This is a genomic window from Rhodococcus sp. D-6 (assembly GCF_040256695.1).
Lineage (GTDB): Bacteria > Actinomycetota > Actinomycetes > Mycobacteriales > Mycobacteriaceae > Rhodococcus > Rhodococcus pyridinivorans.
This window is the reverse complement of record NZ_CP132970.1, coordinates 1,147,146-1,262,488: the sequence shown is the minus strand read 5'-3', so window position 1 is coordinate 1,262,488 and position 115,343 is coordinate 1,147,146. Positions and strand designations below refer to the sequence as shown.

General features: G+C 69.0%; 109 protein-coding genes (2 of these 109 cut by a window edge). 42 read left to right on the top strand and 67 right to left on the bottom strand.

The genetic code is table 11. The features are described 5' to 3' along the window. Positions 1-311, top strand: the end of a protein-coding gene (cei, locus tag RBB84_RS05980) for an envelope integrity protein Cei (protein ID WP_024100723.1). Its footprint begins 373 nt before the window's first position; the window shows 311 of its 684 coding nt (coding positions 374-684); its start codon lies beyond the left edge, outside the window; the stop codon is at positions 309-311. An 86-nt stretch (positions 312-397) separates the two neighbouring features. Here cei and RBB84_RS05975 read toward each other — a convergent pair whose 3' ends face one another. Then, positions 398-1,291: an inositol monophosphatase family protein gene (locus RBB84_RS05975; protein WP_051121554.1), complete on the bottom strand. Its 894-nt coding sequence runs from the start codon at positions 1,289-1,291 to the stop codon at positions 398-400. A gap of 99 nt (positions 1,292-1,390) precedes the next feature. On the opposite strand from RBB84_RS05975, the gene ppgK reads away from it, so the two are divergent. Further along, positions 1,391-2,176, top strand: coding sequence for a polyphosphate--glucose phosphotransferase (gene ppgK / locus RBB84_RS05970; protein WP_064256225.1), 786 nt, complete (start codon positions 1,391-1,393; stop codon positions 2,174-2,176). Positions 2,177-2,310: 134 nt separating this feature from the next. Then, the gene (locus RBB84_RS05965; RefSeq protein ID WP_019289209.1) at positions 2,311-3,684 is read left to right on the top strand and encodes an RNA polymerase sigma factor; all 1,374 of its coding nucleotides are present in this window, start codon (positions 2,311-2,313) and stop codon (positions 3,682-3,684) included. Positions 3,685-3,782: 98 nt separating this feature from the next. On the opposite strand, the gene RBB84_RS05960 is transcribed toward RBB84_RS05965, so the two are convergent. The 3 genes from RBB84_RS05960 to RBB84_RS05950 are packed head-to-tail and all read right to left on the bottom strand — an operon-like array spanning position 3,783 to position 5,880. Continuing rightward, complete coding sequence (locus tag RBB84_RS05960) at positions 3,783-4,997, bottom strand: cation:proton antiporter (RefSeq protein WP_064256226.1); 1,215 nt, start codon at positions 4,995-4,997, stop codon at positions 3,783-3,785. Positions 4,998-5,006: 9 nt separating this feature from the next. Beyond that, a complete protein-coding gene (locus RBB84_RS05955; protein WP_006551340.1) occupies positions 5,007-5,489 on the bottom strand; it encodes a TrkA C-terminal domain-containing protein in 483 nt (160 codons plus the stop codon). Between the two features lie 10 nt (positions 5,490-5,499). After that, positions 5,500-5,880: a DUF952 domain-containing protein gene (locus tag RBB84_RS05950; protein ID WP_006551339.1), complete on the bottom strand. Its 381-nt coding sequence runs from the start codon at positions 5,878-5,880 to the stop codon at positions 5,500-5,502. 258 nt (positions 5,881-6,138) lie between these two features. Between RBB84_RS05950 and RBB84_RS05945 the strand changes: the two genes are divergently transcribed. Further along, complete coding sequence (locus tag RBB84_RS05945; protein WP_006551338.1) at positions 6,139-6,333, top strand: hypothetical protein; 195 nt, start codon at positions 6,139-6,141, stop codon at positions 6,331-6,333. A 75-nt stretch (positions 6,334-6,408) separates the two neighbouring features. On the opposite strand, the gene RBB84_RS05940 is transcribed toward RBB84_RS05945, so the two are convergent. Beyond that, positions 6,409-8,136, bottom strand: coding sequence for a DEAD/DEAH box helicase (locus RBB84_RS05940; RefSeq protein WP_024100707.1), 1,728 nt, complete (start codon positions 8,134-8,136; stop codon positions 6,409-6,411). A gap of 211 nt (positions 8,137-8,347) precedes the next feature. Between RBB84_RS05940 and RBB84_RS05935 the strand changes: the two genes are divergently transcribed. After that, positions 8,348-9,649: a YihY/virulence factor BrkB family protein gene (locus RBB84_RS05935; protein WP_064256227.1), complete on the top strand. Its 1,302-nt coding sequence runs from the start codon at positions 8,348-8,350 to the stop codon at positions 9,647-9,649. On the opposite strand, the gene RBB84_RS05930 is transcribed toward RBB84_RS05935, so the two are convergent. Continuing rightward, a complete protein-coding gene (locus RBB84_RS05930; RefSeq protein ID WP_006551335.1) occupies positions 9,622-9,858 on the bottom strand; it encodes a DUF3039 domain-containing protein in 237 nt (78 codons plus the stop codon). The two genes, RBB84_RS05935 and RBB84_RS05930, sit on opposite strands and share 28 nt — an antisense overlap. A gap of 73 nt (positions 9,859-9,931) precedes the next feature. Between RBB84_RS05930 and RBB84_RS05925 the strand changes: the two genes are divergently transcribed. The 3 genes from RBB84_RS05925 (at position 9,932) to RBB84_RS05915 (ending at position 12,938) form a co-directional block, all read left to right on the top strand. Further along, positions 9,932-10,291: a DUF3099 domain-containing protein gene (locus RBB84_RS05925; protein ID WP_006551334.1), complete on the top strand. Its 360-nt coding sequence runs from the start codon at positions 9,932-9,934 to the stop codon at positions 10,289-10,291. A 37-nt stretch (positions 10,292-10,328) separates the two neighbouring features. Further along, positions 10,329-11,807 carry a methyltransferase gene (locus RBB84_RS05920; RefSeq protein ID WP_064256274.1) on the top strand — a complete coding sequence of 493 codons (1,479 nt, stop codon included), beginning with the start codon at positions 10,329-10,331 and terminating at the stop codon, positions 11,805-11,807. 168 nt (positions 11,808-11,975) lie between these two features. Further along, on the top strand, positions 11,976-12,938 hold the full coding sequence (locus tag RBB84_RS05915) for a sigma-70 family RNA polymerase sigma factor (RefSeq protein WP_006551332.1): 963 nt from the start codon (positions 11,976-11,978) through the stop codon (positions 12,936-12,938). A gap of 105 nt (positions 12,939-13,043) precedes the next feature. On the opposite strand, the gene RBB84_RS05910 is transcribed toward RBB84_RS05915, so the two are convergent. Continuing rightward, positions 13,044-15,698: a bifunctional GNAT family N-acetyltransferase/acetate--CoA ligase family protein gene (locus RBB84_RS05910; RefSeq protein ID WP_051424908.1), complete on the bottom strand. Its 2,655-nt coding sequence runs from the start codon at positions 15,696-15,698 to the stop codon at positions 13,044-13,046. A 106-nt stretch (positions 15,699-15,804) separates the two neighbouring features. Continuing rightward, a complete protein-coding gene (locus RBB84_RS05905) occupies positions 15,805-17,076 on the bottom strand; it encodes an acetoin utilization protein AcuC (protein WP_006551331.1) in 1,272 nt (423 codons plus the stop codon). 104 nt (positions 17,077-17,180) lie between these two features. On the opposite strand from RBB84_RS05905, the gene RBB84_RS05900 reads away from it, so the two are divergent. Together RBB84_RS05900 and galE are read left to right on the top strand one after the other, a co-directional pair. After that, entirely contained in the window at positions 17,181-17,867 is a 687-nt protein-coding gene (locus RBB84_RS05900) for a metal-dependent transcriptional regulator (RefSeq protein WP_006551330.1), read from the top strand. A gap of 45 nt (positions 17,868-17,912) precedes the next feature. Beyond that, positions 17,913-18,905 (top strand): UDP-glucose 4-epimerase GalE, encoded by a 993-nt coding sequence (galE, locus tag RBB84_RS05895; RefSeq protein ID WP_175427942.1) that lies wholly within the window; start codon positions 17,913-17,915, stop codon positions 18,903-18,905. Positions 18,906-18,924: 19 nt separating this feature from the next. On the opposite strand, the gene RBB84_RS05890 is transcribed toward galE, so the two are convergent. Both RBB84_RS05890 and RBB84_RS05885 read right to left on the bottom strand, forming a co-directional pair. Further along, complete coding sequence (locus RBB84_RS05890) at positions 18,925-20,061, bottom strand: DUF4192 domain-containing protein (protein WP_064256228.1); 1,137 nt, start codon at positions 20,059-20,061, stop codon at positions 18,925-18,927. 169 nt (positions 20,062-20,230) lie between these two features. Continuing rightward, a complete protein-coding gene (locus RBB84_RS05885) occupies positions 20,231-20,899 on the bottom strand; it encodes a DUF5642 family protein (protein WP_019289199.1) in 669 nt (222 codons plus the stop codon). A gap of 219 nt (positions 20,900-21,118) precedes the next feature. Here RBB84_RS05885 and RBB84_RS05880 point away from each other — a divergent pair, with 219 nt between their 5' ends. The 4 genes from RBB84_RS05880 to RBB84_RS05865 all read left to right on the top strand — a co-directional run bounded on the left by RBB84_RS05880 (position 21,119) and on the right by RBB84_RS05865 (position 26,731). Continuing rightward, positions 21,119-22,141: a PAC2 family protein gene (locus tag RBB84_RS05880; RefSeq protein WP_064256229.1), complete on the top strand. Its 1,023-nt coding sequence runs from the start codon at positions 21,119-21,121 to the stop codon at positions 22,139-22,141. Positions 22,142-22,315: 174 nt separating this feature from the next. After that, positions 22,316-23,353: an alpha/beta hydrolase gene (locus RBB84_RS05875; protein ID WP_064256230.1), complete on the top strand. Its 1,038-nt coding sequence runs from the start codon at positions 22,316-22,318 to the stop codon at positions 23,351-23,353. 67 nt (positions 23,354-23,420) lie between these two features. Next, positions 23,421-25,925, top strand: a complete 2,505-nt coding sequence (locus tag RBB84_RS05870) for a DEAD/DEAH box helicase (RefSeq protein ID WP_064256231.1) — start codon at positions 23,421-23,423, stop codon at positions 25,923-25,925. 41 nt (positions 25,926-25,966) lie between these two features. Then, positions 25,967-26,731: a LysR family substrate-binding domain-containing protein gene (locus RBB84_RS05865; protein WP_024100697.1), complete on the top strand. Its 765-nt coding sequence runs from the start codon at positions 25,967-25,969 to the stop codon at positions 26,729-26,731. 11 nt (positions 26,732-26,742) lie between these two features. Here the strand turns inward: RBB84_RS05865 and RBB84_RS05860 are convergent, their stop codons facing one another. Both RBB84_RS05860 and RBB84_RS05855 read right to left on the bottom strand, forming a co-directional pair. Next, positions 26,743-27,672 (bottom strand): hydrogen peroxide-inducible genes activator, encoded by a 930-nt coding sequence (locus RBB84_RS05860; protein ID WP_064256232.1) that lies wholly within the window; start codon positions 27,670-27,672, stop codon positions 26,743-26,745. A 101-nt stretch (positions 27,673-27,773) separates the two neighbouring features. Continuing rightward, positions 27,774-28,484, bottom strand: coding sequence for a hypothetical protein (locus tag RBB84_RS05855; protein WP_064256233.1), 711 nt, complete (start codon positions 28,482-28,484; stop codon positions 27,774-27,776). Positions 28,485-28,556: 72 nt separating this feature from the next. On the opposite strand from RBB84_RS05855, the gene RBB84_RS05850 reads away from it, so the two are divergent. Next, a complete protein-coding gene (locus RBB84_RS05850; protein WP_019289192.1) occupies positions 28,557-28,823 on the top strand; it encodes a hypothetical protein in 267 nt (88 codons plus the stop codon). Here the strand turns inward: RBB84_RS05850 and RBB84_RS05845 are convergent. Beyond that, positions 28,783-29,976, bottom strand: coding sequence for an aminotransferase class III-fold pyridoxal phosphate-dependent enzyme (locus RBB84_RS05845; RefSeq protein ID WP_051424907.1), 1,194 nt, complete (start codon positions 29,974-29,976; stop codon positions 28,783-28,785). The two genes, RBB84_RS05850 and RBB84_RS05845, sit on opposite strands and share 41 nt — an antisense overlap. 124 nt (positions 29,977-30,100) lie before the next feature. Here RBB84_RS05845 and RBB84_RS05840 point away from each other — a divergent pair, with 124 nt between their 5' ends. Both RBB84_RS05840 and hrpA read left to right on the top strand, forming a co-directional pair. After that, positions 30,101-31,051: a TIGR03621 family F420-dependent LLM class oxidoreductase gene (locus RBB84_RS05840; protein ID WP_024100693.1), complete on the top strand. Its 951-nt coding sequence runs from the start codon at positions 30,101-30,103 to the stop codon at positions 31,049-31,051. A gap of 67 nt (positions 31,052-31,118) precedes the next feature. Beyond that, complete coding sequence (hrpA, locus tag RBB84_RS05835; RefSeq protein WP_350247267.1) at positions 31,119-35,012, top strand: ATP-dependent RNA helicase HrpA; 3,894 nt, start codon at positions 31,119-31,121, stop codon at positions 35,010-35,012. A gap of 42 nt (positions 35,013-35,054) precedes the next feature. Here the strand turns inward: hrpA and nrdR are convergent, their stop codons facing one another. Continuing rightward, positions 35,055-35,525, bottom strand: a complete 471-nt coding sequence (nrdR, locus tag RBB84_RS05830; protein ID WP_006551317.1) for a transcriptional regulator NrdR — start codon at positions 35,523-35,525, stop codon at positions 35,055-35,057. A gap of 193 nt (positions 35,526-35,718) precedes the next feature. After that, positions 35,719-36,294 carry a LysM peptidoglycan-binding domain-containing protein gene (locus RBB84_RS05825; RefSeq protein ID WP_231912010.1) on the bottom strand — a complete coding sequence of 192 codons (576 nt, stop codon included), beginning with the start codon at positions 36,292-36,294 and terminating at the stop codon, positions 35,719-35,721. A 253-nt stretch (positions 36,295-36,547) separates the two neighbouring features. Here RBB84_RS05825 and lexA point away from each other — a divergent pair, with 253 nt between their 5' ends. Beyond that, positions 36,548-37,258 (top strand): transcriptional repressor LexA, encoded by a 711-nt coding sequence (gene lexA / locus RBB84_RS05820; RefSeq protein WP_024100690.1) that lies wholly within the window; start codon positions 36,548-36,550, stop codon positions 37,256-37,258. Between the two features lie 76 nt (positions 37,259-37,334). Here lexA and RBB84_RS05815 read toward each other — a convergent pair whose 3' ends face one another. The 3 genes from RBB84_RS05815 to ptsP form a co-directional block, all read right to left on the bottom strand. Continuing rightward, positions 37,335-38,477: an acyl-CoA dehydrogenase family protein gene (locus RBB84_RS05815; RefSeq protein WP_006551314.1), complete on the bottom strand. Its 1,143-nt coding sequence runs from the start codon at positions 38,475-38,477 to the stop codon at positions 37,335-37,337. A gap of 171 nt (positions 38,478-38,648) precedes the next feature. Continuing rightward, positions 38,649-39,941 (bottom strand): solute carrier family 23 protein, encoded by a 1,293-nt coding sequence (locus RBB84_RS05810; protein WP_064256235.1) that lies wholly within the window; start codon positions 39,939-39,941, stop codon positions 38,649-38,651. A 177-nt stretch (positions 39,942-40,118) separates the two neighbouring features. Continuing rightward, entirely contained in the window at positions 40,119-41,786 is a 1,668-nt protein-coding gene (gene ptsP / locus RBB84_RS05805; protein WP_019289186.1) for a phosphoenolpyruvate--protein phosphotransferase, read from the bottom strand. Positions 41,787-41,919: 133 nt separating this feature from the next. On the opposite strand from ptsP, the gene RBB84_RS05800 reads away from it, so the two are divergent. The 4 genes from RBB84_RS05800 to RBB84_RS05785 all read left to right on the top strand — a co-directional run bounded on the left by RBB84_RS05800 (position 41,920) and on the right by RBB84_RS05785 (position 46,113). Next, positions 41,920-42,687 carry a DeoR/GlpR family DNA-binding transcription regulator gene (locus tag RBB84_RS05800; protein ID WP_019289185.1) on the top strand — a complete coding sequence of 256 codons (768 nt, stop codon included), beginning with the start codon at positions 41,920-41,922 and terminating at the stop codon, positions 42,685-42,687. Then, positions 42,684-43,673 (top strand): 1-phosphofructokinase, encoded by a 990-nt coding sequence (gene pfkB, locus RBB84_RS05795; RefSeq protein WP_024100688.1) that lies wholly within the window; start codon positions 42,684-42,686, stop codon positions 43,671-43,673. Before RBB84_RS05800 ends, pfkB begins: the two co-directional genes overlap by 4 nt. 8 nt (positions 43,674-43,681) lie before the next feature. Continuing rightward, positions 43,682-45,772 (top strand): fructose-specific PTS transporter subunit EIIC, encoded by a 2,091-nt coding sequence (locus tag RBB84_RS05790; protein WP_006551309.1) that lies wholly within the window; start codon positions 43,682-43,684, stop codon positions 45,770-45,772. A gap of 83 nt (positions 45,773-45,855) precedes the next feature. Beyond that, positions 45,856-46,113 carry an HPr family phosphocarrier protein gene (locus RBB84_RS05785; RefSeq protein WP_006551308.1) on the top strand — a complete coding sequence of 86 codons (258 nt, stop codon included), beginning with the start codon at positions 45,856-45,858 and terminating at the stop codon, positions 46,111-46,113. Positions 46,114-46,190: 77 nt separating this feature from the next. On the opposite strand, the gene RBB84_RS05780 is transcribed toward RBB84_RS05785, so the two are convergent. From RBB84_RS05780 to RBB84_RS05760, 5 genes are all read right to left on the bottom strand, one after another. After that, positions 46,191-47,231, bottom strand: a complete 1,041-nt coding sequence (locus tag RBB84_RS05780; protein ID WP_064256236.1) for a hypothetical protein — start codon at positions 47,229-47,231, stop codon at positions 46,191-46,193. Next, entirely contained in the window at positions 47,231-48,697 is a 1,467-nt protein-coding gene (hflX, locus tag RBB84_RS05775) for a GTPase HflX (protein WP_006551306.1), read from the bottom strand. The genes RBB84_RS05780 and hflX overlap by 1 nt, the downstream gene beginning before the upstream one ends. Positions 48,698-48,802: 105 nt before the next feature. Beyond that, complete coding sequence (gene dapF / locus RBB84_RS05770) at positions 48,803-49,669, bottom strand: diaminopimelate epimerase (protein WP_006551305.1); 867 nt, start codon at positions 49,667-49,669, stop codon at positions 48,803-48,805. 10 nt (positions 49,670-49,679) lie between these two features. Beyond that, a complete protein-coding gene (miaA, locus tag RBB84_RS05765) occupies positions 49,680-50,642 on the bottom strand; it encodes a tRNA (adenosine(37)-N6)-dimethylallyltransferase MiaA (protein WP_019289178.1) in 963 nt (320 codons plus the stop codon). Next, a complete protein-coding gene (locus RBB84_RS05760) occupies positions 50,639-51,352 on the bottom strand; it encodes a hypothetical protein (RefSeq protein ID WP_064256237.1) in 714 nt (237 codons plus the stop codon). The genes miaA and RBB84_RS05760 overlap by 4 nt, the downstream gene beginning before the upstream one ends. Before the next feature lie 149 nt (positions 51,353-51,501). Between RBB84_RS05760 and RBB84_RS05755 the strand changes: the two genes are divergently transcribed. Beyond that, positions 51,502-52,914 (top strand): DUF349 domain-containing protein, encoded by a 1,413-nt coding sequence (locus tag RBB84_RS05755; RefSeq protein WP_064256276.1) that lies wholly within the window; start codon positions 51,502-51,504, stop codon positions 52,912-52,914. 76 nt (positions 52,915-52,990) lie between these two features. On the opposite strand, the gene RBB84_RS05750 is transcribed toward RBB84_RS05755, so the two are convergent. Further along, complete coding sequence (locus tag RBB84_RS05750) at positions 52,991-53,584, bottom strand: hypothetical protein (protein ID WP_016692697.1); 594 nt, start codon at positions 53,582-53,584, stop codon at positions 52,991-52,993. Continuing rightward, complete coding sequence (gene miaB, locus RBB84_RS05745; protein ID WP_231912012.1) at positions 53,572-55,029, bottom strand: tRNA (N6-isopentenyl adenosine(37)-C2)-methylthiotransferase MiaB; 1,458 nt, start codon at positions 55,027-55,029, stop codon at positions 53,572-53,574. The genes RBB84_RS05750 and miaB overlap by 13 nt, the downstream gene beginning before the upstream one ends. Positions 55,030-55,326: 297 nt before the next feature. On the opposite strand from miaB, the gene RBB84_RS05740 reads away from it, so the two are divergent. From RBB84_RS05740 to RBB84_RS05725, 4 genes are all read left to right on the top strand, one after another. After that, positions 55,327-56,055, top strand: coding sequence for an amino acid ABC transporter ATP-binding protein (locus RBB84_RS05740; protein WP_006551298.1), 729 nt, complete (start codon positions 55,327-55,329; stop codon positions 56,053-56,055). A 68-nt stretch (positions 56,056-56,123) separates the two neighbouring features. After that, entirely contained in the window at positions 56,124-56,957 is an 834-nt protein-coding gene (locus tag RBB84_RS05735; protein WP_006551297.1) for a glutamate ABC transporter substrate-binding protein, read from the top strand. A 123-nt stretch (positions 56,958-57,080) separates the two neighbouring features. Continuing rightward, positions 57,081-57,761: an amino acid ABC transporter permease gene (locus RBB84_RS05730; RefSeq protein WP_006551296.1), complete on the top strand. Its 681-nt coding sequence runs from the start codon at positions 57,081-57,083 to the stop codon at positions 57,759-57,761. Continuing rightward, a complete protein-coding gene (locus tag RBB84_RS05725; RefSeq protein WP_006551295.1) occupies positions 57,758-58,666 on the top strand; it encodes an amino acid ABC transporter permease in 909 nt (302 codons plus the stop codon). The genes RBB84_RS05730 and RBB84_RS05725 overlap by 4 nt, the downstream gene beginning before the upstream one ends. A 56-nt stretch (positions 58,667-58,722) precedes the next feature. On the opposite strand, the gene recX is transcribed toward RBB84_RS05725, so the two are convergent. The 6 genes from recX to RBB84_RS05695 form a co-directional block, all read right to left on the bottom strand. Further along, positions 58,723-59,340, bottom strand: a complete 618-nt coding sequence (gene recX / locus RBB84_RS05720; protein WP_033096537.1) for a recombination regulator RecX — start codon at positions 59,338-59,340, stop codon at positions 58,723-58,725. A gap of 96 nt (positions 59,341-59,436) precedes the next feature. Continuing rightward, positions 59,437-60,480, bottom strand: coding sequence for a recombinase RecA (gene recA / locus RBB84_RS05715; protein WP_006551292.1), 1,044 nt, complete (start codon positions 60,478-60,480; stop codon positions 59,437-59,439). Between the two features lie 277 nt (positions 60,481-60,757). Beyond that, complete coding sequence (locus RBB84_RS05710; RefSeq protein ID WP_006551291.1) at positions 60,758-60,952, bottom strand: DUF3046 domain-containing protein; 195 nt, start codon at positions 60,950-60,952, stop codon at positions 60,758-60,760. 37 nt (positions 60,953-60,989) lie between these two features. Next, positions 60,990-62,135 (bottom strand): nucleotide disphospho-sugar-binding domain-containing protein, encoded by a 1,146-nt coding sequence (locus tag RBB84_RS05705; RefSeq protein ID WP_193903622.1) that lies wholly within the window; start codon positions 62,133-62,135, stop codon positions 60,990-60,992. Positions 62,136-62,175: 40 nt separating this feature from the next. Next, positions 62,176-62,898, bottom strand: a complete 723-nt coding sequence (locus RBB84_RS05700; RefSeq protein WP_006551288.1) for a PIG-L deacetylase family protein — start codon at positions 62,896-62,898, stop codon at positions 62,176-62,178. Positions 62,899-62,913: 15 nt separating this feature from the next. Beyond that, positions 62,914-63,087, bottom strand: coding sequence for a hypothetical protein (locus RBB84_RS05695; RefSeq protein ID WP_006551287.1), 174 nt, complete (start codon positions 63,085-63,087; stop codon positions 62,914-62,916). Positions 63,088-63,335: 248 nt separating this feature from the next. On the opposite strand from RBB84_RS05695, the gene RBB84_RS05690 reads away from it, so the two are divergent. From RBB84_RS05690 to RBB84_RS05680, 3 genes are read left to right on the top strand one after another with little or no spacing between them, the layout of a single operon-like run. Beyond that, entirely contained in the window at positions 63,336-63,932 is a 597-nt protein-coding gene (locus RBB84_RS05690; RefSeq protein WP_006551286.1) for a biotin transporter BioY, read from the top strand. A 16-nt stretch (positions 63,933-63,948) separates the two neighbouring features. After that, the gene (locus RBB84_RS05685; RefSeq protein WP_064256239.1) at positions 63,949-64,629 is read left to right on the top strand and encodes an ABC transporter ATP-binding protein; all 681 of its coding nucleotides are present in this window, start codon (positions 63,949-63,951) and stop codon (positions 64,627-64,629) included. After that, on the top strand, positions 64,626-65,231 hold the full coding sequence (locus RBB84_RS05680) for a CbiQ family ECF transporter T component (protein WP_019289168.1): 606 nt from the start codon (positions 64,626-64,628) through the stop codon (positions 65,229-65,231). Before RBB84_RS05685 ends, RBB84_RS05680 begins: the two co-directional genes overlap by 4 nt. Positions 65,232-65,290: 59 nt before the next feature. On the opposite strand, the gene RBB84_RS05675 is transcribed toward RBB84_RS05680, so the two are convergent. From RBB84_RS05675 to pgsA, 4 genes are all read right to left on the bottom strand, one after another. Next, a complete protein-coding gene (locus RBB84_RS05675; RefSeq protein WP_024100679.1) occupies positions 65,291-66,100 on the bottom strand; it encodes a hypothetical protein in 810 nt (269 codons plus the stop codon). Between the two features lie 26 nt (positions 66,101-66,126). After that, entirely contained in the window at positions 66,127-66,933 is an 807-nt protein-coding gene (gene pspA / locus RBB84_RS05670) for a phage shock protein PspA (RefSeq protein WP_006551283.1), read from the bottom strand. A 200-nt stretch (positions 66,934-67,133) separates the two neighbouring features. Further along, entirely contained in the window at positions 67,134-67,520 is a 387-nt protein-coding gene (locus tag RBB84_RS05665) for a helix-turn-helix transcriptional regulator (protein WP_006551282.1), read from the bottom strand. Positions 67,521-67,730: 210 nt separating this feature from the next. Next, the gene (gene pgsA / locus RBB84_RS05660; RefSeq protein WP_064256240.1) at positions 67,731-68,540 is read right to left on the bottom strand and encodes a CDP-diacylglycerol--glycerol-3-phosphate 3-phosphatidyltransferase; all 810 of its coding nucleotides are present in this window, start codon (positions 68,538-68,540) and stop codon (positions 67,731-67,733) included. A gap of 43 nt (positions 68,541-68,583) precedes the next feature. On the opposite strand from pgsA, the gene RBB84_RS05655 reads away from it, so the two are divergent. Further along, positions 68,584-69,111: an amino-acid N-acetyltransferase gene (locus RBB84_RS05655; RefSeq protein WP_228045020.1), complete on the top strand. Its 528-nt coding sequence runs from the start codon at positions 68,584-68,586 to the stop codon at positions 69,109-69,111. Between the two features lie 26 nt (positions 69,112-69,137). Continuing rightward, on the top strand, positions 69,138-69,422 hold the full coding sequence (locus RBB84_RS05650; RefSeq protein WP_064256241.1) for a YciI family protein: 285 nt from the start codon (positions 69,138-69,140) through the stop codon (positions 69,420-69,422). Here the strand turns inward: RBB84_RS05650 and RBB84_RS05645 are convergent. From RBB84_RS05645 to thyX, 6 genes are all read right to left on the bottom strand, one after another. Next, positions 69,412-70,395, bottom strand: a complete 984-nt coding sequence (locus RBB84_RS05645) for a TerC family protein (protein WP_006551278.1) — start codon at positions 70,393-70,395, stop codon at positions 69,412-69,414. The genes RBB84_RS05650 and RBB84_RS05645 overlap by 11 nt on opposite strands. A gap of 218 nt (positions 70,396-70,613) precedes the next feature. Next, positions 70,614-73,385 carry a DNA translocase FtsK gene (locus RBB84_RS05640; protein WP_174556273.1) on the bottom strand — a complete coding sequence of 924 codons (2,772 nt, stop codon included), beginning with the start codon at positions 73,383-73,385 and terminating at the stop codon, positions 70,614-70,616. A 92-nt stretch (positions 73,386-73,477) separates the two neighbouring features. Beyond that, positions 73,478-74,104 carry a TIGR03085 family metal-binding protein gene (locus tag RBB84_RS05635; RefSeq protein ID WP_024100676.1) on the bottom strand — a complete coding sequence of 209 codons (627 nt, stop codon included), beginning with the start codon at positions 74,102-74,104 and terminating at the stop codon, positions 73,478-73,480. 77 nt (positions 74,105-74,181) lie between these two features. After that, positions 74,182-75,987 (bottom strand): ribonuclease J, encoded by a 1,806-nt coding sequence (locus tag RBB84_RS05630; RefSeq protein ID WP_019289160.1) that lies wholly within the window; start codon positions 75,985-75,987, stop codon positions 74,182-74,184. Continuing rightward, entirely contained in the window at positions 75,987-76,892 is a 906-nt protein-coding gene (dapA, locus tag RBB84_RS05625) for a 4-hydroxy-tetrahydrodipicolinate synthase (RefSeq protein WP_006551247.1), read from the bottom strand. The genes RBB84_RS05630 and dapA overlap by 1 nt, the downstream gene beginning before the upstream one ends. 83 nt (positions 76,893-76,975) lie before the next feature. Next, positions 76,976-77,731, bottom strand: coding sequence for an FAD-dependent thymidylate synthase (gene thyX, locus RBB84_RS05620; RefSeq protein ID WP_024100675.1), 756 nt, complete (start codon positions 77,729-77,731; stop codon positions 76,976-76,978). A 143-nt stretch (positions 77,732-77,874) separates the two neighbouring features. Here thyX and RBB84_RS05615 point away from each other — a divergent pair, with 143 nt between their 5' ends. Both RBB84_RS05615 and RBB84_RS05610 read left to right on the top strand, forming a co-directional pair. Further along, positions 77,875-78,474 (top strand): hypothetical protein, encoded by a 600-nt coding sequence (locus RBB84_RS05615; protein ID WP_006551249.1) that lies wholly within the window; start codon positions 77,875-77,877, stop codon positions 78,472-78,474. 57 nt (positions 78,475-78,531) lie between these two features. After that, the gene (locus tag RBB84_RS05610; RefSeq protein WP_006551250.1) at positions 78,532-78,972 is read left to right on the top strand and encodes an SRPBCC family protein; all 441 of its coding nucleotides are present in this window, start codon (positions 78,532-78,534) and stop codon (positions 78,970-78,972) included. A gap of 2 nt (positions 78,973-78,974) precedes the next feature. Here the strand turns inward: RBB84_RS05610 and RBB84_RS05605 are convergent, their stop codons facing one another. The 4 genes from RBB84_RS05605 to RBB84_RS05590 form a co-directional block, all read right to left on the bottom strand. Continuing rightward, on the bottom strand, positions 78,975-79,478 hold the full coding sequence (locus RBB84_RS05605) for a flavodoxin family protein (protein WP_064256277.1): 504 nt from the start codon (positions 79,476-79,478) through the stop codon (positions 78,975-78,977). A gap of 64 nt (positions 79,479-79,542) precedes the next feature. Further along, positions 79,543-80,022 carry a hypothetical protein gene (locus RBB84_RS05600; RefSeq protein WP_024100672.1) on the bottom strand — a complete coding sequence of 160 codons (480 nt, stop codon included), beginning with the start codon at positions 80,020-80,022 and terminating at the stop codon, positions 79,543-79,545. Beyond that, the gene (gene dapB, locus RBB84_RS05595) at positions 80,019-80,774 is read right to left on the bottom strand and encodes a 4-hydroxy-tetrahydrodipicolinate reductase (RefSeq protein WP_024100671.1); all 756 of its coding nucleotides are present in this window, start codon (positions 80,772-80,774) and stop codon (positions 80,019-80,021) included. Before dapB ends, RBB84_RS05600 begins: the two co-directional genes overlap by 4 nt. Positions 80,775-80,859: 85 nt before the next feature. After that, positions 80,860-81,462 (bottom strand): TetR/AcrR family transcriptional regulator, encoded by a 603-nt coding sequence (locus RBB84_RS05590; protein ID WP_064060421.1) that lies wholly within the window; start codon positions 81,460-81,462, stop codon positions 80,860-80,862. Between the two features lie 50 nt (positions 81,463-81,512). On the opposite strand from RBB84_RS05590, the gene zapE reads away from it, so the two are divergent. After that, entirely contained in the window at positions 81,513-82,565 is a 1,053-nt protein-coding gene (gene zapE, locus RBB84_RS05585) for a cell division protein ZapE (protein ID WP_064256242.1), read from the top strand. Here zapE and RBB84_RS05580 read toward each other — a convergent pair. The 9 genes from RBB84_RS05580 to RBB84_RS05540 form a co-directional block, all read right to left on the bottom strand. Beyond that, positions 82,514-83,851 (bottom strand): pitrilysin family protein, encoded by a 1,338-nt coding sequence (locus RBB84_RS05580; RefSeq protein ID WP_064256243.1) that lies wholly within the window; start codon positions 83,849-83,851, stop codon positions 82,514-82,516. The two genes, zapE and RBB84_RS05580, sit on opposite strands and share 52 nt — an antisense overlap. An 84-nt stretch (positions 83,852-83,935) precedes the next feature. Further along, on the bottom strand, positions 83,936-84,667 hold the full coding sequence (narI, locus tag RBB84_RS05575; protein ID WP_006551257.1) for a respiratory nitrate reductase subunit gamma: 732 nt from the start codon (positions 84,665-84,667) through the stop codon (positions 83,936-83,938). Next, complete coding sequence (gene narJ / locus RBB84_RS05570; RefSeq protein WP_024100668.1) at positions 84,664-85,329, bottom strand: nitrate reductase molybdenum cofactor assembly chaperone; 666 nt, start codon at positions 85,327-85,329, stop codon at positions 84,664-84,666. The genes narI and narJ overlap by 4 nt, the downstream gene beginning before the upstream one ends. Beyond that, a complete protein-coding gene (gene narH / locus RBB84_RS05565; RefSeq protein ID WP_024100667.1) occupies positions 85,326-86,996 on the bottom strand; it encodes a nitrate reductase subunit beta in 1,671 nt (556 codons plus the stop codon). The genes narJ and narH overlap by 4 nt, the downstream gene beginning before the upstream one ends. A gap of 25 nt (positions 86,997-87,021) precedes the next feature. Beyond that, positions 87,022-90,717 (bottom strand): nitrate reductase subunit alpha, encoded by a 3,696-nt coding sequence (locus tag RBB84_RS05560; protein ID WP_006551260.1) that lies wholly within the window; start codon positions 90,715-90,717, stop codon positions 87,022-87,024. Continuing rightward, entirely contained in the window at positions 90,714-91,865 is a 1,152-nt protein-coding gene (locus tag RBB84_RS05555; protein WP_350247638.1) for a nitrate/nitrite transporter, read from the bottom strand. The genes RBB84_RS05560 and RBB84_RS05555 overlap by 4 nt, the downstream gene beginning before the upstream one ends. Positions 91,866-92,153: 288 nt before the next feature. Then, positions 92,154-94,439, bottom strand: a complete 2,286-nt coding sequence (locus tag RBB84_RS05550) for a polyribonucleotide nucleotidyltransferase (protein WP_033096524.1) — start codon at positions 94,437-94,439, stop codon at positions 92,154-92,156. 324 nt (positions 94,440-94,763) lie between these two features. Next, entirely contained in the window at positions 94,764-95,033 is a 270-nt protein-coding gene (rpsO, locus tag RBB84_RS05545; RefSeq protein ID WP_006551263.1) for a 30S ribosomal protein S15, read from the bottom strand. Positions 95,034-95,694: 661 nt separating this feature from the next. After that, positions 95,695-96,663: a bifunctional riboflavin kinase/FAD synthetase gene (locus RBB84_RS05540; protein ID WP_006551264.1), complete on the bottom strand. Its 969-nt coding sequence runs from the start codon at positions 96,661-96,663 to the stop codon at positions 95,695-95,697. A gap of 158 nt (positions 96,664-96,821) precedes the next feature. Here RBB84_RS05540 and RBB84_RS05535 point away from each other — a divergent pair, with 158 nt between their 5' ends. From RBB84_RS05535 to RBB84_RS05520, 4 genes are read left to right on the top strand one after another with little or no spacing between them, the layout of a single operon-like run. After that, complete coding sequence (locus RBB84_RS05535; protein ID WP_064256245.1) at positions 96,822-97,709, top strand: metal ABC transporter substrate-binding protein; 888 nt, start codon at positions 96,822-96,824, stop codon at positions 97,707-97,709. Further along, positions 97,706-98,503 carry a metal ABC transporter ATP-binding protein gene (locus tag RBB84_RS05530; protein WP_006551266.1) on the top strand — a complete coding sequence of 266 codons (798 nt, stop codon included), beginning with the start codon at positions 97,706-97,708 and terminating at the stop codon, positions 98,501-98,503. The genes RBB84_RS05535 and RBB84_RS05530 overlap by 4 nt, the downstream gene beginning before the upstream one ends. After that, positions 98,500-99,393 (top strand): metal ABC transporter permease, encoded by an 894-nt coding sequence (locus RBB84_RS05525; RefSeq protein ID WP_006551267.1) that lies wholly within the window; start codon positions 98,500-98,502, stop codon positions 99,391-99,393. Before RBB84_RS05530 ends, RBB84_RS05525 begins: the two co-directional genes overlap by 4 nt. Positions 99,394-99,413: 20 nt before the next feature. Further along, a complete protein-coding gene (locus tag RBB84_RS05520) occupies positions 99,414-100,106 on the top strand; it encodes a metal-dependent transcriptional regulator (RefSeq protein WP_006551268.1) in 693 nt (230 codons plus the stop codon). Positions 100,107-100,137: 31 nt separating this feature from the next. Here the strand turns inward: RBB84_RS05520 and truB are convergent, their stop codons facing one another. The 11 genes from truB to rimP form a co-directional block, all read right to left on the bottom strand. Continuing rightward, positions 100,138-101,061, bottom strand: coding sequence for a tRNA pseudouridine(55) synthase TruB (gene truB / locus RBB84_RS05515; protein WP_019289147.1), 924 nt, complete (start codon positions 101,059-101,061; stop codon positions 100,138-100,140). After that, positions 101,061-101,723: a 4'-phosphopantetheinyl transferase Npt gene (gene npt, locus RBB84_RS05510; protein WP_024100661.1), complete on the bottom strand. Its 663-nt coding sequence runs from the start codon at positions 101,721-101,723 to the stop codon at positions 101,061-101,063. The genes truB and npt overlap by 1 nt, the downstream gene beginning before the upstream one ends. A 41-nt stretch (positions 101,724-101,764) precedes the next feature. Continuing rightward, positions 101,765-102,703 (bottom strand): metallophosphoesterase, encoded by a 939-nt coding sequence (locus tag RBB84_RS05505; protein ID WP_006551271.1) that lies wholly within the window; start codon positions 102,701-102,703, stop codon positions 101,765-101,767. 3 nt (positions 102,704-102,706) lie between these two features. Next, positions 102,707-104,023: an MATE family efflux transporter gene (locus RBB84_RS05500; RefSeq protein WP_051424905.1), complete on the bottom strand. Its 1,317-nt coding sequence runs from the start codon at positions 104,021-104,023 to the stop codon at positions 102,707-102,709. A 179-nt stretch (positions 104,024-104,202) separates the two neighbouring features. Beyond that, the gene (locus RBB84_RS05495) at positions 104,203-105,150 is read right to left on the bottom strand and encodes a bifunctional oligoribonuclease/PAP phosphatase NrnA (protein ID WP_232333468.1); all 948 of its coding nucleotides are present in this window, start codon (positions 105,148-105,150) and stop codon (positions 104,203-104,205) included. A gap of 88 nt (positions 105,151-105,238) precedes the next feature. After that, positions 105,239-105,697 (bottom strand): 30S ribosome-binding factor RbfA, encoded by a 459-nt coding sequence (gene rbfA / locus RBB84_RS05490; protein WP_006551274.1) that lies wholly within the window; start codon positions 105,695-105,697, stop codon positions 105,239-105,241. 53 nt (positions 105,698-105,750) lie between these two features. After that, the gene (locus RBB84_RS05485; protein WP_006551275.1) at positions 105,751-106,041 is read right to left on the bottom strand and encodes a DUF503 domain-containing protein; all 291 of its coding nucleotides are present in this window, start codon (positions 106,039-106,041) and stop codon (positions 105,751-105,753) included. Positions 106,042-106,165: 124 nt separating this feature from the next. Then, entirely contained in the window at positions 106,166-109,045 is a 2,880-nt protein-coding gene (gene infB / locus RBB84_RS05480) for a translation initiation factor IF-2 (RefSeq protein ID WP_024100657.1), read from the bottom strand. Positions 109,046-109,249: 204 nt separating this feature from the next. Then, positions 109,250-109,558, bottom strand: a complete 309-nt coding sequence (locus RBB84_RS05475; RefSeq protein ID WP_006554227.1) for a YlxR family protein — start codon at positions 109,556-109,558, stop codon at positions 109,250-109,252. A gap of 44 nt (positions 109,559-109,602) precedes the next feature. Continuing rightward, complete coding sequence (gene nusA / locus RBB84_RS05470; RefSeq protein ID WP_006554228.1) at positions 109,603-110,631, bottom strand: transcription termination factor NusA; 1,029 nt, start codon at positions 110,629-110,631, stop codon at positions 109,603-109,605. After that, positions 110,628-111,227, bottom strand: coding sequence for a ribosome maturation factor RimP (gene rimP / locus RBB84_RS05465; RefSeq protein ID WP_033096519.1), 600 nt, complete (start codon positions 111,225-111,227; stop codon positions 110,628-110,630). The genes nusA and rimP overlap by 4 nt, the downstream gene beginning before the upstream one ends. A 156-nt stretch (positions 111,228-111,383) precedes the next feature. Between rimP and RBB84_RS05460 the strand changes: the two genes are divergently transcribed. Then, on the top strand, positions 111,384-111,875 hold the full coding sequence (locus RBB84_RS05460) for a hypothetical protein (protein ID WP_197481838.1): 492 nt from the start codon (positions 111,384-111,386) through the stop codon (positions 111,873-111,875). Continuing rightward, positions 111,872-112,315, top strand: a complete 444-nt coding sequence (locus RBB84_RS05455) for a ferritin-like domain-containing protein (protein ID WP_006554231.1) — start codon at positions 111,872-111,874, stop codon at positions 112,313-112,315. Before RBB84_RS05460 ends, RBB84_RS05455 begins: the two co-directional genes overlap by 4 nt. Positions 112,316-112,353: 38 nt before the next feature. Here the strand turns inward: RBB84_RS05455 and RBB84_RS05450 are convergent, their stop codons facing one another. Together RBB84_RS05450 and RBB84_RS05445 are read right to left on the bottom strand one after the other, a co-directional pair. Beyond that, complete coding sequence (locus RBB84_RS05450; RefSeq protein ID WP_064256246.1) at positions 112,354-113,013, bottom strand: O-methyltransferase; 660 nt, start codon at positions 113,011-113,013, stop codon at positions 112,354-112,356. Between the two features lie 119 nt (positions 113,014-113,132). Beyond that, complete coding sequence (locus RBB84_RS05445) at positions 113,133-114,866, bottom strand: proline--tRNA ligase (protein ID WP_024100656.1); 1,734 nt, start codon at positions 114,864-114,866, stop codon at positions 113,133-113,135. 53 nt (positions 114,867-114,919) lie between these two features. Here RBB84_RS05445 and yaaA point away from each other — a divergent pair, with 53 nt between their 5' ends. Then, positions 114,920-115,343: the 5' portion of a peroxide stress protein YaaA gene (yaaA, locus tag RBB84_RS05440; RefSeq protein WP_064256247.1), read on the top strand. Its footprint extends 320 nt past the window's final position; 424 of the gene's 744 nt are visible here — the first part of the coding sequence; it begins with the start codon at positions 114,920-114,922; the stop codon falls past the right edge of the window.

Genomic DNA, 115,343 nt, shown 5'->3' with positions numbered 1-115,343 from the left:
CCGACGTGCAGGCCGGCAACGATCCGGTCTACGTCGACCAGAACATGCAGTGCCAGGGGCAGATCCGCTTCGGCGAGGCCGGGCGCGCTGCTGCGTCCTCGGTGTGGTTGCTCGCCCCGTGCGCCGAGTTGGTGCAGGACACACGCGAGGACGACACCGTCGACCTCGCGCTGGGAACCTACTTCCGGGACATCTCCCCCGGGCCGGATGCCGAAGAGGTCCTGCGGGCACTACGCGAGGTCCCGGCGGGCGAGGAGACGGCTCCGCTCGACCTCGATCTACTCACGGCCGCACGCAATGCCCGGTGCTGAATCTCTTTTCACAGACCGTGCATCCTGTTTTTCGTCACTGTTGCGGTAAAAGGTGACGAACCACAATTCATGATGTGACGAAACGGTCAATTCGGAATTGCGTCGAGCGCTCCGATTTCGGCGAGCAGAGTTTCGAAATCGGCCGCGATCCCCGGCGCGGCCGCGACCGTGAGTTCCCCGTCGTCCCCGGTGCCGCTCGGGACACGCACCACCGCACCGGCTTCCGCAGCGACGAGCGCCCCCGCCGCCCAGTCCCAGGGACCGAGTCCGTGTTCGTAGTGGGCGTCGACCCTGCCGGCCGCGACCATGCACAGGTCCAGGGCGGCCGCTCCGACACGCCGGATGTCGCGCACCCTCGGTAGCAGCGCCGCCACCAGCTCACCCTGACGTGCGCGTCGTGCCGGCGAGTACGAGAAGCCGGTCGCCACGAGCGCCAGTCGCGGATCCGTCACGGGATTGCATCGCAACGGCACCCGCGTGCCGTCGACGTCCAGATGGGCACCGAGACCCTCTGCCGCCGAGAACGTCTCCCCCGAGGCGATGTCGACGACGGCACCGGCCACCGAGCGTCCGTCGACCCGCGCGGCCACCGAGACCGCCGAGGCGGGGAGTCCGTAGACGAAGTTGACGGTGCCGTCGATGGGATCGACCACCCAGACGACTCCGCTCGCGGCAGTCGCCGTCCCGCCGTCGGCCCCGGTCTCCTCGCCGAGGAAGGCGTCGCCCGGCCGCAGTTCCGTGAGCCGACGCCGGATGAGTTCCTCACTCTCGGTGTCGGCGGCGGTGACGGGATCGGTCACCGTCGATTTCGTCCCCACACTGGCGGCCTCCCCCGAGCCCGGAGGACCGAACAGCTCGACCCGGCGTACACGGACGTAGGACGCGGCCTCACGGGCGACGGTCACCGCCACATCCCTCAGCGCGGACAACTCGGATTCGGGGATTGTTCTCTGTGCGTGCACGAACCGATCCGAACACAGTGCCGACGGTTTCGCCACCGACCCCGCACCCGGTGACACCGGGCACTATCGTTTCCACGAGCGGAGCAGCCGGCCCCACCCAGCGAGAGGAAGTACGCAATGGCACAGGACGTCCCCACGGACCGAGCGACTCCCGTCAACCACGGATTCGGAGTCGACATCGGGGGAAGTGGCGTCAAGGGTGCCGTGGTGGATCTCGACACGGGCCGCTTGGTCGGCGACCGCATCAAGATCCTCACTCCGCAACCGTCCACTCCCGAGGCCGTGGCGAAGACGGTGGCGCAGATCGTCGAACAAGCCGACTGGACGGGTCCCGTCGGCGTGACCCTGCCGAGCGTGGTCACCGGAGGTGTCGCCCGCACCGCCGCCAACATCGACAAGTCGTGGATCGGGACCGACGCCGGATCCCTCTTCTCGCGGGTGCTCGGCGGCCGGGACGTCTCGGTGCTCAACGACGCCGACGCCGCGGGAATCGCCGAGGACCGCTTCGGTGCCGCCAAGGACACCGACGGCGTGGTGATCCTCCTGACCTTCGGCACCGGGATCGGTTCGGCCGTGTTGCACAACGGTGTACTGCTGCCCAACACCGAGTTCGGGCACATGGAGGTCGACGGCAAGGAGGCCGAGCACCGCGCCGCCTCGTCGGTCAAGGAGCGCAACGACCTGTCGTACAAGCAGTGGGCCAAGGAGGTCTCGCGCGTCCTCGCCCGCTTCGAGGATCTGCTCTGGCCCGACCTGTTCATCGCGGGCGGCGGCATCAGCCGCAAGCACGAGAAGTGGATCCCGCTCCTGACCAACCGCACCCCGGTGGTCCCCGCCGAACTGCGCAACGCGGCGGGAATCGTAGGGGCTGCTTATGCTGCGAAAACAGGTGTCACTCCCTGAGTCCGGCGCATCGGCCGCCCGAGGGATCGTTACAATGGTCCCCAGCAGGCCGGAACCGGCCCTCATCCCGACAGACCTCTCCGCCGGAATCACTCTGGCGCGACGCCGCACTACCTCGTCACGAAAGGGCGTACGTGGCAGCCACCGACATCCACACCGCTGATTCCGCCAACGAATCGGCACCCGTTGCGGACGCTTCGAGCGTCGCAGGCGCTGCGGACTCCGCGGAGGGCACCGCTCCCGGTGCCAAGCCGCCGGCGAAGAAGACCGCTGCGAAGAAGGCCCCCGCGAAGAAGGCGGCCGCCAGGAAGGCTCCTGCGAAGAAGGCAGCCGCCAAGAAGACCACCGCGAAGAAGGCAGCAAAGAAGGCCACGAAGGCTGCGGGTTCGGGCGACGAGGACTTCGACGCCACCGAGGAAGCGGACCTCGCAGACCTCGAGGTCTCGGAGGGTGATCTCGCCGGCGCCGAGGATGTGGTGGTCGAGGACGACGAGCCCAGCGAGAAGGACAAGGCCTCGGGCGACTTCGTCTGGGACGAGGAGGAGTCCGAGGCGCTGCGTCAGGCACGCAAGGACGCCGAGCTCACCGCCTCGGCCGACTCCGTGCGCGCCTACCTCAAGCAGATCGGCAAGGTTGCCCTCCTCAACGCCGAGGAGGAAGTCGAGCTCGCCAAGCGCATCGAGGCCGGTCTGTACGCGACCCACATGCTGCAGCAGCTGGCGGCGAAGGGCGAGAAGCTCCCCGTCGCGCAGCGCCGCGATCTGAACTGGATCTGCCGCGACGGCAACCGGGCCAAGAACCACCTGCTCGAGGCGAACCTCCGTCTCGTCGTCTCGCTCGCCAAGCGCTACACCGGCCGCGGCATGGCGTTCCTGGACCTGATCCAGGAAGGCAACCTCGGTCTGATCCGCGCGGTCGAGAAGTTCGACTACACCAAGGGTTACAAGTTCTCCACCTACGCGACCTGGTGGATCCGTCAGGCCATCACCCGTGCCATGGCCGACCAGGCCCGCACCATCCGTATCCCGGTGCACATGGTCGAGGTCATCAACAAGCTCGGTCGTATCCAGCGCGAGTTGCTCCAGGATCTGGGCCGCGAGCCCACGCCCGAGGAGCTCGCCAAGGAAATGGACATCACGCCGGAGAAGGTGCTGGAGATCCAGCAGTACGCGCGTGAGCCCATCTCCCTCGACCAGACGATCGGCGACGAGGGCGACAGCCAGCTCGGCGACTTCATCGAGGACTCCGAGGCCGTCGTGGCCGTCGACGCCGTCTCCTTCACCCTGCTGCAGGATCAGCTGCAGTCGGTGCTCGAGACCCTGTCCGAGCGTGAAGCGGGCGTCGTGCGTCTGCGCTTCGGCCTCACCGACGGCCAGCCGCGTACCCTCGACGAGATCGGTCAGGTCTACGGCGTGACGCGCGAGCGCATCCGTCAGATCGAGTCGAAGACCATGTCGAAGCTGCGCCACCCGTCGCGGTCGCAGGTGCTGCGCGACTACCTCGACTGACATCCGTCACGAAGAACGAGGGCCATCCGATCGGGCGGCCCTCGTTCTTCGTTCCGGACCCCGAGGTCAGCAGAAGAAGGCCGCTGGAGAAGGGGCCGCTAGAGAAGCTCCGGTTCGTCTCCGGGAAGGCGCTGTCGCTCGTCACCTCCGGGGAGTCGTGTGGATGCGAACCGCATCACCGGTTCGACGACCCGCGCGGCCACCGGACCGAGCACGGCGGTGATCATCACGTATGCCGAAGCGATCGCCGCGAGGCGACTGTCGACGTGTCCGGAGGCGACGGCCAGCCCGGCGATCACGATGGAGAACTCTCCCCGGGCGATGAGTGCCGCGCCGGCGCGCGCCCGGCCCATCACGGCGATACCGTGACGGGCCGCCGCGATCCATCCGGTGACGAGCTTCGTCAGCGCGGTCAGCACGGCCAGCAGGATCGCCCAGCCGAGCACCGGCGGTATCGCCGTCGGATCGGTGTTCAGCCCGAAGAAGACGAAGAAGATGGCGGCGAACAGGTCGCGGAGCGGTTCGAGGACCCGGACCGCGTTGTGTGCCGTCGAACCGGAGATGGCGATGCCCAGCAGGAAGGCGCCCACGGCCGCGGACACCTGCAGGGCCGACGCGATCCCCGCCACCAGTAGCGCTGCGCCGAGTAGCTTGAGCAACAGCGTTTCCCGATCGGGGCTGTCGAGCACGACCGAGACGTAGCGCCCGTATCGCACTACCAGCACCAACACCACGGTGACGAGACCGAGTGAGATCGCGACGGCTTCGAGGCCGCCGAGCAGACTCACGCCCGCCAGGATCGCAGTGAGGATCGGGAGGTAGACGGCCATCGCGAGATCCTCGAAGACGAGGATCGACAGGACGACCGGTGTCTCGCGGTTGCCGAGGCGCCCCAGATCGGCGAGGACCTTCGCCACGATCCCGGACGACGAGATGTAGGTGACACCCGCAAGCACGAAGGCGCCGATGGGTCCGAGACCCAGGATCAGCGCGATGGCGGCTCCCGGCACCGCGTTCAGGGCGAGGTCGAGCAGGCCTGCCATCCGGGAGCGTCGCAGGCCGCTGATCAACTCGTTCGCGGTGTACTCGAGACCGAGCAGCAACAGCAGCAGGACCACGCCGATCTCGCTGGCGATGTGACTGAACGCCCCGATATCGCCGAACTGGATGAAGCCACCATTGCCGAAGCACAGGCCGCCGATCAGATAGAACGGGATCGGCGACATGCCGATCCGCGCCGCGAGCCGTCCGAGGACGCCGAGTCCGAAGAACACCGCACCCAGTTCGATGAGTGCGAGTGTCGTCGTGTCCATTCTGCGGGATCAGCCGTTGCGCAGGATCCTGGCTGCCGCGTCGAGACCGTCGGCCGTTCCGACCGTCACCAAAATGTCCCCACCCGTGAGAACGAAGTCGGGTGTCGGGGACGGCATGACCTGACCGGCACGCATCACGGCCACGACGGACACACCGGTGCGGGTGCGCAACGCGGTGTCGCCCAGTACCGCTCCGTCGAACCGCGAATCCTCGTGGATGTGGAGCTGGCGGGTGAGGATTCCGGGCAGGTCGCGGTGGTCCTCACGCAACTGGGCGACGAGCTGTGGGGCACCGAGCAGATTGCTGAGCGTCGCCGCCTCCTCGACGGTGAGAGGCAGGGAGGCCGCACACGCGTCGGGGTCGCCCGCCTTCGAGATGATGAGGTCGCTGTGACCGTCCCGATGGGTGATCACCCCGATGCGGCGCCCGGAGGCCAGTTCGAAGTCCTTGCGTACACCGATCCCGGGAAGCGGCGTCACGTCGACGATCATGGTCGAAAGACTAGTCCTCCGGACCGACGGCATCCGCTCGCTCCCGGTCCAGGGGCGGGAACCGACCGTCCGGTCCCGGCAGGTAGGGCGTCACCTCCACAACGACGTCGACGGGCAGGGGCCCGTAGAGGTGCGGAAAGCGCATCGACTCCGGGTCCTCCGGTACGCCGGGTTCGAAACGGAGCGGGTCGACGAGGCGCGTCGGGTCGACGCGCAGCAGGAGGAGGTCCGTGCGGCCTGCGTACAACCGGTCGGCGGGCAGGTGCACCTGGTGCGGGGTCGACAGGTGGACGAAACCCTGGGTCCCGAGGGAGTCCGGCACGACCGCCCCGAGGGGTCGGAAGTGGTCCCAGTCGTCGCGGGAGATGATGTGCAGCAGGGTCTCGGTCATGGCGTCATTGTGCGTCGGACAGCCCGACCGGGGCGTTTCCGGCCCCCTCGGGCTCTGCGCTGTGAGCGAACACACCGTGCGGAAAACGGCCATGTCGAAGCATTTTCGCTGTTCGATGCGTGAAACACGCCACCATTGGGCATCCAGGGGAACAACACGTGAATACGAATCGTCTGTCAGAGTAGATCCACCGCGCCGGCCGGTGCGGCGGACCAGACCCCGGCACCCGATATGAGCGGTGGCCAGTTTGGAGGAGTCATGCCCGGTACGTTGACCAGCCCGAAATTGACCGCTGCAGATCGCTGCGATCGGTGCAATGCCGCCGCTCGTGTCCGCGCCGTCCTTCCGACCGGCGGAGAACTGTTGTTCTGCGGGCACCACGCGAACGAGCACACCGACCGCCTCCGTGAACTCGGAGCGACGATCGTGAGCGAGTCCGACGCCACCGTGTGATCCGCCGTCCGGAACCACGGTTCCGAGACCCGACCGAACGGGCGACCACCTCGAGGTGGTCGCCCGTTCTCGTCGTCACCAACTGCGCAGGATCGCGATCCGGTCGCGCAGTTGCTCGGCGGTCGCCATCGCCGTCGGCGGACCACCGCACTGGCGACGCAGTTCGCCGTGGATCACCCCGTGCGGCTTCCTGGTCCGGTGGTGCACGACCGCGACGAGCGAGTTGAGTTCGCGACGGAGCTGGGCGAGGGTGTCGGCGGTCTCGACACGCTCGGTCACCTGGGGCGGCGGCGTGGGTGCCGGTTCGGCCTTCGGCTTGTTCAGCTGCTGTTCCTGACGCTGACGCAGCAGCGCCCGCATCTGTTCCGCGTCGAGCAGACCCGGGAGCCCCAGATAATCGGCCTCCTCGTCGGAACCCGCGAATGTCGCGGTGCCGAACGAGGATCCGTCGTAGATGACCTGATCGAGCTCGGCGTCCGCCCCGAGCGAGTGGTAGGCCTTCTCGTCCTCGCCGGGCTCGTCCTTGCGCCGGTTCGCGTCGGCGAGCAGCTCGTCGTCGAAGCCCTCCTTGACCCGGTGCGGCTTGCCGAGGACGTGGTCGCGCTGGGCCTCGAGCTGGCTGGCGAGCTCGAGCAGCACCGGCACGGACGGCAGGAAGACACTGGCCGTCTCCCCCTTGCGGCGCGAGCGCACGAAGCGGCCGATGGCCTGCGCGAAGAACAACGGGGTCGAGGCGCTGGTCGCGTACACACCCACCGCCAGTCGCGGGACGTCGACGCCCTCGGACACCATGCGCACGGCGACCATCCACCTCTGGTTGCCCTCGCTGAACTGCGAGATGCGGTCGGAGGCGGTGGGATCGTCCGAGAGCACGACGGTCGGCATCTCGCCGGTGATCGACTCGAGGATCTTCGCGTACGCACGCGCGGTGGTCTGGTCGGTGGCGATGACGAGCCCACCGGCGTCCGGCATGCCGCCGGCACGCAGCTGCTGCAGACGGGTGTTCGCCGCCCCCAGCACCGCAGGAATCCAGTCGCCTTGGGGGTCGAGGGCCGTCCGCCACGCCCGGGCCGTCTGCTCGGCGCTGAGAGGCTCTCCCAGTCGCGCGGTGAACTCCTCCCCCGCACTCGTGCGCCAGCGCGCCTCGCCCGAGTACGCGAGGAATACGACGGGGCGCACGACGCCGTCGGCGAGTGCGTCGGCGTAGCCGTAGGCGTGGTCGGCCTTGGACTGCAGCAGACCGTCCTCGTTCGGTTCGTAGCTCACGAACGGGATCGCACTGTCGTCGCTGCGGAAGGGCGTACCGGTCAGTGCCAGACGGCGGGTCGCGTCCCCGAACGCCTCGAGAATGCCCTCACCCCAGCTCTTCGCGTCGCCACCGTGGTGGATCTCGTCGAGGATCACCAGGGTGCGGCGCGCCTCCGTGCGCACACGGTGCTTGAACGGGTGCGAGGCGATCTGCGCGTAGGTGACCACGACGCCCTGGTAGTCGCTCGATGTCTGCCCGGTGGAGTTCGTGAAGTTCGAGTCGAGCGCGATGCCGATGCGGGCCGCGGCACCCGCCCACTGGTGCTTGAGGTGCTCCGTGGGGGCGACCACCGTGATCTGGTCGACCGTCCGGTCGCGCAGCAGCTCCGACGCCACCCGGAGGGCGAAGGTCGTCTTACCGGCGCCGGGGGTCGCGACGGCGAGGAAGTCGCGCGGCTTCGTCGCGAGGTACTTGGTGAGGGCGCGGCGCTGCCAGGCACGTAGCTGGGCCACAGGGGCGGAGGTCGTAGCTTGTCCGACGGTTTCGGTGCTCACCGGTTTCTCGTGCTCCTTGTCCGCTTCGCTCGGGTCGGTGCCACCGCACTCGTCCGGGCGCCGACCGTCATGCAGCCTATCGTCTCGGAGCCCGCGAACCCGCCGAAGCCGCGGCGTCGGCGGGTTCTCCGAGGACTGCGTGGCAGAATTCGAGAGGCCCTCACCTGCCTGTGCGCGCACGCGAGCGTGTCTTCAGGAATTCTGGAAGTAGATGAACGACACACCACGATCCCCCGCACAGGCACCCTCCGGCCGCGTTCGCCGCGCGGTCGGAAAGGGCTGGAAGGTCGTGACGCACACCCTGTCGTCGGCCTGGGACCACTCGATCTTCAGCAAGGCGGCGACCGCGGCCTTCTGGCAGACCCTCTCACTGCCGCCCCTGTTGCTCGGTCTGCTCGGCAGTCTCGGTTACGTCGGTGGCTGGTTCGGTCCCGACACGGTGGAGATCATCACGTCGAAGACCGTCACCTTCCTCCGCTCGGTCTTCAGCGACAGCGTGGTCGACCAGATCATCGAGCCCACGGTCGAGGACGTCCTCCGTCGGGGTCGCGCCGACGTGATGTCGTTGGGCTTCGTGTTGTCGCTGTGGGCAGGATCGTCGGCGATCTCGACGTTCGTGGATTCGATCGTCGAAGCGCACCACCAGCAGGACCATCGCCACCCGGTGTGGCAGCGGATCTTCGGGCTGCTCCTCTACGTGATCTTCCTGATCCTGGCGGTGTTCACGATGCCGCTCGTCGCGCTCGGACCCACTCTGATCGGCCGGTTGCTGCCCGACGCCTGGTTCGATGTCGGCTCACGGATCATCGACACCTTCTACTTCCCCGCGGTGGGTCTGCTCCTACTGATCGGTCTGACGACCCTGTACAAGGTGGCGCTGCCGAAGTCACTGCCGTGGCACCGACTGCTCGGTGGCGCGGTGCTGGCCGGAGTGTTCTTCCTCGCGTCGAGCGTGATCCTGCGGTGGTACCTGACGTGGGTCGCGGCCACGGGCTACACCTACGGTGCGCTCGCCGCCCCGATCGCGTTCCTGTTGTTCACGTTCTTCCTGGGGTTCGCCGTGGTCCTCGGAGCGGAGTTCAACGCCACGGTGCAACAGTTCTGGCCGGCGCGCGCCACGCGTCTGGAGCAGTGGCGGATCTGGCTCGCGGAGCAGTCGGCCCGTGATCCGTCGCCCGACAGCGGACCGGTGACGAACCTCACCCGCCGGTTGACGAGCTCCACGACCATCCGGCTCTCGGACCTGATCCGGCCCGGGGATCGCCAACCCGAGTCGTGGCCGATCGACGGAAAACCCGTCGAGTCGGATGCGGCGCCGGACGATCGGCCTGCCCCCCACGACGACAAGGCCGGGGGATCCGAAGTTCCCCCGGCCCAGACCGAACTGTTGACGGTGGAGGCAGTATCACCGTCTTCGCCGGCAGCAAGACCGTCGCCGGAATCACCCGACGCCGCGACGGACGACGAGGTATTCCACCAGGTGTCTCAGTCGCCCTTGCGCAAACCGTCGTAGACTTTCTTGCATTCGGGGCACACCGGCGAGCCGGGCTTCGGCGACCGGGTCACCGGAAAGACCTCACCGCACAGCGCGACCACATGGGTACCCATGACCGCACTCTCGGCGATCTTGTTCTTCTTCACGTAGTGGAAGAACTTCGGGGTGTCGTCGTCGGTCGTTTCGTCGGTGGTGGTATCCGGCCGTTCCTTGATATCCGTGCTCACGTGTCCATGATGCCGCACGGAAGGGCCGGATGTGTATGTGCGTGCGACGGCCCGGCGTGGGAAGGTGGAAGACATGGCGAGAACTCACGGTTTCGGCGGATCCCCCGAGAACGGATCGCCCGACAACCCGGTTCTGATCACCGCGGCGGAGGCGTCGCTCGAGGATCAGCACCGAGCACGGGTTCGCAAGTACCTCACCATCATGTCGGTCCGCATCCCCGCCCTGCTGCTGGCGGCGATCGCGTACGGCGTATGGGCCAATCCCTGGATCTCGATGGCGATCATCGGGGTGTCGATCCCGCTGCCGTGGATCGCCGTCCTCATCGCCAACGACCGGCCGCCGCGCCGCAAGGACGAACCGAGCCGCTGGGACGGCCGCTTCGACGATGCCCCGGCGATCGAGTCGTCCCGCCACCATGTGATCGACGGCTGACAGGGACCCCGGACGGGACGCTTGCGAGAATGTCGTGGTGGACCGCGACCTTCTCCTGTCTCTCTGCCCGGCTCTGCGCACCGCACTGATCCGGTGCCGCTACGACCTCGACACCGTCCGGGAAATGCTCGGCCCCGAGGCGCACGCCGCCCTCGGGCGTAGCGAACCCGTCCCTGCTCGGCGCATCGCGCGCGGTGCGGGCGATCTCGGCGTGCTCGTGCGGCTGTTCCTCCTCCAGGACACCTGCCCCGAGGACGAGGTCGCGCAGGCTCTCGCTCCGGTGACGACGGAGCAGGCCGTGCAGGCGGGACTCGTCGAACGCGACGGCGACGGCGTGCGGGCCGCTCTCGACCTGCGGCCCCTCGACGCCGGGACCGGCAGCCGCTGGGTGCTGTCCGATCTCGACGGCTCGATCCGGCCCGTCCCGACCCGCCCCGATCACGTCCTCGGCGTCGGTCAGGCCTCCCTGTCGCTGCTGCAGGCCACCCCGACCGATCGGGTCGGTTCGGTGCTCGATCTCGGCACCGGTTGCGGGGTGCAGGCGATCCGCGCCGCGGACCACGCGGACGAGGTCACCGCGACCGACATCAACCCCCGCTGCCTGACCCTGGCCGCCGCGAGCGCCGCGTTGAACGAGATCGACATCGATCTTCTCGAGGGGTCGTGGTTCGAGCCGGTCGCCGGCCGGACCTTCGACCGCATCGTCGCGAATCCACCGTTCGTGGTGAGCGCCGGACGTGTCGAGCACAGCTACCGCGATTCCGGTCTCGATCTCGACGGCGCCAGCCGGCTCATGATCTCGCAGGCCGCCGAACACCTGAATCCCGGCGGCACCGCCGCGATGCTCGCGTCCTGGGTGCACGTCGAGGGCGAGGACTGGCGGACCCGCGTCGCATCGTGGCTGCCGCCACACGGCGTCGACGCCTGGATCGTGCAGCGCGATGTCGCCGATCCGGCCCTCTACGTCGGGACGTGGCTGCGAGACGGTGACGCCGATCAACGCGAGCCGGAGGTCGCGGTGCGCGCCGAGCAGTGGCTCGACCACTTCGAGGAGCAGGGCGTCGAGGGCGTCGGGTTCGGGTTCGTCTACCTGCGCCGCACCGACCTGCCGTCCGATGTGATGGCCGAGGACCTGCAGCACGCGTTCACCGACGCGCTGGGCGACGAGGCGGTCGACTACTTCCGGCGCCTCGACTGGCTGCGTACGCACGAGGTGCTCGAGGCCCGTTTCGCGGTGCGGCCCGACACGGCCCTCGAGCGGGTGCACCTGCCCGGTGAGGACGGGTGGGACCAGGTGGTCGTGCGGGTGCATCGCGGTGGCGGTCCGGCCTGGCAGCACGAGGTGGACGACCTCGCGGCCGCCCTGCTCGGCGGCATGCGCGCCGACGGTCTTCCGCTCGGGGATCTCGTGTCGCTGCTCGCGGCCGCGCACGGCGAGGACGAGGACGACCTCCTCACGCAATCGGTGGTCCTCGTGCACGGCTTGGTGCGGCACGGGCTGATCGAGCCCGTCTGACCCCCTCCGGGGCGTTCCTGAGGTTCCACGATTCGGTTCTCTCAGCAACTTCTCAGGAGCTCATCGGGTTAGTGCAGGTCAGCGCGGTGGTACTCCGAGACCGACGGGAACTCCACCGCTTCGCCGGTCGTTGAACCCTGTGAGACACCACCGATGAGGAGGCACGTCATGGCACGCCCCGAAACCACCGCTCGCTTCGATTCCGACCTGGACGGTCAGAGCCCCGCAGCCGATCTCGTTCGCGTCTACCTGAACGGCATCGGACGGACCGCTCTGCTCACCGCAGCCGACGAGGTGGAATTGGCCAAGCGGATCGAGGCCGGCCTGTATGCCAAGCACCTGCTCGAGACGAAGAAGCGTCTGTCGGCGGCGAAGAAGCGCGACCTCGCGATCATCGTCCGCGAAGGACAGGCCGCTCGCAGCCACCTGCTCGAGGCGAACCTGCGCCTCGTCGTCTCGCTGGCGAAGCGTTACACCGGACGCGGTATGCCCCTGCTGGACCTCATCCAGGAGGGCAACCTCGGCCTGATCCGCGCGATGGAGAAGTTCGACTACGCGAAGGGCTTCAAGTTCTCGACCTACGCGACGTGGTGGATCCGTCAGGCCATCACCCGCGGAATGGCCGACCAGAGCCGCACGATCCGGCTCCCCGTCCACCTCGTCGAACAGGTCAACAAGCTCGCCCGCATCAAGCGTGAGCTGCACCAGCAGCTCGGCCGCGAGGCGACCGACGAGGAACTCGCCAACGAGTCGGGTATCCCCGTCGAGAAGATCGCCGACCTGCTCGACCACAGCCGCGACCCGGTGAGCCTCGACATGCCCGTCGGCAACGACGAGGAGGCCCCGCTGGGCGACTTCATCGAGGACGCCGAGGCGACGTCCGCCGAGACCGCCGTCATCGCCGGACTCCTGCACAGCGACGTCCGCAGCGTCCTCGCGACGCTCGACGAGCGCGAACAGCAGGTCATCCGGCTGCGCTACGGCCTCGACGACGGCCAGCCCCGCACCCTCGATCAGATCGGCAAGCTCTTCGGGCTGTCCCGTGAGCGTGTCCGGCAGATCGAACGCGAAGTGATGGTCAAGCTCCGCGAAGGAGACCGCGCCGAGCGCCTTCGCGCCTACGCCAGCTGACCGGGCGCGTCAGCGGTATCCGATCCCCGAGAACCGGGCTGGGTTCTCGGGGATCGTTGCCGTTCGGGTGCCTTCTCCGGCAGGTGTCCGGCCGCCGGACTGCCGTCAGCGCAGACGGCGCGGTCCGAGGTCGAGCGGGTGCGGTTCGGGCCCGATCCGCACGTGCGCGTCGGTGAGTTCGGCTCCCACCACCGAGGCCAGGACCGGTTCGCACACCAGTTCGCGCACCTCGGGCAGGTCGTCGGCGAGCGCCGAGATCCTCTGGACGAAGTCGACGAGTGCCGGCTTGTTCACCGGTGCGGCATTGCGATAGCCCGAGAGCAACGGCGCCGCCTTCGGCGCGTCGATCAACTCGACCGCCTCGTCCTCCGTGAGCGGAAGAACCCGGTAGGCGCGGTCGCCGAGCAGGTCGGAGATCACACCGGCGAGACCGAACGAGATGAGCGAACCGAACGACGGGTCGTCCTGCACACGGATCGCGCAACCGATGCCCTTGTGGGCCATCCGCTGCACGTGCATCAACGGCTCCCCCGACACCGCGGCCAGGTCGCAATAGGCGATCCGTACCGAATCGGCGTCGACGAGATCGAGCCGGACCCCGGTCAGATCGGGCCGGTGCCGCCACTGCGCACCGGTGGCCTTGACCGCCACGGGGAAGCCGATCTCGTCCGCCGCCGCGACCGCCTCCTCCTCGGTGGTGACGGCGCGGAAGTCCGCGACCTCGACTCCGTAGCAGGACAGCAGCAGGGCCGCCTCGGTATCCGACAGGTAGCGACCCTCGGGAGTCGTCTCGAGCCAGCCGTCCACGAGCGCACGGGCGCGCTCGGGATCGATGCCCGCCGGTCGCACGACCTGCGAGGGCGGACGACTGCGCCATTTCGCGTACCGCCACGCCCGCCCCAGGGCGAGCGCCGCTCGTTCCGGACCGGGATAGGACGGCACGGATCCGCGGGTCGGGTTGCCGTCCGGTCCGCGCACGGCCAGGACGTCGGGGATACCCTCGGTCGCCAGGAAGGTCGTGACCACCGGCTTCTCCGACCCGGCGACGGCGTCGCGCAGGGCCTGCGCGTAGGGCTGGACGTCGACGGCGACCGGCGGGACGAAGACCGCGATCACCGAGTCGACATCGGGTGAGTCGAGCGCCCGGGCGACGGCTTCGGCGAATTCCTCGGGCGACGCCTGCGCGCCGAGATCTACCGCGTCCGGTGCCTGCAGACCCTGGCCGCGGGCGGCGTCGACGGCGAGCAGACCCAGGGCGGTGGAGTTGCCGACCACGGCGACGCGGGGACCCGCGGGCAGCGGCTGGTAACCGAACAGCAGGGCCGAGTCGAAGAGTTGGCCGATGGACTCGACCTGGACGACACCGGCCTGCTCGAACAGGTACCGCACGATGGTGTCGTCCATCTCCCCCGTCCGGGCGGCGAGCGCCGGCGGCACCGCGTGGCGGCCGCTCTTGACGGCGACGATCGGTTTGCTGCGCGCCACCCGCCGCGCGATGCGCGAGAACTTGCGCGGGTTGCCGAAACTCTCCAGATACAGCAGCACCACTTCGGTGGCAGGATCGGTGTCCCAGTACTGCAGCAGGTCGTTGCCGGACAGGTCGGCGCGGTTGCCGGCCGAGACGAAGGACGACAGTCCGACACCCGTCTTGGCGGCCTCGTCGAGGATCGCGATGCCGAGGGCGCCGGACTGGCAGAAGAAACCGACGTTGCCGGACGCCGGGAGCACGGGCGCGAGGGTCGCGTTGAGTCGGATGGCGGGATCGTTGTTGGCGACACCGAGAGCATTCGGCCCGATGAGTCGCATACCGTGCGACCGCGCGGCCAGCGTGAGCCGCCGCTCGGCGTCGCGACCCTCCGGTCCGGTCTCGCCGAAACCGGACGAGACGACGAGCAGGGCCTTGACACCCTTCGCGAGACAGTCGTCGAGCACCGAGTCGATCGATTCGGCGGGGACGGCGGCGACCGCGAGATCGATCTCATCGGGGATGTCGCGGACGGTCGGGTAGGCGCGGACACCTCGGACGGACCGGTGTTCGGCGTTGACCGGGTAGACCGGCCCGGTGAACCCGCTGCGCAGCATGTTCACCAGCACGGCGTTGCCCACCTTGCGGCTGTCGGTGGAGGCACCGATGACGGCGACACTGCCGGGACCGAGGATGTTGCGCACGCTGCGCGCCTCGGCGGCGCGTTCGCGGGCGTTGCGGACCGAGACGAGGGCTTCGGTGGGGTCGATCGCGAACTCGAGCCGGACGACTCCCCCTTCGAAGCTGCGGCTGACCTGGTAGCCGGCTTCCCGGAAGACCGTGATCATGTGCCGGTTCTCGGCGAGGACCTCGGCGACGAAGGTGTGCAGTCCGTTCTCGGCGGCCGCGCCGGCGAGATGTTCGAGCAAGATCGGACCGAGACCGCGTCCCTGGTGAGCGTCGGCGACGGTGAAGGCCACCTCGGCGGAGAGACCGTCGCCCTCGTGCGAGAGTCCCTCGTACCGCCCGACGGCGATGATCTCGTCGCCGAGCACCGCGACGAACGCCACCCGGGACTTGTGGTCGACGACCGTGAAGTTGAACAGGTCCTTCTTCGAGATCGTCGGGTACGGGCCGAAGTACCGCAGATAGCGGGTGCGTTCGGACAGTTTGCTGTGAAAGGCGACGATCGCGTCAGCGTCCTCGGGGACGATCGGCCGCAGGTGTACGACACCGCCGTCCGAGGCCAGCACGTCGGCGACCCAGTGCCGCGGATAGTCGCGGGCGCGCGCCAGCGCCGCCTCGCGCGCGGGGTCGGTCTCCCCTGTCGTCCCGGCACCCTGCGCGGGGGCCGCGCCCGTCGCAGACGCGGAGTCCGGTGCCGCCGAGGGATTCTGCCGGTCAGTCACGGGGGTCCTCCGGGTCCAGGCCGAGCAGCGGGAAGGCCGCCCGCCTCGTGGCGATGATCGCCGAATCGATGCGGGTCAGTGCGCGGTCCAGGGACGCGATCCCCGTTTCCGGTGTGCCACCGGGACCGTCCCACGGCAGGTACGAGACGTCGGAGCCCTCCCCCATGACCGTGGGCAGTTCGACGCTCGGAGCGAGAGCGCCGACGCGCTCGCTCCAGTCCGCCGGAACCGGGGTGCTCAGGTCGATCTCGCGGTCCAGCGCCGCGGCGATCAGGTGGGTCCACGCGCGCGGCACCACCCGCACGAGGCCGTAACCGCCGCCGCCCACGGCGAGCCAGCGACCCTCGCAGTAGCGGTCGGCGAGATCGCGCATCGCGAGATACGACGCGCGCTGGCCGTCGACGGTCAGGGAGAGATCGGCCAGAGGGTCCTCGCGGTGGCTGTCGGCACCGCACTGACTGATGAGTATCTGGGGGCGGAACGCCGCGACCGCGCCCGGCACGACGGCATGGAAGGCGCGCAACCACAACGCGTCCACGGTGCCCGGCAGTACGGGCAGATTGATCGCGGTGCCCTCGGCCGGACCCGAACCGACCTCGCTGGACCACCCGGTGTTGGGCCACAGCGTCGCGGGATGCTGGTGCAGGGAGATGGTCAGGACGCGGGGATCGCCGAGGAATGCGTGCTGCACACCGTCGCCGTGGTGGGCGTCGACGTCGATGTAGGCGATGCGGTCGTAGCCGTGGTCGAGCAGCCACGAGATCGCGATGGCGGCGTCGTTGTAGACGCAGAACCCGGCGGCCCAGTCGGCCATCGCGTGGTGCATGCCGCCCCCGATGCTCACCGCACGGCGGGCCCGGCCGCTCGCGATCTCGCGTGCGGCCGCGAGGGTTCCCCCGGCGAGCGTCGCGCTGGCCTCGTGCATACGGGGGAAGATCGGGTTGTCCTCGGTGCCGAGACCGTGGGGTGCGTCGGCCGGGGGTGCCGCTCCCTCCGGAGCGGAGCCCGCGCGCTTGACCGCGTCGACGTAGGACGAGGTGTGGATGCGCAGCAGATCGGTGTCGTCCGCAGGGGACGGGCGGACCGTCTCGACGCCTTCGAGGAGACCGAGACTGCGGGACAGCGCCATCGTGAGATCGAGACGCGTGGGGTTCATCGGATGTGTCGGACCCCACCGGTAGTCGAGGTAGTCGGGGCTCCACACCACTATCCGATCGCCGCTCAGCTGTGTCGTACCGCCCGCCGCGGTGGAGCTCGTGGTCATGGACACAGACGCTACTGGTCCACCCACGGACATGCGAGCCTCGGAGGGCGCCCCCACCGTCCTGTTCGCACGGTTAGAATCGGCCCAGACGAAGGGGTGTGAGAGTGAAGGACCTGGTCGATACAACGGAGATGTATCTCCGGACCATCTACGACTTGGAAGAGGAAGGCGTGGTGCCGCTGCGCGCGCGTATTGCCGAGCGCCTCGAACAGAGCGGACCGACGGTCAGCCAGACCGTGGCCCGCATGGAACGCGACGGCCTGCTCCGGGTCGCCGGCGACCGCCACCTGCAGCTCACCGAGAAGGGCCGCGATCTCGCGGTCTCGGTCATGCGCAAGCACCGGCTCGCGGAACGGCTTCTCGTGGACGTGATCGGTCTCGACTGGGAGAACGTGCACGCCGAGGCATGCCGCTGGGAACACGTGATGAGCGAGGAGGTCGAGCGCCGTCTCGTGGAGGTGCTCAACAACCCGACCACCTCCCCCTACGGCAACCCCATTCCAGGACTGGCCCAGCTCGGCCTCGACCGCACGGCGGTCCTCGACGAGAAGCTGGTGCGGTTGACGGACATCCCGCACGGCAAGCCGACCGCGGTCGTGGTACGCCGGCTCGCGGAGTACGTCCAGTCCGACCCCGAGGTCATCGCGCGACTGCGTGAGGCCGGTGTGGTCCCGGACGCGCGGGTTACAGTCGAGACGCGACCGGGCTCGGTGTCCATCACCGTGGCCGGTCACGACAGCTTCGAGCTTTCCGACGAGATGGCCCACGCCGTGCAGGTGAAGCAGGTCTGACCCAGGCCCCTTTTCGCATGTCCGGTACGGGCGTGCGAAAAGGGGATGTCCAGCGTGAGACTTCTGGTGACCGGCGGCGCCGGCTATGTGGGCAGCGTGTGCACGACCGTGTTGCTCGAGCAGGGCCACGACGTCGTGGTCGTCGACGACCTGTCCACCGGGAACGCCGAAGCGGTGCCCACCGGTGCCGAGTTCGTCGAGGGCGACATCGCGGCCGTCGCCGACGAACTGCTCTCCGGATCCCGTTTCGACGGCGTCCTCCACTTCGGTGCACAGTCCCTCGTCGGCGAGTCGGTGGAGTTCCCCGAGAAGTACTGGCAAGGCAACGTGGTGACCACCCTGGCCCTGCTCGAGGCCGTCCGCCGCTCGGGTACCCCACGGTTGGTGTTCTCCTCCACCGCCGCGACCTACGGCGAACCCGACAGCGTGCCGATCACCGAGGACGCGCCCACCCGGCCGACCAACCCGTACGGTGCGTCGAAGCTCGCCATCGATCATGCGATCTCCTCGTACGCGCACGCTCACGGTCTCGCGGCGACGAGTCTGCGGTACTTCAACGTCGCCGGCGCCTACGGCGGTGCCGGGGAGAACCGGGTCGTCGAGACGCATCTGATCCCACTCGTGCTGCAGGTCGCTCTCGGTGTGCGCGATCACATCTCGGTCTTCGGCACCGACTGGCCGACCAAGGACGGCACCGCGGTGCGCGACTACATCCACGTCAAGGATCTCGCCGACGCCCACGTACTGGCACTGACGAAGTCCGAACCCGGCCGCCACGGCATCTACAACCTCGGCAGCGGAGAGGGCTTCACCGTCCGCGAGGTCATCTCGGCGTGCGAGCGAGTCACGGGCCTGCCGATCGCAGCGGTCGACGCGCCGCGCCGTGCCGGTGATCCGGCCGTGCTCATCGCCTCGAGCAGCCGCGCGATCTCCGAGCTCGGGTGGAACCCCCAGCACACCGATCTCGACGAGATCGTCTCCGATGCGTGGGAGTTCACCCGGTCTCTCGGCGACCGGCTGCACGCTGCTCGACGCTGATCGAGGACACGGCTCCGGTTCAGGACGGTTCGTCGCCGCGCGGCAGTTCGAGTCCCAGCCGCGCCGCGATCTCGTGTCCGGTCTCCGCGAGGCCACGGATCGACTCGGGACGCAGTCCCGCCTGCAGGGCCTGGTCGAGCAGATCCGAAAGCCGGTGGCGGGGATCGGATTCGAGGGCCGCTGCGAGCGCGACCCCGGCGAGCGGACCGTCGCCGCGCACGTAAGCGCCGAAGCCGACAAGCGCGGCGGCATCGGCCCGCTCGGGATCGGGCAGGGCCCGGGCGAGCTCGGTCCACAGACGCTCCGCCGGCCGTGCGAGCGGTCCGGTCGCAAGTCCCATGGCGGCGTCGCGCACCGTGCGGTTGGCGAGCAGGACGGCCAGCTCGGCGATGTCGGACGCGCTGGGATCCGTTCCGCCGGCGTACGTCTCGATCTGTGCGAGCACGGTTTCGAGTTCGAGACGGTCGGCGCGTTCGCCGCCGCCCTCGCGGGCACAGCGTTCGTACTCGCGGTCGCGGGTCTCGACGACCTCGTCGATATACCGCGCGACCTCCTGCCTCACCGCCGGCGGATACGGCGCGAGCAGTGCGGCGAGCTCGGTGCGGGAGCCGCGGATCGGGCTGCCCTCGAACACCCGGGCCACCGCGACCACCGAGGACCCGGGATCGGCCACGCTGCCGGTGATGTTCTGGCCGGGCACGAACCAGGTCGCTCCACCGGTGATCTCCGGTAGCGCGTACACCCCCGCCAGGTCGATGCCGACTGCGTCGAGATGGTCGGCGAAGTCGTCGACGAGCCTGCACACGTCGGCGATCACCGGATCGTGCCGGTCGATGAGATCGTCGTCCACGAGAACGGCCACCACAGATTCCGCGCCCTCGCGGGCACAGACGGCGCAGAAGCGCCGGAACGCCGCGCGCATGGGTTCCGGGACCGACTCTCCGGGCCGGGGCAGGACGAGGTCGTGTCGCATCACGGCGCCGATACTCGCCACCTTCCCGTTCGGGCGGGTCGGAGCGTCACCCGTCGGGGTCAGGCACATCACGACGATCGAACGCATCGGCGGGAAGCCCATGAGGGCGGGCAGGGCGGCGATCACGTCACCGACATCGGTGAGACGGAGGGGATGCGACGACGAAGGCGTGGAAGTTGTCATGCTCGAACCGTGGCCCATCGGCCCGAGCGGAAAGCGACTCCCGGGGTCGTTCCGCGGCCTTCTGGGGATGAACCGGCCGGCTGTGGACAACTCCGCGACCGGCATCGTCGACCCGTGCCGAACGGACGATCCCGTCGGTGAACGCTGTTAGGGTGCGCGCCCGGCCCCGTCAGGGGCGGGCGGCGAAGTCGACGGCCTCCCGGAACACGAGGTCGAGATTGTCGGCGTCGGGCGGCGCCGCGTCGAAGGACAGGTACGTGACCGTCACACGCACGTCCCCGATCTGCGCGATCCGCGCGGCCATCGACTGCGTCATGCCACCCGATCCCCTGCCGGAGTCGACCGTGCGGGTCAGGGCCAGCGTCTCGGCCCCGTCGACGGCTATGGCGGGATCGTCGCCGAGGACGGTCGAGACGGTCGAGGTGATCCCCCGGACGGTGGCGTCCACCTGCGAGCACTCGGTGAGATAGGTGCGGTACTCGCCGACGTCCGGAGCGGAACGGGTGACCTCGACACTGATCGTCGCGCGACTGGCGTTGTCGGTACCGACCACCATGGCGGTGCTCTCGGGGCCGTAATTCTGCGCGGGCGGCAGACATCCGCCCGGATCGACCTTCGAGCCGGGCTGGATCCCGGTCAGGTCGGGCGCTGCCTGCGCCACGGCCTCCGGTGGGAGGACCACCGCGACGTACGGTTCGGGAAAACGTTCGGGAGGAAGCACCAGCTCGCCCGGTGCCCGGACAATCGCGGGTGCAGGTGCAGGCGCGGTTCCCGTCAGGGCTGCCGGTTCGGGCCGGGGGTCGCCGGAGACGGTCTGGGAGCAGGCGGATGCGAGCATCAGGCACGCTGTCGCCACCGCGCTTCGGGCGGCCGATGCGCGGCGCCTCGGACGAGTGTCGCGTCGGGTCACCCGAACCTCCCTCGGTCGTCGACGTCGGGCAGGATGTGCGCCCCGGAATCGGTCGTCGTAGCGTCGATTAGACTCGAACACCACCATGCCACGTCGGGTGACCCCGGCGGAGATGCCGAGACGAAGTGTGATCGGAGTGGTTCGCAGATGGACGAACAGTCCCGCATGTACGAGCTGGAATTCCCGGCTCCGCAGCTCACCTCCCCGGAAGGTGAGGGGCCGGTCCTCGTGCACGGTCTCGAAGGTTTCGCCGACGCGGGACACGCGGTGCGCCTGGCGACCACGCACCTGCGCGAGAGTCTGGAGACCGAGCTCGTCGCGTCGTTCGCCGTCGACGAACTGATCGACTACCGGTCGCGTCGGCCGCTCATGACGTTCAAGGCCGACCACTTCTCGGACTACGCCGAGCCCGAACTGAACCTGTACGCGCTCATCGATGAGGCCGGCACCCCGTTCCTACTGCTCGCGGGTGCCGAGCCGGATCTGAAGTGGGAGCGTTTCATCACCGCGGTGCGGTTGCTCGCCGAGCAGTTCGGGGTGCGGCGGACCATCGGACTCAACGCGATCCCCATGGCGATCCCGCACACCCGGCCGTTGGCGGTCACCGCGCACTCGACGAACAAGGACCTCATCGCGGGGCACCACCGTTGGTCGGGCGAGCTCCAGGTGCCCGCGGGAGTGTCGTCGCTGCTCGAATACCGCATGGGCCAGCACGGGCACGAGTCCGTAGGCTTCTCCGTGCACGTGCCGCACTATCTCGCCCAGACCGACTATCCGGCGGCCGCCGAGACGCTGCTGACGAACGTCGCAGAGGTCGGCGGCCTCGAGCTGTCTCTGCAGGCGCTCGGTGAGGCCGCGGCGCGGGTGCGGGAGCAGATCGACGAGCACATCGAGGACAATGCCGAGGTCCTCGGCGTGGTGCACGCGCTCGAGCGGCAATACGACAGCTACGTCGCCGCCCAGGAACAGCAGACCTCTCCCCTGCCGACCGACGAGAGTCTGCCGACGGGTGAGGAGATCGGGGCGGAGTTCGAGCGGTTCCTCGCCGAATACGACCGGCGCGGCGCCGGTCCCGGCGGCGATCTCCCCGGTCCGGACGACGGAGGAACCGGCGACGGCGGATTCGGCGAGTTCGACCCGGACGACGGGGACGATTCCGCTCCGCGTTGACACCACGGCGGGTTCGCCGGATGTTTCATGATCATCACAATCGTCGTTGTCGACGTCACATACAGACATGTACGCTTCGGCGACATGCCACAGTGGTAGTTGTGTCCGGTTCTCGACCACGGGTCGGGCAGCCTGACTACCACCACGCGATCACCGACGTCGCAGGAGACGCTCATGGTTCCACCGCGCGCCCGGACGCTCCGCCCGGTTCCGGACAACGAACCCCGCATCGTGTTCCGCACGATCCACGGTTACCGACGCGCGTTCCGCCTGGCCGGAAGCGGTCCCGCACTGCTGCTCGTACACGGAATCGGTGACGACTCGTCGACCTGGCAGGACGTGATCCCGCACCTGGCGGAGAAGTACACCGTGATCGCCCCCGACCTGCTCGGGCACGGTCGATCCGACAAGCCGCGGGCCGACTACTCGGTGGCCGCCTACGCGAACGGTATGCGCGACCTGCTGTCGGTCCTCGGGATCGAATCGGTCACGGTGATCGGCCATTCGCTCGGCGGCGGCGTGGCGATGCAGTTCGCCTACCAGTTCCCGCACATGGTCGAGCGTCTGGTGCTCGTCGCGTCCGGCGGGGTCACCAAGGACGTCCATCTTGCCCTGCGGCTGATCTCGGTGCCGATCGTCAGCGAAGCGCTGCGGGTCCTGAGACTGCCCGGGGCGATGCCCGTCCTGCGCGCTGCCGGCGCGATGCTGAACCGGGTCAACGGATCGCCACTGAGGCCCGGTGCCCTGCTGCACGACACCTCGGATCTGGTGCGCGTACTGGGGAACCTCCCCGACCCCACGGCCTACGAAGCGTATTTGCGCACGCTGCGCGCGGTGGTCGACTGGCGCGGTCAGGTGGTGACCATGCTCGACCGCTGTTATCTGACGGAGAACCTTCCCGTCCAGCTCATCTGGGGCGATCACGACAGCGTCATCCCCATCGCCCACGCCTATCTCGCGCATTCGGCCATGCCCGGTTCACGTCTCGAGATCTTCCGGAGCTCCGGCCACTTCCCGTTCCGCGACGACCCGCTGCGCTTCCTGCGGGTGGTCGAGAACTTCCTGGAGACCACCGCTCCCCTGGAGTTCGACCTCGACCGCTGGCGCCGGCTCCTCGTGTCGGGTGTGAGCGAGTCGCAGATCAGCGGTGGCCCGGAGACCCGCATGGCGGTGCTCGGCGCGATGGGTTCGGACGAGCGCAGCGCCACCTGACCTGCACTACATGCAGGGCCACGCGACCCGCGGCGGTGGGTCGGGTCCTTCCGACTAGCCTGGAGAAGTGCTGCTTCCCGATCTGATACCCGACCCCGTCGACGACGACGCGCTGTTCGACGCGTTCACCACCTGGACGACGGATCGTGGCATCTCGCTGTATCCGGCGCAGGAGGAAGCGCTCATGGAGCTCGTCGCCGGCTCCAACGTCATCCTCGCCACGCCCACCGGCTCGGGAAAGTCGATGGTAGCGCTCGGCGCGCACTTCTTCGCGCTCGCTGCCGGGAAGCGCACCTTCTACACCGCCCCGATCAAGGCGCTCGTGAGCGAGAAGTTCTTCGCCCTGTGTGACGTCTTCGGTGCCGACAAGGTCGGCATGATGACCGGCGACGCATCGGTCAACGCCGGAGCGCCGATCATCTGCGCGACCGCCGAGATCGTCGCGAATCTCGCGTTGCGCGAGGGACCGGACTCCGACATCGGCCAGGTCGTGATGGACGAGTTCCACTTCTACTCCGAACCCGACCGCGGGTGGGCGTGGCAGGTTCCGCTCATCGAGTTGCCGCACGCGCAGTTCCTGCTCATGTCCGCGACGCTCGGCGACGTGACCTTCCTACAGAAGGATCTGACCCGCCGCACCGGACGGCCGACGGTGGAGGTCTCGGGCTCCGAACGACCCGTCCCGTTGACCTTCTCGTACTCGCAGGCACCCATCGGTGAAGCGATCGAAGAACTCGTCACCACCCATCAGGCACCCGTCTACGTCGTGCACTTCACCCAGGCCGCGGCCCTCGAGCGCGCCCAGGCCCTGACCAGCGTGAACATGTGCACGAAGGCCGAGAAGGAGGCGATCGCCACCGCGCTGGGCGACTTCCGGTTCTCCACCGGCTTCGGCAAGACCCTCTCGCGTCTCGTCCGGCACGGTATCGGTGTGCACCATGCGGGCATGCTGCCGAAGTACCGGCGCCTGATCGAGAAGCTCGCGCAGGACGGGCTCCTGAAGGTCATCTGCGGAACCGACACGCTCGGCGTCGGCATCAACGTGCCGATCCGCACCGTGTTGCTCACGGGCCTGACGAAGTTCGACGGCACCCGCACCCGGCAGCTCAAGGCGCGCGAGTTCCACCAGATCGCCGGTCGCGCAGGCCGCGCGGGATACGACACGATGGGCACCGTCGTCGTACAGGCCCCCGAGCACGAGATCGAGAACGTCCGGGCCCTCGCCAAGGCCGGGGACGACCCGAAGAAGCGCCGGAAGGTGCAGCGTAAGAAGGCACCCGAAGGGTTCGTCTCGTGGGGTGAGGGCACCTTCGACAAGCTGATCGCGGCGTCGCCCGAACCGCTGCAGTCGCGGTTCTCGGTGAGCAACTCGATGCTGCTCAACGTCATTGCGCGACCGGGCAACTGCTTCGACGCGATGCGGCATCTGCTCGAGGACAACCACGAACCCCGTCCGGCGCAGCGCAAGCACATCCTCAAGGCGATCTCGCTGTACCGGGGCCTGCTCCAAGCGGGTGTGGTGCAGCAACTCGACGAGCCCGACGAGTTCGGGCGCCGGGCCCGCCTCACCGTCGACCTGCAACGCGACTTCGCGCTCAACCAGCCGCTGTCGCCGTTCGCCCTCGCAGCGATCGAACTGCTCGATGTCGACTCCCCCACCTACGCGCTCGATGTGGTGTCGGTCATCGAATCGACCCTCGACGATCCCCGTCAGGTGCTCATGGCGCAGCAGCATGCCGCACGCGGTGAGGCCGTCGCACAGATGAAGGCCGACGGCATCGAGTACGACGAGCGGATGGAACTGCTCGAGGAGATCACCTGGCCCAAGCCGCTCGTGGAGCTGCTCGAGCCGGCCTTCGAGACGTACCGGGGTGGGCATCCCTGGGTGTCGGAGTTCCCCCTGTCCCCGAAGTCGGTGGTGCGCGACATGATCGAGCGCAGCATGACCTTTTCCGAGATGGTCTCGCTCTACGGCCTGGCCCGCTCCGAGGGGCTGGTCCTGCGCTATCTCGCCGACGCCTACCGCGCGCTGCGGCAGACGGTGCCGGACGCCGCGCGCACGGAGGAACTCGAGGACATCATCGAGTGGCTCGGCGAGCTGATCCGGCAGGTCGACTCATCGTTGCTCGACGAGTGGGAGTCCCTCACCCATCCCGGGGTGGAATCCGACGACCAACAGATCGCGTTCGGCGTCGACTCCCCTCGCCCGTTGTCCGCGAACGTCCGCGCGTTCAAGGTCATGGTCCGCAACGCGATGTTCAAGCGGGTCGAACTGGCCTCGCGTCGACGCTGGGACGAACTCGCGGCCCTCGGCGACGGTCTCGACGCCGAGGACTGGGAAGACCTGCTCGACCTGTACTTCGACGAGTACGACGAGATCGGTACCGGCCCCGACGCGCGTGGACCGCTGCTGTTCACCGTCGAGATGGGTCCCGAGTTGTGGCGGGTGCGTCAGACCCTGCACGATCCGCAGGGCGATCATGGCTGGGCGTTGATCGGCGAGGTGAACCTCCGCGAGTCCGATGCGGCCGGTGAAGTGGTGTTCGACGAGTTCGAGATCGTCGAGGGCTGATCGTCGCAGGCGGCGGACCTCGGGAGCGGTAGCCTGACTCGGTGAGCGAACCGACCGTGCAACCCTTCCGCTTGGCCTACGTCCCGGGTGTCACCCCCGCGAAGTGGGTGCGGGTGTGGAACGAGCGGATGCCGGACGTCCCGATCGAACTGGTCCCCGTCGAACCCACGGCCGGTGCGGATCCGCTACGCGAGGACGTCGCCGACATCGCGCTGCTGCGCCTGCCGCTGCAGCGGGACGGCCTGTCGGTCATCCCGCTCTACACCGAGGTCTCCGTCGTAGTGGTGCCCAAGGAGCACGTGTTCGCGGCGGTCGACGAGGTGTCGGTGTCCGACCTCGCCGACGAGACGGTGCTGCATCCGCTCGACGACGTGCTCGACTGGGTCGCCCTACCCGGTGAGGAGGCGTTCGAGCGGCCCGCGACCACCGAGGACGCGATCTCGCACGTCGCCTCGGAGGTGGGTGTGCTCGTCACGCCGCAGTCGCTCGCCCGCCTGCACCACCGCCGCGACCTGACCTACCGTCCCGTCGTCGACGCGCCCGCGTCCCAGGTGGGTCTCGTGTGGGTCACCGACCGGACGACCGATCACGTCGACGAGTTCGTGGGCATCGTCCGGGGACGGACGGCCAACAGTTCCCGTGGCCGCAGCGATTCCGACCCGGACGCCGAGTCGGGCGGCACCTCGCGTCGTGGCGAACGCAAGGGCTCGACCCCGAAGCGCCGCGCGCCCGAGCCCAAGACGTCCCGCCGGGCGGGGACGTCCGCGCGGAAGCGCCCCGGGAAGCCTCGGCGTGGTCGGCGCTGAGGGGGTCTTCGTCAGGAGACGGGGCGGCAGGTCGGCGGGACGCAGCCGCGGATGGTCTCGGCGAGGATGCGGTAGTCGACTCCGCGCGGGGACGACGAGCGGAACACCAGTCCGATGCGGCGGCCGGGTGCCGGGTCCGCGAAGTGCGCGACCTCGAGGTCTCCCCGGGCGGTTTCGACGGCGACCGCGGAGGCCGGGACGAGGGTGATACCCAATCGTCCTGCGACGCAGCGCACCACGGTGGACAGGGAGGTCGCGCGGGTGTCACCGAGTGCCGGTCGCGCGTCGACGGACCGGCACAGGTCGAGTGTCTGGTCGCGCAGGCAGTGGCCTTCGTCGAGTAGCAGCAGTTGCGCGTCGTCGAGTGCGGAGACCGAGAGATCGGTGCGCCCGGCGAGTTCGTGTCCGGTCGGCAGGACGAGGACGAAATCCTCGTCGTACAGCGGAACTTCGATCACACCCGAGACGTCGGCGGGCAGTGCGAGGACGGCGACGTCGAGGGTTCCGGCGCGCAGTGCGTCGAGGAGCCGCGCGGTCTGGTCCTCGACGACCTGCAGCGACAGGGCCGGCATCGCTTCGTCGAGTGCGGGCAGGATCTCGGGCAGGACGTAGGGCGCGACGGTGGGGATCAGCCCCACCCGCAGCGGGCCCGACAGTCCGTCGGATACTCCTGCCGCCGCGTCGACGAAGCCGTCGGCTGCGTCGAGCACCACCTCCGCGTAGGGAAGCAGGCGTGCACCCACCGGTGTCACGAGCACACGGCGGGTGCTGCGCTCGATGAGCTGGACGCCGAGGCCGTTCTCGAGAGCCGCCAGACCCTGCGACAGAGTGGGTTGGCTGACCTCGAGTCGCGCTGCGGCCGTGCCGAAGTGGCGGTAGGTGGCCACCGCGACGAAGGCACGCAGCTGCGAGAGGGTGGGCTGGTAGCTCTGATCGGTCACGCCTATCAGTGTAGTGCGACCTATCGTCTCTACCTTTCGCAGCTATCGGACGGTCGTGCGTCGACCACGAGACGGGCGCTCGCTGCGCCGACTGCCAGGTCCTACGACGCCGAGCCCGCCGCTCTTCCGGCAGCGAGGTCGTCCTCGTCCAGCACGACCTGGATCTCGCCACCGAACTCCACCCCGGGAGCGAGTGGCAGCCGATCGCCGCTCCAGAACCGGCCGGGGTCGTACCAGTTGCTTCCCCGGTGCCGTTGCCGCAGCAACCCCATCTCCTCCAGTGTCAACCCGACCACCTCGGCGCAGTACGCGCTCTCGAGCCCACCCGACGGGACGGCGGCCCGGCGACGACGTGGGAGCCGGCCCGCGAACCATCGCCCCGTGAGTTTCGTCGTCGACGGGAACGGTGTGCCGTCGAGCCTCGCGATCGTACGCAGCAGCTGATCCTCCTGATCCGGGGTGACCGCCACCGAGATCTGCCGCAACCAACCGCGCTGCCCGTAACGCGCGGCCCACACCTGCACCGCACTGCGCAGGTCGTGCAACTGCACGCCGCGCTGGTGCCGCCCCGTCCACATGTCCGGGAGGCTGCGTCCGAGCTCGGCGTGCCACATCAGCGGCGGCAGGTCCTCGAGTGCGACCGTCATCCCCACGTGGTTCACCGGCGCGTTGGTCAGCGTCTGGATCGCTCGGTCGGCCGGGGTGGCGCCGCGGAAGATCCACAGATCCCCCGTGCGGGTCGTCGCCACGGCCTCGTCGAGGGTGAGACGTGAACGTGCGCCGGCGGACCGTTCTGCCGACGAAGTGTCCATGCCGTCAGCCTGCCATGCCCGACGGCCGCTGGGGTCGTCCGCATGACCCCGACGGACCGCTAGGGTCGCCCCATGGCACTGCGCGGTGGCAAGTGGTGGAAGCTCGTCGGACTCGCCGGGATCGTGGGAGTCGCGGCGACCGGTGCTGTCGCCGCCCGCAACGAGCGACAGCGACGGAACTACAGCCCCGACGAGGTGCGTTCGGTGTTGCACGAGCGCTATGCCCGTTCGCTCGCCGCACGCGACGGCAGCGCCGAACTCCCCCTCGCCGAGGTACCGGTCGGGCCGAAGGAAAAGATCAGCCGAGTGCTGCGGCGATTCCGTCGGCGAGATCGGTGATCTGCTCGTCGGTCATCACGAACGACGGGGAGATCTGCATCGCGCCCTGACCGGCCGCGCGTCCCGAGATCCCGTGCTGCCGCAGGGTCTTGACGAAACCGAGCGCCTCGGACGGATCGGTGAGCTGCACGGCCGCCACCGCACCGAGGCCGCTGCGCACCTCGGCCACCCGCGGGTGGTCCGCCAGCGGAGCGAGCTTCTCGTGCAGCGTCCGCTCGATCCGCGCCGCCTCGGCGAGCAGATTCTCACGCTCGATGATGTCGAGGTTGGCGAGGGCGGCCGCTGCGGCTGCAGCATGCCCGCCGTAGGTGTATCCGTGGCGCCACCACACGCCTCCGGCGAAGAACGGTTCGGCGACCCGCGGAGCGACGAACAGGGCGCCCATCGGCAGGTAGCCGGAGGTGAGTCCCTTGGCGGTGGTGACCATGTCGGGCTCCAGGTCGAATCGCGACGACGCGAACCACGAACCACCGATACGACCGAAGCCGGTGACCACCTCGTCGACGACGAACAGGATGTCGTGGTCGCGGCAGATGTCGCGGATCTCGGCGAGATAGCCGTCCGGCGGCAGGTACACCCCGCCCGCACCGATGACGGGTTCGCAGAAGAAGGCCGCGATGGAGTCGGCACCGACCGAATCGATGAGTTCGAGCAGCGCCTTGGCGTCGTCCCACGCAACCCGCGCGGTGTCCTCCCACAGGCGGCCGTAGCCCTCACCGTTGACGGGGATACCGGCGAGCGAGGTGCCGCCGACGTGCATGCCGTGGTACGCCTTCTCGCGCGAGACCAGCAGCCGCTTGCCGGGCTTCCCGACCTCCTGCCAGTACCGCCGCGCGAGCTTGGCCGCCGAGTCGACGGAGTCGGATCCACCGGAGGTGAAGAAGATCTTGCTGCCCGGAACCGGGGCGATCCCCGCGAGACGCTCGGCGAGTTCGACGGCGGGCTCGGAGGTCAGGTCGCCGAAGTTCGAGTAGTGGGCGAGTTTGGCGACCTGCGCTGCGATCGCGTCGCCGATCTCGGTGCGGCCGTGACCGACATTGGTGAACCACAGTCCGGCGGTGGCATCGAGGTAACGGTTGCCGGCGTCGTCCCAGATGTACGCGCCTTCCCCGCGCGACACGACGAATGCGCCGTCCCGTTCGATCGCGCCCATATCGGCGAATCCGTGCCACAACGCACCCACGACCAACTCCCGTCCACGACGATCACGACACCCGTCATCGTATGCGGAGGAAACGACTCTGGCGCCGGAGGCCCGTACCCGCCACCCTGGTGCCATGACCGAGTTCCGCTTCTCCGTCAACATCTTCGAGGTCGGGTCTCCCGATGCGTTCGTTCGCTGGTGCCGCGCCGTCGAGGACGCGGGTTTCGACGCGGTGTACGCGGCCGACCATCTCGGTGTCCCCGCGCCGTTCCCCGTCCTGGTCGCCGCCGCCGGTGCCACCGAGCGTCTGCGGGTCGGCACGATGGTGCTCAATGCCGGTTTCTGGAATCCGGCACTGCTCGCCCGCGAGATCGCGACCACCGATCTGCTCACCGGCGGCCGGCTCGAGGTCGGCCTCGGCGCAGGCCACATGAGATGGGAGTTCGAGGCGGCCGGGATCGAGTGGGAGCGCTTCGACGAGCGCGCCGAGAGACTCGAATCCACCGTGCAGGAACTGCAGCGATCGTTCACCGGGTCCGGCTTCGACGAGCAGGCAGCGCTGCGCGAAGCGTTCGACCTGCCCGTACTCCGGCCGATGCAACGGCGCGGATTCGGCGGCTACGGTCCGCCCCTGATCGTCGGAGGCACCGGCGACCGGATCCTCGCCGTCGCCGCCGCCCATGCCGACATCGTGAGCGTCGCCGGCGCCGTCCAACTCCCGGGGAGGCCACCGGGGACGTTCCGCATCGCCACGGCGGCCGAGGCCGACGACCGGGTCGCGTTCGTGCGGGCACGGGCCGGCGACCGGGTGGAGGACATCGAGTGGCACACCCTGCTCCAGGCGGTCGTCGAGACCGACGACCGGGTGGGCACCGCCGCCGCGCTCGCCGAGCGATTCGAGCACACCGTGAGCGCCGACGACCTGCTCGACTCGCCGTTCGTGCTGATCGGCACGGTCGACGAGATGGCCGGGCAGATCCTGCACAGCCGGGAGCGCTACGGGTTCACCCACTTCACGGTTCACGCCCCGTACCGGGAGATCTTCGGTGAAGTGATCGGCCGGGTGCGTGCTCTGGCGGGCTGACCACCTGGCCTGCCTGCCCTCCCCGACCGGCCCCGACCGGGTCGTTTCGCTAGGCTGTGTGATCAGCATGTCCATCTCCCCCGCCCCGAATCGTCGCGAACTGCGCGCTGCCCTGTCCGAGGTCTCCCTCCGCGACGTGAACCGCCTCCGTCGCAGGCTCGACCGGGCGCGGGGCGGCGAGGCGCTGACCGAGGTCGCCGCCGAGATCGAGACCGCCCGCGCCCGGCTCGCGTCCCGTGCGTCGTCGGTCCCGGAGATCCGTTATCCCGAGGACCTACCGGTCTCGCAGCGCAAGGACGACATCGCCGCCGCGATCCGCGACCACCAGGTCGTAGTGGTCGCCGGTGAGACCGGTTCGGGCAAGACGACGCAGATCCCGAAGATCTGCCTCGAACTCGGGCGCGGGGTTCGCGGCCTGATCGGCCACACCCAGCCGCGCCGTATCGCCGCGCGCGCCGTCGCCGAGCGACTCGCGGAGGAACTGGACACCGAGCTCGGCGACGCCGTCGGATACACGGTGCGCTTCAACGATCAGGTCACCGAGTCGACACTCGTCAAGCTGATGACCGACGGCATCCTCCTCGCCGAGATCCAGCGCGACCGCCTGCTGCGCCAGTACGACACGCTCATCATCGACGAGGCGCACGAGCGCAGCCTCAACATCGACTTCCTGCTCGGCTACCTCGCGCAGCTGCTTCCGCGTCGCCCCGACCTGAAGGTGATCATCACCTCGGCGACGATCGACCCCGAACGTTTCGCGCGCCACTTCGCCGACGCGAACGGCACGCCTGCCCCCATCGTGGAGGTCTCCGGCCGCACCTATCCCGTCGAGGTGCGTTACCGGCCGCTGACCGTCGAGGTGGGCGACACGCTGGTCGACCGCGACCCCGTCGACGCGGTGTGCGAGGCCGTCGAGGAACTCCAGTGTGAGGGCGACGGCGACATCCTGGTCTTCCTCTCCGGCGAGCGCGAGATCCGCGACACCGCCGACGCACTGCGCGACCGCAAGCTCCTCAACACCGAGATCCTCCCGCTCTACGGACGCCTGTCGGCGGCCGAACAGTACCGGGTCTTCGCACCGCACACGGGCCGGCGGGTCGTGTTGTCCACCAACGTCGCCGAGACGTCCCTGACGGTTCCCGGCATCCGCTACGTCGTCGACCCCGGCACCGCACGTATCTCGCGGTACTCGGTGCGGACGAAGGTGCAGCGACTGCCGATCGAGCCGATCTCGCAGGCCTCGGCGCGGCAGCGCGCCGGACGGTGCGGTCGTGTCGCCGACGGCATCTGCATCCGTCTGTACTCGGAGGACGACTTCGACGGCCGGCCGGAGTTCACCGAGCCCGAGATCCTGCGCACCAACCTCGCGTCGGTAGTGTTGCAGATGACGGCGCTCGGTCTCGGCGACATCGAGGCGTTCCCGTTCGTGGAGGCCCCGGATCCCCGCGCGATCCGCGACGGCATCGCTCTGCTCGAGGAGCTCGGCGCGCTCGAACCCGCCAAGAAGGGCGAGACGCCGCGCCTGACCGCGACGGGCCGCGAGATCGCCCGCCTGCCCGTCGATCCGCGCATGGCCCGCATGATCGTCGAGGGCCACCGGAACGGATGTCTGCGCGAGGTGCTCATCATCGTCGCGGCCCTGTCGATCCAGGACGTGCGCGAACGCCCGACCGAGTTCCAGCAGGCCGCCGACGAGAAGCACGCCCGGTTCGCGGTTGAGGGCTCGGACTTCCTGGCCTTCCTGCGATTGTGGGACTACCTGAAGGAGCAACGGCGGGAACTGTCGTCGAGCAGGTTCCGCAGGTTGTGCCGCGACGAGTTCCTGCACTGGTTGCGGATCCGTGAGTGGCAGGACCTGCAGGGGCAGCTCCGTCAGATCACTGTCGACATGGGCTGGCAGACGCACCACCGCGACGTGAATCCCGACGACGTCCACAAGTCCCTGCTTGCAGGTCTGCTGTCGCACATCGGTCTTCGCGAGGGCGACAAGCGCGACTTCCTCGGTGCCCGCGGCGCACGGTTCGCCGTCTTCCCGGGATCGTCGTTGTTCAAGAAGCCTCCGCGCTGGGTCATGGCCGCCGAACTCGTGGAGACCTCACGGCTGTGGGCGCGGACGGCCGCGCGCATCGAACCCGAATGGGTCGAGAAGCTCGCTCCGCACCTGGTCAAGCGCACCTACTCGGAGCCGCACTGGTCGACGCGCCGCGAGTCGGCGATGGCCTACGAACGCGTCACGCTCTACGGCATCCCCCTGGTCGCCCAGCGTCCCGTGCCGTACGGACGGATCGATCCGGAGGTCTCGCGCGAACTGTTCATCCGCCACGCCCTCGTGCAAGGCGAATGGCGCACGCAGCACAAGTTCTTCCACGACAACCGGGCGCTGCTCGAGGACGTCGAGGAACTCGAACACCGTGCGCGCCGGCGCGACATCGTCGTCGACGACGAGACCCTGTTCGACTTCTACGACCAGCGGGTCGGCCCGGAGGCGATCTCGGCCCGGCACTTCGACACGTGGTGGAAGAAGACCCGCAGGCAGCAACCCGACCTGCTGACGTTCACGCCGGACACCGTGGTGAACCAGGACGCCGCCTCGGTGCTCGAGGGCGACTATCCGGACGCGTGGCGCCAGGGCGAGATCCAGTTCCCCCTCACCTACCAGTTCGAGCCGGGCACGGAGGAGGACGGTGTCACCGCCCGCGTCCCCGTCGCGCTGCTCGCGAACCTCAAGTCCGTCGGTTTCGACTGGCTGGTACCCGGGATGCGGACCGAGCTGGTCACGGCCCTCATCAAGACCCTGCCGAAACACCTCCGGAGGCAGGTCGTACCGGCTCCCGATTTCGCAGCGGCCGCCCTCGCCTCGGTGACGCCGCGCTCCGAACCGCTCGTCAATGCGATGGCCCGCGAGCTGTCCCGGCTCGGCCGGTGCACGATCGAGCCCTCGGACTTCGATACCGGTGCGTTGCCCGACCATCTGCGGATGACCTTCGCCGCGGTCGACGAGCGCGGCACCGTGCTCGGCCGCAGCAAGAGCCTGGCGGCCCTGCGGAAGAAGTTGGCTCCGCGGGTCGACGCGGAGGTCTCGCGCGCCGCTGCGGGCACCGAACGTCCCGCGGCGGTGGTGTGGACGGCCGAGACCCTCGGGAACCTGCCGGAGACCGTCACCCGCGAGATCGGTGGCCGGACGGTCACCGGTTACCCTGCCCTGGTCGCGGAGAAGGACGGCGTCGCGGTGCGCGTGCTCAGCACACCGCAGGCCCAGCAGAACGCGACGCGTCAGGGGTTGCGTGCCCTGCTTCTGTCGTCGGCACCGACGAAGGCGAAGGCCGTGACCTCGGGGCTGACCAACATGGAGCGGCTCGCGCTCGGGCGGAACCCCGACGGATCGTTCGACGCGCTGATCGAGGACTGCCGTGCCTGCGCGGTGGACGAACTTATCGCCGCACACGGCGCACCCGTGCGCACGCCCGACGAGTTCGAGGCGCTCGCGTCCACGGTGCGGTCACACCTGCCGGGGCGCGTGGCCCGTCTGTTGAAAGCGGTTGTGCCCGTGCTGTCCCGCGCCCACGAGGTGGGTGTGCTCCTCGATCGGTCGGACGGCGAGGCTGCCGACGACGTACGCGAACAGCTGCAGTCGCTGCTGTTCCCCGGCTTCGTCACCGATCTGGGGTCGCGGCGGATCGCCGACCTGCCGCGCTATCTCACCGCGGCCGCGCAACGCCTGGAGGCGTTGCCGGCGAGTGCGCATCGCGATGCCGCGGGAATGGATGTGCTCGATCGCGTCTACGGCGCCTACGACAAGCTACTCGCACGACTGCCGGAGGAACGGCGCGCCGCTCCCGAGGTGGTCGAGATCTACTGGATGATCGAGGAACTGCGCGTGAGCCTGTTCGCGCAGGGTCTCGGAACGCGGATCCCAGTGTCGGAGAAGCGCGTCCTGAAGGCGATCGACGGGATCCGGTAGCGACCGGACCGGCCGGCGTGCGGTCGGCTTCGACCGGGTCGCTCAGTCGGTCTCGACCGAGCAGGACTTCTTGTGCTCGCGCAGTTCCTGAATCTCGCGTTCGAAATCCTCTGCAGAACTGAAGGAACGGTAGACCGAGGCGAATCGAAGATAGGCAACCTCGTCGAGATCGCGTAGGGGTCCGAGGATCGCCAGTCCGACCTCGTGGCTCGGGACCTCGGGTGAGCCCTTCGCCCGCACCGCGTCCTCGACCTGCTGCGCGAGCTTGTTGAGTGCGTCGTTGTCGACATCGCGCCCCTGGCAGGCGCGGGCCACGCCGCGCACGACCTTCTCGCGGCTGAACGGCTCGGTCACGCCGCTGCGCTTGACGACGGACAGCACGGCCGTCTCGACTGTGGTGAAGCGGCGTCCGCATTCGGGACACGCCCGCCGACGACGGATCGCGGCACCCTCGTCTGCCTCGCGCGAATCGACCACCCGGGAATCGGGATGGCGGCAATACGGGCAGTACATGTCGGTTCCTTCGTCGTGCCCGTGCGGGTCGCGACGTCGGCGCCGAAGCGATGTCTCCCGACCGGAACCGTCTCCACCCGCGAGTGGGCCGACACCGCCGCAACCACACGGAGTGGTGTGACTGACAGTGTTAGACAATACCCGCCTGTCCGGCTCGGGAGCGGATCGCGGGTCGGGCGGGGCCACGACGCCCTCATTCCCGGCTGGAATCCGGCAAGAGGAGGCGGCTTCCGGCCTGCACGGCCGTACCGTCGAGCGAGTTGAGGTCGGCGATCCTCGCGACCGTGACGTCGACCGGGACCTCGGGCCACACGCGAGCGGCCAAGGCCTCCAGGCTCTCCCCCTCTCGCACGACCGTGGTGCCGGCGCTCTGCGAGATCACCTCATCGGTGCGCACGTGGGCGAGCACGAGGAGCATCGTGGTCGCGAGCGCGGTGAGGAGCACCGTCGTGGCCATCTGCCGCCAACTCGTCCCCTTCGCAGGCCGGCGACTGCGCGGTGCGATCTCCGAACGGCGGTGCAGGGGTTCCCGCGAGGGCGCGGCGACGCGCGGTCTCGTCCGCGCCGGGACACGGGTGCGATGGTGCAGCGTCGACGTCGCGATCGGCCGGATGCGATATGCCGCCGCCCCGGGCGCACCTGCTCCCGGCGGGCCCACGACGGTCCGCCCTGCCGTGCTCGTCCGGACTGAGGCACCGGTTCGGACCACCGCGCCCTGTCGCGCCGTACCCACCGGAACCGCCGTGTCGATCCGAACCGCTCTGCTCATCGGAAATCCTCCGTGTCGCTGTGCGTGGTCTTCCGACCCCGTCCGTGTCGCTGTGCGTGGCCTTCCGACCCCGTCCGACCACTCGATCATGTGTTCGAACGAAAGTCTGTTCGAATGTTCTATCACGAGTCACAGCCTGACGGCAGCTCCTCGGAGGGTGAATCTCGAACATCTGTTTGATATACGCGCGGGATCTCGATAGATTCGAAAGGCAACTTGCAACCCATCCGACACTCGCCGCACGGAGGTCACGATGAAGGCGGACGGAACATCCACAGCCCGCCGGGGCGGACCCGCGACCGACGATCCCACCGCGAGCCTCACCGAGCGTCAGCGTCGTGTGCTCGAGGTCATCCGCGATTCCGTCAGCGAACGGGGATACCCGCCGAGCATCCGTGAGATCGGCGACGCCGTCGGCCTCAACTCCACATCCTCCGTCGCACACCAGCTGCGCACCCTCGAACGGAAGGGCTTCCTGCGCCGGGATCCGAACCGTCCGCGTGCCGTGGACGTCCGCGGTCTCGAGCCCACCCCCGCACCCGAGTCCTCGCCCGAGGTGGTCGCCGGCACGTCGACCGACGACATCCCTTCGGCGGCAATGGTTCCCGTCGTCGGCCGGATCGCTGCCGGTGGTCCGATCCTGGCCGAGGAATCGGTCGAGGATGTCTTCCCGCTGCCGCGCGAACTCGTCGGTCAGGGCTCGCTGTTCCTGCTCAAGGTCGTCGGCCAGTCGATGATCGACGCGGCCATCTGCGACGGCGACTGGGTGGTCGTCCGGCAGCAGAACGTCGCCGACAACGGCGATATCGTCGCCGCGATGCTCGACGGCGAGGCCACCGTCAAGACGTTCAAGCGGGTCGACGGCGACGTCTGGCTCATGCCGCACAACCCGATGTTCGAACCCATCCCGGGCAACGACGCAGTCGTCCTCGGCAAGGTCGTCACGGTCGTCCGCAAGATCTGATCCCCGGGCCACCGGAGACGAACGAGGCCTGGGTGGCTCCGCACAGCGAAGCCACCCAGGCCTTCTCGTACGTGCCTCAGACGTTGAGGCCGCGCCCGATGACTTCCTTCATGATCTCGTTCGTGCCGCCGTAGATCTTCTGCACGCGGGCATCGAGGTACGCCTTGGCGACCGGATACTCGCGCATGTAGCCGTAGCCACCGTGCAGCTGCAGGCAGCGGTCGATCAGCTCGACCTGCTTGTCGGTGGTCCAGTACTTGGCCATCGCGGCCTCCTGGACGGTGAGCTTCTTCTCGTTCAGCAGCTCGATGCACCGGTCCACGAACACCCGGGCCAGCTGGGTCTCGGTGGCGAGCTCGGCGAGCTCGAAGCGGGTGTTCTGGAACTTGCCGATCGGCTTGCCGAACGCCTTGCGGTCGCGGCAGTACTGGATCGTGTCGTCGAGCACGCGCTCCATCGCAGCAGCGGCGACGACGGCGATCGCGAGACGTTCCTGCGGCAGGTTCTGCATCAGGTAGATGAAGCCCATGCCCTCCTGGCCGAGGAGGTTGGCCGCCGGGACGCGAACGTCGTTGAAGCTGAGCTCCGCCGTGTCCTGCGCGTCGAGGCCGATCTTGTCGAGGTTGCGTCCCCGCTCGAAGCCCGGCATGCCGCGCTCGACGACGAGCAGCGAGAAGCCCTGGGCGCCCTTCTCCGGGTCGGTGCATGCGACGACGATCACCAGATCGGAGTGGATGCCGTTGGTGATGAACGTCTTGGCGCCGTTGAGGACCCAGTCGTCACCGTCGCGCACCGCGCGGGTCTTGATGCCCTGCAGGTCGCTGCCGGTGCCCGGCTCGGTCATCGCGATGGCCGTGATCAGCTCACCCGAACAGAAGCCCGGGAGCCAACGCTTCTTCTGCTCCTCGTTGGCGAGCTCGAGCAGGTAGGGAGCGACGACATCGTTGTGCAGCATGAAGCCCAGACCGCTGAAGCCCAGCTTGGTGGTCTCCTCGGCCATGATGGCGTTGTAGCGGAAGTCGTCCATGCCACCGCCGCCGTACTCCTCCGGCACCGCCATGCCGAGGAAGCCCTGCGCGCCGGCCTTCTTCCACACCTCACGGTCGACGATCTTGTCCTTCTCCCACTGCTCGTGGAAGGGGGCCACCTCCTGTTCGAGGAACTTCCGGTACGACTCCCGGAAGAGGTCGTGCTCGGGCTCGAAAAGGGTGCGTTGCATCTGCGCTCCTGTGTGAGACGTCGTTCGACATACTCACGGTATGCAGACGAGGGCGCGGTAACGCTGACACAACCGAGCGCATTTTGTGACCCGGACGACCCCGGCGGGTACGCGTCGGTATCGAACGGCCCGCGGGCACGAGTCGGTGTCGGCCGATGCGCCGGGTTCCGGTCAGCGGCGCAGATCCGCGAGTCTGCGCAGCAGCGGGTACGCGACGAGGATGCCGATCGAACCCCAGGCGATACCGCCGAGTTCGACCGAGCCGATCGACAGGGTCAGGTCGCCGATGCCGGCGACGAGCGCCGCGGCCGCGACCGTGAGGTTGACCGGATCCGTGAAGTCGACCTTCGCCTCCGTCCAGATGCGGACACCGAGGATGCCGATCAGGCCGTAGAGCACGAGGGTCGCGCCGCCGAGGACGCCCTCGGGCACGGTGAACACCAGCGCACCGAACTTCGGCGAGAAGGCCAGCACGACGGCGGTGACCGCCGCAACGGCGTATGCAGCGGTCGAGTACACGCGCGTGGCCGCCATGACGCCGATGTTCTCGGCATAGGTGGTCGTGCCCGAGCCGCCGCCCGCACCCGCGAGGGTGGTCGCAAGGCCGTCGGCGATGAGCGCATTGCCGGCCATGTCGTCGAGGTTTCGACCGGTCATCGCGGCGACCGCCTTGACGTGGCCTACGTTCTCCGCGACCAGCACGACGACGACGGGCAGCGCCAACAGCACGACCGACAGTTCGAAAGTGGGGCCGTGCAGATCGGGCAGACCGAACCACGCCGCGTCGCGCATGGCGTCGATGCGCTCGGACGCGATCGCCCCGGTGAACGCCGCGAAGATCCATCCGACGATCACACCGACGAGGATGCCGAGGCGGCCGAGCATGCCCGGGCCGACCACCGTCACGAGCAGTGTGACCACGAGCGTGATCGTGGCGACGAGCGGTTGGGCTTCGAACGATCCGGTGGCCGTCGGCGCGAGGTTGAGGCCGATGAGGGCGACGATCGCCCCGGTGACCACCGGCGGCATGACCGCGTCGATGATGCGCGAACCCGCCGCCTTGACCACGAGGCCGATAAGCACCAGCACGATGCCGACGGCGACGATCCCGCCGAGCTGCGCTGCCGGACCGGAACCGGCCGAGGCGCTGAGCGGCGCGATGAACGCGAAAGACGAACCGAGATAGCTGGGCACCCGGCCGCGCGTGATGATCAGGAACAGCGCGGTGCCGATACCGGAGAACAGCAGCGTGGTCGTGACGGGGAAGCCCGTGATCGTCGGCACGAGCAGGGTGGCGCCGAACATCGCGATGACGTGCTGCATCCCGATGCCGATGGTGCGCGGCCACGACAGTCGCTCGTGCGGTGCGACCACCGCACCGGGGTTGATGCGACGTCCGTCGCCGTGCAGGGTCCAGCCGCGGCGTGTGGTCGTGCGTCCGGTCGTGTTCGCTCGTTCGGTCACGACAGGTCATCGTAGAACCGGCAGCCTCATCGGCGTAGAACAGACCGCCCCGGCCGCGTAGAACAGGCCATCCCGGCCGCGTAGAACAGGCCGCCCCGGCCGCGTAGAACAGGCCGCCCCGGCCGCGTAGAACAGGCCGCCCCGGCCGCGTAGAACAGGCCGTCCCGGCCGCGCCGCTCAGTCCAGCAGTTTCGCTGCCGCGGCACGTGCCGCGACGGGGTCGTCGCTCGCGAGGACCGCCTCGGCCGCCTCACGGCAACGGTCCATCGGGACCGAGGAGAGCCGGGCGCCGACACCCGTCACCGCCGACGCGGCGCACGACAGGGACGTCACGCCCATTCCGGTCAGGACGCAGGCGAGGAGCGGGTCGGCCGCCGCCTCGCCGCACACCCCCACCGGCTTGCTCGCGGCCGCCCCGGCCTGCGCCGCGCGGGCCACGAGTGCGAGCACCGCGGGCTGCCACGGGTCGGTGAGTGCGGCCAGCTGCGGCGACATCCGATCGGCCGCCATCGTGTACTGGGCGAGGTCGTTGGTGCCGATCGACAGGAAGTCCAGGTGTTCGAGCAACCGATCGGCGAGCAGCGCCGCGGACGGAACCTCGATCATGACGCCGGGTGACAGCCCGCGCTCGCGCACCCGCGCGGCGAAATCGGCCGCCTCCGAGACGGTCGCCACCATCGGTGCCATGACCCACGGCGTGGCGCCGGTGCGCGAGGCCGCGGCGGCCACCGCGTCGAGCTGACGGTCGAGGACTCCCGGCGCCGTGGTCGTGATGCGGATACCGCGGACGCCGAGGGCGGGATTGTGTTCGTCGGGGTGGTTGGCGAACCGGAGGGGCTTGTCGGAGCCGGCGTCGAGGGTCCGCAGGACGACCTTCCGTCCCTCGAACGCCTCGAAGACCTCCGCATAGATGTCGGCCTGCTCGTCCACCGTCGGTTCGGTGTCGCGGTCGAGGAAACACAACTCGGTGCGGAACAGTCCGACGCCCTGCGCCGGCGTCCGGCGCGCCGCGCGGGCACCCGATCCGTCCTGCACGTTGGCGAGGATCTCGACCGGGTGACCGTCGGCGGTGGCGCCGGGACCGGACCAGCCCGCCACCCGCTCGCGCTCGACGCGGTCGCGTTCGACCTCGGCTGCGGCCTCGGCGCTGTCCGGGGAGATCACGATCCGGCCCGTCGCGCCGTCGACCAGCACCTCGGTGCCGGCAGGGACGTCGTCGAGACCTGCCACCGCGACGACACACGGGATGCCGAGCTGGCGCGCGATGATCGCGGTGTGGCTCGTGGGTCCTCCGAGGGAGGTGGCCAGCGCGACGACGACGGACGGGTCGAGTCCGGCGGTGTCGGCGGGTGCGAGATCGGCCGCGAGGAGCACGGACGGCGAATCGGGCATCTCGAGACCGGGTTCGGGGGCGCCCTGCAGTTCGGCGATCACGCGGTCGCGGATGTCGAGCAGGTCGGTGACCCGCTCGGACTGCAGCCCGCCCATCTTCTCGAACAGGGCCGCGAACTGGTCGGTGGCGGCGACGGTGGCACCGACCGCGTCGGATCCGGACCGGATCTTCGTCGCGGTCGCCCCGCGCCAGGCGCGGTCCTCGACCAGCACAGCGGTGGCTTGGAGCACTTCTGCCGCGGCACCCGATGCACGCGAGGCGCGGGCGCGCAGCCGCTCGGCCACGACCTTCGCGGCGTCCTCGAACCGGCCCACCTCGGCCTCGCGCGCCGTGTCGGGGATCGAGGCGCCCTGCGCCGGGACCACAGGACGCGCGACGGGACGGATGACCGGCCCGTATCCGATACCGGGGACGACGGGGGTGCCGTACAGGACGGACGCCGACTGCTCCATGGAGATCTCCTCACCGCAGTAGTTCGTTGTGACTCAGATTACTCGGAAGCCTTGACATGTCAACACAGACGGGCGTAAAACAACATAAACCAACATTGTTTTCCCCACAGATCGGGTACCCCCAGGAGTGTCGGTGTACGCAGAGGAACGGCAGCAGGCGATCGCAGCACTGGTGGCGGCACGTGGCCGCGTGTCGGTCGCAGTGCTCGCCGACCGGTACGGCGTCACCACCGAGACCGTGCGCCGCGACCTCGCACACCTCGAACGCCTGGGCCTCGTGCGGCGGGTTCACGGCGGCGCGATCCCGGCCGCCTCGCTCTCGGTGGCCGAGCCTGCCCTCTCCGAGCGCGAACACACCCGCGCCGAACACAAGGACCGCATCGCCGCCGCCGCGACGTCCTTCCTCCCGCCGTCCGGCGGAAGCGTGCTCTTCGACGCCGGCACCACGACCGGCAGGATCGTCGGAGCGCTGCCGCCCGAGGTCGACCTCACCGTCGTCACCAACTCGGTGCCGATCGCCGCGCGCCTCGCCGCAATGAGCACCGTGCAGCTGCACCTGCTCGGCGGTCGCGTCCGCGGTGTCACGCAGGCCGCGGTGGGTGCCGAGGCCCTCGCCACCTTGTCGACGGTGCACGTCGACGTGGCCTTCATCGGCACCAACGCGCTGAGCATCGACCACGGCCTGTCCACCCCCGACGCCGACGAGGCCGCGGTCAAGCGCGCGATGGTGCGCACCGCCGACCGGGTCGTCGTGGTCGCCGATTCGTCGAAGGTCGGTCGGCGCAATCTGCTGAGCTTCGCGTCGCTCGAACCGATCGACGTTCTGGTCACCGACACCGATCTCGACGACACCGACCGTCGGCAACTCATCGAACACGGAATCGAGGTGGTGACGACATGATCGTCACGCTCACGGCCAACCCCAGTCTCGATCGCACGGTCGGGCTGACGGGCCCGCTCGAGCGCGGGAAGGTGCATCGCACCGAGCGATCCACCGTCGATCCGGGCGGCAAGGGGATCAACGTCGCGCGTGTGCTGCACGCCGCGACGACCGAGGTCGTCGCCGTTCTCCCGGCCAACGCCGGCGATCCTCTGCTCGCCGCGCTGGACGAGCAGGGCATCGCCCATCGGGCCGTGCCCACCTCCGGGCCGACGCGCAACAACATCACCGTCGCCGAACCCGACGGCACCACGACCAAACTCAACGAACCCGGAACCCCCTGCACCGGACGCACACTCGGCGAGTTGCACGCAGTCCTGCTGGAATGCGCGCAGGGAGCCGCGTGGACCGTCCTGTCCGGTTCTCTTCCTCCCGGTGTGCCCGAGTCGTGGTATGCCGATCTCGTGGGTGCCCTGCGCGGTCTCGGATGCCGCATCGCGGTCGACACCTCCGAGCGGCCACTGCTCGCCCTCGCCGAGAGGTTCCCCGCGGCGGCCCCGGACGTGATCAAGCCGAACGCCGACGAACTGGCCCAGCTCACCGGCGCGGACGCCCACGAACTCGAATCCGGCGCCGCCGCAGGAGACGTCGGCGCCGTGGTCGACGCGGGACGGGTGCTGGTGGAACGCGGGGTCGGCGCGGTACTCGCGACCCTCGGCGGTGCGGGCGCGGTGCTGGTCACCGCCACCGGCGCGTGGCGGGCCACCGCCGACGACGTCACGGTCCGCAGCACGGTCGGCGCGGGCGACTCGTCGCTCGCCGGATATCTGCTCGCCGAGCAGGCCGGTCACACCCCCGACGAGTGCCTGCGCCTCGCCGTGGCGTACGGAACCGCAGCCGTCACGCTCCCCGGAACAGCCCTGCCCACACCCGATTCCGTCGATCCATCCCGAGTGCACGTCACCGACGTCCACCGCCGACCCCGACCGCTCCCCTCCCACTCCTAAGGAACGTCATGTCCGACACCACCTCCGGCTCCGCAGGCGGTTCCTCGATCATCGGCACGGAACTCGTCTCGCTCGATGTAGACCTGGGATCCGACAAGAACTCCGTCATCGCCGCGCTCGCCGAGCGTCTCGCAGCGAACGGTCGCGCATCCGACGCCGACGCACTCACCGCGGCCGTTCTCGAACGGGAGGCCAAGTCCGCCACCGGCCTTCCCGGCGGGATCGCGATCCCGCACGCACGCAGCGAAGCGGTGACCACGCCGTCGCTCGGTTTCGCCCGGCTGTCCCCGAAGGCCGACTTCGGTGCGCCCGACGGACCCGCCGACCTCGTCTTCCTCATTGCCGCGCCCGAAGGTGCGGGCGGCGACCACATGAAGCTGCTCACCGCTCTCGCTCGTGCACTCGTGCGCCCGGACTTCGTCGCGTCGCTGCGCGCGGCCGCGTCCGCGGACGAGGTCATCGCGCTGGTCGAGGACGTCCTCCCGCCCCGACCGGAGTCGTCGGGCAGCGCTCCTGCCGGCTCGACCGCAGCGCCGGAACAGCCGTCACCGACAGCCGCTGCGAAGCCGGCGGTCGCGCCTCCGCAGAGCGCGGAACAGCCCGGAGGCCGCACGATCGTCGCGGTCACCGCGTGCCCGACCGGTATCGCGCACACCTACATGGCCGCCGATGCGCTGGCCGCCGCCGGTGAACGCGCGGGCGTGACGGTCCGGGTGGAGACGCAGGGATCGAGCGGCAGCACTCCCCTGCCCCCCGACGTGATCGCCGGCGCCGACGCCGTCATCTTCGCCACCGACGTGGGGGTCAAGGGCCGCGAACGGTTCGCCGGGAAGCCCGTGATCGCATCGGGCGTCAAGCGCGCGATCAACGAACCGGACACCATGGTCGACGAGGCCCTGCGGGCCGCCACCGATCCGTCCGCACGCACCGTCGAGGGCACCGCGGGCGCCCCGGCGGGTGAGTCGGAGAGCGGCAGCGACCTCGGTTGGGGTACCCGGCTGCGGCAGATCCTGCTCACCGGTGTGAGTTACATGATCCCGTTCGTCGCGGCCGGTGGTCTGCTCATCGCTCTGGGCTTCCTGCTCGCCGGTCCCGACATCACCGACTCGGCCGCCGACATCGTCCTCGACAACACGCTCACCAACCTTCCCGAGGGTGGGCTCGGCACTTATCTCGGTGCGGTGCTGTACCAGATCGGCTCGTTGGCGTTCTCGTTCCTCGTCCCGGCACTGGCCGGGTACATCGCCTTCGCGATCGCGGACCGTCCGGGTCTGGCTCCGGGCTTCACCGCCGGTGCGGTGGCCGTCTTCGTCGGCGCCGGTTTCATCGGCGGTCTGGTCGGCGGCATCATCGCCGGCTTCGCGGCCCTGTGGGTCGGCCGTATCCCGCTGCCCACTTGGGCTCGTGGCCTGATGCCTGTGGTGATCATCCCGCTGCTCGCGAGCCTGATCGTCGGTGGGCTCATGTTCCTGCTGCTCGGTCGCCCGCTCGCCGCGATCACGACCGGTCTCACCGACTGGCTCAACGGTCTGTCCGGTGGTTCCGCGGTGCTGCTCGGTGCGATCCTCGGCCTGATGATGTGCTTCGACCTCGGCGGACCGGTCAACAAGGCCGCCTACGCCTTCGCGGTCGCGGGTCTCGACGTCGCCAACACCGGTTCGCTCGAGATCATGGCGGCGGTCATGGCCGCCGGTATGGTTCCGCCGCTCGCCATGGCACTGTCGTCGCTGGTGCGTCCGCGTCTCTACAGCACGGCCGAACGCGAGAACGGCAAGGCCGCCTGGCTGCTCGGTGCATCGTTCATCTCGGAGGGCGCCATCCCGTTCGCGGCGGCCGACCCGTTCCGGGTCATCCCGTCGATGATGCTCGGCGGCGCCGTGACCGGCGGCATCGTCATGGCGACGGGTGTCACGCTCACCGCTCCCCACGGCGGATTGTTCGTGCTGTTCGCGATGGACCGCGTCGTGTGGTTCCTGATCGCACTGGCAGCCGGTACGGTGGTCGCCGCACTCGCGGTCAGTATCGCCAAGTCGATCACGCGTCCCGCCCGGGTTGCCGCCGACGAGGCGAACCCCCAGCCCGTAGCGGCACGCTCCTGATCACAGCGGCACGCTCCTGATCACAGCGGCACGCTCCTGATCTACCCGACTTCCTGCACTTCCCCACCACGAAGGAGATTCCCATGCCCAGCACCACCGTTGCCGTCGGTTCGTCCATCGGCCTGCACGCCCGTCCTGCAGGGATCATCGCCGAGGCCGTGGTCGCGGCCGGTGTCCCCGTGACCCTCGCGGTCGACGGCGGCGAGCCCGTCGACGCCGGTTCGGCCCTGATGATCATGACGCTCGGCGCAGAAAAGGGCACGCAGGTCACGATCTCGTGCGATGACGACGCGGTCCTCGCGCAGGTCGCGGAGCTGGTCGCCGCGGACCTCGACGCCTGATCTCGGCCGCGGTCGCGGCGTCTGATCTCGGCCGCGGTCGCGGCGTCTGATCTCGGCCGCGGTCGCGGCGTCTGATCTCAGCGGCGGGCGCGGCGCCGGACGACGAGTCCGAGCACCCCGAGGGCGATGACTCCGGCGGCCACGCTCGCACCGACGACCGGCAGTGCCGCGGACGACATCTCGTCCGCGGCATCGTCGTCCGCGGGTGCGAAGAGTTCCGTCGCACCGCGACGGATCCGGATCGGTGGATTCTCCGTGCCTGCCGCGCCGCGCTCGGACGCGGTGAGCAGGTCCCCGTCGGCGGTGAAGGCGACGGCTTCGCCCTGTGGTTCGTCCGGCACCGGGATGCGGAAGCGCGGACCGGCGACCAGGGCGGCCGCGAGATCGCCGTCGGGGACGTGGAACAGGTAGACGTCGGTGTAGGTGCGGACCGCCGCGACCGTCCCGTCGGCGCTGACCGCACCGCCGGTGATCATCGAGGAGGACGCCCCGGGGATGGGACCGCCGGGCGTGTCCGACGGTCCGAGTGCCAGCGCCCCGACCTTCTCGAGGGCGGCCGGTCCTGGGACGGGCAGGCCGTCGATCGTGAGTCCGCGTGCGGGCCGGTAGACATTGCTCGACCCGAACAGCGCCTTCGTCACGATCACCGGTTCGCCCGCCGCGGAGACGAGCACGGTCTCGGCGTCGCGGGGACCGTCGGGATAGGTCAGCCGATGCAGATCTCCCTGCCCGGTGTCGGGATCGAGGGAGATGAGCGCGATCGTCTCGCGGACGCGGGTGTTGTCGCCGAGATCCCCGAGCCACAACCGGCCGTCGGGCCCCGCGGCGAGATCCTCGACGTCGTAGGGATCGACGGGCGACGGAACGCGTTGCAGCACCGAGCAATCGCCGTCGAGTTCGACGATGCGTTCGTCCTCCCCGGCATCGGGCGTCGCGAACAGCCGGTCGCCGATCGTCGCCAGGCCGGACAGTTCGGCGAGCACGGGATCGTCGGGGATGCACAGCATCTCGGTCGGCAGATCCGCGACCGGAATCCCGGCGTCCTGCGCGTCGGCGTGCGAGACCGGCACGAACGCCGCGACGGCAGCGAGCAGCGCCGCCCGGCGCACGACCCGCATCAGGCCGCGAAGTCGACCAATGCCGACGCCAGCGCTGCCGGCACCTTCGCGTGCACCCGCGTGCCGTCCACCTCGTGCTCGGACGAGAGGATCTGACCGTCCGAATGGATGCGCGCGAGCAGATCACCGCGGGTGTACGGCAGGAGCAGCTTCACCTCGACGTCGGGATCCTCGAGCAGACCCGCGAGCTGGGTCTGCAACTCCTCGACGCCCACGCCGGTGTGCGCGGAGACGAACACCGCGCCGGGGATCGCGCTGCGCAACTGCGTCAGGGTGACCGGGTCGGCGGCATCGATCTTGTTGACGACGATCAGTTCCGGCGGCGGCGGTGCGTCCGATTCGCGGAGCACCTCGGTGACGACTTCGCGCACCGCCTTGATCTGCTCGGTGGGCATGGGGTCGGAGCCGTCGACGACGTGGAGCAGCACATCGGCGTCGGCGACCTCCTCGAGAGTCGACCGGAACGCCTCGACCAGCTGGGTCGGGAGGTGCCGGACGAAACCGACGGTGTCGGTGAGCACGTACTCGCGGCCGTCGGGCAGCGCCGACCGGCGGGTCGTCGGGTCGAGGGTCGCGAACAGTGCGTTCTGCACCAGGACACCGGAGCCGGTGAGCTTGTTGAGCAGGCTCGACTTACCGGCGTTGGTGTATCCCACGATCGCGACGGACGGGATCTTGTTGCGCAGACGCCGGGTGCGCTTGGTGTCGCGCGCAGCCTTCATCGCCTTGATCTCGCGACGGAGCTTGGCCATCCGCTCACGGATCCGGCGACGGTCGGTCTCGATCTTCGTCTCACCGGGACCGCGCAGGCCCACACCGCCGTTGCTGCCGGCACGGCCACCGGCCTGCCGCGACATCGATTCGCCCCAGCCACGCAGCCGCGGGAGCATGTACTCCATCTGTGCGAGGGAGACCTGTGCCTTGCCCTCTCGCGAGGTGGCGTGCTGGGCGAAGATATCGAGGATCAGCGCGGTCCGGTCGATGACCTTGACCTTGACGACCTTCTCCAGCGCGGTGAGCTGGGCGGGGGTGAGTTCGCCGTCGCAGATCACGGTGTCTGCGCCGGTGGACAGGACGATCTCCCGGAGTTCGTCCGCTTTGCCGGAGCCGATGTAGGTGGAGGCATCGGGCCGGTCACGACGTTGGACCAGGCCTTCGAGGACCTCGGAGCCCGCAGTCTCGGCGAGCGCGGCCAGCTCGGCCAGGCTCGCTTCCGCCTGGGCGGCCGTTCCGCCCGTCCAGACACCGACGAGCACGACACGCTCGAGTCGGAGCTGGCGGTATTCGACCTCGGTGATGTCCTCGAGTTCGGTGGACAGACCGGCCACACGCCGCAACGCGCTACGGTCTTCGAGTTGCATCTCGCCGACGGACGGATCCTCGGCGGTCCAGCCTCCGGATGCGTCGTACGCGGTCGGAGTGCTGTCATCTGTGGTTGCGCGATGCATGCGCTGTGTGTTCGTCATACACCTCCATGGTGTCACGAAGCCCGAATCGGTGCATTCGAGTTTTTCTGCCGCATCCGCGCGGGGGGTACCCAAGTGCGCGCCGGCCGGGCCGAGCGGCGCCGATCAGATCGGCGCCGACCACCAGGTGTCGTCGAGTTCACCCGTCGCGACCAGCACAGACGGCCCGCGCAACCAGGCGCGACCGTTCTCGATGCGCACCTCGACCGAGCCACCGGGGATCCGCACCTGCACCGCGCCGTCGGATGCGCCGTCGAAGCGCAGGGCCGCAGCAGCCGCGGCCACCGTGCCGGTTCCGCACGAGCGGGTCTCCCCCACGCCGCGTTCGTGGACGCGCATGTGGACCGTCCCGGCCGCGATCGGGGTCAGGAACTCGATGTTGACCCCGTGCGGGAAGAAGCCCGGGTCGAAGCCGGGCGAGGTGAGGTCGAGACCGGCAAGGCTCGTGTCGTTCAGGTGCGGGTCCACGCACGCGAGGTGCGGGTTGCCGACGTCGATACCGATGCCCGGATAGACCCGCCCGTCGATGGTCGCCGCCGACTCGCCGAGGGTGCGCACCGTCCCCATGTCCACGGTCACCTCGCCGAGGACCGGTCCTGTCTCGTGCACGGTGACGGGCTTGCCTCCCGCCCGGCTGCCGACGACGAACTCGCGGCGGTCCTCGAACCCGTGCGCGGTCAGATAGTGCGCGAACACCCGCACACCGTTGCCGCACATCTCGGCGATGGATCCGTCGCCGTTGCGGTAGTCCATGAACCAGTCGTCGGCGTCGGTGCCCTCGGGCAGTTCTCCGAGCGCGCCGGCCGACACCAGTGCCCCGGCCCGGGCCACGCGGAGCACACCGTCGGCGCCGAGCCCGCGACGCCGGTCGCACAGGGCGGCGATCCGGCCTGCGTCGAGGTCCAGGCGGGCGTCGGGATCCGGAAGGATCACGAAGTCGTTCTCGGTTCCGTGCCCTTTGCTGAACTCCATGCGCGCTACCTTATCGGGCTGGTGAGGCCGGTGATGTGCGTGCGTCCCGGACGGCCCGCAACGCGACGTCGAGCAGGTGGGGGTCGGCGCCGTCGAGCCAGTGGATGCGCGGGTCGCGGCGGAACCACGAGCGTTGCCGTCGCACGTAGCGCCGGGTCCCGATGAACGTCCGCTCGCGTGCGTGGTCGAGGTCGTACTCCCCGTCGATGTACGCGAGCACCTGTGCGTAGCCGATCGCGCGACGTGCGGTGACGCCCTCGCGCAGCCCGACTTCGAGGAGTCCGTGCACCTCGTCGACGAGGCCGCGTTCGAACATCAGGTCGGTGCGCCGCGCGATGCGGTCGTCGAGTTCGGCGGTGTCGCGGTCGACGCCCAGGATCACGGTGCCCCAGCGGGGCTCACCGATCGTCGGCTGCGACGCCGCGAACGGTTGCCCGGTCAGCTCGACGACCTCGAGCGCGCGGACCATGCGGCGGCCGTCGGTGGGCAGGATCGTCGCCGCGGCGGCGGGATCGGCGCTCTGCAGCGCCCGGTGGACCGCGGCGGGCCCCTCGGTCTCGAGCACCGCCTCCCACTTGGCACGGACCTGCGGATCTGTCGCCGGGAACTGCCATTCGTCGAGAAGTGCCTGCACGTACATCATCGATCCGCCGACGACGATCGGGAGGCGGCCGCGGCCGAGGATCGCCTCGACGTCGGCGATCGCGGCCTGCTGGTAGCGGGCGACCGTCGCGGTCTCGGTGACGTCGAGGACGTCGAGTTGATGGTGCGGGATCCCGCGACGCTCGTCCGGTGCCAGCTTGGCCGTCCCGATGTCCATCCCGCGGTACTGCTGCATCGCGTCGATGTTGACGATCTCGCCGCCGAGCGCTTCGGCGAGGTCCAGTCCGAGATCGGACTTGCCCGTGGCGGTGGGGCCCACCACCGCGATCGGTACGAGCGTGTCGGCGGGACCGGTGCTTTCTGCGCTCACGGTGTCCAGATCCCCACGTGGTAGCCCACGCCGTAGGGCGCGGCGGAGTAGGTGACGGACGCCGAGCGCGGGCGCGCTCCGAGGGTGGCCGCCAGGACGTGCCAGGCAGCGCGGCCGGTCAGCTTGATGTCCGAACACAGGTCGGGGTCGAGCGCCGTGAGCACCTCCGTGTCGCCGGCGCCGAGCGCTGCGGCCAGGGCCGCCTCGACCTCCTCCGAGCGCGGATCGTAGGCGCCGGGCGCCTTGGCGGTGAGGGTCGTCGCTCCGTCCGCGACGACGAGCAGTGCTCGCGGCAGATCGTCGCGGTCGAGCTCCGCACGCAGGTCGCGGCCGAGATCGGCGCAGTGGGCGGCGTCGGCGTCGGCGGCCACCACGTGGGTCGTCACGTGGGTGCCGGGTGCCGTGCGGTCGCGGATCCAGCCGGCCACCAGCGCGGTCAACGCGAGCGCGGGATCGGGTTCACCGGCGGCCTCAGGACCGAGCTGCACCGTGACGTCGACACCGAACCCGAGGAAGGTTCCGCGCGCGGTGGAAGGAACGGTCTGTTCGGCCGTCTCGGCTCCCACGACCACCCATTCCGCGGCACCGGACAGGCTGCGACCGACCTCGAGAACCGCCTCGCGCAGATCGTCGGTCTCGGAGACGGCGAGACCGGTGAGCTCGGGGACGAGCAGCGGTGGGGACGGCACGAACGCCGCGGCGGTCAACACATCGGCAACCGTAGTCCACCGGACCCGGCGCCCTGCATGGACACGACCTGTTTCAATAGTGAGCGGACACGATCGCGGAGCCCCGGGATCGACCGGCGGTAGACCCATGCGACCAGGCAGCCGTGCCGCGCGGCAGAGATGAGGTATCGATGAGCGACCCGAACGCACAGGACCGAACCGGCGAGTCGACGCAGGAGCGGACCCCGCGTCCCGGTCCCGCCACACCCCGAGCCCATGCTGCGACGCCCGGCCCCGCGGGCCGAGAGAACGGCAGTTCCACCGCAGCACCCCCGAAGCCGCATCCCGTCGCGGCCCAGACGCACCCCCACGTCCCGGCGGTGCCCGCGAGCGATCCGAGTCGGTTCGGACGCGTCGACGAGGACGGCACCGCATGGGTCCGCACGAGCGAGGGCGAGCGGTGCATCGGATCGTGGCAGGCAGGCGACGCCGCCGAGGGCCTCGCGCACTTCGGACGCCGTTACGACGATCTCGTCACCGAGGTGGCGATCCTCGAGACCCGGTTGACCTCCGGCACCGCCGACGTGAAGAAGACCCGCGCGGCCGCCGAGGCACTGGCCGAGTCGCTGCCGACCGCCGCCGTCATCGGTGATCTCGATGCGCTCGCCGCCCGGCTCACCGCGATCATCGAGCACTCCGAGGAGGCTGCGGCTCTCGCCAAGCAGGAAAAGGAGCGTCGGCGCGCCGAGAGCACGGCCCGCAAGGAGGCCCTCGCGGCCGAGTCCGAGACGATCGCCGCCGAATCCACCCAATGGAAGGCCGCGGGCGACCGGCTGCGCGAGATCCTCGAGGAGTGGAAGACCATCCGCGGGGTCGACCGGAAGGTCGACGACGTGTTGTGGCGTCGCTATTCGAAGGCACGCGAGGCGTTCAACCGGCGTCGCGGAGCCCACTTCGCCGAACTCGACCGCGAGCGCGCCGCGGCGAAGAGCCGCAAGGAAGAACTCGTCGCCCGGGCGGAGGAGCTGCAGAACTCCACCGACTGGGGTGCCACCGCCGCGGCCTTCCGCGACCTGCTCGCCGAGTGGAAGGCGGCCGGACGGGCACCGAAGGACGCCGACGACCAGCTGTGGAAGCGGTTCAAGGGCGCCCAGGACGTCTTCTTCGCCGCACGCAACGCCGCGAACGCCGAGCGCGACGCCGAGTTCGAGGAGAATGCCCGCGCGAAGGAGGCCCTGCTCGAGGTGGCCTCCTCGATCGACCCGTCGGCCGATCTCGAAGGTGCCCGGACGCGCCTGCGCGAGCTGCAGGACCAGTGGGAGGCGATCGGCAAGGTGCCGCGCGAGCGCATGCACGATCTCGAAGGCCGTCTGCGGGCCATCGAGAAGAAGGTGCGCGAGGCCGCGGATTCCGAGTGGCGCCGCACCGATCCCGAGGCCCTCGCGCGTGCGGCCCAGTTCCGTGAGCGGGTGCGTCAGTTCGAGGAGCAGGCCGCCAAGGCGACCGCCGCCGGCCGGGCGAAGGAGGCCGCGAAGGCTCTCGCCCAGGCCGCGCAGTGGCGCGAGTGGGCCGACGCGGCCGAAGGTGCCGTCGGCGAGCGCTGACCCCGCGACATCCGAGACGGACGATCTCCCTCTCCCGGTCCGGGAGAGGGGGATCGTCGTGTTCGTGCCGGAGGCGTCAGGCCTCGGGGTCGTCGCGCATCAGGCGGGGCCGCTCGTGCTGTGCTGCGACCTTCCGCAACTCGGCCTCGGCCTCGAGCTGGGCCGAGGTCCGCGCCCACACCACGCGGGCCCAGTGGAAGACGATCACCATGACGGCGAACCAGCCGATCACGAGACCGAATCCCGGGCCCGCGGCGGACGACTCGACGGGCAGGGTCTGGCGCGACCAGATCGCGAGCATGCCGAAGACGATGGTCACCGCCGAGCCGGCCAGGGACACCCACGCCAACGCCCACTTGCGGGTGACGAGCGCGAGAATCGAGCCCAGCCCGGCGAAGACCACTGCGAAGCCGACGAACAGCCGCGACGGCAGACCGATCTCCTCGGTGGTCGCGTCCGGGGCGAAGGACAGCACCTCCCACCCGTTGGCGGATCCGGCGTGGGGCAGGCTGAAGGTCGCCAGCAGGATCAGGACGGCGATCGCGACGAACATCGCCCGGGCGCCCGGGTCGATGTCGCTCGCCACCTTCCGTTCGGCGGCTTCGAGTTCGGCGCGTACGTCACCCGTCGCGTGGTGATCGTGCGGCTTGTCGGTGGTCATGCGTTGCATCCCATCTGAGGCGGCAGCGGGTCGGGGACGCCGATGCTCGGCAGTCCGAGTCCGACACCGATCGGCGGTGTCTTGGGCAACCGGCCCTGTTCGAAGTGGTCGCCCGCACGTGTACGGCGGTGCGTGAGGATCGGGGTGTCCGCGACGAGGTGGTGCGGCGCGGCGTCGCTGACGACGATCGTGATGACGTCGCCGGGACGCACCGCGGTGTCGATCGCGCCCTCGGGACGGAAGTGGACGAGGCGGCCGTCGCGGGCACGCCCGCTCATCCGGGCGGTCTCGGCGTTCTTGCGACCCTCCCCCGCCGCGACGAGCAGTTCGACCTCCGTGCCGACGAGCTTGCGGTTCTCCTCGAGGGTGATGCGTTCCTGCAGCGCGATCAGACGGTTGTAGCGCTCCTGCACTACGGCTTTGGGGACCTGACCCTCCATGTCTGCTGCGGGCGTGCCGGGACGCCTCGAGTACTGGAAGGTGAACGCGCTGGTGAAACGCGCCTTCTCGACGACCTCGAGGGTCTGCTGGAAGTCCTCCTCGGTCTCACCGGGGAAACCGACGATGATGTCGGTGGTGATCGCGGCGTGCGGCATCGCGGCCCGAACCCGCTCGATGATGCCAAGGAAGCGTTCCTTGCGGTACGAGCGGCGCATGGCGCGCAGGATCCGGTCGCTGCCGGACTGCAGCGGCATGTGCAGTTGCGGGCACACGTTGGGGGTCTGCGCCATCGCGTCGATGACGTCGTCGGTGAATTCCGCCGGATGCGGGGACGTGAAGCGCACCCGCTCGAGGCCCTCGATGTCGCCGCACGCGCGCAGCAGCGACGCGAAGGCGCCCCGGTCGCGGGGCTGCTCCGGATCGGCGAAGGACCGGCCGTAGGAGTTGACGTTCTGGCCGAGCAGTGTCACCTCGAGCACGCCCTCGTCGACGAGCGCCTGCACCTCGGCGAGGATGTCACCCGGGCGCCGGTCGACCTCCTTGCCGCGCAGCGACGGCACGATGCAGAAGGTGCACGTGTTGTTGCAGCCGACGGAGATCGACACCCATCCGGCGTACGACGACTCGCGCTTGGCGGGCAGCGTCGAGGGGAACGCCTCGAGGGCGTCGAGGATCTCGACCTCGGCACGGCGATTGTGCCGCGCGCGTTCGAGCAGTGCGGGGAGATTGCCGATGTTGTGCGTGCCGAAGACCACGTCGACCCAGGGCGCCTTCTTCACGACCGTGTCGCGGTCCTTCTGGGCGAGGCAGCCTCCGACGGCGATCTGCATGTCGGGGTTGTCGTCCTTGACCGGACGCAGATGACTCAGATTGCCGTACAGCTTGTTGTCGGCGTTCTCCCGCACCGCGCAGGTGTTGAAGACCACCAGATCTGGTGACGCGCCGGGCACGGCCTTGGTGAAGCCGGCGTCCTCCAACAACCCCGACAGACGCTCGGAGTCGTGTACGTTCATCTGGCAGCCGTAGGTGCGGACCTCGTAGGTCCGGGCACCGGTACGGGGGGCTTCTTCGTCGATCAGTGACACGTCTCAGGGTATCTCACCTCGGCGGGTCCCCTTTCCTCGCGCCGACCGCGCGTGCCCCGTCGAGGTATCCGTTACTGCTCGTGCAGTAAAAATCCCGTGACGCGCGTGTCGAAGGTGTCCCGAAATGCGAAGTCTCGGGCGTCGGACGGCATAGGGTCTGCAGATATGACATCAGCGGCCGCCGGAACGGATCGTCCGTCCGAGAAGTCGGACACCAGCTCGTCCATGATCTCCATGAACGGGGTGAACAAGCATTTCGGATCCCTGCACGTACTGCAGGACATCAACCTCGAGATTCCGCGAGGACAGGTCGTCATCGTCGTCGGCCCATCGGGTTCGGGCAAATCGACCCTCTGCCGCACCATCAACCGGCTCGAACCGATCGATTCGGGAGAGATCCACGTCGACGGCACCCTGCTGCCGGAGGAGGGCAAGGCACTCGCCCGCCTTCGTTCGGACGTCGGCATGGTGTTCCAATCGTTCAACCTCTTCGCCCACAAGACGATCCTCGAGAACGTCATGCTCGGCCCCCTCAAGGTGCGCAGGATCAAGAAGGACAAGGTCCGCGAGTCGGCGATGCAGCTGCTCGACCGGGTCGGGATCGCCAATCAGGCCGACAAATACCCGGCGCAGCTGTCGGGCGGCCAGCAGCAGCGCGTGGCGATCGCACGCGCGCTCGCGATGAATCCCAAGGTCATGCTGTTCGACGAGCCCACCTCCGCCCTCGACCCCGAGATGGTCCAGGAGGTCCTCGACGTGATGACCTCCCTCGCGAAAGAGGGCATGACGATGGTCGTGGTCACCCACGAGATGGGATTCGCCCGCAAGGCCGGCGACCGCGTTCTGTTCATGGCCGACGGTCGCATCGTCGAGGACACCGATCCCGAGACCTTCTTCACCGCACCGAAATCCGATCGCGCCAAGGACTTCCTCGGCAAGATCCTCAGTCACTGACTCGATTCCCGCCCCGACGGGCCACCCGGTCCGTCGGACGTAGTTCCGAACCGCACCGGAGGTATTCGATGAAATTGTCCCGCTCCATCCGCCTGGGCATCGGCGCCGTCGCCGTGGCAGTGGTCGCCACGGCGTGCGGTGGCGACGAGACGCGCAGTGTCTCGCAGTCCGCGGAGAACGGCACCCTGACGGTCGGTATCAAGTTCGACCAGCCGGGCCTGGGCCTGCGCAACCCGGACGGTTCGTTCAGCGGGTTCGACGTCGAGGTCGCCAAGTATGTCGCCGGTCAGCTCGGTGTGTCCGAGGAGAACATCGAATTCAAGGAAGCTCCGTCCGCCCAGCGCGAGACCCTCATCCAGAACGGTGAGGTCGACTACATCGTCGCGACCTACTCGATCACCGATTCCCGCAAGGAGAAGGTGGACTTCGCCGGCCCGTACTTCATCGCGGGCCAGTCGCTCCTCGTGCGCGCGGACGACACCGAGATCACCGGACCCGACTCGCTCAACGGCGGCAAGCGCCTGTGCTCGGTGGCGGGTTCGACCCCGGCCCAGAACGTGAAGGACAACTACGCGCAGGACGTCCAGCTCCAGGAGTTCGACACCTACTCGCTGTGTGTCGAGGCGCTGCGCAACGGCGCGGTCGACGCGGTGACCACCGACGACATCATCCTCGCCGGCTACGCCGCGCAGAGCCCGGGCGACTTCAAGGTCGTCGGTGAGCCGTTCACCACCGAGCGCTACGGCATCGGTCTCGCCAAGGGCGACGACGAGTCGCGCAATGCGATCAACGACGCGATCGAGGAGATGATCGCCAGCGGTGCGTGGGAGGCCGCATTCCAGGAGACGGTCGGCGCCTCGGGCTACGAGCTCCCGGAGCAGCCGAGCGTCGATCGCTACTGAGTGTCGATCGTCACCGAGTACGGGTACCACCCGTCACGTCCGGCGGTGCGGCCGGTCCGTAATCTCACGGACCGGCCGGACCGTTCCGGACTCCCACCCGTCCCCTCGATCCCGGAGTGACCTGTGGATCTGTTGAGCAAGTACAGCAGCCAGCTACTCGACGCGTTCTGGACCACGATCCAGTTGACCGTCATCTCGGCGATCGGTGCACTGATCCTCGGAACGATCCTCGCCGCGATGCGCGTGTCCCCCATCCCGGTGGCGCGTGCCGTCGGCGCCGCCTACGTGACGATCTTCCGGAACACCCCGCTGACCCTCATCATCATCTTTTGCCTGTTCGGTCTGTCCCAGACGCTCGGCATCAAGCTGGCCTCCGAGTCGTCGCCGACCTTCCTGGTGGACAACAACTTCCGACTCGCTGTGCTCGGCCTGAGCGTCTACACGGCGGCCTTCGTGTGCGAGTCGCTCCGCTCGGGCATCAACACGGTCTCGCTCGGACAGTCGGAGGCCGGCCGCTCGCTGGGTCTGACCTTCAGCCAGAATCTGCGCCTGATCGTCCTCCCCCAGGCTTTCCGCGCGGTCATCGCCCCGCTCGGTTCGGTGCTCATCGCGTTGACCAAGAACTCGACGATCGCCTCCGTCATCGGCGTGTCCGAGGCCTCGCTGCTGATGAAGACGATGATCGAGAACGAAGCGGCCATCTTCGTCGTCGGTGGCATCTTCGCGCTCGGATTCGTCATCCTCACCCTTCCCACCGGCCTGCTCTTCGGCCGGCTCAGCAAGCGATACGAGGTCGCCCGATGAGTGCACACGGAACCGTTCTCTACGACGCACCCGGGCCCCGCGCCAAGGCGCTCTACCGGATCCTGTCGGTGGTCGTGGTCGCGCTCCTCGTCCTGGTCGGCTGGATCGTCTACCGCGCGCTCGACGCCAACGGACAGCTGACGGCCGCCAAGTGGGAGCCGTTCGTCGAATCGTCCAGCTGGACCACCTATCTGCTGCCCGGCATCCGCGGCACGATCATCGCGGCCGTCGCGTCGATCGTGCTGGCACTCGTGCTCGGCACGGTCCTGGGTATCGCGCGTCTGTCCGACCACCGGTGGGTCCGCTGGATCGCCGGCACGATCGTCGAGTTGTTCCGCGCCGTCCCGGTGCTGATCCTGATGATCTTCGCTTACCAGGTGTTCGCCGAGTACCGCGTCTTCAAGTCCGGATATCTCGCGCTCGCGGCGGTCATCACCGGCCTGACCCTGTACAACGGCTCGGTCATCGCCGAGATCGTGCGCGCGGGCATCCGATCGCTTCCGCGTGGTCAGAGCGAGGCCGCCTACGCGATCGGTATGCGGAAGAACCAGCTCATGCGACTGATCCTGCTGCCGCAGGCCGTGACGGTCATGCTCCCGGCGATCGTGTCGCAGATGGTGATCGCGCTCAAGGACTCCGCGCTCGGCTACCTCATCGGCTATGTCGAAGTGGTGCGTTCCGGCCAGCAGCTCGGCGCGTTCTTCCAGAACTACCTGCCGTCGCTGCTGGTGGTCGCGGCGATCATGATCATCCTCAACAGTGCGCTGACACAGTTCGCGATCTGGCTCGAGAAGCGTCTGCGATCCGGGAAGCGGAAGAAGGGTGCTGTGGCGGCCGAAGAGCCGCAGACGATGCCCACGATGTCGGTGCCAGGCCTGGACCTGAGCGGCGAGGGCCGCAAGTAACAGCAGCACTGCGGTTGCGAAGTTCGCAGTCGAGCCCAGGCGTTTCGCAGTCGGGCTCAGTCGTGTGGGAGGTCGCTCGCGTCGGCACCGAACGTCGCGAGTTCTTCCCGCACGACATCGAACGCCATCCCCTGCGCGTAGCCGCGCCGGGCCAGCATCCCGACCAGCCGCCGCACCAACTTGTCGCGTTCGGCCGCGATCTCGCGCCGATCCCCTTCGGTGGGCAGCGGCGGCTGGGTGCGGAGCTTCTTGCGGACCAGTTCGACCGCCCGTTCCCGTTCGTCGGCGGTGTCGATCTGTTCGAGGGCAGCCGCCGCGTCGTCGGCGTCGATTCCCTTGCGGCGCAGTTCGAGTGCGATCGCGCGCTTACCCTTCCCCGCGTGCAGATGCCGTGAACGTGCCCACTGGTTGGCGAAATCCGCGTCGTCGATCAACCCGACCTCGGTGAGACGGTCGAGGGCACGTTCGGCGACGTCGGACGCGAACCCCTTCTGCTCGAGCTTCGTCGCGAGCTCGGATCGGCTGCGTGCCCGATCGGTCAGCAGACGGAGACAGACGTCCTTGGCCTGCGCTTCGGTGCCGCCGCCGGGCAGTTCCTGCTCGGTGCGAGCCGAGCGCCGCCGTCCGCGTCGTTCGCGCCGAGCATCGGGGCGTCGTTCCTCGGAGTCGTCCATGACGCGCACAGTAGCCGGACGCACCGACAGCGCGGCCGGGTGCGGATACGCCACGGGGGCACGGACGACGTGCGTCCGTGCCCCCGTGGGCGGTGACTAGAAGTCGACCGGCTCCTCGACATCACTCGGATCGGTGAGAACGGCACCGATGCCGAGCTTCTCCTTGATCTTCTTCTCGATCTCGTCGCGCACATCGGTGTTCTCGAGCAGGAACTTGCGGGCGTTCTCCTTGCCCTGCCCCAGCTGGTCGCCCTCGTAGGTGTACCAGGAGCCGGACTTGCGGATGAAGCCCTGCTCGACACCCATGTCGATGAGCGAGCCCTCCTTCGAGATGCCCTGGCCGTACAGGATGTCGAACTCGGCCTGCTTGAACGGAGGCGAGACCTTGTTCTTGACGACCTTCACGCGGGTGCGGTTGCCCACCGCGTCGCCGCCGTCCTTGAGCGTCTCGATCCGGCGCACGTCCAGACGCACGGAGGCGTAGAACTTCAGCGCCTTACCGCCCGTGGTGGTCTCGGGCGAGCCGAACATCACGCCGATCTTCTCGCGCAGCTGGTTGATGAAGATCGCGGTGGTGCCGGAGTTGTTGAGCGCACCGGTCATCTTGCGCAGTGCCTGGCTCATCAGGCGGGCCTGGAGACCGACGTGGCTGTCGCCCATCTCGCCCTCGATCTCGGCGCGGGGCACGAGCGCCGCGACCGAGTCGATGACGATGATGTCGAGCGCACCCGAGCGGATGAGCATGTCGGCGATCTCGAGGGCCTGCTCACCGGTGTCGGGTTGGGACACGAGCAGGGCGTCGGTGTCGACACCGAGCTTGCGCGCGTAGTCCGGATCGAGGGCGTGCTCGGCGTCGATGAACGCCGCGATGCCGCCGGCGGCCTGCGCGTTGGCGACCGCGTGGAGGGCCACCGTCGTCTTACCCGAGGATTCCGGGCCGTAGATCTCGATGACGCGCCCGCGTGGCAGGCCGCCGATACCGAGAGCCACGTCGAGTGCGATCGACCCGGTGGGAATGACTGCGATGGGCGGACGGACGTCCTCGCCCAGGCGCATCACCGAGCCCTTACCGAAGCTCTTGTCGATCTGCGCGAGGGCGAGCTCGAGCGCCTTCTCGCGGTCGTGAGCCTGTGCTGCCATCTTGGTCCCCTTAATAGAATCTCGTCCTTGTTGTCGACGACGTTAGAACCCGGCACCGACAAGTTCGCTGTCGCGACCGCGGAAACGCCGTATCTGTGGATGGAATCACCACCTGTGGACAACCCACCCGGCGTTCCCAGCATAGCCGAACACGTGTTCGAAATCCGGTCGCTTCGTGTACGCCAGGAATGGTCTCATCCCGGTCGGACAGAAAATCGATTCCGGCATCTACTCCTGCACCGATTCCGGTCGGGAACAGCCCCGACCGGCTCCGCGGCTACCGCCGCACGGGTGGGACGTCGAACTCGTCGCAGAGAGCGCGCCATACCTCCCGGGGCTCCTGTCCCGCCTCGATCGCCTCGGCCGCCGTCCGTCCACCGAGCGAAAGCAGCACGTGATCGCGCAGCAGGGCATCGCCGTGCATCTGTCCGAACTCGTCCCGGACCACCTCGTAGAACTCCGTCAACCGCACCCCGACCACGGTAGTCGCGCGCGGTGTGGCACGACAGTCAGTCCGCTGCGGCCTCGCACACCGCGACCGGATCCTCCACGTCGCCGGCACCGTCCGCGGCCGCACGAGCCGCGGCGGCGAAGTCCGGCGACGACAGCACGGTGTCGATCGCGGAGCGGACCGCATCCGCGTCGAGCGGACGCACCACCACCGCACTCCCCTGCCGTGCGGCGCGGTTCGCCAGCTCCCACTGGTCGCCGCCCCCGGGAACGATCACCGCCGGAACCCCCGCACTCAGCGTCTTGGCGAGCATCCCGTGCCCACCCCCGCACACGACGACATCGGCCTGCCGGAGCAGGACGTCCTGCCTGCCGCGACCCGAGACGGCCCAGCTGGGGAGCGACTGCGGCGGAGGGTCGAGCATCGTCGCGGCGACCCGCATCCCGGCCCCGTCGAGTGCGTCGCAGACCGTCTCGACCATCCCGGTCACGCCGGTGACCGCGGTCGACGGCGCGACCATCACGAGAGGTCCGTCCCCTGGCGGCGGATCGAGGATCTCCACGGTGGGTTCCCACAGCAGCGGACCGACGACGTGCGCGTGCCCGGGCCAGTCGGGACGTGGCACCTCGAGTGCCGGCAGGGTGGCGATCAGCCGGGCCCGGGGCCCGGGATCGCGCGCCGGCAGACCGATCCCGACGCGTGCGGCAGAACGCTCGCGCTCCCCCTGCCGCAGCGATCTCGCGGTCATCGCTCGCAACGCGGCGTCCCTCAACCGGCCCCGCACGCCCCTGCCCACATCGAGACCGCTGCCGATCGGCGGGAGCCCGCGCGACGGCAGGTACAACGGGTGCGGCGAGAGCTCGACCCACGGGATCCCCAGGCGCTCGGCGGCCATCCCTCCGCCGGCGGTGAGCACGTCCGCCACGACGAGGTCGGGTAGCAGGGCTCCGAGATCCGGGAGCATCTCGCTCGCGATATGGGCGGCGCGGGCGTGGATCTTCGCCCCCGCGTCGCCGTCGTCGTCCCCGAGCCGGGGCGCCAGCCCCTTCAACTCAGCGAACGTCACGCCGGGCAGCTCGAGGCCGAGCCATCGTTCGCCCGTGAGGACGACCGCGTCGTGCCCGGCATCCGCGAGCCGCAGCGACAACGCGATCGCCGGAATCGCATGACCCGCATCGGGCCCGGCCACCACCGCCACTCGCACGCGCACAGCCTGCCACAGGCCACCGACGGCGGGACGCTTCCTATCCCGCGAAGGTGTACAACTCGAACCCGGAGGCGCGCTCGGCAGCGAATCCCGGCAGCGGCGCCGATGCGCGCTCCACCTGTTCGCGCGCTTGTGCCTCCACCGGCCTGTCGTCGAGAGCCTGCAGGTACAGACGGTGCGCCGCGAGGGACTCGACTGCCAGTTCGACCGTATCGGTCACGTCCACCGCGTGGGTCGGAGGCGAACCCGGACACACGGCAGCCCATCGCACGCCGTGCCACGGTTCCAGACCGCGTTCGGTGAGTTCCGGGAAGATCCATTCGTTCGCGGCATCGGAGACGGCGTCGAGGACGCTGATCCCGAGCGCCCGATGGTCGGCACTGTTGACCCAGCCGGGCCGGGGCGACAGCCCGAACGCGAGCGTGACCACCATCTCAGGACGATGACGTCGGATGGCGGAAGCGATGTCGCGACGGAGATCGAGACTCGGGACGAGTCGACCATCCGGGTGCCCGAGGAACTCGACGGTATCCACTCCGACGATCCGCGCGGACTCGCGCTGCTCCGATTCCCGCACCGGCCCGCTCTTCTCGGGCGGCAGACCGGCGATGCCCGCCTCGCCACTGGTGGCCAGAACGTAGGAAATCTCCTTGCCCTGTCGGGTCCACCGCGCGATCGCCGCCGCCGCGCCGTATTCGATGTCGTCCGGGTGGGCGACGACGACGAGTCCGCGTTGCCAGTTCTCCGGTACCGCCTCCACAGCTGCCCCCTTCGTCTACAGACGTGTCAGGTCGTGCTTGTCACCTCCCGATACTGCCTTGTACAGCAGGTATCCGCCGAAGATCACGGCGCCGAGTACGAGAAAGCCGAACAGGTTGTCGAGCAGGGCGCCGAGGACGGCGAGACCGACCCACACCACCGCGACGATTCCTACGATCTTCCAGAACATTGGGTACTCCCACCCTCGATGCCGACCTCTTCCGAGTCGGACTCCATTTGCTCGGTACGCCTCGATCCTGACAGCTCGAGCAATGAAAAACAGCAGGTCAGCGCAGATATCAGGGAAAGATCAGGGGACACCCGGAGGCGCACCCCGGTGTGGCCCACGGGCACCCGGAGACGGGTCGGTGACCCGCGGCACGCCGGTACGGCTTAGGCTCTACGGGTTCGCCGTCCATACCAGAAGGCTGAGTAACCGTGTCCTCGTCCCCCCGTATCCCCGCGCGCGACCTCGCGCAGATCGCCGTCTTCGCCGCCCTGATCATCGCCCTGGGACTGCCCGGTCAGATCAGTATCGGATCGTCCGGCGTGCCCATCACGCTGCAGACCTTGGGCGTGATGCTCGCGGGTGCACTGCTCGGCGCACGCAAAGGTGTCCTGTCGGTGCTCACCGTGATCGTGCTGGGGCTGGCGCTGCCCGTACTCGCCGGCGGGCGCACGACCCTCACCTCGCTGGCAGGTCCCACGGTGGGCTTCCTCATCGGCTGGATCCCTGCCGTCGCCGTGATCGGCTGGCTGAGCATGAAGATGCTGCCGCGATACCGCACGTTGCCCGGTGTGGCCGTCAACGTCCTCGGTGGCATCGTCGTCCTCTACGCCTTCGGTATCGCAGGCATGGTCCTGCGCACGGATCTCACGGTGTGGGCCGCCGCCGCGGCCAACGTCACCTTCCTGCCGGGCGATCTGGCCAAGGCGGTCGTCGCCGCAGCGGTCGCCGCCCAGGTGCATCGCGCCTATCCCGCACTGGCGGCACCGCGCATCGCGCACCGCCCCGCTGCGGATCCCGCGCACTGACGCCGTCCGACCGTCGATGAGCGAGATCCGATTCCGGGAGGTGCGGCACGCCTACGGCGACCGCACCGTCCTCGACGGGGTCGACGTGGTCCTCACCGAACGACGCGTCGGCATCGTCGGAGCGAACGGCAGCGGCAAGTCGACGATGGCGCGCATGATCAACGGCCTGCTCGTCCCGTCGTCCGGCTCGGTGACCGTCGACGGCCTCGACACGGCGCGCAAGGGCCGGGAGGTCCGCAAGAAGGTCGGATTCGTCTTCACCGACCCGGACCATCAGATCGTCATGCCGACGGTCGCCGAGGACGTCGCCTTCTCGCTGCGACGCAGCGGACTCGGCAAAGAGGAACGCGAAGCCCGGGTACGGCAGGTCCTCGCCGACTTCGGGCTCGCGGGGCATCACGACCACCCCAGCCACCTGCTCTCGGGCGGCCAGAAGCAGTTGCTCGCGCTCGCCGCGATCATGGTGACCGACCCGGCGGTGCTCGTCGCGGACGAACCGACGACCCTGCTCGACCTGCGCAATACGAAGCTCATCGCGCGCACCTTCGCGAGCCTTCCGCAGCAGGTGATCGCGGTGACCCACAATCTCGAACTCCTCGTGGACTTCGATCGTGTGCTGGTGGTCGACTCGGGGCGGGTCGTCGCCGACGACGAACCGGCGTCCGCGCTCGCGTTCTACCGGAATCTGATCGGGTGAACACCTTCGGCCTCTACCATCCCGGACGCTCCGTCCTGCACCGGCTTCCGGCGGGAGCGAAGCTGCTCGCGGTCGCAGCACTGATCCTTGCGCTGACCCTGTGGATCCGGCAACCCTGGCAGGTGCTTCCCGCCCTGGCCTTGGCCGTGCTCGCGTATGCGGCCGCGCGCATACCTCCGCGTCTGGCGGTTGTGCAGCTGCGGCCGCTGGTGTGGATGCTGGCGATCATTGCAGCGTTCCAGGTGCTCGTGGCGGGGTGGGAACGGGCGGTGGTGATCTGCGGGTCGCTGCTCGTGGCGGTCGCCCTGGCCGCCCTGGTGACCCTCACGACGCGGACCACCGACATGCTCGACGCGATCGTGCGGGCGGCCCGTCCCCTCGCGCGCGTCGGGGTCGATCCCGACCGGGTGGGACTCGTGCTGGTGATGACCGTCCGCGCGATCCCGCTGATCGGCACCGTGGTCACCCGCGTGACCGAGGCACGCAAGGCGCGCGGTCTCGGATTCTCGTTGCGGGCGCTGGTGGTTCCGGTGGTGGTGGGAGCCCTGCGCACCGCGGAGGCGATGGGCGAGGCCCTCGCCGCTCGCGGTGTCGACGACTGAGAGGTGTCGACGACCGACGTGTTCGGCTCGCGGTGTCGATGATGGGGGTGTTCCACCCCTCAGGGGCGGTAACGCTGCTCGATCTGCCCCAACTCGCGCCAGGACTGCGCCCAGCTCTCGAGTTTGTCGGACGTGGCGATCAGTTCGGCGCGTCGCTGGTCGAGCATCGCCAGCGACCGGTTACCCTCGGCGGTCGCGGCGAGGCGTGCTGCGGCGGCGACGAGTTCCTCGAACTGGTCGACACCCGTCCCGAGACGCTCGCCCGCGTCGACGATGGCCGCGGACAGATGGGTCTTGGCGGCCGCACTGCCCTGCGCGGCGGATTCGAGGGCAACGACGTCCTCGACGACGGCATCGAGTGCGGATGCGGCTGCGCGGGCCGCGTCGTCGATCTCGGTGAGGTCGTCGGGGGCCACGGAGTTCGACCGCACGAGCACACCGAGCAGGCGCCGCAGGCTCTCCTCGTTCGCCGCGAGGCGTTCCATCGGGGCGCGGGCGACCGAACCGGCCGGTGGCAGCGACCGGCGGCGCGGCGGCGGTGGGGGCAGCGGCACCGCATCGAGGCGACGGAAGGTACGGACGGCGAGGACGGCAGGCACTGCGAGAGCCGCCGTCGCTCCCCCGGCCGCGACGAGCGTCCATTCGGGAGCCGACGCGACGGCCAGGGTCGCGGTGCCGATCGCCGTGGTGCCCGAGCCGGCACCGAAGAAACTGGCACGCCGACGCGCGCGACGCTTCTTACGCCGCAAGCGGGCGGCGGGATCGCGCCAGCGGCGCGCGGCCTCCATCGCGTTGCCGGTGGCATCGCGGAACGCAGAGACGACCGAACCGGGGATGTTCCCGGTCCGGTCGTCTCCGGAGACGTTCACGGCGGATCAGTTCCGAGGCGTGCGGATCAGCGGCCGGTGGTACCGGCAGCGTTCGGGGGCTCTTTGCGCGTGTCGACGGCAGGGTTGGCGGGGGTGCCCGGAAGCGCCTCGCCCTTCATCGACGCCCGGATCTGCTCGAGTCGGCTGTGACCGGCCATCTGGACGGTGGCCTGCTGAACCTCGAGCATGCGGCCCTGCACCGAGTTCTGGGCGAGCTCGGCCGAACCGAGAGCGTTGGCGTAGCGACGCTCGATCTTCTCGCGGACGGCATCGAGGCTCGGAGTGGTGCCCGGAGCTGCGAGGGTCGAATCCATCGAACGCAGCGACTCGCTCACGCGCTCCTGCATCTTGGCCTGCTCGAGCTGGCTGAGCAGCTTCGTGCGCTCTGCGACCTTCTGCTGCAGCGCCATGGCGTTCTGCTCGACGGCCTTCTTGGCCTGCGCGGCGGCCTGGAGCGACTGGTCGTGCAGCACCTTGAGGTCCTCGACGGACTGCTCGGCGGTGACGAGCTGTGCCGCGAAGGCCTCGGCCGCGTTCGTGTACTGGATCGCCTTCTCGGTGTCGCCCGCCGCCGTGGCCTGGTCGGCCATCATGACGGCCTGGCGGGCACTCGCGTTGAGCTTCTCCACCTCGTCCAGCTGACGGTTGAGCTTCATCTCGAGCTGACGCTGGTTACCGATAACGGAGGCCGCCTGCTGCGAGAGTGCCTGATGCTGACGCTGCGCGTCCTCGATCGCCTGCTGAATCTGGACCTTCGGATCGGCCTTCTCATCGATCTTCGAGTTGAAAAGCGCCATCAGGTACTTCCAGCCCTTGACGAAAGGATTAGCCATGGGTGTGATCCTGCCTCCATCTGGTACGCCGCGCCGAACGCGACCCGGTACGCGGCCCTCGCGCCCCGGTTCGAAGATCGCCGGTCCGCTGCTACCCCCGACGACCCACCTGCCCCGGCCGGGTCCGTGCACGCACCACGCCCCGGCTCGATGTCGCTTACGACCGTATCCGGCGAGACCGGCACGGTTCGTGATCCATGTTAGGCGGCTGCCAGCGCCTGTGCGGCGGGTGCAGGGATCACCATGCGCGGCTCCTGCGCGAGCAACCCGGGCTCGGCGGTGGCGCCGTCGTCGGACCGCTCGGCCGGTGCCGTGTCGGCTGCGGTGGTCTCCATGTCCGTGCGACGGTCGAGGCCGTCCGCCAGCAGACCGCTCACATCGAACAGCACGTCGGACAGCGGGACCTCCAGTGCATCGCAGATGGCCGCGAGCAGTTCGCTCGAGGCCTCCTTCCTGCCGCGCTCGATCTCCGAGAGATAGCCGAGGCTGACCCGGGCGCTGCTGGAGACTTCGCGCAGGGTGCGGCTCTGCGAAACACGGGTGCGCCGAAGGCTGTCACCGAGTGCCTCACGCAACAACAGCGCCATCCCATCCTCCTTCGTCCGTCGTGCCGACACCTCGTCAACGCACGACGACGCTGCGAGGTTCCCGCAGCTCGATCGGACCTCGATACCGCGGTGTCCAGACATTACAACGCCGACGGCGGTTGCAGACGCCCGAGTAGTCCCGACACAGCGTAGTCCCGACACAGCGGTGTCGACCGCACCGAGCCGGATCCCGCATGTCCCGCCCCGTGGTTACCGGGCGTCCTCGCCCACCGTGCGGCCGTCGCCCGGCGTGTCCTGGGCAGCGGCGCCCTCCCCCGCGGCGCCCTCCCCCGCGACGTCCACCCCCGCGACGTCCACCCCCGCGACGTCCACCCCCAGGACGTCCACCCTCGGGACGTCCTCCGCACGGGCGGTCTCGCTCTCGCTCCGGCGCACCCCGGTACGCAGCCGGATCGCCTGGACCACGTAGTCGAGTCCCGTCACCACCGTCAGGGCGACCGCCAGGATCATCAGGCCGATCGCCACCGGCGCCACCGATTCGGGCAGCGGCAGCAGGTAGACACCGATGGCGAGCGTCTGCACCAGCGTCTTGAGCTTGCCACCGCGACTCGCCGGGATCACGGCGTGCCGGAGCACGGCGAACCGCAGGGCGGTGATCCCCAGCTCCCGAGCAGCGATGATCCCGGTGACCCACCACGACAGGTCACCGAGCATCGACAGCCCGACCAGCGCGGCACCGATGAGGGCCTTGTCGGCGATAGGATCGGCGAGTTTGCCGAAATCGGTGACGAGACCGTGCTTTCGCGCGAGTTGACCGTCGATCCGGTCGGTGATGGCGGCGATCGCGAAGACTCCGGTCGCCGCGAGCCTCCACCCGATGTCGTGCCCGTCGCCGACGAAGAGCAGCACCAGGAAGACCGGTACCAACGCGATCCGACCCACCGTCAAGATGTTGGCGATGTTCCACAACGGCACCGGATCGTGCGGGCTCCCGGCGTGCGGTCCCGGTGCGGCGCCGCTCCCGCCCGACGCGGTGACATGCTGGCGGGGCGTGCTCATGTGCCCCACAATATCGGTAGCCGCACGCGCTACTGTTCACCGCATGACGACACCGCCGACGAACCACGACTCGAACGATCGAATGGTCGTACGGCGCGCCCGAACCTCCGACGTGCCCGAGATCAAGCGGCTCATCGACATCTATGCGGGCAGGATTTTGCTCGAGAAGAATCTGGTGACCCTGTACGAGGCCGTCCAGGAGTTCTGGGTGGCCGAACTCGGGGGTCGGGTCGTCGGGTGCGGGGCCCTGCACGTGCTGTGGTCGGATCTCGGCGAGGTGCGCACCGTGGCCGTCGACCCGTCCGTCAAGGGCCACGGCGCAGGTCACCTGATCGTCGAGCGCCTCATCGAGGTCGCCCGCGAACTCGAGCTGGAACGACTGTTCGTGCTCACCTTCGAGGTGGAGTTCTTTGCGCGGCACGGTTTCACGGAGATCCAGGGGACTCCGGTGACGGCCGAGGTCTATGCGGAGATGTGCCGGTCGTACGATACGGGCGTCGCGGAGTTCCTGGACCTGAGCTACGTGAAACCGAACACGCTCGGGAACACCCGGATGCTCCTCACCCTCTGATCGAGACCCACGAAAGCGAGGCCCGCATGGCCCTGTTCGCCGTCGAGTACACCTATTCGGATGCGACCGCCTCGGCGCGCGACGAGCACCGCCCGAAGCACCGAGCATGGCTCGGCGATCTCGTCGAACAGGGCATCGTGCGGGCGACCGGCCCGTGGACCGACGGTTCGGGTGCGCTCATCCTCGTCGACGTGGCCGACGAGGCCGCGGCGCGCCAACTGATGGCCCAGGACCCGTTCGCGCAGCGCGACCTCGTCGATGCCGTGCGCATCACCGGGTGGAACCCGGTGATGGGCGTGTTCAACTCCTGACGGATTCCTTCTCACCGCGCGTCTTGAGCAGGCTGGCCACCGTCGTCACGGCCAGCACTCCGACGATCACGATCAGGGACACGCCGGTGGAGATCTCCGGGACGGCGACGTGCTCGCCGCCGTTGATCCAGCCGAGCGTGTTCTCATGCAGGGCGTGGAGCACCAGCTTCACGCCGATGAACGCGAGGATGATCGACAGTCCGTAGGACAGGTAGACCAACCGCTCGAGCAGACCGCCGATGAGGAAGAACAGCTGGCGCAGGCCCATCAGCGCGAAGGCGTTCGCAGTGAACACCAGGTACGGCTCGTTGGTCAGACCGTAGATCGCGGGGATCGAGTCGAGCGCGAAGAGGATGTCGGTGAAGCCGATCGCGACGAGCGCGAGCAGCATCGGCGTGACGAACTTCTTGCCGTCGATGCGGGTGACGAGGCGGTCGCCGTCGTACTCGTCGTGCACCGGCAGGAACTTCCGGGCCAGCTTGACCATCCGGTTCTCCGAGATGGCCTGCGGGTCCTCACCGTGGTCGCGGATGAGCTTGACCGCCGTGTAGATGAGGAAGAAGCCGAACAGGTAGAACACCCAACTGTAGGCGTTGATCGCCGCGGCACCGACCGCGATGAAGGCTCCGCGCATGACCAGCGCCAGCACGATGCCGATGGTGAGGACCTTCTGCTGGTACTCACGGGGCACCGCGAAGGTGGCCATGATGATGACGAACACGAAGAGGTTGTCGACCGACAGCGCCTTCTCGGTGATGTAGCCGGCGAAGTACTCACCGCCGTAGGTCGGTCCCCAGACCGCGAAGACGATCACGCCGAAGAGGATCGCGATGGCGACGAAGACGGCCGACCAGAAACCGGATTCGCGCAGTGTGGGCGCGTGCGGCTTGCGGACGTGGGCGAAGAAGTCGAAGATGAACAACCCGATGATGACGGCGATCGTGATCAGCCAGGTAGTCAGGTTTACGTGCATGGGCACATAGGCCTTCCGGTAGGTATGCGTACCTGCCGGAGGTCTCTCCCGCCCGGACTATCGCCGGACCGACGGCCCCGGGACGGCATCGGTGCCGAACGTGTTGACGAGACCGCCGCGGATCTGGGGATACTCCCCTCCACAGCTCCCACGATTGTGCCACACATCGTCACTTCCCGCCGGAAGGCAACAGGGACGGCCGGTCGAACGGGTATGTCTCACTGCTCTGCGGCAGGCACTTCCACCGGATCCCCGCCGCCACGGATCGAGTACAGCAGGCCATCGAGTTCCTCGGGTTTGACCAGCACCTCGCGGGCCTTGCTGCCCTCGCTCGGCCCGACCACGCCTCGGGTCTCCATCAGGTCCATCAGGCGACCGGCCTTGGCGAAGCCGACGCGGAGCTTGCGCTGCAGCATCGACGTCGAACCGAACTGGCTCGTGACGACGAGTTCGACGGCCTGCAGGAAGACGTCGAGGTCGTCGCCGATGTCGGGGTCGACGTCCTTCTTGTCGCCGGCCTTCGGGGCGGTGACGCCCTCGTTGTACTCGGGTTCGGCCTGGTTCTTGGCGAAGTCGACGACCCCTGCAATCTCCTCGTCGGTGATGAACGCACCCTGCAGGCGGATCGGCTTGCCCGCACCCATCGGCAGGAACAGTCCGTCGCCCATACCGATGAGCTTCTCGGCACCGGGCTGGTCGAGGATGACACGCGAGTCGGTGAGCGAACTCGTCGCGAACGCGAGTCGCGAGGGCACGTTCGTCTTGATGAGACCCGTGACGACGTCCACCGAGGGTCGCTGGGTGGCGAGCACGAGGTGGATGCCGGCGGCGCGGGCCTTCTGGGTGATGCGGACGATCGCGTCCTCGACGTCGCGTGGGGCCGTCATCATCAGGTCGGCGAGCTCGTCGACGATGGCGAGGATGTACGGATACGGCCGGTACACGCGCTCGCTACCGAGCGGTGCGGTGATCTCCCCCGACTTCACCTTCGTGTTGAAGTCGTCGATGTGGCGCACGCGGTTGGCCTGCATGTCCTGGTAGCGCTGCTCCATCTCCTCGACGAGCCAGGCCAGTGCCGCCGCGGCCTTCTTCGGCTGCGTGATGATCGGCGTGATCAGGTGCGGGATGCCCTCGTAGGGCGTCAGCTCGACCATCTTGGGGTCGATGAGGATCATCCGCACCTCGTCGGGCGTCGCGCGGATGAGCAGCGACACGAGCATCGAGTTGACGAAGCTCGACTTACCGGAACCGGTCGAACCGGCGACCAACAGGTGCGGCATCTTCGCGAGGTTGGCGGAGACGAAGTCGCCCTCGATGTCCTTGCCGAGACCGATGACGAGGGGGTGATGGTCGCGGCGGGTCGACGGTGCTGCGAGCACGTCCGACAGCCGCACGAGTTCGCGGTCGGTGTTGGGGACTTCGATGCCGACGGCGGACTTGCCCGGGATCGGTGCGAGCAACCGGACGTTGTCGGTCGCAACCGCATACGCGATGTTGCGGGCGAGCGCGGTGATCTTCTCGACTTTGACGCCGGGGCCGAGTTCGACCTCGTAGCGGGTGACGGTCGGGCCACGGGTGAAGCCGGTGACCGCGGCGTCGATCTTGAACTGTTCGAGGACCTCGGTGATCGCCTCGATCATCTGGTCGTTCGCGGCCGACCGCGTCTTGGGCGGGTCGCCCTTGGTGAGCAACTCCAGTGAGGGCAGCGTGTAGTCGCCGTCGACCTCGCGGTCGCGCACGAACGTCTCGGCCGGTTCCGGCTCGGAGGTCTGGTCGACGACCTCGGGTACCGGGGCGGCCTTCGGCTTCTTGCGGGCGGGAGCCGGGGCCGGCGCTGCGGCCGGGGTCTCGGCGACCGAGGGCACCTCCAGTGTGGCCGGCGGTGAGGCGGGCGCCTCGGGTTCGGATGCGCGGTCGTCCCACAGCGGGAGCACCTCGGTCTTCGCGTCGCCGTCGAACTCGTCAGGCGGGTAGTTCTCCACCGGGGTACGCCGGCGGCGGGACCGCTTGGGGGCGGGCGGCTCGTCGATCGGGTAGCCGTCGGCGTCGAACATCGGCGGCTCGTCGTAGCCGTAATCGTCGTCGTAGTCGCCGTACTCGTCGTCGGCGCGGTAGCCGAGGCCGAAGTAGTCGCGGAACAGTTCGGGCAGCTCCCGCACCGTGGTGCCGGTGAGCAGCAGGATCCCGAAGCCCGCCGCGAGGAGCATCAGCGGCACGGACAGCCAGACGGTGAGCCCGGAAGTGAGCGGGCCGCCCACGGCGGCACCGACGAAACCGGCCCCTTCCGAGCGGCCCTCCGCGTCGGTGGGTGAACCGGAGGCGACGTGCCACAGGCCCAGTGCGGGGAGACCGACGAGCAGTCCGCCGACGACGAGCCGGGGACGGATCTCGGGATGCGGTTCGGTGCGCATGAGCGTCACCGCGATGCCGACCGCGACGAGCGGAAGGACCGCGCTCGCACCACCGGTTATGGCGCGGACGGCCGTCTCGACCCACTCCCCCACCGGGCCGCCGACGCCGAACCACACCGTGCCGGCGATGATCACACCGATGGAGATCAATCCGAGCGCGATGCCGTCGCGACGGTGTCCGGACTCGATCTCGGTGGCGCGACCCATCGTGCGGGTCGTGGCTCCGACAGCGCGGGCCGTCATCATCCAGCCGGCGCCGACGGTGCGGCCCACGGCGGTGAGGATCCCCCCGGAACTGCGCCGGGGACGGGCGGGCGCGGGGCGTCGACTCGCGGCCGGAGCGCGACGTGCGGTGCCGCCGCTGCGACGGTTCGCGGTCGAGGCCGCGGCGCGCGGCTTGCGCGCAGGGGTGGACCGGGTCGATCCGGACGCCTTCGTCTTCGCGGTCGATCTGGTCTTCGAGGTGGAGGCACCCGCGCTGCGAGCACGGGAGGTGCTGCCGCCCGAGCCCCGCGCCCCCGTCCGCGACCGAGAGGTCGTAGACGACGTTCCGCGGCTGCCCGACGACTTTCCTGCCATATCCGCCAGGGTAGCCGCACGGACCTCTCATGAACCATCAGCAACACGGGTACCGGTCGGCGGCACTGGTCACACGCCGTCCGGGCGAGCGCTCACAGGCCGCGTTTCGATCCCGCCAGTTCGGAGACCGCCGACTCGTCGCCCTCGATCTCGAGCCGCACCTGGTCGCGGCCGAAGGCGTGCAGCACGAGTTCGGACGGTTCGCCGCGCAGCACGACGGTGCGCGGACCGCGCTTGCGCAGGGCGACCCGCTCGCCGGAACCGAACCTCTCGAAGATCACCGTGACGTCGCATCCGCCGTAGCTGTTGCGTCCGATCATCCGCGCGATGCGCCAAAGCTGGTCCTGATCGTCCGCCGACAGCGTCCGCGGCTCCCATCCGGGCTGCGCGCGGCGCACGTCCTCATGGTGCACGAACATCTCCGCCGCGTTGGCGACGGCGTCGAACAGGAACATCGGCGACCACTTCGGCGGGCCGGAATCGACGTCGGCGAGCACGTGTGCCCACTGTCGGTCGGTGGCGGAGCGTCGCACCTTCTCCGTGTGATCGGCCAGGGCCGGGACGACGATGCCGGGCATCGCGTCCACGCGGCGCTCGCGGACGAGCAGGTGCGCGGCGAGATCCCGGACCGTCCAGTCGCCGCAGAGCGTCGGCGCGTCGGGTCCGACCTCGGACATGGTGCGGACGAGGGCATGTCGTTCGCTTCGGGCGAGGCTCATTCCGCCACTCTAGCGATCACTCCTGCCCTCGCCCATCGCGCGAGCCCGCGTGTTCGGCGGGCCCGCGCGGACCGCAATCAGGAGACCGGGATCACCGTGGGCACGATCATCGGGCGACGACGATAGGTCTCGGCGACCCAGCGGCCGACGACCCGGCGGATGCCCTGGGCGATGCGATGGGTCTCCGTGACCCCTTCGGCAGCGAGTTCGTTGAGCGCCTTGTCGACGAGCTGCGCCGCCTCGTCGAGTGCGTCCGGGTCGTCGGAGAAACCGCGACCGGAGACCTCCGGGGTGCTCACCGCACGGCCGGTCGCGGCGTCGACCGCGACTGAGATGGAGATGAAACCACCCTCGCCGAGGACGAGACGATCGGACAGCGTGGACTCGCCCACGTCGCCTACCGACAGGCCGTCGACGTAGACGTGACCGACCGGGACGCGCCCGACGATTTCCGCGAGTCCGTCGACCATGTCGACGACCACACCGTCCTCCGCGAGCACGATCCGCTCGCGGGGAACACCCGTGGCCTCGGCCAGTGCGGCGTTCGCCCGCAGGTGGCGCCACTCGCCATGGACGGGCATCGCGTTGGTGGGTCGCACCGCGTTGTAGAGATACAGCAGCTCGCCGGCCGACGCGTGACCGGAGACGTGCACCTTCGCGTTCTGCTGGGTGACGACCTTCGCGCCGCGCTTGGCCAGGCCGTTGACGACCGCGAACACGGAGTTCTCGTTGCCAGGGATCAGCGACGACGCGAGGACGACGAGGTCGTCGGCCCGGATGTTGATCTGCCGGTGCTCGCCGCGCGCCATCCGGGACAGCGCCGAGAGCGGTTCGCCCTGCGAACCGGTGGAGACCAGCACGACCCGGTCGTCGGGCAGGCTCGCGGCGGTGTCGATGTCGACCTCGAGGCCGTCGGGCACGTTCAGGTAGCCCAGATCCTGCGCGATCTGCATGTTGCGGACCATCGACCGGCCGACGAACGCCACACGCCGGTTGTAGCGCTCGGCGACGTCGACGATCTGCTGGATGCGGTGCACGTGGCTCGCGAAGGACGCGACGATCACCCGGTTGGCGGCCTTGCCGATGACGGTGTCGAGCACTCCGCCGATCTCGCGCTCCGGTGTGACGAAGCCGGGGACCTCGGCGTTCGTCGAGTCGACGAGGAACAGGTCGACACCCTCGTCGCCGAGGCGGGAGAAGCCCGCGAGGTCGGTGAGACGGTTGTCGAGCGGCAGCTGGTCGAGCTTGATGTCGCCGGTGTGCAGCACGATGCCCGCAGCGGTGCGGATCGCGACGGCGATCGCGTCCGGGATGGAGTGGTTGACCGCGAAGTACTCGCACTCGAACGGACCGTGCGAGGTGGTCTGCCCCTCGACGACCTCGACGAGGTTGGGACGCTGGCGGTGTTCGCGGCACTTCGCCGCGACGAGCGCCAGGGTGAACTTGGACCCGACGACCGGGATGTCGGGGCGCAGGCGCAGGAGGAACGGCACGGCACCGATGTGGTCCTCGTGGCCGTGGGTGAGGACGATCGCCTCGACGTCGTCCATCCGGTCCTCGATATACCGGAAGTCGGGCAGGATCAGGTCGACGCCCGGCTGCTGGTCCTCGGGAAAGAGCACCCCGCAGTCGACGACGAGCAGCCGGCCCTGGTGCTCGAAGACCGTCATGTTGCGGCCGATCTCGCCGATACCGCCGAGCGCGACGACCCGCAGACCGTCGCGAGGAGCCTTCGGCGGCAGACCCAATCGCTCGGTGGGATCGACGATGCGGGCGTCCGGACGCTGGGGGTTCGCCGAGTTCTGCGCGACACGCCGCGGAACGCGGGCGGGCGGACCGGCGTTGCGGGTGGCGCGGCCCCGGCCGCGTGCGGGGCGGCTCATCACAGCACCCCCGCAGCCTGGAGATCCGCCGCGAGAGCGTCGATCTGCGCGGTCACCGGGGCGACCTGCGGCAGACGAGGCTCTCCGACGTCGATGCCGAGCAGCCGCAGGCCGGCCTTCGAGGCGCTCACGCCGCCCAGCCGAGCGACGGCGCGATAGATGGGCACCATCGACAGATTGATGCGGCGGGCGAGCTCGAGATCGCCGGCTTCGAAAGCGGTGTGCAGCTCGCGCAGGCGACCGGGCACGAGATGGCCGATGACGCTGACGAATCCGACGGCGCCGACGGACAGCCACGGCAGGTTCAGGGGGTCGTCGCCCGAGTAGAACTTCAGGTCGGTGGTACCGATCAGCTCGGCGCCCGCGTTCAGATCGCCCTTGGCGTCCTTCACCGCGACGATCCGCGGGTGCTCGGCGAGCAGACGCAGTGTGTCGGTCTCGATCGGCACGACGGATCGAGGTGGGATGTCGTAGAGCATGACCGGCAGATCGGTCGCGTCGGCCACCGCGACGAAGTGGGCGTAGAGGCCGGCCTGCGGGGGCCGCGAGTAGTACGGGGTCACCACGAGCAGGCCGTGCGCACCGGCTCGCGCGGCGTCGCGGGCGAGCTCGACGCTGTGGGCGGTGTCGTTGCTGCCGGCCCCGGCGATGATCTTGGCGCGGTCGCCGACGGATGCGAGCACGGCCCGCATCAGCTCCATCTTCTCGTTCTCGGTCGTCGTGGGCGATTCGCCGGTCGTACCGGCGAGAACCAGTGCGTCACAGCCACCGTCGACGAGGTAGTTCGCCAGACTCACGCCCGCATCCACGTCGAGCTTGCCATCGGCAGTGAACGGGGTCACCATCGCTGTGGCGACGGTGCCGAACGGAAGCTCGACAGCAGTTGCGGAATCACCGTTGGTCATGGTCAGAAGGCTACCGCGTGGCAGGGCCGCCTCGACACACGCCCGCCCCCCGAAGACGGATCACAGATCGGTGTAGCGGTCGATCAGAGGTCGGTCGCAAGCGTGGGAGCTGCGATCTCACTGCCGTCGGCCAGCTTCGTGATCGCGAAGTCCGAGAACGCGTTCGGTGCGGCATCCGCGAGCTGACGCACACATTCGACGGCGAGACGCCGGATCTCGACGTCGGCATGTTCGGTCGCGCGCATGGCGACGAAGTGACGCCACGATCGGTAGTTTCCGGTGACGACGATGCGGGTCTCCGTGGCGTTGGGGAGCACCGCCCGGGCGGCCTCCCGGACCTGCTTGGCGCGCAACGGACCGGCGGGAAGATGCGAGAGCTTCTCGTCGAGCGCCGCCAACAGCGCCACATACGCCTCGCGGCTGCGCTCCGCGGCCGCGAAGAACAACTCCTCGAGTTCGGCATCGCCCGCAATCGCGGGCGGAACCACCACGGGCACCTCACCGTCGGCGACGAAACGCTGCGACAGCTGCGAGAACGAGAAGTGCCGGTGCCGGATCAGCTCGTGCGTGCACGAACGGGAGATGCCGGTGATGTAGAAGGTCGCCGTCGCGTGTTCGAGAACGGACAGGTGCCCCACGGTGAGCAGGTGACGGAGATATCCGCCGTTCGTCGCGGTGCGGGGGTTGGGCTTGGACCAGCTCTGGTAGCAGGCGCGACCGGCGAACTCGACGAGCGCTTCGCCGCCCTCGGCGTCGGTGTCCCAGTCGACGTCGTCGGGGACGTGGAACTCCGTCGTGGCGATGAGCCGGACCTTCGGAACGGCGGGTTCGGGCGCCATCGTCTCCTCCTCGCCTCGGTCGTCGCGCATCCTCCGGACGCGCCGTCTCTTCCGTCCGCACACTAACGCGCCTCGACCTGCGACGATCGATGACATCACGATGACACCTTGCGTGACATCATCGGTGACGTCACACTGGCGTCATGGACATCGACAAGTACACGTCCGCCATCACGGACTCCGTGATCTCCGCAGCCGAACTCGGCGACGAGCAGACCCGACGCACCGCCGCAGCCCTCGCGACCGCCATCGCCGCACCCGTCCGCCTCGCGGTCCTGGCAGCACTGTCCGACATGGCCAACGAGATCAGCGACGAACTCGGCGACCGCACCGTCACGGTGCGCCTCGACGGCACCGATGCCGTCCTCGCCGTCCACAGCGAACCCGCTCCCCCGCACGAGGATCCGACGCCGTCCTTCGAGGAGATGACGGGCGACATCAGCCGGGTCACCCTGCGCCTCGTCGAACAGATCAAGACCAAGGCCGAGGAAGCGGCGCAGCAGAGCGGAGTGTCACTCAACTCCTGGATGGCGCAGGCGGTACAGGGCGCCCTACGGGAGCAGATGCGCTATCAGCGCCGCGCCGACGAATGGCGCCGTCAGGGTGGCTGGGCGAAGCCCACCCCGCCCGCACCCACCGAGCCGCAGCCGTCCGACCCGAGCGACACCGCGGGCCCGGACGACGCCGCCGGCCGCAACGACACTGCGGGCCCCGACGACACGAACCCGCGCAGCGACGCGTAAGGCACCTCACCGCACGATAGAGTGCCGACGCACACAATCGGGCGACGCGGAGGGCGCATGGCAGTCAGCAGCACCAGGAGTTTCGACATCGACGCAACCCCGGAGCAGGTGATGGCCGCGCTCGCCGCGGTCGAACGCCTGCCCGAGTGGTCGTCGACCCACAAGTCCGTCACCGTCGAGTCCACCCACCCCGACGGACGACCCCACCGCGTACGGATGACCGTCTCGATCGTCGGCATCACCGACGAGCAGGTCGTCGAGTACTCCTGGAACGGCGACGGGTCGATGTCGTGGACCCTGGTGGAGAGCAGCCAGCAGCGCCAGCAGGACGGCGCCTACACCCTCACCGCCAAGGGATCCGGCACGACGGCCGAGTTCTCACTGACCATCGATCCGAAGGTCCCCATCCCCGGATTCCTCGTGCGGCGCGCCGAGAAGATGGCCCTCGAAACCGCCGGAAAGGGCCTCAAGTCGTTCACGGAGAAGAACTTCCGCTGACGTCAGATGTCACCGGCCGCGGTCGCCGCGACGATGGCGCCGAGCTCGTAGCACTGCTCGCGTACCTTCGCGTCGACCGGTCCGGTGATCTCGAGATCGGCAGCAGCCTGCACGAGACCCAACCCGGTGGTCAAGCGCCGAACCGACGCCACAGCGCCGGCGGTGTCGTTGTTCCCGTGCACCCACAGACCGTAGGGACGGCCGGCCACGGCATCGAGACACGGGTAGTAGACCGTGTCGAAGAAGTGCTTGAGCGCACCCGACATGTAACCGAAATTGGCTGTCGTGCCGAACAGGAAGCCGTCGGCGGCCAGCACATCGGGCACCGTGGCGCCCAGCGCGGGGACCACCCGGACGGTGACACCCGTGATCTCCGGGTCCCGCGCTCCCTCCAGGACGGCTTCGAGGATCTCGCGAGTCGGCGGCGAGGGGGTGTGATGCACCACCAGCACTGTGCTGGATCCGTCCTCGCGCCCTGCCTCGCCCGCCCCTGCCCGGTCTTCCACAGCCTCGTCCGTCACATCAGCAGGCTGCTGCACCATCTCGAGGTTGTCAAAGCCGCTCGCCGGTTCAGGAACCGGCTTGGCCGTCCCGTTCGAGCTTCTCGAGCGCAACGGCTCGGCGCATCGTCTCCCGCGCACGACTGCGGTCGCCCGCATAGTCGTAGGCGCGTGCGAGCCGGTAGGAGTTCCGCCAGTTATCGGGGTCGGCTTCCCATTCCTGCTTTACGGTCGCGAACAGTTCGTCGGCGGCGTCCCGCTCGACCCGCCCCGACGGCATGCGGGGCAGGTCGTCGATGTCGAGTTCGAGGCCTTCGTCGTGGATCCGCCGCGCGAGGTGCTGATGCTGCAGCCCTGCGCGGAGGGTCGCGTAGACGATCCAGGCTCCCACGATCGGGAGAATGAGGATGCCGATCCCGAGACCGATCGCCGCGACCTCACCGGACCGGACCAGTTCCAGGCCGGTGGAGCCGAGCAGAACGAAGTAGAACCCCAGCGCCACCACGATGAACGCAATGGGGACGAGGACCTTGAGCGAGCCGGTTCTCACAGGTCGAGGAGGGGATCGATTCCGACGGTCAGCCCCGGTCGCTTACCGATCTCCCGCACACCGAGCAGCACGCCGGGAGCGAAGGAGGAACGGTCGATCGAGTCGTGCCGAATGGTGAGGGTCTCGCCCTGGGTGCCGAGCAGCACCTCCTGGTGAGCGACGAGGCCGGCGAGACGCACGGAGTGCACGCGGACACCGTCGACGTCACCGCCGCGCGCACCGTCGAGTTCGGTGGTGGTGGCGTCCGGGCTCGGAGCCACACCGGCCTCGGCGCGGGCCTGCGCGATCAGACGGGCGGTGCGGTAGGCGGTGCCGGACGGGGCGTCGGCCTTGTTCGGGTGGTGCAGCTCGATCACCTCGACGGAATCGAAGAACCGGGCGGCGGTCTGAGCGAAGCGCATCGACAGCACGGCACCGATCGCGAAGTTCGGCGCGATGAGCACGCCCACCTCGGGGCGGTCGGCGAGCCAGCTCCGCACGCGATCCAGCCGCTCGTCGTCGAAGCCGGTGGTTCCGACCACGGCGTGGATGCCGTTCTCGACGAGGAAGTGCAGGTTGTCCATGACGACGTCGGGGTGGGTGAAGTCGACGACCACCTGGGTCTGCGAGTTCACGAAGGCGTCGAGGCTGTCGCCCTTGTCGACGGTGGCGACGAGCTCGAGATCGGACGCGGCGTCGACGGCGGCGCAGATCGCCTGGCCGACCTTGCCGGCAGCACCGAGTACACCCACCCGAACCTTTGTTGCATCCACTTGCGTCGTCACGCCCTTTCGTTGCCGTCTCCCCCGGAAATCCTACGCAACCACCCGTAGACGTCCCGAGCGGGTCGAACGCCACCTACTGCTGCGCGCAGAGCGCGTCGAGCCACAGAGCGACCGCCGAACGGATCTCGTCGACGCACGCCGTGTCCGAATCCGAGGATGTATGGGCACGAGCGCCGTGGGTGCGGTCGAACAGAACTCCTTCGAGCAGGGTCACCAGATCGCGCCCCGCGGTCTCGGGGTCCGGCGCACCGAGCTCCCGCACGAGATCGGTGGCCGCGGAGATCGAGAACATGCAGGCCGCGAGCGCCTCGGCAGCCTCCGGTTCGAGGCGCGCGTCGGGCGCGAGCGCGTAGCGAGCCAGCACATCGGTGCGACGCACAGTGAGCAGGCGTTCGAGATAGCGCGCGATCAGGTCGGCAGGAGGGCTCGGGTCGCCGGTCGTGTCGTCGAACAGCGCGGCGAAATCCGCGCGCGACCGTTCGGCGAGGCGGGTGATCGCAGCCGAGACGAGCGCGTGGCGGGTGCGGAAGTAGTAGGAGGTCGATCCCTTCGGCAGGCCGAGGTGCACGTCGACGCCCGTGTGCGTCACCGCGTGGTTGCCACCGCGGGCGGCGAGTTCGAGGGCGGCATCGCTGATGGCCGTGCGCCGGGAGGGACGTTCGGGTGAAGTCGTCACTCTACGATGATAGAGTAACGGCCGTGAGGTTGCGCCGACGCAGAAACCGCATGTCGCCGAACACCGCCTCGTCGAACCCCGTCCCCCGCACGGTATTCGAGGACGCCTCGCGCAGCCGGGGGTTCGTGCTCGATCCCGCGCAACACGACGCTGTCGAACAGCTGTGTCATCCCGAGCGCCCGAACGTCTACCTGTGGGGCCCACCCGGACGCGGCAAGAGCTGGCTCGCCGACGTGTACTTCTCGGCCTATCCCGGACGGAACAAGCTGCGCGTCCACTTCCACGAGTTCTTCCGCGACCTGCACGTCGAGCTGCGACGGCACCGCTTCGATCTCGACGCCGCACTCGATCACCTGATCGGCCGCGCCGAACTCGTGTGCTTCGACGAATTCCACGTCCACGATCCGGCGGACGGCACGTTCGTCGCCCGGCTGTTCCCCGCACTGCTCGCTCGCCGCACGCGTCTCGTCCTGACCTCGAACTATCCTCCACGCGACCTGCTCCCCAACCCGCTCTTCCACGACGGCTTCGTCCCGACGATCGAGCTCGTCGAGCGGAGCGCGACCATCGTCGCTCTGGACGGTCCGCGCGACCACCGGCTCGGCTCCGACCATGCGAAGGGATTCGCATCAGGGATCTGGGCCGTCTCCCCGTCCGATCCGCAGCTACGACGGCTCGGTCTCGAGCGGCCGGCACCGGTCGAACATCGGGTTCTGCGCCCGGCGGGGCGTCCGCTCCGCGCCCTACGGGCCGAGAAGGACTGTCTCTGGTTCGATTTCCGCGATCTCTGCGGGCATCCCACGGCTCCGGCCGACTATCTGGCGCTCGCGGCGGACCACTTGTTCTGGGTCGTCGACAAGATCCCGGATCTGACGACCGTGAGTCGCGAACCCGCGCAGCGGTTCGCCAATCTCGTGGATGTGCTCCACGACCGCGACGTGCGGGTCGTGTTCGTCTCGGAGGTCGCGGCGTCGGAACTCGCTGCCGCGGTGGGACCCGTCGCGCACGACATCGGACGCCTCCGGAGCCGACTGGCTCAGCTGAGGACGATTCAGGACACGAGCGCGCGCACCGACGCCGGAAGATCACGCGTGCGCCGGTAGGGGCCGGCGACGGCGACCGCGAACGGCCGGTGCAGCAGGTCGGCTGCCACGCTGCGCACCTCCTCGGTGGACACCGACGAGATGCGTTCGAGGGTCTCAGTGATGCCCCAGTGCTGCCCGTAGCTCAGTTCGCTGCGGCCGATCCGGTGCATGCGCGCCCCGGTGTCCTCGAGTCCGAGCACGAGACCGCCGCGCAGCGACCCCTTTGCGCGAGCGCATTCCGCGTCGGTGATGCCGTGTTCGGCCACGTCGGTGAGCACCTCACGGACCACCGCGGCGACCTCACCGAGATTGTCGGGCTGGCAGCCCGCGTACACGGAGAAGGCGCCGGTGTCGGCGAAGGTGTCGGTGCCGGAGTACACCGAGTAGGCCAGGCCCCGCTTCTCGCGCACCTCCTGGAACAGGCGCGAACTCAGCCCACCGCCGACGGCTGCGTTGAGCACCGACAGCGCCCAGCGACGCCCGTCGTGCCGACCGAAGGACCGCACGCCGAGCGTCAGGTGCGCCTGCTCGTTGTCGCGCTCGACGATGCTCATCGTCGGTGCAGTGCTCAGTTCGAGCCGTCCGTCGCGGCAGGGCGCGGGGGTGGCCGCGTCGTCCAGGTGACCGGCGAAGGCGCGGCGGACCAGTTCGACTGTGTGCGCGTGGTCGACGTTGCCGGCGACCGCGACGACCATCCGCGGCGGGGTGTAGCGGCGCACATGGAACGAGTGCAGCTGGGTCCGGGTCATGGACTCGATCGACTCGACGGATCCGATGATCGGCCGGCCGATGGGGTGATCGCCGTACAGCGCGGTGAGCAGCGAGTCGCCGAGCAGATCCTCCGGATCGTCGTCGCGCATCGCGATCTCCTCGAGCACCACCTGACGCTCGACGTCGACGTCCGCGCTCAGGCACCGGCCGCGCAGGACGACGTCTGCGACGACGTCGACGGCGATCGGCAGGTCGTCGTCGAGCACGTGCGCGTAGAAGCAGGTGTGTTCCTTGCTGGTGAACGCGTTGAGCTCTCCCCCGATCCCGTCCATCGTCTCGGCGATGTCGAGAGCGGTACGCGTCGGGGTCGCTTTGAACAGCAGGTGCTCGAGGAAGTGGGCGGCGCCTGCGACCGACGGTTGTTCGTCGCGGGATCCGACACCGACCCACACGCCGACGGCCGCCGAGCGCACTCCCGGGACGTGCTCGGTGACGACCCGCACTCCCCCGGGGAGGACCGAGCGGCGGACGCCGGTGGCCGCGACGGGTGCGGGGGTCGAAGCGTCGTTCTTCACGTGGGAACTGGAAGCCATGGGGATCTTCGGTGGTCCTGACAAGGTCGGAGGGCGCGGAACGTTTCACAGTACACCGGGACTGTCCCCCGCCATCGGTCGCGCTCACCACCCCCGTCGTTGCGGTTGCGAACCCACGAGCCGGCCGGGACGTGCCTCCTCGCGGCTGCGGTAGACGATGTACGGCCGGAACAGGTATCCGACGGGGGCACTGAAGGCGTGGACTAGGCGGGTGAACGGCCATATCGCGAAGAGCACGAGGCCGATCAGCGCGTGCAGCTGGAAGCTGAACGGCGCCTCCACCATCAGGTCGCCGCGGGGTTGCAGGACCCAGATCGACCGGAACCACGGCGAGACGGTCTCCCGGTAGTTGTGTTCCTCGCCCACGACACCCGACCCCATCAGCGTGGTGGCGAGACCCGCCACGATCGCGGCGACGAGCACGACATACATGACCTTGTCGTTGAGAGTGGTGGCGCTGAAGACGGGACCGCGGGTGCGACGGCGATACACGAGCAGGGAGATGCCGACGAGCGTCGAGACACCCGCGATCGTGCCGAGCGTGATGGCCTGCACGTGATAGGCGTGCTGACTCAATCCCACGGCGTCGGTCCACGACTGCGGGATCACCAGGCCGATGACGTGGCCGACGATCACGACCAGGATCCCGAAGTGGAACATGGGGCTCGCGATGCGCAGCAACCGCGCCTCGTACAGCTGGGACGAACGGGTGGTCCATCCGAACTTGTCGTATCGGTACCGCCACCAGGTCCCCACCGCGACGATCGCGAGCGTCACGTACGGCACCACGTCCCAGAAGATCTCTCCTGCACTCATGATTCCGGAACTCCTCGCCGGGGCGGCACCGTCAGGGTGAAGGGCTGCAGACCGATCGACTCTCGGGGCGGTCCCGCCTGCGCGAGGCGCCGGGCCCGTTCCTCGTCCCGGTCGGTGACCGGCGGGAGCGTCGCGCACACGGCTGCGACGACCTGCGCGTACGGCGAGCCGGCCTCGTGCAGGGAGGTGTGCAGCACGTCGAGGGCCACCCGATACCGGGTGAGGAGTTCCTCGCCCGCGGCGGGATCCACGGTGGCCGCGAATTCGAGGACGACCGGCAGATGGTCGGGTGATTCGTGGGCGGGCGGCTCGACGCCCGCGGCGCGGTAGGCACTCGCGAAGGCGTGCATCTCGGCGCCGCGATTCCGGGTGTCGCCCGCGGTCCAGTAGGTCAGGTACATCGTCGAGCGTCGCCGCAGGTCGAAGGTCTCGACGTACCGCTGGGCCAGGACGAGCAGATCCGGTTCGTCCAGTGCGCGGACCGCCGTCCCCAGCATGTCCTGCTCGGGACCGGTGATGTGGTCGACGAGCTGCCCGGCGACGTCCAGCCGTCCGGCGTGTCCGGCGTCGGGATAGGCGAGCAGCAGCGACGCGGCCTGACGGACGAGGCGACGGTGCAGGGCGCGATCGACGCCGGCGCGCCGTGGACGCAGCAGTCTCATTGCTTCTCCCCCCTCGTGTCGTGACCGCCCGGGAACATGCCCGTCGGTACGCCCTTGCCGTCCCAGTTCAGGAGGTTCACCCGCGACGGGTTCGACGCGTTCGCCGCCATCCCCTCACTGGTCTGCCGCTGTGCGAGGGCGTGGAAGGTCTCGACCGCCACCGGGACCGGGACGCCGCTGGCCTCCCCGAACGGACCCGACTCGTACATGCCGGGGCCACCTTCGTAGGACAGCGCGCAGTCCGTCGCCGACTCCTCGAGCCGATGTCCTTCGGCCGCGTAGGCGGTCGGGATGACGTACCGCTCGTCGTACTTGGCGAGCGCGAGGAGCCGGTACATCTCGTAGATCCGTTCCTCGGTCATGCCGACGGCCTCGGGGATCTCTGGGCGGGTCTCGCGGCCGAGATTGATGTCGCGCATGTAGGAGCGCATCGCGGCGAGTCGTCGCAACACCGCCTCGACCGTCGCGGTGTCCCCGGCGGTGAACAGTTCCGCGAGGTACGCGATGGGGATGCGCAGGGCGTCGAGGGCGCCGAACAGGTTGCCGATGTCCTCGCCGTCGTGTCCCTCCCGGCTGACGGCGTCGACGACCGGTGACAGCGGTGGCACGTACCAGACCATCGGCATCGTCCGGTATTCCGGATGCAGCGGCAACGCGACCCGGTAAGTGCTGATCAGGTCGTAGACCGGGGACCGTTGCGCGGCCTCGATCCACTCGTCGGAGATGCCCTCGGCGCGGGCGCCGGCGATCACCTCGGGGTCACGGGGGTCGAGCAGCAGGCCGCGTTGCGCCTCGTACAGGTCGGTGTCGTTCTCCACCGATGCTGCCTCCAGGACCCGATCGACGTCGTAGAGGACCAGACCGATGTACCGGAGCCTGCCCACGCATGTCTCCGAACACACGGTCGGCAGCCCCACCTCGACCCGCGGGTAGCAGAAGGTGCACTTCTCGGCCTTCCCGGTCTTGTGGTTGAAGTACACCTTCTTGTACGGGCATCCGGACACGCACATCCGCCAGCCGCGGCACCGGTCCTGGTCGACGAGGACGATGCCGTCCTCCGACCGCTTGTACATCGCGCCGGACGGACACGACGCCACACACGACGGGTTGAGGCAGTGCTCGCAGATCCGCGGCAGGTAGAACATGAAGGTCTGCTCGAACTCGAGCTTGACCCGGTCGCCGACCTTCTTCAGGATCGGGTCGTCGGGCACGATCGCCGGTGAGCCACCGAGGTTGTCGTCCCAGTTCGCCGACCATTCCACCTTCATCGGTTCACCGGAGATGAGGCTGCGCGGCGAGGCCACCGGGACGTGGTCGCCGAGCGGGGCGTTCGTCAGGTTGTCGTAGTCGTAGGTCCACGGTTCGTAGTAGTCGTGGATCGACGGCATCTTCGGGTTCGAGAAGATGCGGGCGAGTTTCGCGAGGCGTCCACCGTCGCGGAGACGCAGCCGTCCCTTGGTATCCCGGACCCAGCCACCGCGCCAGCGTTCCTGGTCCTCGTAGGTGCGCGGATAGCCCTGGCCCGGGCGGGTTTCGACGTTGTTGAACCACACGTACTCGGTGCCCGACCGGTTGGTCCACGCCTGTTTGCAGGTCACCGAGCAGGTGTGGCATCCAATGCACTTGTCGAGGTTCATCACCATCGCGAGTTGTGCCATGACCTTCACGATCGCCTCGCTTCCTGCTCACGCATCAGTAGACGACCTCCTGGGATCGGCGACGCACGATCGTCACCTCGTCGCGCTGGTTGCCCGTCGGGCCGAGATAGTTGAACGCGTAGGCCGTCTGCGCGTATCCACCGGCCAGGTGGCTCGGCTTGATGAGGATGCGGGTCAGCGAATTGTGGATGCCGCCGCGGCGTCCGGTGGTCTCGCTGCGCGGGACGTCGATGACGCGGTCCTGGGCGTGGTAGACGAACACCACCCCTTCGGGCATCCGGTGCGAGACGATCGCCCGGCACACCACGACACCGTTGCGGTTGACGGCCTCGACCCAGTCGTTGTCGCTCACCGAGATCTTTGCGGCGTCGGCCGGCGACATCCACATCGTCGGCCCGCCCCGGGACAGCGACAGCATGAACAGGTTGTCCTGATATTCCGAGTGGATCGACCACTTCGAGTGCGGGGTCAGGTATCTCACCGTCAGACCGACACCGTCGCCGGAGCCGACCGCCTGTTCGCCGAACAACCGCGACATGTCGAGTGGGGGCCGGTAGACCGGGAGCTGCTCCCCGAGCTCTTCGAGCCAGTCGTGGTCGACGTAGAAGTGCATCCGGCCCGTCAACGTGTGGAACGGTTTCAGCTCCTCGATGTTCATCGTGAACGGCGCGTACCGGCGACCTCCCGTTTCGCTCCCCGACCATTCCGGGCTCGTGATGACCGGTACGGGACGGGCCTGGGTGTCGGCGTAGGTGATCCGCCGTTCCTCGCTGCCCTCCGCGAGGTGCACGAGTCGCCGTCCGGTGCGTTTCTCCAGTTCACGGAAACCCTCGACGGCGAGCCTGCCGTTGGACGTGCCCGACAGCGCGAGGATCGTGTCGGCCATGCGTTCGGCGGTGGTGATCGCCGGACGTCCCTGTCCGGCACCGGAATCCATCACGCCGAATCTCTGTGCCAGTTCGGCGACCTCACGGTCCGGCCGGGTCACGACGCCCTTGGTGTTCAACCCGAGGGACTCGACGAGCGGACCGAGCGTCGCCCACTTCTCCGCGATCGCACCGTAGTCCCGTTCGACGACGGTGAGCGGACCCATCGTCCTCCCCGGAACCGGCACCTCGCCGGTCGAGCGCCAGTCCCGCTCGGTGCCGGACGGATACGCCATCGCTGCGGGCGTGTCGTGCTGCAGTGTCCCCATCACGATGTCGGTGCGGGTTCCCAGGTGGGTCCGGGCGAGGGTGCTGAAGGTCTGCGCGATGGCGCCGAAAGCGTCGTAGTCCGAACGGGTTTCCCAGGGCGGATCGACCGCTGCGGTGAAGGCGTGGATGTAGGGGTGCATGTCGGTGCTCGACAGGTCGCCCTTCTCGTACCAGGTCGCGGCGGGCAGGACGATGTCGGAGAACAATGTTGTCGAGGTCATGCGGAAGTCGATCGACATGAGCAGGTCGAGTTTTCCTTCGGGCAGGTCGTCGGGCCACGCCACCTCACCGGGCCGCAGGCCGGGGGCCGTCGGCTCGGCCTGCACGTTGGAATCGGTGCCGAGCAGGTGCCGCAGGAAATACTCGTTGCCCTTGCTGGACGAGCCGAGCAGGTTCGACCGCCACACGCTGAGCACGCGCGGCCAGTTCCGCGGGTCGTCGGGGTCGGTCACCGACAGTTTCAGTTCACCCGAGGCGAGTTGCTGCGCGACGTGCTGCGGGATCTCCCGTCCCGCCGCCCGTGCCTGTTCGGCAATCTCGTGGGTGTTGCGGTCGAACTGGGGATAGAAGGGTGTCCAGCCCATGGCGACCGCGGACGCCATGACGTCCATCGTGTGCTTGTCGCGGAAACGACCTCGTCCCAGCGGACTGGCCAGCGCGTCGGCACGGTAACCGTCGTAGCGCCACTGGTCGGTGTGCACGTACCAGTAGGAGGTGCCGGCCATCTGGCGAGGTGGGCGAGACCAGTCCGTCCCCATCGCCATGGCCGCCCATCCCGTGACGGGACGGCACTTCTCCTGGCCGACGTAGTGCGCCCACCCGCCTCCGTTGCGTCCCATGCAGCCGGTGAGCATGAGCAGCGCAAGTACGGCGCGATAGGTCGCGTCGCCGTGGAACCACTGGCAGATGCCGGCCCCCATGATGATCATCGAACGCCCGCCCGACTCCTCGGCGTTGCGGGCGAACTCCGTCGCGATCCGGATCGCCTGGGCCGCGGGCACCCCGGTGAGGGCCTCCTGCCAGGCCGGGGTGTACGGCGAGCCCGGGTCGTCGTACCCGCTCGGCCACTGCCCGGGCAGGTCGAGCTCCGGACGGTTCACCCCGTACTGCGCGAGCATCAGGTCGAAGACGGTGCACACGAGGTGGTCCCCGATCCGACGGACCGGCACGCCCCGTTCGATGCTTTCACCGTGCCCGTCGACGGTGTCGAAGCTCGGCAGGTACACCGCCGCGGTCTCGCCCGCTCCCCCGCCGCCGGGCGCGACCGTCAATGTCGGGACGAGGTCGCCGAGTTCGAGATTCCACTTTCCGATGCCGTCGTCGCCGTAGCGGAAGCCGAGGGAGCCCGGGGGTACGACGACGGTGTCGGTCGCACCGTCGACGAAGACCGGTTTGAAGGCCGCGTTCTCGACGCTGTGCCCGAGATCGGCGGCGGTGAGGTTCTTGCCCGGCACGAGCCTTCCGTCGCGTTCCTCGACCCGCACGAGGAAGGGCAGGTCGGTGTACCGGCGCACGTAGTCGACGAAGAACGGCACGCGCTGCCGCACATAGAACTCGGTGAGGAGCACGTGGCCCATCGCCATCGCCAGGGCACCGTCGGTACCGGCCGCGCACGCCATCCACTCGTCGGCGAACTTGGTGTTGTCGGCGTAGTCCGGACTCACCGAGACGACCTTGGTGCCGCGGTAGCGGACCTCCGTCATCCAGTGCGCGTCCGGGGTGCGGGTGACGGGCACGTTCGAACCCCACATCATCAGGTAGGAGGCGTCCCACCAGTCCCCGGACTCGGGTACGTCGGTCTGATCGCCGAAGACCTGCGGCGACGCCACCGGTAGGTCGGCGTACCAGTCGTAGAACGACGTCATCACGCCGCCGAGCAGTTCGACGAACCGCGATCCGGCGGCGAAGGAGACCATCGACATGGCGGGGATCGGCGAGAAGCCGGCCACCCGGTCGGGTCCGTACTCCTTGATGGTGTGGACGTGCGCGGCGGCGATCATCTCGGTGGCCTCGGCCCACGTGACGCGCACCAGTCCGCCCTTGCCGCGGGCACGCTGGTAGCGGCGGCGCCGTTCGGGATCGTTCTGGACGTCGGCCCAGGCGAGCACCGGATCGCCGAGTCGCTGCCGCGCCTCCCGGTACATCTCGACGAGCAGCCCGCGCGCGTACGGATAGCGCACGCGCGTCGGCGAGTAGGTGTACCAGGAGAAGGCCGCGCCGCGCGGGCATCCGCGCGGTTCGTACTCAGGACGGTCGGGACCGACTGTCGGATAGTCGGTTTCCTGGGTCTCCCAGGTGATGATGCCGTCCTTGACGTAGATCTTCCACGAGCACGAGCCGGTGCAGTTCACCCCGTGGGTCGAGCGGACGACCTTGTCGTGGCTCCAGCGGTCCCGGTAGAAGATGTCGCCCTCGCGGCCACCGCGCCGCGTGACCGTGCGTGTGTCGTCGGACTGCTCGCCGGAGGTGAAGAACCGTCCGCTGCGCACGAGCAGTTCCTCGATCCGGTTCCCGACTCCGGCGGTGTCCGTCACGGCTTCTCCTCACGTACGTCGCGGGTTCCGGATCGTGCGACAGGGGGCGGTTCATGGGCGTGCAGCCGAAATGCGGTGTAGAACAGGCACACCAGTGCCGTCGCCGCGAGCAGGAGCAGACCGACGGTGTAGTCGTTGCCTTCGGCGTCGTAGGTCGCGCCCATCACCAGTGGCGGGAAGTAGCCGCCGAGCCCACCGGCAGCGGCGACGATGCCGGTGACACTGCCCACTGTGTGCGCCGGGGCGCGGCGCGCCACCCACGCGAACACACCGCCGGTGCCGATGCCGAGGAAGATCGCCATTGTGATGAACGTCAGCGCCGACCACAGGTCGGGCGGGGGCTGGAAGGTCGCGATCACCGCCATCACGGCGGTGCCGGTGAACGAGACCAGGACCACGTATTTCGGCGGCACCCGGTCCGACAGCGCTCCGCCCACGGGCCGGGCGAGGACCGCGGCGAGCGCGAAACCCGCCGTGCGCGTACCGGCGTCGACGGCGGAGAAGCCGTAGATCGTCTTGATGTAGGTGGGCAGATAGTTGCTGAACGCCACGAATCCGCCGAATACGACCGCGTACAGGAACGACATCTCCCAGGTCACACCGAGTTTCGCCGCGGCTGTCAGTTTGGGCAGCACCGGGTCGGTGTTGGGACGGAAATCGGGAGCATTGCGCATCACCAGGATGCACACCACGGCGGTCACGGCGAGGGCGGCCGCCACGACGATGTGGGTGGGCACCAGCCCGAACCAGTTCACGAAACGCGGGGTGAAGAAGGCCGACAGGGCCGTGCCCACCATGCCCGCCCCGAACACGCCGGTCGCGAAGCCGCGGCGGGCGGGTTCGTACCAGTTGTTGGCGAACGGAATCCCGACCGCGAAGATCGTGCCGGCGATGCCGAGGAAGAACCCGCAGACCAGGAGCAGCGGATAGGAGCCGGCCTCGGCGGCGAATCCGACCGCGACGACGGGAACGATCGACGACAGCGAGACGGCGATGAACATCGCCCGTCCGCCGTACCGGTCCGTCATCGCCCCGACCGCGATGCGGCCGAGGGAGCCCACGAGGATCGGCGTGGCCACCAGCATCGACGCTTCCGTGCTGCTGAGCGACATGTCGGTGGCGTAGGTCGTCGACAGCGGCCCGATCATGTTCCAGGCCCAGAAGTTGATGGCGGACACCCAGGTTGCCAGAGCCAGATTCGCTCCGCGCAACCTCCCGAGATCCGTCTGCGTGGCCGTTCTCACATACTCAGGGAACCATTCCCGGGCGCGGTCCGGACCCGGTTCGGCGGAACCTCACCCGGATGACGTCCGGCCGTTGCACCCCGGTAACCATGGTCTGCCGGAAACGACGCACCCGTGGTGCCCGACCGGATGTCGGGCGCCACGGGTGCGGGGTTCACGCGCCCACCGGGAACCGGCAGGCGGGTGGGGTGATCAGGACTCGGCGTTCTCGCCGGTCGCAGCGGCCTCGGCCGACTCGTCCTCGACGGGGACGAGGCTGATCTTGCCGCGGTTGTCGATGTCGGCGATCTCGACGCGGATCTTCGAACCGACGTTCACGACGTCCTCGACCTTGGCGATGCGCTTGCCGTTGCCGAGCTTGCTGATGTGCACCAGGCCGTCGCGGCCGGGGAGCAGGGAGACGAACGCTCCGAACGCCGTGGTCTTGACCACGGTGCCGAGGAAGCGCTCGCCGACCTTCGGCAGCTGCGGGTTGGCGATGGCGTTGATCTTGTCGATCGCGGCCTGCGCGGACGGGCCGTCCGCTGCACCGACGTAGACGGTGCCGTCATCTTCGATGGAGATGTTGGCGCCGGTCTCCTCGGTGATCGAGTTGATCATCTTGCCCTTGGGGCCGATGACCTCACCGATCTTGTCCACCGGGACCTTGATGGTGGTGATTCGCGGAGCGAACTCGCTCATCTCGTCGGGCGTGTCGATGGCCTCGGCCATGACCTCGAGGATCGTGGCGCGGGCATCGTGGGCCTGCGAGAGCGCACCGGCGAGGACCTGCGACGGGATACCGTCGAGCTTGGTGTCGAGCTGCAGGGCGGTCACGAAGTCCTTCGTGCCGGCGACCTTGAAGTCCATGTCGCCGAACGCGTCCTCCGCACCGAGGATGTCGGTCAGGGCGACGTAGCGGGTCTCGCGGGTGCCGTCCTCGAGCTCGACCTCGTCGGAGACCAGGCCCATGGCGATACCGGCGACCGGGGCCTTGAGCGGCACACCGGCGTTGAGCATCGACAGCGTCGAGGCGCAGACCGAACCCATGGACGTCGAGCCGTTCGAGCCGAGGGCCTCGGAGACCTGACGGATGGCGTAGGGGAACTCCTCCTGGCTCGGCAGAACCGGGATGAGCGCGCGCTCTGCGAGGGCACCGTGGCCGATCTCGCGACGCTTCGGCGAGCCGACACGACCGGTCTCACCGGTGGAGTACGGCGGGAAGTTGTAGTGGTGCATGTAGCGCTTGCTGGTCTCGGGACCGAGCGAGTCGACCTGCTGCGCCATCTTCACCATGTCGAGCGTCGTGACACCCATGATCTGGGTCTCGCCGCGCTCGAACAGCGCCGAACCGTGGGCGCGGGGAACGACCGCGACCTCGGCGGAGAGGGCACGGATGTCGGTGACACCGCGGCCGTCGATGCGGAACTGGTCGCGCAGGATGCGCTGGCGCACGAGCTTCTTGGTCAATGAGCGGAAGGCAGCGCCGATCTCCTTCTCGCGACCCTCGAAGTTCGGAGCGACCTGCTCGAGCACCTCGACCTTGATCTCGTCGGTGCGGTCGTCGCGCTCCTGCTTGCCGGCGATGGTGAGCGCCTCGGCGAGCTTCTCCGACGCGGCGGACTCGACCGCGGTGTAGACGTCGTCCTGGTAGGGCGGGAACAGCGGGAACTCACCGGTGGGCTTCGCGGAGGCGGCGGCGAGCTGCTGCTGCGCGATGCACAGGCGGGCGATGAACGGCTTCGCCGCCTCGAGGCCCTCGGCCACGACGGACTCGGTGGGCGCCTGGGCGCCACCGTCGACGAGCGCGATGACGTTCTCGGTCGCCTCGGCCTCGACCATCATGATCGCGACGTCCGCGGTGTCGGGGTTGTCTCCCCCACCGACGATGCGACCGGCGACGACCATGTCGAAGACGGCGTTCTCGAGCTGCTCGACGGTCGGGAACGCGACCCACTGGCCCGACTTGTTGTCGTCGGAGACGATGAGCGCGACACGCACGCCACCGACCGGGCCGGAGAACGGCAGGCCGGCGAGCTGGGTGGAGGCCGACGCGGCGTTGATCGCGACGACGTCGTAGAGGTCGTTCGGGTTCAGGCTCAGAACCGTGACGACGACCTGGATCTCGTTGCGCAGACCGTCGACGAAGGATGGGCGCAGCGGCCGGTCGATCAGACGGCAGGTCAGGATCGCGTCGGTGGAGGGGCGTCCCTCACGACGGAAGAACGAGCCGGGGATGCGACCCGCGGCGTACATGCGCTCCTCGACGTCCACCGTCAACGGGAAGAAGTCGAACTGGTCCTTGGGCTGCTTCGAGGCGCTGGTGGCCGAGAGCAGCATGGTCTCGTCGTCGAGATAGGCGACGACCGAACCGGCGGCCTGGCGTGCGAGGCGGCCGGTCTCGAAACGGATGGTGCGGGTGCCGTAGGCACCGTTGTCGAGCGTTGCGGTGGTCTCGTAGACCCCTTCGTCGATCTCGACTGCGGTAGTGCTTGTCATCTGTATGTCTTCTCTTCCCTCTTCGTCTTCGCCGTACCCGCGCGGGCGCCGCGACCCCCGTGGCCACGGCTGCGCACCGACTCACGGAGGCGGTCGTCGATCGAAACCCTCCGGCGGATTCGGGATACGACACCCGACGGGACCGGAAGGTCACTACCGAGGACCGACACCGTCGGTGCATACGGATCATCACCATTGGAGGCGATGGAAGTCGCCGGCCGAACCGGCACAAACACCGACAGCCAACGAGGCCCAGTGTAGTGGGTACCCCGTCGGCTGCCGGAAAAGATCAGCGAATGCAGATCAGGTCGTGTCCTGTCCGCGTCAGCGACGCAGACCCAGACGCTGGATGAGCGAGCGGTAACGCTCGACGTCGACCTTCTCGACGTACTTCAGCAGGCGGCGACGACGACCGACCAGCAGCAGCAGGCCGCGGCGGGAGTGGTGGTCGTGCTTGTGCTGCTTGAGGTGCTCGGTGAGGTCCACGATGCGCTTGGTGAGCAGTGCCACCTGCGCCTCGGGGGAGCCGGTGTCGGTCTCGTGGAGGCCGTACTCGCCGAGGATCTGCTTCTTCTGTTCGGTGGTCAGAGCCACTGGGTCACTCCTGTACAACTGACGTCCGCGTGACGGTAGACGGACCGGAGTCCGCCCGGTACGGCCACCGCGAACCGCAGCGCGCACCGACGGTCCAGCCTATCAGAGCCGACTTCTGCCGCCGAACCACGATCGGGTTCAGCGCCGGCCGGCACCCGCGCGGCCCACCGCGGCCGACACCTCGGCGAAAACCTGGTCGAGCAACTCGACGTACCGGTCGATGTCGCGGTCGGGACGGAGGTCGTCCCGCGCCGGGGCCAGGACGGTGACCGCCGAGCGCCACGGGTACCGCCGCGTACTCCGAGGGCAGATCCTCCCCGCGCTCGCGGTAGTAGCGCTCCATCGCGAGCGACACCGTCGTCGACGGCGAGGTCGGCCTTCACCCAGTAGGGATAGTCCAGTGAGCCCGGCGCGTCGGCGATCCGACGTGCCAGAGCACTGACCAGGTGCATGCGGGAGGCGAAGAACGACAGAATCGACTCGCGGTCCGGGGTGCGCCCCCGGTCCTCGGAGAAGACGGCGGACAAGACCTTTTTCGTACCGAACTCGCAGTTTCGTTCGTTCGGACGACACCGGACGGTCGACGGACACCCACGTCACTCGAGAGTCGGTGTCACTCGAAGTCGGTGTCACTCGAAGTCGGTGTCACTCGAAGTCGGTGTCACTGGGGAGTCTTCGTGAGAACCTCTCGCGCCCGTTCGGCGTCGCGGTGCATCGCGGAGATCAACGCTTCCACGGAATCGAACTTCTCCATGCCCCGCAGCCGCTCGACGAAGTCGACCGCCACGTGCTGGCCGTAGAGATCGGCCTTCTCGTCGAGGACGAACGCCTCCACCGTGCGCTTGCGTCCGGAGAAGGTCGGATTGGTGCCCACCGACACGGCTGCGAGGTAGCGCTGACCAGCCGTGAGTCCCTCGACGGGAGAACCGGAGTCGAGCACCGTGAACCAGGCCGCGTACACGCCGTCGGCGGGGATCGCCGCGTAGATCGGCGGTGCGACGTTGGCGGTCGGGAATCCGAGTCCGCGACCGCGACCGTCGCCGTGCACGACCACGCCTTCGACCCGGTGCGGGCGACCGAGTGCGTCCGCGGCCGCAACGACGTCCCCGGCGTCGACGCACGAACGAATGTAGGTCGACGAGAACGTCACGGCGTGCTCGGCGACCAGCGTGAGCCCTTGCACCGCGAACCCGAAACGCTCACCGATCGAGCGCAGCATGTCGACGGTGCCGGCCGCCTTCTTTCCGAAGGTGAAGTTCTCCCCCACGACCACCTCGGCCACGTGCAGTCGCTCGACGAGGATCTCGTGGGCGTACCGCTCCGGCGAGAGCTTCATGAATTCCGGGGTGAACGGCATGACGCAGAAAACGTCGATACCGAGTTCCTCGGCGAGCTCGGCGCGTCGCGCGAGGGTGGTCAGCTGCGCCGGGTGGCTGCCCGGGCGGACCACTTCCATGGGGTGGGGATCGAAGGTCATGAGCACGGCGGCCACACCGCGTGCCCGCGCGGCCTCGACGGCACGCGCTATGAGCTGCTGATGGCCGCGGTGTACGCCGTCGAACACGCCGATCGTGAGTACACACCGACCCCAGTCCGCAGGAATTTCGTCCAGACCTCGCCATCTCTGCACATCGGCAGCCTACGGCCCGTGAGCGGGTCGGGCACGCCCGGATGGCTCCCGGAGCGCCCCACATGACGGTGACGGCTCGGCGAATGCATAATTTCGGTGTGCCGAACTTTTCGTCGAGAGCCCACAGAACACGGTCCGTATCCTCCCGTGCCGGTCGCATGATCGCCGCCTTCGCGGCCACGGCCTGCGCTGCCGCCCTCGCGGCATGTTCGACCACCGGTTCCGCCGACGATCGGCCCCTGGTCCTGACCACCTTCACCGTCCTCGCCGACATGGCGCGCAACGTCGGCGGCGACCACGTGCGGGTCGAGTCCATCACCAAGCCCGGCGCCGAGGTCCACGGCTACGAGCCCACGCCGGGCGACCTGCGGTTCGCGACCGAGGCCGACCTCGTCCTCGACAACGGACTCGGTCTCGAGCGGTGGTTCGAACAGTTCGTCGCCGATGTCGACGCCGAGCACGTGGTCGTGAGCGAGGGTGTGGACCCACTGCCGATCGGTGAGGGCGCGACGACGGGTCCCTACAACCCCCACGCCTGGATGTCCCCGCTCGCCGCCCGCGTCTACGTCGACAACATCGCCGCGGCACTGGCCGACCTCGCCCCCGAGCACGCGGACGACTTCGCGGCCCGCGCCGAGGCGTACAAGGCCGAACTCGACGGTCTCCACACCGAACTCGTCACCGCCCTCGACGGCGTGCCCGCCGCCCGGCGCGCACTCGTCACCTGTGAGGGCGCGTTCAGCTATCTCGCGCGCGACGCCGGGCTGCAGGAGGCCTATCTGTGGCCGGTGAACTCCGACCAGCAGGGCACCCCGCAGCAGATCGCCCGGACCGTCGATTTCGTGCGCACCAACGAGGTTCCGGCGGTGTTCTGCGAATCGACCGTCTCGGACAAGGCGCAACGGCAGGTCGCGGCCGATACCGGAACGGAATTCGGCGGAATCCTCTACGTCGATTCGCTCTCCGAGGCGGACGGTCCCGTCCCCACCTACCTCGATCTGCTCCGACACGACATCGACGTCATCACGACGGGACTGAGGCCATGACTTCGACACTCGACACACCGGCACTGTTCGTCGACGACGTGACGGTGCGCTACGACACCGTCCTGGCCCTGCAGAACGTCACCCTGAAACTCGCACCCGGCCGCGTCTGCGGACTCGTGGGAACCAACGGCTCGGGTAAGTCGACGCTGTTCAAGACGATCATGGGTCTCGTGCGACCCACCTCGGGTCGCGTCACCATCGGCGGGACGACCACCGCCGTGGCGCGTCGCCGCACGCAGGTCGCCTACGTGCCGCAGTCCGAGGCCGTCGACTGGAACTTCCCGATCGGCGTGCGCGACGTCGTCATGACGGGCCGCTACGGCCACCAGGGCTTCCTGCGCCGCCCGCGCCCCGCCGACCACGAGGCCGTCGACGCCGCGCTCGAACGCGTGGGCATGACCGCGTTGTCCGGCCGGCAGATCGGGCAGCTCTCGGGCGGCCAGCGCAAGCGTGTCTTCGTGGCACGGGCGATCGCGCAGGGCTCGCCGCTGCTGCTGCTCGACGAGCCGTTCGCGGGGGTCGACACCACCACCGAGCACGCGCTGACCGGCGTCATCCGCGAACTGGCGGCGAGCGGCCACGCGATCCTCGTCGCCACCCACGATCTTGCAGGTCTGGCGCAACTGTGCGACGAGGCGGTACTGCTGCAGCGGCGCGTGCTCGTGCACGGCTCCCCCGAGGAGGTCCTCCTCCCGGAGAACCTCGCCCGCGCCTTCGGGGCTCCCCCACCTGCGAACGGTGGACGAGCCGAGGACGTCGCACGGGAGACATACGCACAGGAGGCCGGACGATGATCGACGTGCTGATCGAACCCCTGCAGTACGGCTTCATGCAGCGCGCGCTGCTCGTCGCGGTCGCCGCGACGATCGTGTGCGCGCTGCTCAGCTGCTGGCTCGTGCTCATCGGCTGGTCGCTGATGGGCGACGCGGTCTCGCACGCCGTGCTGCCCGGTGTCGTCCTCGCCTATCTGGTGGGGGTGCCGTTCGCGCTCGGAGCCCTCGTCTTCGCCGGCATCGCCGTCGCGTTGATCTGGCTCGTCCGCGGCACGAGCCGCGTCAAGGAGGACGCCACCATCGGCATCGTCTTCACGACACTGTTCGCCCTGGGCGTGGTGCTGATCTCGAAGAACCCGAGCCAGATCGACCTGCACCACGTGCTGTTCGGAAACCTGCTCGGGCTCGCGACGGGCGACGTCTGGCAGGTGTCGATCCTGGCGGCCGTCGTGCTGGCCGTCCTCGTCGCGAAGCGCCGCGATCTGACGCTGTTCGCCTTCGACCGCGTCCAGGCGCACACCCTCGGCCTGTCCCCCGCCGCGCTGTCGGCGTTGCTGTTGTCGCTGCTCGCGGTGACGATCGTCAGCGCGCTGCAGGCGGTCGGCGTGATCCTCGTCGTCGCGATGCTCATCATCCCCGGCGCGACCGCCTATCTGCTCACCGACCGGATGGCCCGGATGCTGGTGATCGCACCGGTACTCGCAGTGATCGCCTCGGTGGTCGGTGTGTACACGAGCTACTACACCGACGCCGCGACCGGCGGCGTGGTGGTGCTGGCCCAGGCCGTGGTCTTCACCCTCGCGTACCTGTTCGCTCCGCGTCAGGGTGTCGTCACCCGGCTCGTGATGCGTCGCCGCGCGCCGGAGGGCGAAAGGACCAGCGAGCCGACGGAGAGCGTGATTCCCGGGTGACGGTTACCTAAGCTGGACGCGTGCCTGAGAGTAACGAGACCACCGCGACCGAGCTGCTGTCCTCGGTCGCACAGGACTATCTCAAGATCATGTGGACGGTCCAGGAGTGGTCCGGGGAGAAGATCTCCACCAAGCTGCTCGCCGAGAAGCTGGGCGTGTCGGCGTCCACGGTGTCCGAAGCGGTACGCCGCCTCGCGGACCAGGGACTCGTCGACCACGAGCGCTACGGCGCGATCTCCCTCACCGACGAGGGCCGGCAGGCCGCCGTGGCGATGGTCCGGCGCCACCGCCTCATCGAGACCTTCCTGGTCCGCGAGCTCGGCTACGGGTGGGACGAAGTGCACGACGAGGCCGAGATCCTCGAGCACGCCGTCTCCGAACGGATGGTCGCAGCGATCGACACCAAACTCGGTCATCCCGAACGCGACCCGCACGGCGACCCGATCCCGGCACCCGACGGCACGATCCCGTCACCACCCGCCCGCGCCCTGAGCGAGTTCAACGACGGCGACCACGGCCGCGTGGCCCGCATCTCCGACTCCGACCCCGCGATGCTGCGCTACTTCGACGAGGTCGGGATCGCCCTCGACACCGACATCACCGTGCTCGAACGTCGCGACTTCGCCGGAACCATCTCGGTCCGGTTGGGCCGGACCGAGGGCCGCACGATCGATCTCGGTCACCCGGCGGCGGAAGCGATCTGGCTCGTCTGAGCCGGCTGCGATCCGGCCCGTCCGAGCCCGCTCACATGTTGGAGGGGCGCACCACGAACACCGCCGCAGCCCGCTTGCCCTTCTCCTGCAGCAGCGCTGCGGCCCGACCCTGCGCATCCACGGCGCCGTAGACGCCGTGGATCCCGACGGGCTCGAGCCAGCGGCCGTTCGCGAGCAGCCCCACCTCCTCGTCGCTGATGGTGCGGCACTCGAAGGCCGTGCGCACGGCCGCGTCGATGTCGAGGCTCGGCGTCGGGTCGTCGGCGAGCTGTTCGAGCGTGCGGGCATGTTCGAGGCCGAACGGGCCGACCTTCGTGCGACGCAGCGCCGTGAGATGACCGCCCACTCCGAGGGCCGCGCCGAGATCGCGTGCGAGCGCCCGAATGTAGGTGCCGGACGAGCAGTCCACGTCGACGTCGACGTCCACGAAGCCGCTCCCGGGCACATCGCGGCGGGCGAGGACGTCGAACCGCGAGACCGTGACCGGCCGGGCCTTCAACTCGACCGCCTCCCCCTCGCGCATGCGGGCGTAGGCGCGCTTGCCGTCGATCTTGATGGCGCTGACGCTGGCGGGCACCTGCTGGATGTCGCCTGTCAGCGCGGCCACGCCCTCGCCGATCTGCTCGTCGGTCACGTGCGTCGCATCGGTGGTCGCGACGGTCTCGCCTTCCGCGTCGTCCGTGACGGTGCTCTGCCCGAGACGGATCGTCGCGGTGTACGACTTGGTCGTCAGTGCGAGCAGCCCGAGCAGCTTGGTGGCGCGCTCGACGCCGAGGACGAGCACGCCCGTCGCCATGGGGTCGAGAGTGCCCGCGTGCCCGACCTTGCGGGTGCCGAGCAGTCGGCGGCAGCGCGCCACCACGTCGTGGCTCGTCATGCCGGCGGGCTTGTCGACGACGAGCAGGCCTGCGCGGGCGAGTGCCGGATGTTCCTGCGGGGGTGCGGCGTCGTTCATCAGCGCACCGTGATCGCGGTGAGGACGAGACCGTCGGCGATGAGCCACCGTCCGTCGAAGCCCGTCAGCGGCTGCCCGTCGAGGGTGTCGCCGGGGACGAGCAGTCGCGAGTGGAAGGTGCCGGTGACCACGTCCGAGGTGGTGTCACGCTCGAAGGTGATGTGGGCGTCCTCGAAGCCCAGCCACCTCTTCGTCAGCGGGAACCACGCCTTGTAGGTGGCCTCCTTGGCGCAGAACAGCAGACGGTCCCAGTGCAGGTCGTCGCCGGCCGAGGCGAGCCACTCGCGTTCGGGTTCGAGGCTCACCGCGGGCAGCACCCCGTCGGGGAGCACGTCGTGCGGTTCGGCGTCGATGCCGAGCGATCGGATCTGCAGCGAATAGCCCAGCACGGCACCGCGATAGCCGTCGCAGTGGGTGAGGCTGCCGACGACGCCGCGCGGCCAGACGGGATCGCCCATCTCTCCGCGCAGTACCGGCGCGGGGTCGACGCCGAGGGTGCGCATGGCCTGGCGGGCGCAATGACGGGCACCGGCGAACTCGCGGCGCCGCTTCTCCACGGCCCGCGCCACGAGCGGCTCCTCCTGGGGATGCGGCCGCAGTCCCGGTGGGTCCTCGAACAACTCGGCTGCAGCGATGCCGTCCGGCACGATGCGCCCGATCAGTGCGCCGCGCGTGTCCGTCTTCTGCCCGGTGTCCGGTTCGGTCACCGCAACTCCTTCTCTCGTTGAGCCCGCATCTTCTCGGCCTCGGCTTCCATCTCGGGGGTCACGGTGAAATGACCGCCCCACTTGTTCAGGCTGCCCGGCGGATACTCCGGGACGGGGAGGATCTGCCGCAGGGGCTGCTCCGGCATGCCGCGTCGCTGCCATTCGCGCGGGTAGCCGACCGAGACCTCCTCGAAGCGCACCCCGTCGTAGTAGGTGGTCCGCGGGATATGCAGGTGGCCGTACACGCTGCACAGCGCCCGGTAGCGCAGGTGCCAGTCGGCCGTCTCGGTGGTACCGCACCACAGGGCGAACTCGGGGTAGAACAGCATCCGCGTGGGTTCGCGCACCAGCGGGAAGTGGTTGATCAGCACGGTGGGCAGGGCGGGGTCGAGCGCGTCGAGACGGGCTCGGGTCTGATCCACGCGTACCCGGCACCAGGTGTCGCGCGTGATGTACGGATCCGGCTTCAGCAGGAACTCGTCGGTCGCGACGACGTTGCGTTCGCGCGCCAGCGCGAGCCCGTCCGCCTTCGTCGTGGTGCCCTCCGGCAGGAACGAGTAGTCGTAGAGCAGGAACATCGGCACGAGCACCACCGGCCCGTCCTCGCCCTCCCAGATCGGATACGGATCCTCAGGGGTGAGCACGTCGAGTTCGCGGCACATCGTGACGAGATAGTCGTAGCGCGCGACCCCGAACATCTGCACCGGGTCCTTGGCGGTCGTCCACAGTTCGTGGTTGCCGGGCACCCAGATCACCTTCGCGAACCGGCTGCGGAGCAGCGACAGCGCCCACCGGATGTCGTCGGTCTTCTCCGACACGTCGCCCGCGACGATCAACCAGTCGTCGGGCGACTCCGGATACAGGTCCTCGGTGACCGGCCGGTTGCCCCGATGACCCACATGGATGTCGCTGATCGCCCACAGCTTCGCTGCCACGCACTAACCTCCCGACTCGTCCTGGATGCGCACCTGCCGGTCCGCGCCCGTCACCGCCCATCGTCCCGAGAGCGTGCGCCACACGACGGCGATCATCCGGAACACGATGAACACCGTAAGCCCCGTCCAGATACCCGCCAGACCCCAGTCGTACGCGAGCGACAACCAGATCAACGGCAGGAAGCCGAACAGCGCCGAGGCCAGCGTCGCGGTGCGCAGGAAGGCGGCGTCCCCCGCACCGAGGAGAACACCGTCGAGTGCGAAGACGATTCCCGCGAGCGGCATGATCGCGACGAAGAACCACCACGCGACGCCGATCTGGTCGAGCACCTCGGTATCGGTGGTGAACAGATCAGGAATCACATCCTTCCCCGCCACGAAGACCACCGCGAGGACGACGGCGAAGACCACCGACCACGCCGACAACCGCCACGCCAGGCGAGTCGCGCCCCGGCGGTCGGCCGCACCGAGCGCGGCGCCGACGAGGGCCTGCGCGGCGATCGCCAGCGAGTCCAGGGTGAGGGTCACGAAGGTCCACAGTTGCAGCACGACCTGATGACCGGCCACCGCGGCCGCACCGAAACGCGACGCCACCGCCGCCGCGGACAGGAAGCAGGCCTGGAATGCGAGGCTGCGCGCGATCAGGTCACGTCCGAGCCGCAACTGTGCCCCGATCACGGCGGGTCGCGGTCGCAGCGGAACCCCGGACCGCAGCAGCGCCACGACGAACAGGACGGCCGTCACGGACTGCCCGATCACGTTGGCGATGGCGGAACCGACGAGTTCCCACCGGGGAGCGCCCAGCAGTCCGTGGACCAGTACCGGGCACAGCACCGCCGACAGGGCGAGGCCGGCGATGACGAATCGCAGCGGCCGCATCGTGTCCTGGACGCCGCGCATCCAACCGTTCCCGGCCAGGCCGACGAGGATCGGGGGAGCCCCGAACAGCGCGACGCGCAGCCACGAGACGGCAGCGTCGGCGATCTCGGCATCGCCGGCGAGCAGCCGCGCGACGGGACCGGCCAGCGCCTGGCCGACGAGCAGGATCGCAAGTCCGACGATCATCGCGAGCCAGGTCGCCTGCACGCCCTCGCCGACAGCGTCGTCGTGCCGGTCCGCACCGTGGAAACGCGCCGCGCGCGCGGTGGTGCCGTACGACAGGAAGGTGAGCTGGGTGCTCACCTGCGCGAGAATCAACCCGCCGATCGCGAGACCGGCCAGGGGCAGCGCCCCCAGCCGGCCGACGACGGCGATGTCGAACAGCAGGTAGAGCGGTTCGGCCGCGAGCACCCCGAGGGCGGGAAGGACGAGCCCGAGGATCCGCCGTCCGGTGACGTCGGAAGCGCGTGAGCCGCCGGGCGTCTCAGAGGCGCGTGAGCCGCCGGGCGTCTCAGAGGCGCGTGAGCCGCCGGGCGTCTCAGAGGCGCGTGAGCCGCCGGGCGTCTCAGAGGCGCGTGAGCCGCCGGGCGTCTCAGAGGCGGGCGACCCGCCGGACGCAGTCAACCGAGCACGCCGCGCAGGGCGGCGACGATCCGATCGGTGTCGCCGTGGGCGGTGTACCCCGCCGCCAGGCGGTGTCCTCCGCCGCCGAGTGCGGTGGCGACGGCGGACACGTCCACCGAGGTCTTCGCGCGCAGCGAGACGGTCCACTCCTCGGGAGCGACCTCCTTGAACACCGCGGCGACCTCGGCCTCGGCGGTGGTGCGCACGATGTCGATGACGCTCTCGACCTCCTCCGGACCGAGATGCGCGGAGTCGGCGCGCCGGACGAAGGCGTAGACCAGTCCCCTGCCCTGAGCAGCGTCGCGTTCGAGTGTGGCGGTGGCCAGCACCGACGACAGCATCGGCAACCACCCGAAGGGATGGGTGTCGAGCAGGGCCCGCGTGATCGACGTGCCGTCGATACCGGTGGCGAGCAGGCGCTCGGCAAGTCCGTGGGCCTGCGGGCGACCCCAGCGGAACGATCCGGTGTCGGTCACCAGTCCCGCGTACAGGCAGTGCGCGAGTGCGGCGTCGATCTCGACACCCCACACGTCGAAGAGGTCGGCGAGCACCATCGCGGTGGCCTCGGACTCCGGGTCGACGAGGTTGTGGGTGCCGAACCGCGTGTTGGACAGGTGGTGGTCGATCACCAGGACGTTCGGGGCGGTCTTCAGACGGTCGCGCAGGACACCGAGACGGCCCGCGGTACCGCAGTCGACGGTCACCACGAGATCGGCCTCACGGCGTACCTCCGCGACCGGCGTGACCAGGTGTGCGCCCGGCAGCGACCGCATCGAGTCCGGCATGTTCGCGGGCGAACCGAACGCGACCTGCACGGCGACACCGCGTCGCTCGAGCGCCAGCCCGAGGGCCAGCCCGCTGCCGAGGGTGTCGGCGTCGGGGTTGATGTGGCACAGCACCGTCACGGTGGCCGCCGCGTCGAGCAGTGCGGCGGCACCGTGCAGGTCGACGGATCCTGCCGGGCCGGACGGGACGCCGGCATCGTCCCGGCGCGACGGGACCACCGGAGGAGTCGGGTCGGGCACCGGTGCGTTACTCGTCGTCGTCACCGGCGTCGCGCTCACGGGATTCCTTGTAGGGATCGGCATCGCCGGCCGGAACGGCGCCCTCACGGGCGCGTGCGACCTCGTCGTCGGCCGCGCGAGCGCGCGCGAGGAGTTCCTCCATGTGCCGTGCCGTGTCGGGCACGGTGTCGGTGACGAACGTCAGCGTCGGGGTGAACCGCACACCGGTGCCGGCGCCGACCTTCGAGCGGAGCACGCCCTTGGCCTTCTCGAGGCCGGCAGCAGCGGCCTCGTGATCGGGTTCGGTGTTCAGATCCGCGCCCCGGACCGTGTAGTAGACGGTGGCGTCGTGCAGATCCGCGGTGACCTTCGCGTCGGTGATCGTCACGAACTCGAGGCGCGGATCCTTGATCTCGAGGTCGATGGCGGTGGCCACGATGGTGGCAATGCGCTTCGCGAGTCGGCGAGCCCGTGCTGGATCGGCCATGTCGTTCGTTCCCTTCTGTAGCCGCCGGCAGGCGGCCTGTCGTGCGGCCGGGATCAGTCCTCGGGCCCGTACAGCCTGCGTCTGACCGACAGCAGGTCGAGTTCGGGCCGCTGGGCGACCAGCCGCTCACACTTGTCCAGTATCTCTCCGACGTGCGCGAGGTCGGGGGCGACGACCGCCACACCCACCTGCGCCCGGCGGTACAGATCGTGTTCCCCGGTTTCGGCGGCGGACACCCCGAGCCGGCGCAGTTCTGCGACCACCGGACGGATCGCCGATCTCTTCTGCTTGAGCGAATGCACGTCGCCGAGCAGCAGGTCGAGTTCGAGCGCTCCCAGATACATTCGCTTCTCTCCTCGAGGACACTCCGGTCGGCCGTCCGGTCGGCTCCGTGCCGGCCGGGTCGGGCGTCCCGACACACCCGTGGCGGCGAACGACGAATCGTTCACCGCCACGGGTGCGGGTGGATCAGTCGCGCGGCTTCTCGCGCAACTCGTACGCCTCGATCACGTCGCCGACCTTGATGTCGGAGTAGGTGATCGTCAAACCGCACTCGAAGCCCTCGCGGACCTCGGTGACGTCGTCCTTCTCGCGGCGCAGCGACGAGATGGTGACCGTCTCGGCCACGACGTTGCTGTCGCGGATGAGGCGGGCCTTCGCGTTGCGCTTGACGATGCCGGACTGCACGAGGCAACCCGCGATGTTGCCGACCTTTGACGACTTGAAGATCGCGCGGATCTCGGCGCGGCCGAGCTCGACCTCCTCGTAGATCGGCTTGAGCATGCCCTTGAGGGCCTTCTCCACCTCGTCGATCGCCTGGTAGATGACCGAGTAGTAGCGGATGTCGACACCCTCGCGGTTCGCGAGCTCGGTGGCCTTGCCCTCGGCGCGGACGTTGAAGCCGATGATCACGGCGTTCGACGCGGCAGCGAGGTTGACGTTGGTCTCGGTGACGCCACCGACACCGCGGTCGATGACCCGCAGGCGCACCTCGTCGTCGATCTCGATACCCATGAGCGCCTCTTCGAGGGCCTCGACGGTACCCGAGTTGTCGCCCTTGAGGATGAGGTTGAGCTCGTTGTGCTCCTTGAGAGCGGCATCGAGATCCTCGAGGCTGATGCGCTTACGGCTACGTGCTGCGAGCGCGTTGCGCTTGCGGGCATTACGCCGGTCGGCGATCTGACGCGCGATGCGGTCCTCTTCGACGACGACGAGGTTGTCCCCGGCGCCGGGCACCGACGTGAAGCCGACGACCTGGACCGGACGCGAAGGCAGTGCCTCGAGCACGTCCTCGCCGTGCTCGTCGACCATGCGGCGCACGCGGCCGTAGGCGTCGCCGGCGACGATCGAGTCGCCGACCCGCAGAGTGCCGCGCTGGATGAGCACCGTGGCCACCGGACCGCGACCGCGGTCGAGGTGCGCCTCGATGGCGACGCCCTGCGCCTCCATGTCCGGGTTGGCCCGCAGATCGAGCGCTGCGTCGGCGGTGAGCAGCACCGCTTCGAGCAACTGGTCGATGTTGAGGTTCTGCTTCGCGGAGATGTCGACGAACATGGTGTCGCCGCCGTACTCCTCCGCCACCAGCCCGTACTCGGTGAGCTGCTGACGGATCTTCTGAGGGTTCGCACCCTCCTTGTCGATCTTGTTCACCGCGACCACGATCGGGACATCGGCGGCCTGTGCGTGGTTGATCGCCTCCACCGTCTGCGGCATGACGCCGTCGTCGGCTGCGACCACGAGGATCGCGATGTCCGTCGCCTTCGCGCCGCGGGCACGCATCGCGGTGAACGCCTCGTGACCCGGGGTGTCGATGAAGGTGATCAGGCGATCTTCACCGTTGAGGTGCGTCATCACCTGGTAGGCACCGATGTGCTGGGTGATGCCACCGGCCTCACCCTCGCCGACGTTCTCCTTCCGGATCGTGTCGAGCAGGCGGGTCTTGCCGTGGTCGACGTGACCCATGACGGTGACCACCGGCGGACGCTGCTGGAGGTCTTCCTCGCCGCCCTCGTCCTCGCCGTACTGGATGTCGAACGACTCGAGCAGCTCGCGGTCCTCATCCTCGGGCGAGACGACCTGCACGACGTAGTTCATCTCCGAGCCGAGCAGCTCGAGGATGTCGTCGTTCACCGACTGAGTGGCCGTGACCATCTCACCGAGGTTGAACAGCGCCTGCACCAGGGCCGACGGGTTCGCGTCGATCTTCTCGGCGAAGTCGGACAGCGATGCGCCGCGAGCGAGACGGATGGTCTCGCCGTTGCCACGCGGCAACCGCACGCCGCCGACCGACGGCGCCTGCATCGAATCGTATTCCTGCCGCTTCTGCCGCTTCGACTTACGACCACGACGCGGAGCGCCACCGGGACGACCGAACGCGCCGGCTGCACCGCCGCGACCGCGTCCACCGCCACCGCCACCGGGGCGACCGCGGAAACCACCGGGAGCACCTGCACCTGCAGGTGCGCCGCCACCGGCGCCGCCACCGCGGTAGCCGCCGCCACCGCCACCGGGACGTCCACCGGGAGCTCCGCCCGGACGACCCGGACGACCGGATGCGGCCGGACGCGCAGCACGCTGCGGCATCGCACCCGGGTTGGGACGCGGGGGCATCGAACCCGGGGACGGACGGGGACCGCCCTGTCCGGGCGCGGGGCGGGGACCGCCCTGTCCGGGAGCCGGACGCGGACCGGCCTGGCCGGGTCCGGGACGCGGGCCACCGGGGCCTGCTGCGGGACGTCCCTGTCCGGGCGTGGGGCGGGGGCCGCCCTGTCCGGGGGTAGGACGCGGTCCGCCCGGGCCGGGGCGCGGGGCACCCGGACGCGGAGCGGGACGCTCGGCCGGAGCCGAGGAGTACGGGTTGTTACCGACGCGCGGGGTCTTCGGACCCGGACGCGGACCGGCCGGCTTGGGGCCGGGCTTGGCCGCGGGAGCCTGCGGCGTCGCGCTGGGAGCCTGAGCAGCCGGGGACTGCGGTGCCGCCTGGGCAGCGGGGGCCTGCGGCGCGGGAGCCGCGGGCTCCTCCGGTGCCGGAGCGGGCTTGGGAGCAGCCGGCTTCGGTGCGCCGGGCTTCGGACGCGCGGTCTCGGCCGCGGGGGCCGGGCTCGCAGGGGTGGGCCGGGGACCCGGCCGGGGGGCACCGGGCTTCGGTGCGGGGTTGGGTGCAGCCTTCGCGGCTGCATCGCCTTCGGTCTTACCGAACGATTCGCGCAGTCGACGCGCGACCGGCGGTTCGACGGTCGACGACGCGGACTTGACGAACTCGCCCTGTTCCTTCAGGCGTGCGAGTAGTTCCTTGCTGGTGACACCGAGTTCTTTCGCCAACTCGTGCACGCGGGCCTTGCCTGCCACTGCTCTCCTCACTGATGAGGTCGAGCGGCCGACTGCCCGCACGACCTCGGGTTATCTCCGATGGACGTTCATCGCTGGTGCTTCACGGTGTGCTCATGAGTGTTCGTGCCTGTTCTTCTCAGAGTGCGATGTCACTGTTGGTGTTCCTCGTCGTCGTTCCCACGATCGTCGTACCCGGCCGAGGCCGACTCGATACGTCCGTGATCACTGTGCCGTGGACCCGACCAGCTGATCCAGCGCTGTGGTGTCCGGATACCCGGTCACGCGCAGTGCCCTGCCGAATGCTCGACGCCGAACCGCCAGGCCCAGACATTCCGGGTTGGGATGCAACCAAGCACCTCGCCCGGGAAGCCTGCGTCGGGGATCGGGAATCACGGCGAAACCTGACGGTTCCTTCTCGCGCGCCACCACCCGGAGCAGTTCGGCAGCCAGCGTTCGCTGCCGACATCCGACACAGGTCCGCACCGTAGTGGCGCGTTCCCCGCCGGTCGAGGACAGGTCATGCTGAACCATCGACCACTGTACCGCTGATTTGCCCGGAATCCCGCATCCCACTCCTACGCGCCTGTCGAGCCGCCGCGCGAATCGTCGTTCCCGGCCGGTGCCGCGTCGCTGCGGATGTCGATCCGCCAGCCGGTCAGCCGGGCCGCGAGCCGGGCGTTCTGCCCTTCCTTGCCGATCGCGAGGGACAACTGGAAGTCGGGAACGACCACCCGGGCGGCGCGCGCGTCGGGGTCGACGACCGTGACCGACACCACCTTCGACGGCGACAGTGCGTTGCCCACGAACTTCGCGGGGTCCTCGTCGTAGTCGATGATGTCGATCTTCTCCTCGCCGAGTTCGCGCATCACGTTGCGCACCCGCTGCCCCATCGGGCCGATGCACGCACCCTTGGCGTTGAGGCCGGGGACGGTCGAGTGCACGGCGATCTTCGAGCGGTGCCCGGCCTCGCGGGCGACGGCGACGATCTCCACCGACTCGTCGGCGATCTCCGGGACCTCGAGGGCGAACAACTTGCGCACCAGATTGGGATGTGTCCGCGACAGGGTGATCTGCGGGCCGCGCTGTCCGCGGGAGACGCCCACGACGTAGCACTTGATGCGGTCGCCGTGCTCGTAGGACTCCCCCGGCACCTGCTCGGCCGGCGGGATCAGTCCCTCGGCGTTGTTCGTCTCGCCGCCGATCTTCACGACGACCATGCCGCGGGCGTTGGCACGCGAGTCGCGCTGCACGACGCCGCTGACGATCTCACCCTCGTGGGTCGCGAACTCACCGAAGCGCTGTTCGTGCTCGGCGTCGCGGATGCGCTGCATGATGACCTGACGCGCGGTGGTCGCCGCGATCCGGCCGAAGTCCTCGGGAGTGTCGTCCCACTCGGCGATCAGGTTGCCGTCGGCGTCGCGCTCCTCGGCGAGGACCTGGATGGCGCCGGTCTTCGTGTCGACCACGACCCGCGCGTGCGGCTGGTGTCCGTCGACGTGCCTGTACGCCGTGAGCAGGGCCGTCTCGAGCGTCGCGATCAGCTCGTCGAACGGGATGTTCTTCTCCGCCTCGAGCATGCGCAGGGCGGCGATCTCGATATTCACTTGTCCACCTTCGTTTCGTTCGTCTCGTCGTGGTCGTCGCTGCCCGTCTCGTCCTCGGGCCCTTCGGCCAGCTCCCCGGCCGCGACCCGGCCGTCCGGAACCCCGCCCGCGAGCTCGAGTTCCCTCGGTGGCGGCGGGGAGAACTCCACCTCCACCACCGCTCTGCGCACCGCCGAGAGCGGGACCGAACGCACGACCGGCCCGGACCGATCGGGCAGGACGAGCCTGATCTCGTCGCCGACGAGCTCGCCGATGCGTGCGACGAGGGTCTCGTCGGCCAGTTCCACCTTCGTCTTGCGACCCTGAGCGCGCCGCCAGTGGCGGGGCTCGGTCAGGGGCCGGCCGATCCCGGGACTGGTGACCTCCAGGACGTAGGGCGACTCGCCGAAGTCCGAGACTCCGTCGAAGGCCTCGGAGACGATCCTGCTCAGGCGGGCCGCCTCGTCGAGACCGAGACCTGCGTCGCTGTCGACGAGGAGGCGCACCGTACTGTGCTTTCCGGCGGCCGTGACCACCACGTCCTCGAGGTCGTATCCCTCTCTGGCGAGCAGATCGGAGACGAGCTCGACGATCCTCTCCGGGGGCGGCACAGGCATGGCGGGCGGGCTCCTCGTTCAGTTGTGGTCGCAGCGGACAGCGGGCCGGAACGGATGCGTACCGGCAGACATCAAGCCTAACCCGCGTCTCCTGCTGCTGTGACCAGGGCGGCGTCCTTCGTCGGACGACGCGACTGGCAGGATGGTCCGGTGCCGATGCCACTCGACCGTCCCACCGTCTCCCGACGAACCCTCCTGCGATGGTCGTCGGTCGCCGTCGGTGGATTCGGAATCACGACGATCACCGCGTGCGGCGCCTCCGACGAGGATGCCGCCGAACCGGATCCGCTGGCGGGTCAGGCGACCCGCGCCCGCACCGACGCAGCGATCGCGACCGCGCTGGTCGCGCGGGCGCCGGAGCTGTCCGCGCCGCTCACCACGATCGCGGCCGAGCGGACCTCCCACGCCGACGCGCTCGAGGTCGAGATCGCCCGGATGGAGGGCGCCACCACGAGTTTCACTCCCCCGTCGACCACCGTGACCACTCCCACCGGTGAGCTGCCGACCGTCGAGGCGCTCCGTGAGCGGTTGAACCGGTCGCAGCGCGAAGCCGCCGACCTCGCACGCACGCTCTCGGGTTACCGCGCGGGTCTGCTCGCCTCGATCAGCGCGTCCTGCGCCGTGCAGACGGCGATGATGTTGCCGTGAGCTCACCCGAACTCGGTTCCGAACAGCAGGCCCTCGTCGACGCCCTCGAGGCCGAACACGCGGCGGTCTTCGGATACGGCGTGGTCGCGGCCTTCGCGGATCCCGCCCGCGCGAACGCCGTGGCGGAGGACACCGCAGCGCACCGCGCACGCCGTGATGCAACGATCGAGGCGTTGCGCGCCGCGAGCGTCGAGCCGCCGGTCGCGGCACCCGGTTACACCGTGCCGTTCCCGGTGATCGACGCCGCGTCCGCCGCGCAGCTCGCCGAACAGATAGAGAGCGACACCGCGGTCGCGTGGCGGTCCGTCGTCGAACGGGCACGCAGCGAGGCCACCCGGGCCACGGCCGTGGACGCACTCACCGAGGCGGCCCTGCGGGCGGCGCGGTGGCGGCAGAGCCGCGGAGTCGTGCCGTCGGTGGCCTTCCCCGGTCAACCCTGATCCGGTCGGCCTCGATCCGGTCGACTCCGAAGCACGGGTCACCCGGTCACGACCGCCAGCGCGAAGCCGTCCCAGCCCTTCGATCCGACGGTCTGCAACGCCGTCGCGTCGAGGCGCGGTTCGCGGCCGAGCAGTTCGAGCACGTCCCGCGACGCGCGGACCCGTTCGTCGTCGCTGCCCTGATCGACGATGGCCCCTGCCCGCACCACGTTGTCGACGACGATGACGGTGCCGGGTCGCGACAGCCCGAGCGCCGCGCGCACGTAGTTGCTGTTGTTCTCCTTGTCGGCGTCGATGAACACCAGGTCGAAGGGATCCTCGTCGACCAGGCCCGGCAGCGAGTCCAGGGCGGGGCCGACTCGGATGTCCACACGGTCACCGACGCCGGCGCGGTCGAGATTGGCGCGGGCCACCTCGGCGTGCTTGCGCTCGTATTCGAGGGTGACCACCCGGCCGGACTCCCCGACGGCCCGGGCAAGCCAGATGGTCGAGTATCCGCCGAGGGTGCCGATCTCCAGGACCCGGCGGGCACCCCGGATCCGTGCGAGCAGGTGCAGGAACTTGCCCTGCGGCGCGGACACGTCGATGGGCGGCAGTTCCGCTGCGGCGTTCGCCTCGAGCGCTGAGCTCAGCGCAGGATCGTCGCCGATCAGCACGTCGGTGAGGTAGTTGTCGGTCGCACTCCAGTTGTCGGCCATGCACCTCATTGTGGTTCGGCGCGCAGCGCACCACGGCGACTTCTGCCACATACGCCGGTGCCCCCGCGACGGCAGGTCGCAGGGACACCGGGTTCCGCCTGTATCGGCGAATAAGAGCGTCAGCGGTTGACGATGCGCTGGACGACCTCACCGATCGGCAGTTCGTCGGCCTCGCCGGAGAAACGGTCGCGGACCTCGACCTTGCCGTCGGCGAAGCCGCGGCCGACCACGACGACGAGCGGCATGCCGAGCAGCTCCGAGTCCTTGAACTTCACGCCGGGCGACGCCTTGCGGTCGTCGAGGAGCACCTCGAGGCCGGCGTTCGAGAGTTCCTCGGCGAGGTTCTCGGCGCCTTCGCGGGCCTGCTCGTCCTTGTTGGCGATGACCAGGTGCACATCGAACGGTGCGATCTCCGACGGCCAGCGCAGGCCCTTCTCGTCGTGCTGCTGTTCGGCGACCACCGCGACGAGGCGTGACACGCCGACGCCGTAGGAGCCCATCGTGGGGCGGACGGGCTTGCCGTTCTCGCCGAGGACGTCCACCGCGAAGGCATCGGTGTACTTGCGGCCTAGCTGGAAGACGTGGCCGATCTCGATGCCGCGGGCGGAGAGGAGCGGGCCGGCTCCGTCGGGCGACGGATCGCCGTCGCGCACCTCGGCGGCCTCGATCGTGCCGTCCGGGGTGAAGTCGCGACCTGCGACCAGCCCGAAGACGTGCTTGCCCTGCTCGTCGGCGCCGGTGATCCAGCTGGTGCCGTCGACCACGCGGGGGTCGACGAGGTAGCGGACACCGTTGGCGAGCAGCGCCTTCGGGCCGATGTAGCCCTTGACGAGGAAGGGATTGGCCTCGAAGTCGGCGTCGGTGAGCAACTCGACCTCGGCGGGTTCGAGCGAGGCCTCGAGGCGCTTGTCGTCGACCTCGCGGTCGCCGGGGATGCCGATGCCGAGCAGCTCCCACTCGCCACCGGGCTGCCGGACCTTGACCATGACGTTCTTGAGCGTCTCGGCCGCGGTGACCTCCCGGCCGAGGACCTCCGACGCCGCGGCGACGAGCGAGGCGATCGTCGGGGTGCCGGGGGTATCGTGCACGACCGCCTCGGGCTGTCCGTCGATCGGCAGCGGTTCCGGCGCGAGCGTCTTCACCGCTTCGACGTTCGCCGCGTAGCCGGATTGGAGGCACCGCACGTAGGTGTCCTCACCCGCAGGCGAGTCGGCCAGGAACTCCTCGGAGGCGCTGCCACCCATCGCACCGGAGGTGGCCGAGACGATCACGTACTTCACGCCGAGACGCGCGAAGATGCGCTCGTAGGCGTCGCGGTGAGCCTTGTACGAGTCGGCCAGGCCCTCGTCGGTGAGGTCGAAGCTGTAGGAGTCCTTCATGACGAACTCGCGACCGCGGAGGATGCCGGCGCGGGGGCGCTCCTCGTCGCGGTACTTCGTCTGGATCTGGTAGAGCGTGACCGGGAAGTCCTTGTAGGAGTTGTACTCGCCCTTGACGGTGAGCGCGAAGAGCTCCTCGTGGGTGGGTCCGAGGAGGTAGTCGCCGCCCTTGCGGTCCTTCAGCCGGAACAGGCTGTCGCCGTATTCCGTCCACCGGTTGGTGGCCTCGTAGGGTTCGCGCGGCAGCAGCGCGGGCAGAGCGATCTCCTGCGCTCCGATGGAGTTCATCTCCTCGCGCACCACCCGCTCGATCTGCCGCAGCACCCGCAGCCCCAGAGGCAGCCACGAGTACACACCTGGCGCGATTCGTCGCACGTATCCGGCTCGGACCAGCAGCTTGTGGCTCGCGACCTCGGCGTCGGCCGGGTCGTCTCGGAGGGTGCGGAGGAACAGGTGCGACATGCGGGTGATCACGACCGTGCAGCCTACCGTGGCCACCTTCCGCGACGTCGGTACGGTTACCGGTTGTGCTGGTGCTTCTCCCCCCTTCCGAAACCAAGTCCGACGGCGGCGACGGCGGACCGCTCGATCTCGCCGACCTGTCGATGCCGCAGTTGACGGAGACGCGGGAGATGCTCGTGCAGGCCCTCGTCGACCTCTCCGCCGACACCGAGGAGTCGAGCCGCGCACTCGGGCTGGGTACGAAGGGCGCCGACGAGATCGAACGCAACGCGAAGTTGTGGGTCTCCCCCACCCGCCCGGCGCTGGAGCGGTACACCGGCGTGCTGTACGACGCGCTCGACGCGGGAGCCTTCACGAAGGCGCAGCGCGACAAGGCCTATCGACGCCTGGGCATCGGGTCGGCGCTGTTCGGCGCGGTCCGGGCTGCGGATCCGATCCCCGCCTACCGCCTCTCCGGAGGGTCGAAACTGCCCGGCTTCGGCACCGTGA

Coding starts and splice junctions, on each gene's coding strand:
- RBB84_RS05790 (WP_006551309.1), top strand. CDS start 43,682: ATGTCCGACACCACCTCCGGCTCCGCAGGCGGTTCCTCGATCATCGGC.
- zapE (WP_064256242.1), top strand. CDS start 81,513: ATGTCGCCGAACACCGCCTCGTCGAACCCCGTCCCCCGCACGGTATTC.
- RBB84_RS05855 (WP_064256233.1), bottom strand. CDS start 28,484: ATGGACACTTCGTCGGCAGAACGGTCCGCCGGCGCACGTTCACGTCTC.
- RBB84_RS05450 (WP_064256246.1), bottom strand. CDS start 113,013: ATGGCCGACAACTGGAGTGCGACCGACAACTACCTCACCGACGTGCTG.
- RBB84_RS05955 (WP_006551340.1), bottom strand. CDS start 5,489: ATGATCGTCGACGTGACGCCGCTTCCCGGGATCGGTGTACGCAAGGAC.
- RBB84_RS05750 (WP_016692697.1), bottom strand. CDS start 53,584: ATGCAACGCATGACCACCGACAAGCCGCACGATCACCACGCGACGGGT.
- hflX (WP_006551306.1), bottom strand. CDS start 48,697: ATGACGAACACACAGCGCATGCATCGCGCAACCACAGATGACAGCACT.
- RBB84_RS05645 (WP_006551278.1), bottom strand. CDS start 70,395: ATGCACGTAAACCTGACTACCTGGCTGATCACGATCGCCGTCATCATC.
- RBB84_RS05685 (WP_064256239.1), top strand. CDS start 63,949: ATGAGCGAGATCCGATTCCGGGAGGTGCGGCACGCCTACGGCGACCGC.
- recX (WP_033096537.1), bottom strand. CDS start 59,340: ATGGACGACTCCGAGGAACGACGCCCCGATGCTCGGCGCGAACGACGC.
- RBB84_RS05725 (WP_006551295.1), top strand. CDS start 57,758: ATGAGTGCACACGGAACCGTTCTCTACGACGCACCCGGGCCCCGCGCC.
- RBB84_RS05610 (WP_006551250.1), top strand. CDS start 78,532: ATGGCAGTCAGCAGCACCAGGAGTTTCGACATCGACGCAACCCCGGAG.
- RBB84_RS05665 (WP_006551282.1), bottom strand. CDS start 67,520: ATGGCGCTGTTGTTGCGTGAGGCACTCGGTGACAGCCTTCGGCGCACC.
- RBB84_RS05845 (WP_051424907.1), bottom strand. CDS start 29,976: ATGGGCGCGATCGAACGGGACGGCGCATTCGTCGTGTCGCGCGGGGAA.
- RBB84_RS05755 (WP_064256276.1), top strand. CDS start 51,502: ATGAGCGACCCGAACGCACAGGACCGAACCGGCGAGTCGACGCAGGAG.
- nrdR (WP_006551317.1), bottom strand. CDS start 35,525: ATGTACTGCCCGTATTGCCGCCATCCCGATTCCCGGGTGGTCGATTCG.
- RBB84_RS05655 (WP_228045020.1), top strand. CDS start 68,584: ATGACGACACCGCCGACGAACCACGACTCGAACGATCGAATGGTCGTA.
- truB (WP_019289147.1), bottom strand. CDS start 101,061: ATGAACGACGCCGCACCCCCGCAGGAACATCCGGCACTCGCCCGCGCA.
- RBB84_RS05905 (WP_006551331.1), bottom strand. CDS start 17,076: ATGACCACGAGCTCCACCGCGGCGGGCGGTACGACACAGCTGAGCGGC.
- RBB84_RS05880 (WP_064256229.1), top strand. CDS start 21,119: ATGGACGAACAGTCCCGCATGTACGAGCTGGAATTCCCGGCTCCGCAG.
- RBB84_RS05635 (WP_024100676.1), bottom strand. CDS start 74,104: ATGAGCCTCGCCCGAAGCGAACGACATGCCCTCGTCCGCACCATGTCC.
- RBB84_RS05890 (WP_064256228.1), bottom strand. CDS start 20,061: ATGACAACTTCCACGCCTTCGTCGTCGCATCCCCTCCGTCTCACCGAT.
- RBB84_RS05780 (WP_064256236.1), bottom strand. CDS start 47,231: ATGCGGGTCGTGCGCCGGGCGGCGCTGCTCGCTGCCGTCGCGGCGTTC.
- RBB84_RS05530 (WP_006551266.1), top strand. CDS start 97,706: ATGACTTCGACACTCGACACACCGGCACTGTTCGTCGACGACGTGACG.
- RBB84_RS05485 (WP_006551275.1), bottom strand. CDS start 106,041: ATGTATCTGGGAGCGCTCGAACTCGACCTGCTGCTCGGCGACGTGCAT.
- RBB84_RS05740 (WP_006551298.1), top strand. CDS start 55,327: ATGATCTCCATGAACGGGGTGAACAAGCATTTCGGATCCCTGCACGTA.
- RBB84_RS05915 (WP_006551332.1), top strand. CDS start 11,976: ATGGCACGCCCCGAAACCACCGCTCGCTTCGATTCCGACCTGGACGGT.
- recA (WP_006551292.1), bottom strand. CDS start 60,480: ATGGCAGCACAGGCTCACGACCGCGAGAAGGCGCTCGAGCTCGCCCTC.
- RBB84_RS05525 (WP_006551267.1), top strand. CDS start 98,500: ATGATCGACGTGCTGATCGAACCCCTGCAGTACGGCTTCATGCAGCGC.
- RBB84_RS05555 (WP_350247638.1), bottom strand. CDS start 91,865: ATGATCGGGCCGCTGTCGACGACCTACGCCACCGACATGTCGCTCAGC.
- RBB84_RS05535 (WP_064256245.1), top strand. CDS start 96,822: ATGATCGCCGCCTTCGCGGCCACGGCCTGCGCTGCCGCCCTCGCGGCA.
- RBB84_RS05950 (WP_006551339.1), bottom strand. CDS start 5,880: ATGACCGAGACCCTGCTGCACATCATCTCCCGCGACGACTGGGACCAC.
- hrpA (WP_350247267.1), top strand. CDS start 31,119: ATGTCCATCTCCCCCGCCCCGAATCGTCGCGAACTGCGCGCTGCCCTG.
- dapF (WP_006551305.1), bottom strand. CDS start 49,669: ATGGAGTTCAGCAAAGGGCACGGAACCGAGAACGACTTCGTGATCCTT.
- ptsP (WP_019289186.1), bottom strand. CDS start 41,786: ATGGAGCAGTCGGCGTCCGTCCTGTACGGCACCCCCGTCGTCCCCGGT.
- RBB84_RS05935 (WP_064256227.1), top strand. CDS start 8,348: ATGAACGACACACCACGATCCCCCGCACAGGCACCCTCCGGCCGCGTT.
- RBB84_RS05475 (WP_006554227.1), bottom strand. CDS start 109,558: ATGGTTCAGCATGACCTGTCCTCGACCGGCGGGGAACGCGCCACTACG.
- dapA (WP_006551247.1), bottom strand. CDS start 76,892: ATGACCAACGGTGATTCCGCAACTGCTGTCGAGCTTCCGTTCGGCACC.
- ppgK (WP_064256225.1), top strand. CDS start 1,391: ATGGCACAGGACGTCCCCACGGACCGAGCGACTCCCGTCAACCACGGA.
- RBB84_RS05825 (WP_231912010.1), bottom strand. CDS start 36,294: ATGAGCAGAGCGGTTCGGATCGACACGGCGGTTCCGGTGGGTACGGCG.
- lexA (WP_024100690.1), top strand. CDS start 36,548: ATGAAGGCGGACGGAACATCCACAGCCCGCCGGGGCGGACCCGCGACC.
- RBB84_RS05550 (WP_033096524.1), bottom strand. CDS start 94,439: ATGACAAGCACTACCGCAGTCGAGATCGACGAAGGGGTCTACGAGACC.
- narI (WP_006551257.1), bottom strand. CDS start 84,667: ATGAGTGCAGGAGAGATCTTCTGGGACGTGGTGCCGTACGTGACGCTC.
- RBB84_RS05580 (WP_064256243.1), bottom strand. CDS start 83,851: ATGGCTTCCAGTTCCCACGTGAAGAACGACGCTTCGACCCCCGCACCC.
- RBB84_RS05630 (WP_019289160.1), bottom strand. CDS start 75,987: ATGAGCCGCCCCGCACGCGGCCGGGGCCGCGCCACCCGCAACGCCGGT.
- RBB84_RS05615 (WP_006551249.1), top strand. CDS start 77,875: ATGGACATCGACAAGTACACGTCCGCCATCACGGACTCCGTGATCTCC.
- RBB84_RS05650 (WP_064256241.1), top strand. CDS start 69,138: ATGGCCCTGTTCGCCGTCGAGTACACCTATTCGGATGCGACCGCCTCG.
- RBB84_RS05695 (WP_006551287.1), bottom strand. CDS start 63,087: ATGTTCTGGAAGATCGTAGGAATCGTCGCGGTGGTGTGGGTCGGTCTC.
- RBB84_RS05785 (WP_006551308.1), top strand. CDS start 45,856: ATGCCCAGCACCACCGTTGCCGTCGGTTCGTCCATCGGCCTGCACGCC.
- RBB84_RS05960 (WP_064256226.1), bottom strand. CDS start 4,997: ATGGACACGACGACACTCGCACTCATCGAACTGGGTGCGGTGTTCTTC.
- pfkB (WP_024100688.1), top strand. CDS start 42,684: ATGATCGTCACGCTCACGGCCAACCCCAGTCTCGATCGCACGGTCGGG.
- pgsA (WP_064256240.1), bottom strand. CDS start 68,540: ATGAGCACGCCCCGCCAGCATGTCACCGCGTCGGGCGGGAGCGGCGCC.
- RBB84_RS05735 (WP_006551297.1), top strand. CDS start 56,124: ATGAAATTGTCCCGCTCCATCCGCCTGGGCATCGGCGCCGTCGCCGTG.
- RBB84_RS05925 (WP_006551334.1), top strand. CDS start 9,932: ATGGCGAGAACTCACGGTTTCGGCGGATCCCCCGAGAACGGATCGCCC.
- galE (WP_175427942.1), top strand. CDS start 17,913: ATGTCCAGCGTGAGACTTCTGGTGACCGGCGGCGCCGGCTATGTGGGC.
- RBB84_RS05460 (WP_197481838.1), top strand. CDS start 111,384: ATGCCACTCGACCGTCCCACCGTCTCCCGACGAACCCTCCTGCGATGG.
- thyX (WP_024100675.1), bottom strand. CDS start 77,731: ATGGCGCCCGAACCCGCCGTTCCGAAGGTCCGGCTCATCGCCACGACG.
- narJ (WP_024100668.1), bottom strand. CDS start 85,329: ATGAGACTGCTGCGTCCACGGCGCGCCGGCGTCGATCGCGCCCTGCAC.
- RBB84_RS05850 (WP_019289192.1), top strand. CDS start 28,557: ATGGCACTGCGCGGTGGCAAGTGGTGGAAGCTCGTCGGACTCGCCGGG.
- RBB84_RS05840 (WP_024100693.1), top strand. CDS start 30,101: ATGACCGAGTTCCGCTTCTCCGTCAACATCTTCGAGGTCGGGTCTCCC.
- rbfA (WP_006551274.1), bottom strand. CDS start 105,697: ATGGCCGATCCAGCACGGGCTCGCCGACTCGCGAAGCGCATTGCCACC.
- RBB84_RS05875 (WP_064256230.1), top strand. CDS start 22,316: ATGGTTCCACCGCGCGCCCGGACGCTCCGCCCGGTTCCGGACAACGAA.
- RBB84_RS05640 (WP_174556273.1), bottom strand. CDS start 73,385: ATGGCAGGAAAGTCGTCGGGCAGCCGCGGAACGTCGTCTACGACCTCT.
- miaB (WP_231912012.1), bottom strand. CDS start 55,029: ATGAACGTACACGACTCCGAGCGTCTGTCGGGGTTGTTGGAGGACGCC.
- RBB84_RS05815 (WP_006551314.1), bottom strand. CDS start 38,477: ATGCAACGCACCCTTTTCGAGCCCGAGCACGACCTCTTCCGGGAGTCG.
- RBB84_RS05885 (WP_019289199.1), bottom strand. CDS start 20,899: ATGCTCGCATCCGCCTGCTCCCAGACCGTCTCCGGCGACCCCCGGCCC.
- RBB84_RS05945 (WP_006551338.1), top strand. CDS start 6,139: ATGCCCGGTACGTTGACCAGCCCGAAATTGACCGCTGCAGATCGCTGC.
- pspA (WP_006551283.1), bottom strand. CDS start 66,933: ATGGCTAATCCTTTCGTCAAGGGCTGGAAGTACCTGATGGCGCTTTTC.
- rimP (WP_033096519.1), bottom strand. CDS start 111,227: ATGCCTGTGCCGCCCCCGGAGAGGATCGTCGAGCTCGTCTCCGATCTG.